The following is an 85,576-nucleotide window of genomic DNA, read 5'->3' as shown; positions in this document are numbered from 1 at the left end:
ACACCAAACTTTCTAGATTGTTATCAGAATCATAAGTTTATAATTCAAATCCTTTGCGCTTGGCTACTGCTTTAATAAATTTATTTGCCACTCGTGATACTTTTGCGCCAGAAACATGCAAGTGTTCCGCTGCTTCCGTGGCTGTACGATAATCACTAAAGAAAACCGCTGCAATAATCTTTAAATCATGTTCATTTAATTCAGCCAAGCAAGCATTAATCACGTCTTGATTGTCTTGTAATCCTGCTAAATTGTTATCACGTTTTAAAGCCCATATTTTAGGGTCTTTTATCGTGGGATCTTTGTACCCATCGTACAACGCTTCTTTGATCTGCTTTTCAGTCAGATCTTTGTTACTGTTGCGCAATGATTCCTCTGCTGCTTCTTGAACCATGTTCTTGACTCGATCGTTAATGTACTGATCGCAATAAGGATAGTCATGTAAGATAGATTCGATGTACTTCTTGGCATTGAATACCATAACAGCAACCTCCCAATATTAAGTTAGTAAATAAATGGCCTATCAAAATCTATTCCTAGATCTACACCAGCCAACTTTAATAGCTTCATGGCTTGGCGACTGATTACCATTTTGCTTACATTTAGGTCGTACAAGCCTCTTACAATATAGGCACGATCTAGCTTCTTGCCCTGCTGATAAGCTTCAAGCGCTCTACTGTCGTCTTCTGCTTGTAGCTTCTCAATACTTTTCTGTTGTGCTGCTACTTGCTCCATGATCTCTACAGCAGATTGGATTAACTCAATATCATGCTTAGTTAATGGTAATTCTGCTGGCCGTTTGGTTAGTAAGAAGTTATAAAGATCTTCTCGTGACTTCATACGCTTCACCCTCTTTCTGAATAGAACATTGGTTTATACTATTATTGTATTTGATCTACTATTTCCATGTGGGTCATTCATGGGCCAACTTTAGCCAAACAAAAAAGCCCTAACTATTGTAGTTAAGGGCTGGTGTTGGTATTATGTAATTGTAGTATTGGCGTACACCTCGAAGGTGAATACTACCATTTGAATGTTATTTTAAAGTCTATGATAAGTAAGCTAACGTGGATAGTAAGGCTTACTTTCGTGGGCTTTTTTACTTTCAATTTATTACTACAACATGTGCGCAAGCTGGTCGAGGTGTTGGTGGTTCCAAACGACTAAGACCCGACAACTTCTCATTTGATGTATTACAAATTAGTCCAAGAAACAAAACTGTAAAGCGTCACCGTTATGGTTTTGGCCGTAATAACGAATCAGGTTACTTCTTAGGATCTTGGAAGTGGTAAAATAAAAGCGTCCCTTTTGGGGCGCTTTTTTTATTGCTAATTTTAATTATTTGTAAAGCATAATTGAATAAAAACTTGGCAATGTTTCTTCATCTGGAGTAGGATAATAACCCGTTGCATAAATATTATATCCGGCATAATTATCAGGATTAATGCCCTTTTCCTTTAAATCTTTTAATAGAAATTCTCTAAAAGTTATTTTATGTTCTTTAAAGGCTATGATTTGATCGCTGGTTGGCACATTCATAATATCTATGGTGTTTGCCCGTTGCTCCGGCGTTCTAGGGTCCATGGTTGGATTTTCTGGATCATAGTTGGCGTTCCATTTGGCCATATTATTATCAAATTTAGTCCCTTTAAATACATCAAGAATTACTGGGACGTAACTTGATTTGATATAAGGGTTATCACTTACAAAATTATCATCGTTATTTTTGGAAGGTGCTTGATATTTACCCTTAACTAAGTATCCGCGGTAAACATACCCGGATACTTTTTTGTTGCCACTAGTGACTTTATAAAAGACACCGGACTTGTTGCCTTTAACCATTTTGATACTCTTACTTACATACCAAGTGGTATGTGGATAGTTTTTCAAATTGTGTAGTTTCTTGGTGTGGTTCCAGTTGTACATGTAAGCAGTCTTGTTACTCTTGTTGTGCCATGGAATATTTTTATAGTTCTTAGTCTTAACCCATTTGTAACCAGCGGCGTGAGCTTGTGGTTGTTGTGCAGCCATGCCGACGCCCACGGCCATTAAACCGGTCATGATAAATCCAATTGCTTTCTTGTTCATTTCTTTCACTCCCTTTGACGTTATTATGCTAGGTTGTATCTAAATAATCAATAGAACATTAGGTTTAGCGATTTTAAGGGAAGTAACGAACTATGTAACTAACATGGTTCGTATTGGGCATAACCAGCACTTTATTTAATTGCCGTCAATACGTCGCCTTAAAATCGACCGATCATAACATAATTAGCCAATACCTTTGAGGTTATACGACTCAATATTGAAGTGTCACACCCTTGATAACTTCTCACGCTACTTTAATAGTAAAAGTAAAGGGGCTTTCTGTATTGGATTCACAATGAATTGTCCGATTTATTGCATAACTTTACCATAGACCCGCTTTATATATAACCGTGGGTCCATTCGTGGGCCAACATTTGTCAAAAAAATCCCCGCCATTACAGTTGATAGAGATTATTTTTAAAAATCATACTGATCTTAGTATCTCAGAACACTTGCAACCAAAATATGTACACAATTAACTAGCAAACTACAGCCTAATTAATCAATTTTTCCCAGCTTACAATTAAGCATTAATTTTATAGCTAAGATTGTTCAATTAAAAATAGTATAATAAAAAATGACAATTACACACGTCCAATGCCCAACGACGCTAAAAGCTGGCAATTAACTTAGTCGATAGACTAAGATTCGGAGGTTTTACCATGAAGTTTAGAAATCCTATATTAACGGGATTAGCGGTCATGTCATTCGGGATGATGGTTGGCGCTTCCCCTGCAACCCCTGCAAGTGCTAAAACGTATAAGAGCGTTCCTCGTTCAATTCGAGGTTATTACATTTCTAAGAGAGCCCATGAAGCTTTAGCCATTAGTTCCAAGCATGTTGTAGAAGCCTGGCCACTAGCTGATGCATATCAATCCACAGTTACCAAGGTTAAAAATTCTGGCCACAAGTATAGTATTCGTGCTTATATAATGCTAGGCGGTCGTAATTACACCACCTATAAATTAAGCCACTATGCTCATAATCGGCTCGCCTCTGGTGGTTATTCATTCCAAAAAGTCAGCAAACATACTTACAGTAAATTCTTAAATAGTTGGAAATATGTACGAGGCTAAAAATTCATTGGGGTTAATTAAATGCTTATTATTAGGATGATCGGCTGGATTTTAGCACTTATAGCAGTTCTAGTAGCATTCTTTTCCACTACTTGGAGTTCCTTTCGATTAGATATTTTTGGTGAGAAAGGGATGTTTAAACAACTGGCTATTGCGTTTGCACTGGCCATAATTAGTTTAGGAACGCTCTATTTTTCTGGTGCTATTTAACTAGGAAAAACTAATGAACGGTTCCTATTCTGGTGATTCAAAGTAGTTCTTTTCTGTCAGCATAAATCACGACCAATAAAACTGATTGTCGTTAAAAGCTGAAAAAAGGAGGGATTTACGTGATTGAATCATATAAGCGTTATTGGAAGCAAATTGGTGTTTTTTCCGGTACCGCAAGCCGTCCAGACTATTGGTGGCCAGCCATTATTAATTATGTTTTAGGGGTTATTTTTGCAGTTATTCTTCAAAACGTTCTTGGCCACCCAATGAATGACATTTATAGCTGGAAAGATCTTAATGTCGATTTAAGCGTCAAAATCATAGGTTTTGTAGTTTTTATTGCTAATTGGTCAGTCAAGGTTCGTCGATTACATGATACTAACCGTTCTGGTTGGTGGATTTTAATCGAAATCATTCCGGTTATTGGTTGGATTTGGATGTTTATTTTAATGATATTACCATCTAAAAAAAGTCGTTGGAATTAAGTAACCATCTCCCGCTCTGGTGATTCGTAGTAGTTCGATTCTACTAGCGGGAATTTGATTAAACAAAGGGAGTCCACATCATGACAACTAGAAACGATATTTTTAATTATTTAAAGAAGCAATATAATTCATCTCCTGAATTTTTATGGCGAAAATACCCTAATTACGCTGTATTCAAGCATGATAGTGGAAAATGGTTTGCTGCAGTTATGAACGTAACTCCCAAATTCTTGAATCTATCAGAAGAAAAAGATGTGGATATTATTGATCTTAAAATTGATCCAGAATTAGGCAGCATCTTAAAGCAAAAAGACGGTTACTATCCCGGTTACCATATGAATAAAGAAAACTGGATAGCGATACTTTTAAATGCTGATACTGATTTTGATGAACTAAAAAAATTAATAAATGATAGTTACTTAGCAACAGATAAATAACCATGCCTAAGTCTTAAATAATTTCAATTATGGTATGGATTGAATAAATTATTCCTTGGCTAAAAAATCTACAAATACATTAAGTAGATAGTTTATCAATGCAAAAGATTACAGGTCTATACATGAACAAAAAGTTTATATCAATAAAAAATAAGTCCTAACTATACAGTTAGGACTTGTTTTTTACATTGTGATTAATGAAATACTTTCCAGTAGATCACTCCAGCTACTAACAGAATAACAATAGTAGCTTCTATTTTTTCTTTAGTTGTAGTCTTTCGTGCTTCAACGGTAACGTGTTTAGTTTCTAATAGTTTCATTATTAAGCCCCCTTTCAAATTGTTACTTAAATATTTGGAACCCATCAGATGACGGTTCCTTGAGTTCAAACTATAACATTATAATTAAATCTATCACTAACTCGCCGTTCTATGTAGTATTAAAAACACTTCACCACGTGTTTTTAATTTTACGGTACTTTAATCTGATTCAGGCACAATAATTTTAATAAATTGCTTCTTTACGTGTAAATTGACCGGCAGTTCCCCCGCTTCATCCCCATCAATTCGGACCTCCACCTTCTTATTATCTAAGCTACTAATATTAGCCTGCTCTAATTTTAAATAACTAGCATCATTAAGTTTCCGAATTTGGCCAGTAATGAAGTAACTAAAATATCCTACCAACCTCCATGGAGAAAAGCGTTTTAATACAGTAATATGAATCTGATGGTCATCAATATCAACTTCCGGATCAAATTTAGTAAAACCACCTATCGAGCTGGTGGTGGTGACCAGCAAAAACCTAGTACTGAATTGGTAGCGCTGATGGTTACTCTTAACTACAATTGAAGCAGGCTTAGTAGTCAGTATTTTTTTAGCGCCACTAAATAAGTAGGCCAAGGCTCCCCATCGTTGCTTTTCTTCTTGTCGAACCCCCTTAGCCATTTCAGCAATGGTCCCAAGGGTTAAACTACTGACAATTGCTCGTTGATTAGTGTGAAGGAGATCAGCGTTTACGACTCGTCCGTGCAAAATAACTTCAGTTGCTGCTTTGGAGTCTAGTGGAATGTTCATGGCTCTAGCAAAATTATTGACCGTTCCACCTGGTAAAATCCCAATTACCGGACTGTTATCCAAACTGATAAGTGCTGAAAAAACAGTATTAAGCGAACCATCCCCGCCGACCACCACCAAAGTTTCTATGTTTTTTATATTCTTTTGAACATAATCAATTGCTTGTTCTCTACTGGTGGTTCCAATCAACTCAACTGTTTGTTGCGCATTCTCTGCTGTATTTTTAAATTGTTTAGCTCGTTTTTCACTATCAGAGTCACCGGCAGACTGATTATAAAGGACAGTATATTTCATTATTCCACCTCCTAGTCTGGGTAACCTTATTATGGCATAAACTCAGTTCAGATAGTAATTTAAGCAAATTTTGCTGGTAACAACTATTGCTGTGGTGCATCCGAATTATTTACCCGTCACTCATAATAATTGCTAAACTTTAAAAGTCACAAAAAAACAGCCTTTCGGCTGTTTTTTTAATACTTAAAATCTGCTAATTTGGATTGCTTAACTTCATCAATCGTCTTGGTACCTGCCAATTGCATGGTAGTAGCAAATTCATGGTTTAATTCTTGAATGGCATCTTGGACACCTAATGCACCACCCAATGCTAAGGCATAAACAAATGGTCTGCCTAAAGCTACTAGGTCAGCACCAGCTGCTAAAGCCTTAAAGACATCAGAACCACGACGAACACCACTATCAAAGATAATTGGTACTCTTCCTGCCACGGAGTCAGCAATAGCACTTAGGGCGTCAAATGAGGCTGGACCACCATTCAATTGACGGCCACCATGGTTAGAAACGTAAATTCCTGCTGCTCCAGCTCCAATTGCTAATTCAGCATCTTCTGGAGTTTGAATTCCCTTTACAATGACTGGTAGATCACTGTATTCAGCAATTCTTCTGACATCATCAGGACTAATCTTTTGTGCAGCAGCTGCATAAATTTCGGCAATTCCTTGACCTTTACCAGCGCCTTCGCTGAACTTTTCCAAGTTAGCCATTGGAATTGGGAATTGGAAGTCATTAATAATATCGGCTTCTCGATAACCATCAACAGTGGCATCAGCGGTTAAAATAATTCCCTTTACCCCAGCTTTTTTAGCTTCATCTAAAATCGCTTCGTTAAACTTCCAATCTTTACTCATGTAAAGTTGGAAAAATTGAGGAGCGCCCTCTCCAGCTGCTGCAGTATCAGCAATAGATGCTGAAGAATAAGTACTCTGAGCCATCAAAGCCCCCTCATTAGCAAATGCCTTGGCCGTATCTACTTCCCCTTTAGAATGGGCCAAACCTTGAGCAGCTAATGGTGCCATCATTACCGGAGTCTTCAAATCAATGCCAAATACGTTAGTGCTCATATCTGGGTTATCAATGTTAGCCAGAGTTCTTGGATAAATTTGCTTGTGAGTAAATGCCTTGCGGTTTTGAGCCAATGTCCAATCATCTTCAGAACCACCAACTATGTAGCCGAATCCACCGGTAGGGATAATTTCTTTAGCCCGCTTTTCCAATGATTCTAAGTTTAAAACGTTGATGTGTTCTTCACGATCGCTTTGTTCATATCCATTAACAACTGTCATAATACAGCCTCCTAATAAATTTTACTAAGGTCATTCTAATTCACTTACTTTTAATAAGCAACATCTTTTTTATTATTTTGTTATTAATCGTCACTAAAAAACCCGCTAACTCTTTACAAGTCAGCGGATTTTATTAATTTATTTTTTTAAAGCAACTCAGTACTAGAAACAATTTTAGCACCATACATGGTCTTAATATAATTTAACGCATGCTTATAATCTTTATCGTTTAATGCCTCGGTAGTTTCAGTAGGTACCGTAATCTCATAACCTCGTAAACAAGCATCTGCAGCAGAATGTTGGATACAAATATTAGTAACCACCCCGGTCAAAATAAGATTATCCACATTCAGTTCACGCAAAAGAGAATCCAACCCCGTTTCAAAAAAAGCGCTATACGTTCGCTTTTCTAACGAGTAATCACCAACTTGAGGAGTCAGTTCCTTAGTAATTTGACCGCCCCACGTGCCCTTCATGCTATGGTTTTCCCAAATGGTTAACTCATGATCGGCTGAGTAATGTGCATCAGAAACGTAAATGACTGGAACGGAGTGTTTCCTAGCTCTACTTACCAAATCTTTGATCGGTTCAATTGTTTTTAATGCCCGGTCATTTCTTAATTTGCCAGTCAAAAAATCGTTAGTCATATCAATTACTAAAATTGCTGGTTGCATTTCAAGTCTCCTCCCGAAATTAACAAATGGGTTACAGTAATTGCTATTAAGATACCATAGATTATAATTGCTGATAAGAAATTCTATTAAATACATGGAGGCAAAACATGAATACTATTTTTCACATCAATGAATCTAATAAATGGACTACACTGTTTAGCAACGTAACTCACATGAACAAATGGATGCAATCAACTGCAACTACTGGAACGATTGAAGTTTTGGTTAACGGTTCCGCAGTTAGCGATGTTATTAAAAACAGCGATATTAACTTAAGCCAGTTAACTAACATGGGAATTATGGTAGCAGTATGTAATAATTCCCTAGTTCAACGAGATATTAAAACCGATTCATTGCAGGCAAATCTTCAAGTCGTTCCAGTCGGTGTTGTAGAATTAGCCGCCAAGCAAATAGCTGGTTACGCCTATATTAAGCCCTAAATCTCATTTTAACTTCACAATCAATTTAACACTGAAAGTGCCTGTAAATATACGTTTTTGCCATTAAAGTTATTCTTTGTGAATAAAACCATTGCATTTCTTAAACAAATGGAGTAAGTTATAAAACGTACTTACAAAAAACAAGTAAAAAGAATTTTATTCTGAGGAGTGGATTATTATGACAAAAATGAGTGCAGGTCAAGCTCTAGCTAAAGTATTAGAAAGTTGGGATGTTGACCACATTTACGGAATTACCGCTGACTCAATTAATAATACCGTTGACGGTCTTTATCAAGAACGTGATCAAATCAAATATATTCAAGTTCGCCACGAAGAAGTTGGTGCTTTGGCAGCCACTGCAGACGCAAAACTAACTGGCAAAGTCGGTGTCAGTTTTGGTTCAGCTGGACCAGGTGCCACTCACCTATTTAACGGCCTTTATGATGCCAAAATGGACCATGTTCCTGTAGTTGCTATTATTGGTCAGTCTGCCACATCTGTTATGAATACTTATTATTTCCAAGAAATGGATCAAGATCCAATGTTTGCGGATCTCACCGATTTTCATAAGCAAGCTACTAATCCTGAGCAAATTCCATACATTATGGATCAAGCCATTCGGTATGCTTACCAGCACAAAGGACCAGCAGTAGTAATTATTCCTGATGATCTCTCTGGTGAAGAAATTGACTTTGAACCATTTAAATCAACTAACGTTATTAATGGAGTATCTGAGGAAGTTATTAATGATCAGGCTGTAGACGATGTTTACGACATGCTAAAAGCAGCTAAGCACCCAGTTTTGTGGGTAGGTTTAGGAATGAAGAATGCTCGTGATGAAGTTATTGCATTTTCTGAAAAGTTCAGTGTTCCAGTCGTTTCCACAGCTCCTGCTACTGGCGTAATGCCTACCGATCATCCTAACTTTATGGGTTCCCGTGGCCGTTTAGGTACCAAGCCTGCTTTTGAAGTTACCCAGGATGCTGATTTAATCATTTTGGCCGGAACCAACTATCCATTTAGCCGCTTCTTACCATCAGGAATTAAATTTGTCCAAATTAATAATGCTCTAGCTGACCTTGGTAAGCAACGAGACGTTGATCTAGCTGTATTAGCAGATGGCAAGAAATTCTTCCAGAAATTAAACCAAAAAGGTGAAGCTATTCCTACTACCCCATTCCTCAAAGCCGCTCAGGAAGATAAGCGTAACTGGGATGCTTGGCTAGACAAGGTAGCAGACGATGATAGTGACGGATTAGCTCCAGAAGCCGTTATCCGTGCTATTAAGGAAAATGCTTCCGACGATGCTGTCTTTGGCCTTGATGTTGGTAACAATTTAATGTGGGCTATTCGCCAACTACCACTTAATAAGAACCAAAAACTATCTATGTCAGCTTGGTTTGGAACGATGGGCTACGGTCTTCCAGCCACAATTGCTGGTCAATTAAGCTATCCTGATAGTCAAGTCTTTAATATCGCTGGTGATGGTGGTTTTGCTATGGTTATGCAAGATTTACTTACCCAGGTCCAATATGACTTACCAATTATTAATGTCGTGCTAGAAAACAAAGTGTTTGGATTTATTCAACACGAAAAGATTCAAGCTGCCCAAGAACCTTATGGTATTAATTTCATCGGTGCTGATTGGGCTGGCTTTGCTGACAGTATGGGAGCCATTGGAATCAAGGTATCCGATCGAAAGTCATTAGCAGAAGCATTTGCTAAGATCAATGAACTTCAAAAATCCGGGAACACTAAACCAATTTTAATTGATGCTAAAATTAAAAACGTGGATCCAGCGGATACTAGTTTTATGCCAATTGATCCAAGTCAATTTGACCAAGATACTATTGATAACTACAATCGAATTTCTAACTTATTTGACCAACCTGCCCTTCAAGACCTACTTGATGAATAAATATTAACTACTTAAGGACAAGCTAGTATTCATAACTAGATTGTCCTTTTTTAATCCAAATAATTGAATTAACCATTGTAATCCCATAAAATTTAGACAATTAAGCAAACAGGAGGATTTCACTATGCAAGCTTTTGGATATGATCATAATGGTGGCCCAGAAGTATTTGAAGAATACGACGTGGCTGTCCCTACGTTAAAAGAAACAGATATTTTAATTGAAACTAAGGCATTTGGTTTAAACAACTTCGAGCGCTCTCAACGAGCTGGAGTTTTTGGTGCAACCACCAAGCTTCGAATTCCTGGTTTCGATGTAGCTGGAGTTGTTAAGGAAGTAGGATCAGCAATTACTAAATTTAAACCAGGTGATCGAGTGGTAGCCCATGGTCGTCACGCTTACTCTGAATATGCCACTAGTAGCGAAAATAGTACGGTTATTATTCCAGCTATTATTTCATTTGAAACTGCCGCGGCCATTGTAACTCCTGGAGTGACGGCTTACAATGCTCTTCATTACTTTGGAAAAGCTAAACCCGGCCAAACAGTAATTGTTAAAGGAGCATCTGGTGGCGTGGGTTCTCTAGCTTCCCAACTAGCCCTAAACTTTGGTGATCAGGTGATTGGTATTGGATCTAGTCGTAGCGAAGCTTACGTGAAATCACTTGGAATTAACGAATACGTAGCTTATGATAAACAAGATCCTGCCCAAATTTTAAAAGATAAGGCAGATCTCGTTATTAATTCAGCAATGAATGGTGCTTCTAGTGCCGAAGATGTCGTCATGGTTAAGCCTGGTGGAATTATTGCCACCGTAGCTAATGATGAACCTGATACTGATAAAGGGGTTGAGGTTAACCATATCGGTCCCACTAAAGATGTCTCCAATGCTGAGGCCCTTCAAACTATCATGGATTTGCTGGCTGAAAACAAATTAACCATTAAAGTTGGTTTAGTTCTCCCCTTCACCCTGGATGGCGTTCGGGAAGGCCATTCCGTTTTAGAAAAACCACACGCTGGCCGTGTTATTATTTCTAAAGAAGCTTAAAATTTACCTAACTATCCCGTCCTGGTGGTAGATAACGGTTCGATTCCGTTAGCGGGAATCAGCTGTCACTGTAAATTATGAAATTACTTGATCTATGTAATTGAATTAAATCTTTATTATAATTAACCAATTGATTGGCTTTTTAGCTAATTATGCCGTTTAATATTACTCAGTAAATAAATAAACGGGGGACTTATAAGTATGTCTTTAATTGCAATTATCATTGATTTCATTACATTAGGATTTTATTTTCTACAATTAAAAGTCTTAACCCATTCTATTTTTATTGTTGGAATAATTATACAAGCAGTTGCGGTATTATTTCTGCTATCCCTAGTAATTTCTTATAAGGGCCAACGTAAAAGTAAATTTTGGAATGATGGTTATCATCCTTACACATTTAAATACGGAATAATTGTGGTTTCATTTGTTCTTAATGGCATCATGCTATTTCTTTATGTTTTGAATTTAACTGGTAACGATATCGTATTCAGTGGCTTTTAATATTATAAATAACACATTTAATTATACTTTAAGCTGTTTTTAAGCTACTCTCAGTATGCTAAAATCACTAGCTAGATACCAGACTTCACCGCTGTATGACAAACATTAAGTCTGAAGATAGCTTTAAGATTTAAAATAAAAAAACCGGCATATGCCGGTTTTTTTATTCACTCAGTTTATTTAAGTCGCCCATTTTACGATTGGCGAAGTCTTTAATAAAATCAATAATATCTCTAGCGCGTTCTGCACCATAATCATTAATCCAATCATCGAAGCGAGCAGCAACAATGTCTGTCACTTTCTTCTCTACTTCTTGACCTTCATCGGATAAATGTAAGTACAATCTTCTTCGATCGCTTTGAGCTGGTTCCTGATAGATATAATCATGATTTAAAAGAACTTTTATTTGGCGGGAAATCGCACTTCGTGTTACCTGACGTTCATTGGCGATGTCCATTAAAGATACCTTCTCACGAGTTGCGATCGTGTGCAAAATTAGGTATTGTTCAAAAGATAACCCATAAGCTTTTGCAGGTTCGGAAACAAAATTGTCCAGATACTTTAGCGATGTCAAATAAACTTCAATTGCCTCTTTCAGCAATGCGTCATTAGTATTACCCATTACAATCCACCATTCCAAAAATTAATTAAGCGTCATACTATTCTTCATTATATAGTCTCCATCTCTAGCTTACAAGTCTAATAACACCATTTAGATTTATTAAATCCCGGAAATTCTCACTCTTGTAGTATAATTTATTCAATAATACTATTAAGGAGATAAGTATGACCACCACAATGATAAACCTAATTCATCAAGCCGAGCTTGATACGCTTAAGGCATTTGTGAAGGTTTGTGAACAACTTGGGCTGCCGTATATCGCTACTGGAGGGACTCTTCTTGGAGCCATTCGGCACCATGGTTTTATCCCGTGGGATGATGATTTAGACGTTGCCATGTTGCGTTCCGATTATGAAACCTTTCTGGCAAAGGCGCCGGAGATCTTGGCCTCTCAACCCTACTTTTTGCAGACCCCTTTTTCTGACGAGAATTATGGCTTAAGCTATGCCAAATTACTCAATCAACATACCTTTATTGAAGAAAAAAATAACGTCAATTATGCTCGTAAGGGAGTTTTTTTGGATATTTTTCCGCTAGATCAGATTCCAGACTCAACTTCTCAATTACGAAAGCAACTCTCCGATATTCATCGCTTAGACAACCGCTTACTATTAAAGCTACACTATAACGTTATAGATACGCCCATGAGGCATTTAATGTCAGAGCTGTCCACAGAACAACGTCAAACTGTTCTAGACCTCAAAAAACGACGGTTAGCTCTAATGCAACAATATAATTCTAATAATATAACGCCTGATACCCAGTTTAAAAATCTAGCCTCTCAATATAGCTACGATAAAGAAATTATGAACTACCATCAAATCACTGATACTGAGCTAGTTCCTTTTGAAGATATGCTCTTAAATGTTTCCAGTGATTACAATAATATCTTAATCAGTCTATATGGTGATTACATGGCACTTCCTCCTGAAAGCCAACAAACTGCTAAACATATTAACCATTTAATTGTAAATAACCAAGAATATTTTGCTTAATTCAATTTGAAAGGAGTCTTTTTATGTTTACAAATCAGCATCCCCGTTACGCAAGTTATGAGGTAATTAATTCATTGCCAGATGAGGCCATCGACTTTGTTTGGTATATGTTAGATAACTATATGCAAGGCCGTTTTACAATGACTAACCTGCTCAAATTTAACTTAATTAATTCTAGTAATCATTTATCCTATGATTACCTGGTAAATGGCGAGGAAGTGGCCACCTTCGACACTCCATATCCGTTTGAAAATCAATTTCCTAGATCCATAGTAGTGTATGATAATGGTGATGAACAGATAATCGCATTACCAAGTGAAATTAATCTATAGCTCAATTTTTAAACTAAAAGAGGCAACGCACTAACAGTGCTGCCTCTTTTTTTAGATCTATCTGATAAATTGCATTTAGCTTAAATGATTTTCTTTTAAAATAATATCCACTTCCGCCTGTGCTTCAGGTGTTCTGGTCCAACGTTCGAAATGATCCATATCTTCCGTAGGCATTTCAAAATTTTCGTTCACCCAGTCTTCATACTTAGCTACATGGGCTGAATGAGGGATATTTAATTGCAAAATTCGAACGCTTTTAATAAAGCCACGTTCAGCTGCTAATTCTGCACGGCCATTTTGAACCATGTTACTAATTTCTACATAGGTATCGCCATCATTTAGCGTTATTTCTTCGATCAAGGTAAGAATTTCATGACTTTTCAAGCTCGTCGCCCCTTCCAAACTATGATGATATACGAAAAAAAAACGGAGGTCAAATTGACCGCCATTTTTAGAGAGAAAGAGAATTGATTAAAAGGTATATTATTACCCTACAAGTAATATACCTTATTATGAAAGCGCTGTCAATTATTACTTCAAAAAAACGCTCCTAAGGAACGTTTAAGTGTTGTAACGGATGTAAAATCAATGATGGATCGCCTAAAACACTAGTAATTGAGTAACCAGAAACGTTTACTAAACAGAAAAAGATTAAGGCAACTAGGACCGCTGCCGTTAAAATTTTGTTAGCTAACGACATTTTTTCACTAATTACAGAACCATAGAATAATTTGTGCACTTCACTAGCAACATTTTTATCTTCTGGATTTGCTTTTTGATGCTCTTCAGTGACCTCTTTTTGATAGGCTTGAATACTAAAATTCTTTTGAATATTTTTTTGTTCTTTTTGGAACTTGGTTTTTTCTTTTTTGGAAAGTCCCCGGAACCACTTAATAAACTTTCGATATTCAGAAGTAACTTCTTTAGTTTCACCAACTGCACGTAGTTTGCCATAGTTAATCCAAGCTACACGATCACATAATAATTCAATTTGTTTCAACGAGTGGCTAACAAACACGATGGTTTTACCCTCTTGTTTGAACTCGTTAATTTTGTCCACACACTTTTGGTAAAAAGTATCATCACCCACAGAAAGGGCTTCATCAATAATTAAAATATCAGGATCAATGTGTACGGCAATCGAGAATCCTAAACGAGATTTCATCCCACTTGAATAACTTTTAACTGGTTGATCAACAAAGTCACCAATATCAGCAAACGCAATAATGTCTGGCATTAGTTCATCAATTTGCTCATTAGTTAATCCTTGCATTAGCGATTTTAAACGAATATTTTCTCGACCCGTTAAATTATTTCTTAGTCCAGCATTAATGGCAACAATGGATGTTTCTCCTTGAACATCCACATAACCAGTAGTTTGAGGAATAATTCCCGAAATAATATTGGAGAGAGTGGATTTACCAGAGCCATTAACCCCAATTAACCCAATTGCTTCTCCAGGCATAATGGTCAATGAAATTCCCATTAATGACCAGAAATGAGGAACATTACTATTATTTAACGAGAAAAACGAGCGCATTTTTTCAGATTGCGTTTTAAATAATTCATATTCTTTGGTGACATTTTCAACTTTTATTTTATATTCAGCAGCCATTTTACTCTTCCTACATCACTATATAGTTTAATCGTTTAGTATTATACCAAAACCCTACTCCCTTAATTAGCGTTTTAGTTAAACTTTGCTAGCTCTTAAGAAATTAACTTAGCTTAATAATGGGAGTTAACGGTTTTATTTTGATTTTACTAGCATCATTTTTAAACGTTGCCCTAGTCTTATCAAAATTACTCAAATCTACTTTGGGGACCTTAACAACCTTTTCTTTTTGAGATCGTACTGTTTTTGTACTTTGTTTATTCATACTATCTTTAACTGAATCTGCAATTTGTTTTTCAATATCTAAAGAACTAGTACTAGTGTCTAATTTAGTTAAATCGTATTTTTGAATCAACTTAGTTAATTTATTACCATACGCCATGTCAGTAGCATAAGTAGCGGACAAAGCAGCAGCGGCATCTCGATAATCGACAGTATTGTCTGTCCAAGTTCCTGAATAATAGTCAGAATCTGTATCGGTTCCATGGCGTAATAAGCTGGCATTATCCTTGATTGCAGCAGTTACGTTAGGATATTTTTTAAAGCTAGCATTCGTAACGTACCGCTTGCCCTTACCCGAATATTCTGCCGTAGCCATCGTCACTGACTGACCATTATAACTTCCTTTGATTCCAAAATAATTATTTCCGGTAACTGCTAATTCAGATTGTCCCCAATCACTTTCCAAAATAGCCTGGGCCATCATCACTGATGCGTAAAGATGATTTTGGTGACTAACCGAAACTACCGGTTTTTTAATACTTTCAATAAAATCAGTTTCTACAGATGCCTGAGCTTTAGTTGACTCTCCCCCAGCCACGACACCTAGCAATACGGTCATTGTTAGTAACAACCGAATTCCAAATCTTTTCATTAATTCTTGATACCTCCAAGGATTGGATTTTTCCAGTCAATAAATTATAACATACGATAAAGCATACAGCTAAACCACAAAAAAAGGAATTCAAAATTGAATTCCTTAATAATTTTAAAGTTCAAGTTGGCTAGCTGCAGCTTCATCTAAAATTACGGTTAAGTCCGGATGTTGTTGTAAGACACTGGCCGGAACATCTTCTGTAACGGGACCTTGAAGTGCGTCTTTAATGATTTGAGCTTTCTTTTCTCCAAAGGCTTCTAATAAAATTTGCTTAGCACCCATAATGGAAGCAATTCCCATGGAGTATGCTTTTTGTGGAACTTCTTCTGGGCTACTAAAGAAGCGTGAATTAGCATTAATTGTGGATTGAGATAGAGCTACTTCGTGAGTTTCTGAATCAAACGGAGTACCTGGCTCGTTAAATCCAATGTGACCATTTTGACCAATACCTAAAATCTGTAAGTCAATTGGGTTGGTTTCGATAATATGATTATATTGATCGATAACTTCAGCAGCGTCTAAATTATTACCGTCTGGAACATATGATTTCTTGAACGGCTTAAAATCGAATAGATTTTTTTGCATGAAATAATGATAACTTTGAGAATTATCTGGCGTTAGCCCAACGTATTCATCTAAATTAATTGAAACGGAATTACTGAAATCTATGTCGCTTGCAGCCAGCGCTTGATACGTTGTTACTGGCGTACTACCAGTAGCTAGCCCAAAAACTTTTGCCCCATTGGCTAAGGCTTCGCTAAAAATTTGAGCACCCTTCTTACCGCCTGCTTCGATATTCTTGACAATAATGATTCTCATTTTAATCACCGGTCTTTCGTTTTGGTATAGTCCAATGATAAAACATATAGACCATTTTTGCAAATAAAAAAGAAAAGCAATTTGCTTTTCTTTTATTTTTTATTCAACTGTAACACTCTTGGCTAAGTTACGAGGACGATCCACATCTAAGCCCTTGTTCAAACTAGTGTAGTAAGCTAATAATTGAGCAGGAATAACGCTCAACAATGGAGTAATCATTTCATCGACGTCTGGAATAACGATAGTATCATCATCTTTAGCAAGTGCTTGACGAACGATAGTAATGATCTTAGCTCCCCGTGATAAAGTTTCTTGTAAATTACTACGGGTTAAACTAGCAGTATTATCTTGGGTAATAATTCCGACTACTGGGGTACCTTCTTCAATTAAAGCGATAGTTCCGTGCTTTAATTCACCAGCTGCAAAGCCTTCCGCTTGAACATAAGAAATTTCTTTTAGTTTCAAAGCGGCTTCTAAAGAAACGGTGTGATCAATGCCACGACCAATGTAAAAGGCCCGGCTAGCATCTACAAAGTATTCTTTAGCTAAATCTTCAATTTCTTCTTTTTCGTCGATAATGGCTTGCATTCCAGTAGCTACGAGACCTAATTGTTGTCTTAAATCAAATTCTTCGGCGATTACTTGTTCCTTAGCCATTCCGACTGCCTTGGCTAAAATGGCTTCCACTGCGATTTGAGCTGTGTAGGCCTTAGTAGAGGCTACTGAAATTTCTGGGCCGGCATTAAGTAACATAGTGAAAGTAGCTTCTCGAGAAAGAGTTGAGTTTTGTACATTGGTGATGGTCAAACTCTTGTAGTTTTCGGCGTTAACATTAACCAAAACTTCTCGACTATCAGCAGTTTCCCCACTTTGAGAGAGGAAGATAAAGAATGGCTTTTCACCCAATAATGGTTTTTCATAAGCAAATTCGGAAGCCACGTGCACTTCAGTTGGAGTATGAGTTAATTTTTCAAACAACTTCCGACCAACTAAACCAGCATGGTAACTAGTTCCGGCACCAACAATATGAATTCGATCAGCTTCTTTAATAGCGGCTACTAATTCTGGTTCTACGTTAGTTTTGCCTGATTCTTGAAGGTACATTTGGGCTAATTTACGCATAACATTAGGTTGTTCGTCGATTTCTTTTAACATGTAGTATGGGTAAGTACCCTTATCAGTTTCTTGAGCGTCCATTTCGACATGGAAACTTTCACGCTTAACACCGTTACCTTCGCGATCTAAAATTTCAACTGAATTAGGAGTAATCGTAACCACTTCACCATCTTGTAATTCCAAAAATTCGTGAGTTACATTTAACATTGCTAAAGCATCTGAACAAACAACGTTGCAACCATCGCCTAACCCGATCAAAAGAGGGCTCTTATTCTTAGCAACGTAAAGAGTTTCAGGATCATTGCTATCCATGAGTAAGAAAGCGTATGAAGAACCTTTAAGTAAACTAAGAGTTTTTAAAAAGGCTTCCTTAGTTGGCATACCTTGCTTAGCAAAATAGTCAACTAATTGTACTACTACTTCCGTATCAGTTTGACTAGTGAAAGTAACATCACTTAAATATTGAGCTTTAAGTTCTTTGAAGTTTTCAATCACTCCGTTGTGAACTAAATAGAAACGGTGATCTTGTGATACTTGTGGGTGTGCATTATCTACACTAACAACCCCATGAGTAGCCCAACGAGTATGACCAATACCAGTAGTACCGTGAACTTCTGATCCTACCGCTGCCTTTAGATCAGCAATTCGGCCTTTTTCTTTAACCAAGTAATCTGAACCATTCTCATCATTAACGTAAATTCCTGCAGAGTCATACCCCCGGTACTCCAATTTTTGAAGACCTTCTAATAAAATTTCCACAGCGTTATCGTTACCTGTGACACCTACAATTCCACACATAATCAAATCTCCCGCTTTCTAAATTGGTATAGACATAGTTTTTAATAGTTATTTTTAAAAGAACATATATAATTTACCCAATTTAAACCTAATTGTCAATTGTTTATGAAATAAACTTACAATATGTTAGCAGATTGGTCTAGCTAGATTTCACAAACTATAATGGCATTTCATATTTTATCCACCTAATCTACGTTAATTAATAAAAAACTCCTAGAATAAATTCTAGGAGTTTTTTTATTAATCAATTCCGATTTCTTCTTTAACTACATCAGCGATTCGTTGAGTATATTCATCGACCAAATCTTGAGTTGGTGCTTCGGTCATTACTCGAAGTAGTGGTTCAGTTCCACTAGGACGTACTAATACACGTCCATCACCGTGCATTTCTTCTTCAACTTGTTCAATTACTGCAGCAATCTTAGGATTATCCATTGCATGCTTTTTGTCACTAACTTTAACGTTAATTAGACGTTGTGGATAAATAGATACCTCACTAGCTAGATCAGATAAGCTACGACCGGTTTCTTTCATAATGGATAGTAGTTGTAAACTAGTCAGCATTCCATCACCAGTAGTATTGAAGTCTAAGAAAACAACGTGACCTGATTGTTCACCACCCAAGTTGTATCCATCTTCATTCATCTTTTCAACTACGTAGCGATCACCAACTTTAGTTTGAACACTATTAAGTTCATTACGTTCCATCGCCTTGTACATCCCTAAGTTACTCATTACCGTTGTAACAATAGTATCTTTCTTAAGTCGACCACGTTCGGCTAAGTACTTACCACAAATGAACATAATGGTATCACCATTTACTATGTTTCCTTTTTCATCAACAGCGATACAACGATCACCATCTCCGTCAAAAGCAATTCCGGCCTGAGCCCCAAGTTCTACTACTTTTTGTTGTAATTGTTCTGGGTGAGTGGATCCTACATTAGCATTGATATTTAAGCCATCTGGTGAAGCAGCCATAGTTTCAAAATCAATATCCAAATCAGCATAAAGATTAGTGACTAATTTACTAGTGGCCCCATTAGCAGCATCCACTACAATATTTAGTCCGGTCAAATCAGTTGAAATAGTTTGTTCTAAGAAATGAATATACTTCTGGCTACCTTCTAAGTAATCGCTAACCGTTCCTAACCCTTCAGCCGCTGGGCGAGGCAAGGTATCTTCAGGAGCTTCTAAAATGGCCTCAATTTCTTCTTCCATTGCATCGGAAAGCTTATAGCCATCAGCACCGAAAAACTTAATTCCGTTATATTCCACGGGATTGTGGGAAGCGGTGATCATAACTCCAGCATCGGCATCTTGATTACGAACCAAATATGCTACCCCGGGAGTGGTAATTACACCTAAGTTTAAAACTTCAATTCCGACTGATAACAATCCGGCGATTAAAGCTTCCTGTAGCATTTGGCCTGAAATTCTGGTATCCCTGGCCACTAAAACTTGAGGTTGCTTTCTTTCAGAATGGCTAGTTAATACGAAGCCACCAGCTCTACCACAACGAAAAGCTAATTCTGGACTTAAGTCATTATTTGCAATTCCACGAACACCATCTGTTCCAAAGTATTTCATCTTTAATTCCTCAGTTCTTTTCAATTATGATTTTGTTGATTTAACAATTTTTACTTTAATGCTAGTAGGGTCAAAACCTTCCACATCATTAAGCTTACTGTCTAAAACTACAGTCTTAGTTTTAGCATTAGTAACATCACTAGTATCCACCCTAACCTGGGCTTGAGAGATTCCTGCTAGTTGTTGTTGAGTTCCGAAGACCCTTACCCGTTTAGTATCACTACTTAACTTAAACTGGTTATTCTCATTAGAATCACCCTTAACTACTAATTTTACCCCAACTTCCTTACTATGTCCCGCAGCAATTGGTAATTTAACGTTAGCAGTTGCTGGAGTAATAACTACGTTAACCGTCTTGCCATCTGCATCAAGGGCTTCAATTACCGCTTGATTTTCTACAGTTGATCTAGCATTTTGCGGCACATTCAATTGGGCTACTACTTGTTTTACTTTATTGATTTCCGTCATAGCCCCGGTAACCTTGACCGACTTAATATCAGTAGTCGCTGCTCCGGCCTGATACCCCGTTGCAATATTAGATTTAGTATATTTAACCTTTAACGGATAACTAACTGTCTTGCGAGGTTGAATATCCACCTTAATATCAGCTGGTTCAAAACTATAACGTAATTCACTATTGATTCCTTCTTGTTGAATCCTAACAGTGTGACTGCCAACCCCTAAATTAGACAAATCAGCGTAAACTTTAAAGTTCTGGGTGTTAGCAGTAGTGGTCACTAGCGCAGCTGGTCCCTTTAAGTGTACAAGAACTTTTTCTGGATAACCAGTTACAAAAAACTTATTACTATCAACCGTCAATGATAACGGAACTGATACTGTTGCTGACTTAGTAGAAGTCAGCTGGATAATTTTACTTTGCTGACTTACATCCCGTGTAGATCCCACTTTAGAAGAATCAGCATAAATAAATAACACGATAGCAAAAAAAAGGGATATCACCCTTAAAGACCATTTATTTGAGAGCGGATTTTTCATGATTTTCCCCCCTTAAAATGTTTTTCAATATAGTTAGAAACTACCATCACTAAGTTTTTATGAGAATTATTTGGAGTATCCTTAATTAATTGAGTTCGGAAATACTTCAAATAATCGTCTTGGGTCATTCCACGAAGTAATTCGTTATTTTGAGTAATGGAAACTTCCCCTGTTTCTTCAGAAATAACAATCGTCATCGCATCAGTTAACTCAGAAATACCGACTGCCGCCCGATGCCTAGTCCCCAACTCCTTAGGAATTAAATTACTTTGAGACAACGGTAAGTAAGCGGCAGCTACCGCAATTCGGTTATCCTTAATGATCACCGCTCCATCATGCAACGGGGTATTAGGAATAAAGATATTGATAAGTAGCTCACCAGTTACATCGGCATCTAATTCTATCCCGGTTTCAATGTAATCTTCTAGACCGGTGTTCATTTGTATGGTGATTAATGCCCCAATCCGTCGCTTAGACATATACTGAATCGCTTTATCCAGGGCTTCAATTAACTGGTTAGCAGCCTCGTTTTCACTTTTATTCCGAGAAAAAAACGATCCCCGTCCTAAATGTTCCAACCCGCGCCTAATTTCTGGTTGGAAAATAATAACAATGGCAATAACTCCCCAATTAATGATTTGGTCCATAATCCAAGAAACTGTCGTTAGGCCAACGTACCAACTGACTAATTTAATTAAGACAATGATCACAATGCCTCGCATCAATTGAACTGCCTTAGTACCTTGTACCATCAAAATTAACTCGTATAATAGGAACCAAACCACCAGGATATCAATTAAATTAATAAAATTTTGTATAGTAAAAATTGTGGACCAATCCATAGTCGTTCTCCTTAAATTATTCTTCCAGCCTATTATAGCGCAATTTTACGCTATAAAGAATCTCTAGCTATGATAAACCACTGCAAATTTGGGATTTGCTTAAATTTGATAAAAAAAGCTAATAATTGGCTAATTTGTTAGCATTTTCAACCTAAATAGAGTTTAATAGTGGTGAAAGGGAGTTGGCATTCATGAATCAACTACAAAAATGGGCAATTCGGGGATTTTATCTTGCTTGGTTAGGTATTTTGGCCGCCCTAACTAGACCTCCGTTTACCTTTTTAATTTTAAATACCTTTTTGGCTTATATTCCAATCGAGTTAAGCTTTCATATTGGGAAAAAAAGACCGCAAAACGGACTTTTATTTTGGTTGATTTCATTAGTCTGGTTGCTTTTTTATCCCAATGCTCCGTATTTATTAACGGATTTATTTCATCTCTCATTACTAGAGCCTTACGGATCCAATGGACTACTACGTCTAGACAATTCCATGTGGTTAAATTTTACCCTTCTAATTGTCAGCGCTATTCCGTCCACCATCCTGGGAATGTGGGGAATGAATCAGGTTAATTCCGGTATTATTGATCGGCTACATCTACCTAAATGGAGTGCTCCCATTGGGATATTAGTTTTATCAATATTATCATCAATTGGAATTTTCATCGGTAGGTTTTTACGTATCCATACGATTTACCTATTCATGACCCCATCCCTCTTTATTCAACCGTTACTAAATATGTGGTCGGCAAAGGCCATTCGCTTTATGATATTGCTAACTTTTGTACAGGTAGTCATTTACTGGTCACTTCATTTAATTAGTACCAATAATAACAAAACAGACGAGAATAACTAGAAACAATAGTTTCTAAGTTATCTCGTCTGTTTTTTAGTTTGATTCATCTTCTCCATTATCAGTAATTAATACTGTTTCTGAATAATTGATGTATTGTCTCAACTTAGTGGCTAGCGACCAATCAATGTGTCCTTGTTCCAATAAAATTTGGACCCCTTCTCTTTCAGCGGCTAATCCACGAACTCGTAAATTTTGATACTGTCGTTCATCTCGCTCAGCTTGAAATTGTTCGTTAGAATTGCCAGCTCGTTCAATTTGATTTCGGTAACGCACAATCAAATGATAAACTGACTGACTTTCAAAACGTTGCTGAGCAATATCATCTCGAGCCAGATACTGAGACAAACTTTGAATCGCTGCCTTAGCTTGCTCTCGCTGAGCTAGTGAAAATTCAGCCATTTCCACGTCAGTTTCTTTGCTCTGGTAGAATCGCACTGCCAACCACTTTTTAGCTCGTTTCAGCCAGTAAACAATGTCACTGCCACGATGATTAGCATGAGCAATATAAGAATGCTGTAACTGTGTTTCCTGATGAGCTAGTCGCCGATTAGCAAACGCATAGGTTTTGTCGGAAATAGAATTTTCAGAATGTAGCTTTTCTAAAGCTTCCCGTTCACCTGCTAAAGCCACTCGCCGCAGGGCTAATTCGTCCGCCAAGACCTTATTCATTGCATCTGTATCTTGCAATTTCAACTCTAAATTTCGAATCAGAAATTGGTAATCTAAAATTAATTCAAAAACTTCTCGAGAATTTTCCTCTCGTCGTTCCTCTTCAATTTTTTGGATGGCCATTTTCATAATGTAAATTCGAGCTTCATCTTCACTAATTTTTTCCGCGGATGCCGGTTGCTCATTGGTCTCGCCAAAATTAGCATTGCGCGATGCTGCTAATGCTCTGGTAACAATAGGCCCTTTGCTAGCAGAGACCAACGGTAAGGTAATGGTAGCTGCTACCAAGCTGATAATAATTACGCCAGCAGCCACAAACAGCATTAATGATCTAGCTGGAAAGGCAGCTCCAGAATTAATAACTAATGGTACTGACAGTACCCCTGCCATCGTTACTGCTCCACGCACTCCAGATAAACCAGCTAATATAGCCATTTTAAAGCTATAACGAACTGTTTTAGTACTGAACTCCTGCTTCTTAGATCTGTTGGCCACTTGGTAAATAAAAATCCAAAGCACCCGAATTAAGAGCAAAATTACCCAAACTAAAAATGAAATACCAAGGGCCCCAAGCGTACTAATTTGATCGTCCACGATTAATTTAGTAGTAGCTAACGGTAGCTCTACGCCCAAAATCAGAAACACGATTCCGTTTAGCGTATAGATAATAATATCCCAAGTTTTTTCTCGCACCAGGGTTAATTCCGGCTGATTTTTAATTCCTCCATCATAAATGTGAGAAATAATTCCAGCGGTTACCACCGCAATCACTCCTGAAGCATGAGTTAGTTCTTCGGTTAACAGGTAAATAACAAACGGCGTTGTGATTTGAAGAACCGTGATAAAGATTACGTCATTGATTCCGTGACGATATAGCCATTCTTCTAACAACAAAATGGCGATCATTAAAACGGCCCCTACGGCAAAGCCCACTAAACTAATATAGGTAAAATCCAATGCAGCTTTAGACAATACAAACGTACCGCTTACGGTAGCGGCAATTGCGTATTTAAACGCAATCAGGCCACTAGCATCGTTAATAAGGCTTTCACCACTAACTAAATGCAAAACATTTTCTGGCAAGTCAACTCTTTGCGAGATAGACTGAACAGCCACCGGATCAGTGGGCGATAAAATAGCTGCTAACGCTATACATACAGCCAACGGCATTGCTGGCATCAATAAATGAAAGGCAAAACCACCTACTATAGTCGTTAAAAATACCAACCAGATGGCATTAGCCATAATCGGACCTCGAAGTTTCCATAACTCCTTCTTAGGAAACCTCCGACCATCGTTAAACAGTAATGGCGCCACGAATAGCAATAAGAACCAATCTGTTTCAAGCGGGATTGTCGTTTTAAACGCTAATGCCATGATTAATCCCAATCCTACTTGAATTAAACTAACAGGAATTGCCGGAATAAAGTGGTCCAAAATATTGGAGACCAATACTAAACTAATCAGCATAATTACTGATTCTAATATTTCCAATTAAGTAGCCCCCTTTAAATTCGAGGATTTTCACCTAGGATTCTAACTTCAGTTTCTAATACCACTCCAAATTTATCCAAAACGGTTTCTTGGACGTGACGAATCACATCCATATAGTTAGTCGCTGTAGCACCACCAACGTTAACGATAAAACCAGCGTGCTTAGTAGATACCTGAGCACCACCAATTTGAAATCCTTGCAAGCCGGCATCATGAATTAGCTTACCCGCAAAGTAGCCAGTAGGTCGTTTAAAGACACTCCCACAAGATGGTAGTTCCAAAGGCTGTTTGGCAGCTCGACGAGCGTTTAAATCATCCATTTGAGCTTGAATAGCTACCGGATCTCCCGGTTGAAGAGTAAAGGTAGCACTTAAAACGATGTCATCGTTATCTTGAACACTACTATGACGATAACCAAAGTCTAGTTCTTCTGCATCTAAATGCTTAAATTCACCTTGAGCGGTTAACACATCTGCCCCGGTAGCTACTTCTTTAATTTCGCCACCATAGGCTCCAGCGTTCATAAAAATGGCGCCTCCCACACTACCGGGAATTCCCGCAGCAAATTCTAGTCCAGTTAAGCTGGCTCCCTGGGCTACCTTGGTAACTTCAATGATCGCGGCCCCGGCACACGCCGTAATTTCATTTTGACTTACTTTCACGTCAGTCATCTTAGTTAAGATAATTACTAATCCTCGAATGCCACCATCTCTAATAATTAAATTACTGGCATTTCCAATAACAGTAACCGGTACTTGGTTATCATTAGCAATTTGGACTAATGCTTGGACTTGCTCCTTAGAGGTAGGAAAAGCAACCACATCAGCAGGTCCTCCGGTTTTGGTATGGGTGTAAAGCCCCAATGGTTGATCAAAATACATTTCCAGTTGGGAATTAAAATGTTCCTCAAATATTTCTCTTGTCTGCATATTCTCGATCCTTTTTTGTTTAATACCTTATTTTACCCGATTAATAGGGCGGTGAGCAAATTACTTCCTTGCATTTTACTATTTCAACCGTTATACTTTTGACGATTGTGAGGTGATTAGATGAATTTTGTAGCAATGGACTTTGAAACGGCATCTAGAAAGCGAGCTAGCGCCTGCTCAATTGCCCTAACCCTGGTAGAAAATGACCAGGTAACTTCTAAATTTTATTCTTTAATTAATCCAGAAACTAACTTTGACTGGCAAAATATTAAAGTCCACGGAATCCATGAAGCAGATGTATTAGGTGCTCCCACCTTTCCTATGATTTGGGATCATATTCAAGATCTATTTGCATCCCAACAATTGATTGTGGCCCATAACGCTTCATTTGATAACAGCGTTTTAAAAAAGTCGTTGGAACGTTATGCTATTCCACTAGTTAAATACCCCACTTTAGATACCGTCAAAACTTCTCGTAATTTCTATCCGCAGTTCGAAAATTATAAATTAAATACAGTGTGTGACCAATTAAATATTACTTTAGAAAATCACCATAATGCTTTGGATGATAGTGTTGCTTGTGCCAATATTTTGATTGCTCAAGAACAACAATTTGGGCATGCTGCTATTTCACCATTTATTAAAATGCAAAACTAAAAAGACTTAACCTAAATGGTTAAGCCTTTTTTAATTGGCGTTTCATTTGATATTGCGCACGCTTAGCACTCACCGTCGCTATAACTTCGAAGTTAAAATTACGATACAGCTTAACTGCAGCAATATTATCAACGTAAACACTAAGGATAAGTTCCGTTAGTTGACTATAATTTTCAGCCCAATCAATGCTCATATCTAGCAAAGCAGTTGCAATTCCATTTTGTTGAAATTCATTTAGAACTGCAATTCCCACTTCACCATTTTGATCCACTTCATCAACTGTTACTATCCCAATTAGTTGTCCATCATACTCAGCCACCCCTAAAAAATTGGTACGAGTTTGATTAATTAATTCAATCTGGTGAGCTTCCATTTCAGCAGTAATTTGGGATAAATCTGCATCTACTAAGAAAGTATCTGACTCCGTCTCTAACTGTCGCAATAAATTCAAGATGTCCTTTGCGTCTTCTGGTTCGGCAACCCTAATATTAACTTCGGCCATTATACTTCTCCTAGTTCAGCTAAAAGTTTTTCATAGTGTGAACCTTGAGCGGTCAAAGTTGCTACCCGAGAATTATCCCCATTTTCATCGTTACGTTCAAATTTAATTCGTAAAAATTCATCCGGTAACTCAGCCGCAACAAATTCAGACCACTCGATAACCACTACACCATCACCGTTAATATACTCTTCTAACCCCAGTTCTTCACCACCGCCATCTTCCAATCGGTAAACATCCATATGATAGAGCGGTAAACGCCCCGTTTGATATTCTCGAACAATTGTAAAAGTAGGACTTTTAACGGGTCTTGTAATTCCCAAACCGCTAGCTAATCCCTTAGTAAACGTGGTTTTACCAGCACCTAAATCTCCATCTAATAATATTAAGTCTTGTGGTTGAAGTAACTGAGCTAATTTTTGGCCCAATTTCATTGTTTGATCAGGAGTATTTAATTTAATTATTTGTGTCATTTGGACCTCCAATAGTAAAATCCGAACATCAAATGGTGTCCGGATTTTTTTGATATTTAAATTATAGTGCTTGGGTAGCAGTAATAATAGCTACTTTATAAACATCTTCTTCGTTAGCACCTCGAGAAAGATCTGATACTGGTTGGTTTAAACCTTGTAAGATCGGACCAATTGCTTCAAAACCGCCTAAACGTTGAGCAATCTTGTAACCAATGTTACCAGATTGAAGTTCTGGGAAGACAAAGACATTAGCATTTCCTGCCACTTTAGAACCTGGTGCCTTTTTAGCCCCTACTGAAGTAACAAAAGCTGCATCAAATTGTAATTCACCATCAATTGGCGTTTCAGGATCTTTTTCTTGAGCTAACTTAGTAGCTTCTTGAACCTTGGTAACCATCTCTCCCTTAGCAGAGCCTTTAGTGGAGAAGCTAAGTAACGCAACCTTAGGGTCAATATCAAATCGTCTAGCAGTAGCAGCACTTTCTACAGCAACTTCTGCCATTCCAGCAGCATCTAATTCAATGTTAATAGCACAATCAGCAAATAGATAACGTTCATCATCACGTTGCATAATGAATGCACCACTGATTAATTTAACCCCTGGCTTGGTTTTAATAATTTGGAGTGCTGGACGAACAGTATCACCAGTTGGATGGTTGGCACCTGAAACCATCCCATCTACTTTGTTCATGTAAACCATTGTAGTCCCAAAGTAATTAGGATCTTGAAGCCATTGACGGGCCTTGGCTTCATCAGTTTTACCATTTCGTCGTTCAACAATTGCAGCTACCATTGCGTCAATTTCATCGGCTGGTTGTTTTAGATAATCAATAATTGATACTTGGCTCATATCAATTTTATTGTCATCAGCCAATTGCATAATTTCAGCCTCATCACCTAAAACAATTGGGGCAACTAAATTATCTGTGGCTAAACGAGATGCTGCTCCCAAGATCCGGACGTCATCGCCTTCAGGAAAAACAATTTTAATATTTTTACCGTTAATCTTGGCTTTCATACTTTCAAACAAATCCATGGTAAAACCTCCAGTAAGTAATTTAATTAAAACACTAAGTAATTATTACACGTTCGCGGGTAATTGCCAATCAATTGGTGTTTCACCCAATTTAATTAAGGCATCATTAGTTTTAGAAAACGGTCTAGAACCAAAAAATCCGCGATGAGCAGAAAGAGGACTGGGATGTGGAGACTCAATAACAATGTTTTTACTTGTATCAATTAGCCGGACCTTGTCTCTAGCAGCCCGTCCCCAAAGAATAAAGACTACCGTTTTTTCACGCTCAGATAGTCTCTTAATTGCGGTGTCAGTTAACCGTTCCCACCCCTTGTTACGGTGTGAAAAAGCCTGACCATCCCGGACCGTCAAAACAGAGTTAAGCATTAAAACTCCTTGTTTAGCCCAACTAACTAAATAGCCGTGGTTAACTGGTTCAAATCCTACATCGGTGTGTAACTCTTTATAGATATTTTGCAACGATGGTGGAATTGGTACTCCTGGCTGCACTGAAAAACTTAATCCATGGGCCTGGTTAGGACCATGATACGGATCCTGCCCTAAAATAACTACCTTAACTTCACTAAATGGAGTTAGGTTAAAAGCTTCAAAAATATGATTCATATCAGGATGAATATTTTGGGTTTGATATTCAGTTACCAAAAAATTATGTAAATCCCGATAATAATTCTGTTCAAATTCTGGTTTTAAAACTTGCCACCAGTCATTGTGAATAAACGGTTTCATTCCCAACACCTCAACATTTATTGTATCATATTGCTATTTAAATAACAGTCCCTAAAAAATCGGAACGTGTTAAAATGTAGAAAACGAAATTGAGGATTGATCAAATGACAATGAACTTATATTTTAATCAAACTGAATTAGATCACTCTCAAATTACCAAGGTTGTTGATGAGCATCATCGCACCCGTTTTTTAATTATGGGGACCTGGGGAATTGCTGGTGATAGTTTTGCGGTATACAGCCCTCAAGGAATCGAAATCCTAGAAATCAAACAACTAACTGCCGGTAAAAATGCCATGTTCACCATCATTGCTGACAAAAACCTAATAATGAAATCTAACTGGCATCATTCCATTCTAGCCACAGAAATCGTCTTGCTAAGTTCTTCGTGGCAAGCAATTGGTAATCGACGTACTCAAAAATACCAAATTCGCCAACATGCAAGGTTAATCGCTAAAGCTGACCCGTTTGGTCAAAATGGACAATGGCGTCAAGTGATTCTAACAGACAATGAATCCACCCCCATAGTGTTAGCTTTAATCGCTGCTTTGGGACATCCTCAGATGACCCCTTTGTTTGGCCGCCATAAAAAAACAACTAAGCAACCCGATATATTCGGTGTCTAACTTAACATTAAATAAAAAAGACAACCCTATTAGGGTTGTCTTTTTTATTAGTAGTGTTTCATCACACGATCAATTTGGCGCTTTTGATCCCGTGCTTTAATATCTTCACGTTTATCGTATTCGTGTTTCCCAGTTGCTACTCCAATCAACACTTTTGCAAAGCCATTTTTAAGGTACATCTTTAAGGGAACAATTGTAATTCCCTTTTCCTTAGTAGCTTGCTGGAGTTTATTGATTTCTTTTTGGTGCAACAACAGTTTCCGATTACGTAATGGATCGTGATTAAACTGATTGCCTTGTGCATACTCACTGATATGCACATTCATCAACCAAGCTTCTCCATTACGAATTTGAACAAAACCATCTTTTAAGTTAACTCGTCGATCCCGTAAAGACTTGATTTCCGTACCAGTTAAAACAATTCCAGCTTCATAGGTGTCAGAAATCGAATAGTCATGACGAGCTTTTCGGTTTGTAGCAATTAAATTATCATCTTTGGGCGTTGGCTTATGTTTAACCAATTGGCTCACCCCTTTACTAAAAAATTAGTGGCGTGGTTTGTTTCCCGATTGAGAATTATTTCTTCGTTGAGAACCATTGCGATTACCACCGTGATGATTCTTTTGACCATCTTTATTGCTGCGACGATGGTCGTTATTTCTGCGGCCGTTATTAGAACGTGGCTTGCGTTTAGGCAAAATATCACTAACTGGCGTTTCTTCCGGATTAACGATATCAAAGTCAACTGCACTATGTTCCACGTCAACATTAACCACCTTAACTCGAATTGGTTGACCCATCTTATAAGTCCGACGAGTGCCGCGACCTACCAAAGCCATGAATTGTTCTACATATTCGTAGTAATCATCATTCATTCGGCTAATATGGACCAACCCTTCTACTGTGTTAGGTAGTTCCACAAACATCCCAAACTTAAGCACAGAGCTGATTACAGCATCAAATTCTTCACCAACGTGATCAGCCATATATTCAGCCTTCTTCATTGCGTCAGTATCCCGTTCTGCATCAACTGCTCGCCGTTCTGTTTCAGAAGAATGAACTGCGATTTCGTCTAATACGCCAGCATAAGTTTTCTTAGTTTCAGCGTTAATACCATTATCTTCATAATAATGAATTAAACGGTGAACCGTAGTATCTGGGTATCGTCGAATTGGTGAAGTAAAGTGGGTGTAAAATGGTGCAGCTAATCCGAAGTGTCCTAGTGATTGATCAGAATACTTAGCTTGCTTCAAACTTCTTAACAACATCACCGAAACCATGGCTTCTTCGGGTTGGCCAGCAACTTTCTTTAACACGTTTTGTAAAGTTTTAGGCTTGATGTGTTCTGGATCACCCTTAACGTTAATCCCGAAAGCAGTTAAAAATTCATAGAAGTTCTTAATGCGATCAGCATCTGGGGTTTCATGGACCCGGTAAAGAAATGGCACGTTAGCTTCAAAGTAGTGTTGAGCAACAGTTTCGTTAGCAGCCAACATGAATGATTCGATCATTCGTTCAGCTAAGCCCCGAACCCGTAGTTTAATATCAACTGCGTGACCTTTTTCGTCTACGATGATTTCTGCTTCGCGATCGTCAAAATCAATGGCACCATGATTTTTCCGGTTCTTGTAAAGAATTCGGTGTAAATCAGCCATATCTTCAAACATTGGTACCAAATCTTTATAGCGGTTCATAGTGTTTTCATCATGAGCCTCAATGATTTGGTTAACAGCAGTATAAGTCATCCGTGCTTTTGATTTCATGTAACTTGGGTGAATCCGGTGTTTGATAACGTTACCTTCCGGATCAATTTCCATATCACAACTCATACAAAGTCGTAAAACACCCTCGTTAAGAGAACAAATTCCGTTAGAAAGCCTTCTAGGCAACATTGGAATTACTCGATCAGTTAAATAAACTGAAGTTCCCCGTTGATAAGCTTCTTTATCGATGACACTCCCTGGGGTAACGTAATGACTAACGTCAGCAATATGAACCCCTAAATGGTAATTGCCGTTTGGTAGTTTCCAAACAGTAACGGCATCATCCAAATCCTTTGAAGATTCGCCATCAATAGTCACCAACGTTTGGTCAGTAATATCTTCTCGACCTTCTAATTCTTCGTCTAAGACATGGTCTGGAATAGCATCCGCTGCTTCCAATACATCAGTAGGGAATTCTGCGGGAATATCGTGAGCATAAACAATTTGTAAAATATCAATTCCAGGATCATCCACTGAACCGATGACCTGTTCTGCAATCCCAACCATGTAATCTGGATGTTCTGCATTAGGATATTCGGTAATTTGAGCGGTTACAACCTCTCCTGCAGTTGGTTTGATCCCGATATCTGAAATATAGAATTGATACTTAGAAATCTTCTTATCGGTTAATTTAAGGTGACCATAAAATCCATGATCATCTTCGCCTTGATTAAATGGACCTACCACCGTTTGATATTTTCTTTCGGTGATGGCCACCACTTTACCTTCTGGCCCTCGATCACTACCAGCGGCTGGTCTGGTGATTTCAAATTCCACTTCGTCACCATTTAAGGCGTACATAGTATTATCAGGAGCGATATAGGCATCTGGCTGATTTTCATCATAAGCAACAAATCCAAAACCTTTATCGTTAGCATGGAAAATTCCGGTTAGTTTACGCTTTTCCGGATTCAACTGGAAACTACCATTATCGGTAACTACCACCATCTCATCTCTTTCCAGTGATACTAATTCCTGCACAATTAATTTAAAAGCTGCAGAGCCATGGTACTTCAATACATCTGCAATTTTTTCAACGGTAAAAGCCGCATCCGGATTAGTCCGTAAAACATCTTCTATCTCTTTTTTTAAGTTTTTATCTTGCTCTTGCAATCATTTTTCCTCGTTTACTATTTATTGTTTTCCTTCAAAAAGGAAATTAAATCTTCTTCTAACTGATGATGAGCGCCATTAACTGTTAGCATGTGGCCAGCATCATATTCATGAAATTGAGCATTATGACCAATAAGTACCTCTGCTAGTCGCTTACCACTATTAGGATTAATAATCTCATCTCTGGTTCCTTGAGCTATGAAATAAGGTTGCTTAATAGTTGCTAACTTAGCAGCCACTTCATGCGTAAAACTAGCAATCGCAGCCAGTTGATCATCCACATGATCATCTAACCAAGCCAGCTTTTCTGTCATCATCGACTGAGACATCTTTTGTCGTTGATAGTCCGCCTTTGCCATCTGCATAAACGTACCATGAACATTAAAATTATCGTCACTGACGATCGGAGATCCAAACGCACCTCCCATTAATAGTTGGGGATCTTCTTCTAATGCCCAAGTGGCAAAAATGCCCCCTAGAGAAATCCCAAAAATACTAATGGACTCCATTTGTTCAGCACGCATAAATTCAATAGCTTTTTGGACGTCTGCTTGCCAAATTTGGGGATTAGCATTCACTAAAATATCCGTAAAATCGCCAGTGCCATGGCCCGTTAACATAGGAGCATAGACTGAATAATTCAGGCGTTCAAGTTGTCGTGCCAACAATCGCACATCATTAGGATTACTCGCAAAGGCGTGTAGTAAAATAATTCCTTGTGGTCCGTGCTTAAAATAAAATGGTTCTGGTCGTGCAATCATTGAACACCCTCCTCATTTAAACATCAATAACTTAATTATAATAAAAAACCTCCTGTATTGAAACAGGAGGTCTTAATTATTAATGTGATGAAATCCAAACTAACGCTAATGAAAGGGCAAAGAAAATAATTCCTAATACCAAAGTAGTTTTTTGCATAAATGCTTCAAACCCACGTGGTTTTTGCTTTGCAAACAAATCATCGGCGCCGCCAGTTAAAGCTGACATAGCGTCGTTAGTTTTTGATGGTTGCATTAAAACTGCAATTGTAATTAAAACACAATCGATCAGAAGTAATGTTAATAACAAATTATACAAGCTGGCGCCTCCTAAAAGTCACTCGGTCATTTATTACTCTGTCCAATTTAACATACTTTACCCACTTTGACCACTATTTTCGCTTGCTTTTAAGTTTTAACCAACCAATTTCCATTAAAGTTAAAGTCCCTAATACTGTTAACAACCCGCCAATATTAGCTTCACTAGTTTGTGGTAATTTTTTTGCTGATCTTTTTAAAACTTGCGAACTATTGGGTTTACTAGACCTTTTTGGATTGATAAATTTAACGGCGGCTTTAGTTGGCTTCCCTTTACTAGCTGGTTTAATTTTTTGATCCGCTGTGGAAAGTAAATCATTATCAACTTGAAGCGGCTTAGCTTTTGCGGTTTCTGGAATCATCGATTCAGCTTCAACTTTATCAGATTTTATTATTTCTTCCATGGTGGTTTCTGGTTCATAAATAAACACCACTTCTGCTGGTTTTAATGAAGCTACTTGAATAATTTGTGACTGCACCTTAGCTTGATAACCTTTTATAATTGGCGCGTTAATCGTCAAGGAGGAGCCAAACTCGCCAGTTACTCGTTCGCTAGTTAACTGATTACCTAAAGCATCTCTAGCGACTACAACAACGTTAACCGAACACGGATGATAAATTATTTTTAAAACTTGATTAACATCGTCATACTGGTAACGATTAAACTGATAGCCAGTTAACGCCCATTGTTGATGAAATAATTCCTGTAGCTGCTCATCGGTAAGTTGTCTGACTTCTTGCTGTAGTAATTTACCGGAGTCAGTTAATTGTTGAATAGTCACTGATAACTCTTTTTTTAAATCCGGTTCTTCTGGAGTTAAATCTTCATCTGGTTGATCGGGTTTTTCTGGCTTAGTTTCATCCGGCTGCTCTGGCTCTGGATCCGGTTTTGGATCTTTTTCAGGCTGTTCTGTCTTATTTTTAAATTTCAAAGTTATAATTTGTTCAGTTTGAGTAATGGAACCAGTCAATTTATCTGGATTTAATAGTTCATAATCTGAAATTTGGGGATTGTCAATTTGATATTTTCCATCAATGGTTCCCTTATCTAGAATTGTTTGAGATTGTAGTTTTTGCTGAGTCTGATCAACGTAGTTGACAATAACCTTAGCAACCTCTGCATAGTACGTAAGTTGATGCTGCTGGTTGGCCATATTAGGAGTAATGAATTTAGGAATATCTGTGATATCGGGTGAATATCCCTTCACCTCGGGTATTGGAAATTGACCACCAACTTTACAATCCTGTCTTGCTAACTTTTGTTCCCTTTTGTTAGAAGTACCATCTGTATTACGCGATACTAGTGTAGCATTAATGTTAATTGGGATACTGGCGTCTGCGTTAATAGGTACGCTCATAAGTAACAAGCCCAATAAACTAATTAGTCCAATCATCATTTTTTTCAAAATAAAAAACCTCCATTTTCGTTCTAAAGACTAGATACGAAAATAGAGGTTATTTTAATTAACTAATTACTTGTTAGTAATGTTTTGACGAGCTTCATCTTTTAAGTTGTAGAATGCGTTAATACCTTTGTATTCTCCAACAGTACCTAATTGGTCTTCGATTCTCATCAATTGGTTGTACTTAGCGATACGTTCGCCACGGCTCATTGAACCAGTCTTAATTTGACCAGCGTTAAGAGCAACAACCAAGTCAGAAATAGTAGTATCTTCAGTTTCACCAGAACGGTGTGAAATGATAGCAGTGTAACCAGCTTCACGAGCCATTTCAACAGCGTTAACAGTTTCAGTTAAAGTACCGATTTGGTTAAGCTTGATTAAGATAGCGTTGGCAACGCCGCTCTTGATACCTTTCTTAAGGTAGTCAGTGTTAGTAACGAACAAGTCATCACCAACGATTTGAACTTTCTTGCCAAGGCGTTCAGTAGCCATTTGCCAATCTGCCCATTCGTTTTCATCCAAAGGATCTTCGATGGAAATAACTGGGTACTTGTCAACGATGCTTTCAAGCAAAGTAACAAATTCATCGGCAGTGTATGACTTGCCGTCACCAACAAGGTCATACTTCTTAGTTTCAGCATTGTAGAATTCTGATGCGGCACAGTCAAAGGCAATGGCAAAGTCTTTACCTGGCTTGTAGCCGGCACGTTGAATAGCATCAACTAAGATTTCAAATGGTTCTTCGTTGTTCTTCAAGTCAGGTGCAAATCCACCTTCATCACCAACGGCAGTAGAGTAACCGCGTTCGTTCAAGATAGCTTTCAAGTTATGGAAGACTTCAGAGCTCCAACGAATTGCTTCAGTGATAGTAGGAGCGCCAACAGGCATGATCATGAATTCTTGGAAATCAACCTTGTTGTTAGCGTGCTTACCACCATTGATAACGTTCAACATTGGGGTTGGCAATACGTGAGCATTGAAACCGCCAAGGTAGTTGTAAAGTGGCATTTCAAGTTCGTCAGCAGCAGCACGTGCAGCAGCTAAAGAAACACCCAAGATGGCGTTAGCACCAAGCTTACCCTTGTTAGGGGTACCATCAAGTTCGATCATGGCTTTATCGATTGCTAGTTGGTCAGTTACATCGTAACCGATGATTTCTTTTGCAATTACGTTATTAACGTTGTCAACTGCTTTGGAAACACCTTTACCCATATAACGGTTCTTGTCACCGTCACGAAGTTCAACGGCTTCGTGTTCACCAGTTGAGGCACCAGATGGCACGATCCCTCGGCCCATTGCACCTGCTTCAGTATATAGTTCAACTTCAACAGTTGGGTTGCCGCGTGAATCTAACACTTCGCGAGCGTAAATATCAGAAATAATAGACATATTGTTTTCTCTCCTTACCGAAAGTAATGACCTTGAAACAGGTTCAACTCAATTTTATTAGTTTGTGCAACAAGTTTCAATATAAAACTACCTTATATTTTAATTATTTTGTTGAAAATTGGCTAACTTCAAAAATGATTCCGGTTTCAAGCTGGCACCACCGGCTAAAACACCATCAATATCATTTTGAGATAAAATTTCATTGGCATTATCATCGTTGACACTGCCACCATAAAGAACCCGAACTTCATTGGCAACTTCGTCAGAGTAAATATCAGCAATTGTTTGCCGAATTAAATAACAGCCCTCTTCAGCCTCTTCAGAACTGGCAGTTTGTCCACTACCTATCGCCCAGCTAGGTTCGTATGCAATAATAGCATTTCGGGCATCTTCAATACTAATTCCCTTAAGAGCAGCAGTAACCTGGCTAACCACCCAAGAAATTCGTTCAGAAGATTCTCGGCGACCCATGGTTTCATCACAGCAAATAATTGGAATCATCTGATTTCGAAAAACTGCGTGAACCTTTTTATTGATAATATCATCTGTTTCGTTAAAGTACTTCCGTCTTTCCGAATGGCCTAAGATCACATGGGTAATACCCATTTCATGAAGAGCCTTGGGACTAGTTTCACCTGTATAGGCCCCTTCGTCTTCGTAAAAACAGTTTTCTGCGGCAATGATTAATGGTGAATCATCATTGTGTTCCAGCATGGTTTGTAAAAATAATGGTGATGCAGCAATCGCCGTTTGTGATTGGTCTGCAACCGGTAATTTACCGGAAATTGCGCTTAAAAACTCAACTGATTCAGCAACGGATAAGTTCATTTTCCAGTTACCTGCAATAAATGGTATACGCATATTATCATCCCTAAATTTAGTCTTTAAGGCCATTTTACCTAATTGGACTGGTAAAAGCTAGTGAAAACCATTGCATAAAAAAGACCCGACCAATAAGTCGGGTCTAAAGAAATTATTTATTGTCGATTGCGGCAATTCCTGGAAGAGCTTTACCTTCAAGGTATTCTAATGAAGCGCCACCACCGGTAGAAATGTGAGTTAACTTGTCAGAAACACCCAATTGTTTAACAGCAGCAGTAGAGTCACCACCACCAACAATGGTAGTTGCACCTGATAAAGTACCCAAGAACTTACCAATTTCAAGAGTTCCGTTTGCGTAGTTAGGCATTTCAAAGACACCCATTGGACCGTTCCAAACAACAGTCTTAGCATCTTTTAGAACATCTTCAAATTCGGCAACTGACTTAGGTCCGATATCAAGAGCCATCCAACCATCAGGAATATCACCTTCAACAACTTTGTGTTCAGCATCGTTGTTGAATTCTTTAGCTACAACACTATCAACAGGAAGGACGATCTTGTCGCCACCCTTTTCAAGAATGTTCTTAGCAACTTCAATCTTGTCTTCTTCAACAAGTGAGTTACCAATGTTCATACCCTTAGCAGCGTAGAAAGTGTAAGTCATTCCACCACCAATGATAATCTTGTCGGCTTTGTCTAATAAGTTATCGATAACACCGATCTTATCAGAAACTTTGGCACCACCTAAAATAGCAACGAATGGACGTTGTGGGTTATTTACGGCGTCACCTAAGAATTGGATTTCTTTTTCCATTAAGAAACCAGCAGCAACTGGCTTACCATCTTTACGCATAGCGTCAGCAATTCCGGCGTTTGAAGCGTGAGAACGGTGAGCAGTACCGAAGGCATCGTTGATGAATTCGTCGCCCAATGAAGCCCAGTATTCACCTAATTTAGGATCATTACCAGATTCACGTTTAACGTATTCGCCGTTAACAACGTCTTCGTAACGAGTGTTTTCTACTAATAATACGCTACCATCAGCCATGTTGTTGATAGCTTCTTCAAGTTGAGCACCTTCAGTTACAGGAACAAAAGTAACTGGTTTGTTCAACAAGTTAGAAAGACGTTCAGCAACTGGACGAAGTGACAAGGCTGGCTTGTCATCTTCTTTTTTAATCCGGCCAAGGTGAGAGAATAAAATAGCCTTTCCATTGTGGTTTAATACGTATTCAATAGTAGGAAGTGCTGCTTGAATTCGGTTATCATCACCGATAACACCATCTTTGATTGGCACGTTAAAGTCAACGCGCATCAATACTTTTTTGCCGTCTAAGTCTAAATCAGACACAGTTAATTTAGCCAAAATCATAGCCTCCAAAATAATCAATTTTTATTAAAAAACAAAAGGCGTGAAAGAATCCTCCCCCGCCTTTTGCTTTCAAACTTGGAAATTTTTAATTAAAGAGTTGCAAATTCCAACAAAGTGCGAACCATGTTGCAAGTGAAGCCCCATTCGTTGTCGTACCAAGCAACAGTCTTAACTAATTGCTTGTCACCGGCAGTGGTTACTTCAGTTTGAGTTGGGTCGAATACTGAACCGTGTGAATCATCGATAATATCTGATGATACGATTTCGTCTTCGTTCCAACCAAATGCAGGGTTGTCAACAGTGTGCTTCTTGATTGCTTCGTTAACTTCTTCAGCAGTTACTTCTTTGCCAAGAATAGAAACTAATTCAGTCAATGAACCATCAACAACGGCAACACGTTGTGCGTGACCTTGAAGTTTGCCATCCAATTCAGGAATAACCAAACCAATAGCCTTGGCAGCACCAGTTGAATGAGGAATAGTGTTAGTACTTGCAGTACGGTTGTTACGCTTCTTCTTACCCTTAGGTCCATCAAGGATTTGTTGAGTAGCAGTGAAGGCGTGAACAGTAGTCATAGTACCAACTTCCAAACCGAATTCTTGGTTCAAGAAGTATGCCATTGGTGCAAGACAGTTAGTAGTACATGAACCAGCTGAAACGATAACGTCATCAGAGTTCAATTGATCCAAGTTAACACCAGGAACAACAGTCTTGATTGGGCCAGCAGGAGCTGAAATCAATACCCGCTTTGCGCCGGCGTTGATATGAGCTTGTGCTTTTTCTTCTGAAGTGTAGAAACCAGTACATTCAAGAACGAAATCAACACCATCGTTAGCAACCCATTTAAGGTCTGCGGCGTCACGTTCTGCATATACAGGAATTTCCTTACCATCAACAACAATACCAGTGTCAGTTGAAGTAACTTCACCAGGGAAAGTTCCGTGAGTAGAGTCATACTTCAAAAGGTAAGCTAACATTGAAGGAGTTGTTAAATCGTTGATAGCAACAACTTCGATGTCGTTAGAGTTTAATTGGTGAATCCGCTTAAATGCTAAACGACCAATTCGACCAAAACCATTAATACCAATTTTTACAGTCATACTGTAGTTTCCTCCTTTAGGAAAGTAGATAATATGATAAGTGGTCCACAACAATTCAACCACTAAAATGAAACCAACATCAATAAAAGTAAACTTAAGTTAATAAATTCACTATGAATCGAGTAACTTGGATTCATTACCCATAAAAAAGTATATCAGACCTTTTCGTAAATGCAATAATAAGCCTCAATAGTAAGCGGTTACAATCAATTATTTCTTTTCCCTCTTGAATTTTCATTTAATTTCTTGTATATTATTTATTGTGCTTAAATTTTAATATTGTTTTGCGCCTGTAGTGTAATGGATCGCACGTAAGATTCCGGTTCTTGAAATGGGGGTTCGATTCCCTCCAGGCGCATTATTATATCTTTTAAATTAATAAACATCTTAGAAGCCCACTGTTGTAGGCTTTTTATTTTTCTAATTTTCTGATAATCACATAATTCTGTAGATTTTAGTGAGATTATTATATATAAAAAACGTGGTTGTTTGGCAACTGTGATGTTAAAATTAGTTGCAACGATTAATATCGCTGCTCGTTTGAAGAAGTGTTGTTTTTTGATTCCCCCTCGCCTATTTGGTCGAGGGGTTTTATTTTGTCATTGTTACTATTCCGAATAGAGTTATGGGTGATTTAGATCAAGTTGAGTTAAACAAAAGGCCCTAACTGTAATAGCTAGAGCTTTCATTTTTGTTGCTATTTAGCTAAGACAAGCGTATCCATATCGGTACCATCTTTATGCGATAGATCGACTGTAGTAGGATATCCGTATTTGCCAGCACTATAAGCATTGACATCACTAATATAAATTCCCAGCTTATATCCCTGCTTAAATAAACTATTCAACTTCTCTGCATTATATCCGTTGTGATCCAAAATGTTTTTAACACGTCCTGCTTTTGCTAATGCGGTTGGAGCATTTGTTTGAATCTGTTGGCGAATTGAATTTGTGTAAGTGTAACCAGCCCCTTTAAATTTCATTTCCAAATTAGATAATGGAATAACACTGGTATAGCCCTTAATTTTCGATAATTTTTCGTATTGCGTTTTAGCAGCAGCATACGACAATTTATAATCTACTTCAGCATTCGGCATTAACTTTAAAATTGCTCTGGCAACTTTTTGAGATTTGTCAGTATTTAAATACTTTAAATAGTCTTCATTACTTTTGAAACTAGTCATTGGCTTCAATAAATACGGTGCAACATTGCCCCGCCATGTGTATCCTTGAGCTGTCCCGCTAAAATTGCTTAATCTGTAATATACTTTATGGTTATAAATGACTTGTTGGTTTACATACCAGGTTGTATTAGGGTAATTTTTCAAGTTATGAATTCGCCTGGTAAAATTAGTGTTCCAAATATAAGCGTTCTTCTTTGAAGCCGTGTAGTATTTTAATTGTGGTTCATTGTCTTGCCATACTGATTTAATCGTTGATTTTGCCTGTACTGGTTGTTGTGCAGCCATGCCGACACCCACGGCCATTAAACCGGTCATAATAAATCCAATTACTTTCTTGTTCATTTCTTTCACTCCCTTTGTGGTTATTATGCGATTTAATTTATCAATACTCAATAGAAACATTACCCATACAAAAACCCCGTAACCGGTGAAAGTTACGAGGTTTTTATTTGTATTATTTTAATTGTTCGTATAGTTTTGCAAAATTAACGGTCCCTAAGCCAGTTGCTTGGTTATAAACTGTGTTTGGTTGTCCCGTATAAAGCAAGTTATTATTGTTTTTAACATCGTTTAATGGTGTAAATGGTGATTGCTTTCCAGTCGCCAAACGATACATTTGTGGATTTAAGAATCCCACAGATTTACCTATTCCACTATTCATAACAGCAGTGGCTGCAGCCATTTGTGGCGCAACAAAACTAGTTCCTCCACCAAGAACCCACATCTTAGTTGACTTACCGCCTTTGCCTTTATACGAAATGTAAACAGCATATCCGGTTTTATCATCAGCATTTCCTGAAACATCAGGAACGTTTCGACCAGTTGCCTTACCTTTATAGTAGGTTGGCTTGTTATTGATAGTGTACTTACCGTTCTTATAAGTTAAAAGCTTAATGGCTTCAAAAGTATTTACTCCGGGTACCCCTAACTGATAACTTGGAGTGGCTTCTAATCTAGAGAATCCACCACCACTACCTGGGAAAATCCCTGTTTTCTTTTTACTAGTATACGTATCTCCCCAAGAACGTTCCTTAGTAACTTGAACTAATTTATTATTCATCACCCGACTGTATGGCAGAGTAGTCCCTCCAACCATTGTCAGGTATTGAGAATTACTAATAGGTAAATTAGTAGCTTTCATGGCTTTTTCGTAGGCACCATTATCACCACTAGCACTAAACAATGTAATTCCTTGAAGATTAGCTTGCTTAAATAGCAAGTCATAAACCTTATTATATTGCTTAGGAGATTCACTAGACCCTGAATTCAATCCAGTAACTTCATTACCATAATCAGAACTAGTAGAAATTTGATTTACATTATTATCAGAAATCATTTTAGAATACGTCAGTTGAATAACGGCATCAGGAGCGGTTTTATTTCCGCGACTGAAACCAACATAACCTTCAATATCAGCACCAGGAGCCACGGATGAAGCTTGTTCCACATCTAATGTAGCTTCAAACCTGTAGGGATAATCGCTTGAAGCTTGTTGCTTAGCGGATTCATCAATAGTGTATTGTTTGTGGATTCTAGATACGTTGTTAGATAAACCACTTTTTTGAAGATAATTGGCAACATCTGATTTATTAAAATCACCAGTCAACATCAAACCAATGTGTTGACCAGAGCCGTCTAAATTCTGTTTGTATAGATCATCAAGTGAGTAACGTGACGCAAATTTGTAGCTACCATATGATTTAGCAAATTGATTTGGTGAAATTGTATTGATTTTATTTGTCTTGTCTCCAACGATTGCATGACTAACAATTTTCTTCGTTAATTTACTAGATTTTTTGGTTGTTTTACTGGTCTTTTTAGTTGATTTACTATCTTTTTTGGCCTTTTTACCTTGTGATGTTTGAAGCCCCACAACTGCCATCACATTCTTTTTAAGATTACTTGGCAGGGTTGTAGACGTAGTATAGTTGGATTTAGTTTTACTTGATGGCTTAGCCTTAAAAGCCGCCAGCAAGTTTTTATGAGAACCGGATACTTTCATTACTAAATGGCCACGATACGGCGTAGTCTTTAGATGATATTTGGCAAAATATTTTTGAAAACTAGCTAACTTATCAGAACTCAAGCCGTATTTTTGGGCAACTTCTTGAGGTGTTAAATAGTTTCTATAGTTTTGTGCCCCTGGAGTAGTGGTTTCGTTTATGTAACTATCCATTCCCTTACCATTTCGTGGATTAAAAGCCACTAAAACGTTAACGTTGGCTGACTTCTTACTAGTTGTGGCAGCTTGCACACTCTGCTCACCATTCAAGGCCAGTAATACGGCCCCACTAATGATTAATAGTAGTCCCTTTTTCATTTTATAAATCCCCCCTGGATTGTTGTTTTAAACAAGGTCATCGTACGCCACTTTTCACAAAGTTGCCATTAATTTGAATCACAGATGAAAGTTTTTAGTCACTTCAATTTATTAAAAATTTTTGAGATAAAGTATTTGACCTTTTTTGACCAATCGAGTAGAATAACTTCATAAACTTAGTGAAAACTAAGCTGATTAAATATTGAGGAGGCATTTGGAATGAATTTAGTGCCAACTGTTATCGAACAGTCATCAGGCGGCGAACGCGCTTATGATATTTACTCCCGGCTATTAAAAGACCGGATCATCATGCTTTCTGGCCCTATCGAAGATGACATGGCAAATGCGATTATTGCGCAATTGCTCTTCTTGGATGCCCAGGATTCTGAAAAAGACATTTATCTTTATATTAACTCTCCTGGTGGGGTGATTACCTCTGGGATGGCAATTTACGATACGATGAACTTCATCGGTGCCGATGTACAAACTATCGTAATGGGAATGGCTGCTTCAATGGCTAGTGTCTTGGCATCATCTGGTGCTAAGGGCAAGCGATTTGCTTTACCACATTCTCAAGTCTTGATTCACCAACCATCCGGTGGTGCTCAAGGACAACAAACTGAAATTGAGATTGCTGCTGAAGAAATTCTAAAGGCTCGTAAGATGATTAACGAACTTTTAGCTGCTAACTCCGGCCAACCAATCGAAAAAGTTAACCGTGATACTGAACGGGATAAATATTTAACTGCTCAAGAAGCTGTTGATTATGGTTTGATTGATGGCATCATGACTAAGAGTAGCGAACGTAAATAGTATAAATTAAAAAGAAGCATTCCATCTGGAATGCTTCTTTTTTTGTTTAAATTCAATAATATCGACCATTTAGTAGATAAATCAACTTAATTATTATAGATTAACCGCAAACTCATTAATTTTACGTAAGCGATGGTTAACTCCTGATTTAGAGATTGGCCCGCCAGGAACTAGTTCACCTAATTCTTTTAAACTCACTTCTGGATGGCTTAACCTTGCCCTAGCAATTGATTCTAATTTAGGGGGAAGCTGATCTAGCCCCACCCGTTCATCAATTAACTGAATATTTTGAATTTGCTTAGTAGCGGCATTAGCCACTTTGTTCATGTTCGCATTTTCACAGTTAACCAATCGATTTACTGAATTCCGCATATCACGAACAATTCGTACATCCTCAAATTTCAGCATTGAACTGGTAGCTCCAATCACCTGCAAGAAATCGGCAATTTTTTCGCCTTCCTTCAAATAAGTGATAAAGCCACTCCGTCGTTGGGTAGTTCTAGAGTTTAAGTCGTAACGATTCATCATTTCAGCAATCATTTTGTTGTGGTCTTCATATAATGAATAGATTTCTAAATGATACCGCGACGTTTCTGGATTGTTAACTGATCCGCCAGCCAAAAAAGCACCTCGCAAATAGGACCGAATCTGCATATCATCTTGCAGTAATTCTTCCGGAACCCGCTCTACAATTTGAGTACCATCAAAAATTCCTAGATCATCTAGTAACTCAGTAACTCGTTCACTAACCCGCAAAATATACAGGTTGTTTTTCTTTAATTTCATCTTTTTTCGAACGCTTAATTCCCCAGTAATGCCATAAAATTGGGATAGTAGTGAATACATTCGCCTAGCAATTGCTGGATTTTCAGATTGAACGTTCAAAATAAATTGATGATTAGAAATTCCTAACGCCCCATTCATTCGAATCAACGCCATTAATTCAGCTTTGGCATTTGCTTTATGAACCGTTAAGGCAGTTAGTTCTTTCTTGACTTCACTTGCATAAGACAATGTTGATTGCCTCCTTAATTTTGATACCCGTACCCCGGCTGCCCAATTAAGTTCAACAACTCATCAGTCACTTCCTGACCGTTGTGAAAGGCCCCGTGGTCCCGTAATTCTAAGTAGTCTGCTGAAATTACTCGGCAACCCATTTGGCGTAAACCAGCGAAATCATGCTTAACTGGTTGGGAGACTTCATCCCATTTTTGGTGATCAATATATTCCGCTGGTACTTCCTTACTATTCACCAAAACGGTATTAATAAAGTTAGTACCTAAGTGTTCATTTAAAACTCGCACGTGGTCAGCTTCAGTAAAGTTTTCCGTTTCTCCACGTTGGGTCATGATGTTACAAATATAAATTACATCAGCCTTGGTTTCGACTACTGCTTTACCTACGTTTTCGATCATTAAGTTAGGCAAGATACTGGTAAATAGACTTCCGGGTCCTAATACAATCTGATCAGCAGCCATAATTGCATCTACCACTTCTGAGACTGCTTCTGGTTTATGGGAGTCGTCAGTAGTTTCAACCCAAACCCGCTTAATAAGTTTATTGGCAGCGGTAATTTCCGATTCTCCACTCAACGTAGTGCCATCACTAAATTCTGCATTTAATTCCAATGGTTCGTTAGCGGCCGGATAAATATGACCGTCCACCCGCATCATTTCGCTTAATTCTTGGACCGCATCAAAGATACCGCCCCGCATTTCTGAAAGAGCCGCAATAATTAAATTGCCAAGGGCGTGGCCCGCAAAGAATTGATCGCTACTATTAAACCGGTATTGGAATAACGTTTTTTCAATATCAGGTAGATCCGATAAGGCTACCATGACATTTCGAATATCTCCTGGTGGCACTACGTTAATGTAGTTTCGCAAAGTGCCAGATGAACCACCATCATCTGCTACCGTTACCACTGCAGTAATATCTACATTGCGATTTCGTAAATTATTTAAGATTACCGGTAATCCGGTACCTCCCCCAATCACCACAATCCGAGGGCGGTGAGTCACAATATCATTCATATATTAATCCTCTTTTTCTTTATGGCGATTAATATCTCTATGGGTAACATTTACTGGATATTTTTGCGCCAAATCATTTGCTAACCGTTGCGAAATTGCTACTGAACGATGTTGGCCCCCCGTACAACCAATCGCAATGGTTAGACTAGCTTTCCCTTCTGCTTCGTAACCTGGCAAAGTAGAAGCAATTAAATTGTATAGTTGTTCATAAAACTGCTCTGCTCCAGTAGAATTCATAACAAATTCTCGAACATCCTCATCCAGACCAGTTTCATAACGCATCTTCAAATCATAATATGGATTAGGTAAGAACCGCACGTCCATCACAATGTCAGCATCTAATGGCAATCCATACTTAAAACCAAATGACATCACTTCCACATGGAATGGGTGAGTATCGTTCACTGCTTCAAATGAATGCATGATCTCTTCTCTTAATTCCCGTGGAGAGGTATTAGTGGTATCAATAACGATATCAGCAGCATCTCTAACGTTAGCCATCAATTCTCGTTCTCTTCTAATTCCATCAATTACCCGGCCATTTCGAGCTAATGGATGAGCCCTTCTAGTTTCTTTATACCTTGAAACCAGCTTAGAATCCGATGCATCTAGGAAAATAATGTCAATATCATCTTCATCGTTATTATTTAAATCAGCGTACATTTCAATAATTTCATCATAAAACGCTTGTGAACGAAGGTCCATCACCAAAGCTACTCTGGTAACGTCTCTTTCAGTGCGAATCAGTTCTTTGAACTTGGGTAACAGGGTTGGTGGCATGTTGTCCACACAAAAGTAACCTAAATCTTCAAAGGTTTGCATCACCACTGTTTTACCAGCCCCACTCATTCCAGTAATAATTACGAATTGATTATTCGTCATGACATTGTCCTTTCATTAAACCAAGCTTTCTAGATTATATCATACCTTTAACGTGCCGGGTGTTTCTTTTAAAACTCTTTTCTTGTTTCTACCAAAAAAGCCCGGAAATCATCCCGAGCTTTGGTCTACTTAGACTTAGCAACTAGCGCTTCATCAGCTTCTAATTTGGCTTTTAAATATTGACCTGTATAACTTTCTGCTACTTTACAAATCTGTTCTGGGGTACCTTTGGCCACAATTTGACCGCCCCCAGCTCCACCTTCTGGACCTAAATCAATTAGGTAGTCGGCTGATTTGATCACATCTAAGTTGTGTTCAATAATCAACACGGTATTACCTTGTTCGACTAACTGCTGTAAAACGGTTAATAGCTTACGAATATCTTCCGTATGCAACCCAGTCGTAGGTTCATCTAGAATATAGAAGTTACTACCATTAGCCCGTTTGTGTAATTCGGATGCTAACTTCATTCGTTGAGCTTCCCCACCAGAAAGGGTGGTAGCAGATTGACCTAATGACACATAACCCAAACCTACATCTTGAATAGTTTGTAATTTACGCGTGATTTTTGGAATTGCCTTGAAGAATTCTAGGGCTTCATCCACCGTCATGTCTAAAACATCAGCAATGTTTTTACCTTTATATTCTACTTCCAAAGTTTCCGCATTGTAACGCTTGCCATGACAAACCTCACAAGGTACATATACATCAGGCAAGAAGTTCATCTCAATCTTTAAGATACCGTCACCTCTACAGGTTTCGCAGCGACCGCCCTTGATGTTAAAACTAAAGCGACCCTTTTGGTATCCCCGTAATTTGGCTTCGTTAGTGTTAGCAAATAATTCCCGAATGTCATCAAAAACACCAGTATACGTTGCCGGATTACTCCTTGGCGTTCTACCAATTGGAGTTTGATCGATACTAACTAACTTATCAATATTTTCATAGCCGGTAATCTTCTTAAACTTACCGGGTTTTTCTTTATTACGATTAATTTTTTGAGCCAATGCCCGCTTTAAGATGTCATTTACTAACGTCGATTTACCAGACCCAGAGACCCCAGAAACTACAGTCATGGTTCCTAATGGGAAATCAACCGTTAAATTCTTCAAATTATTTTCGGCGGCGCCGGTAATTCTGATTTTTTTACCGTTACCTTTGCGTCTCTTTTCAGGAACAGAAATAGATCGCTTACCAGCCAAATATTGCCCGGTAATTGAATCTTTAGCCGCAGCAATTTGAGCAGGGGTTCCGGTAGCCATAATTCGCCCACCATTTTGCCCAGCTCCTGGACCGACGTCAACAATATAATCAGCAGCTTTAATAGTATCCTCATCGTGTTCTACAACCACCAAAGTATTGCCCAAATCCCGCATTTTTTGAAGAGAAGAAATCAACCGGTCATTATCCCGTTGATGCAAACCAATTGAGGGTTCGTCTAGTACGTATAGCACACCAGTTAAGTTCGAACCAATTTGAGTAGCTAAGCGAATACGTTGAGCTTCCCCACCAGACAAGGTTCGCGCTGATCTGGCTAAAGTGAGGTAATCAACTCCCACGTTTTTCAAAAAACTAAGCCGATCACTAATCTCCTTAATAATCGGAGCGGCGATCATACTGTCTTGTTCACCAAATTCCAATGTGTCAAAAAAAGTTAGCTCATTGTTGACGTCTAAAGCAGAAACCTCAGCAATATTTTGATCTCCTACTTTAACTGCTAAAGCTTTAGGATTTAACCGGTATCCGTGACAGGTATTGCAAGTTAATTCCGCCATGTAAGAGCGCATCATATCCCTAGTAAAATCACTATTAGTATTTTGATAACGCCGGGTAACGTTATTAACGACTCCTTCAAATTCAGCATCGGTTTCTCTAACCCCACCAAAATCACTTTCTAATTCAAAATGATATTTCTTACCTTTGGATCCGTAGAGAACAAAGTCTTTTTGTTTATCAGTTAAATCTTCGAACGGCGTATCCATATCTATCCCAGCATAATCAGCTGCTTGAGCTAATAGACTAGGATAGTACTTAGAAGTAGTAGAATTCCAAGGCTCTAAAGCCCCTTCATTCAATGATTTAGTCTTATCAGGAACAATTAAATCTAAATCAACTTCCAATCTCACCCCTAAGCCGTCACACTCTGGACAGGCTCCGATCGGTGAGTTAAATGAAAACAATCGAGGTTCCACTTCTCCCACCGTAAAACCACAGATAGGACAAGCATAATGTTCTGAAAATAATAGTGGTTCTCTAGCCCCTAGAAAATCGGCAGTAGCATAACCACCGCTTAATCGTAAAGCTGCTTCCAATGAATCGGATAACCGGTTATTTATACCATCCTTAACTACAATTCGGTCAATTACGATATCAATATCATGATTTTTATTTTTATCTAATTCAAATTCATCGTCGATATCTCTAAGTTCGCCATCTACTCTTACACGCACGAATCCTTCACGCTTGATTTTATCAAACACTTTTTTATGTTGTCCTCGCTTGCCTCGTACAATTGGTGACAAAATCTGTAATTTAGTTCGTTCTGGTAATGCCAAAATTTGAGCGATCATTTGATCAATAGATTGACTAGAAATGATCGTGCCATCATTAGGACAGACTGGAACTCCTACGCGAGCCCACAATAGCCTAAGGTAGTCATTAATTTCAGTAACCGTTCCTACTGTTGACCTGGGGTTCTTAGAAGTTGTTTTTTGATCAATAGAAATAGCCGGACTCAGACCATCAATAGAATCTACATCTGGCTTATCCATTTGTCCCAAGAATTGCCGGGCATACGAGGAAAGACTTTCCACGTAACGCCGTTGCCCCTCAGCATATAAGGTATCAAACGCCAGAGAACTTTTTCCGGATCCTGAAAGACCGGTCATAACCACTAACTGGTTTTTCGGAATATCAACGTTAACGTTTTTTAAATTGTGAGCGCGTGCGCCCCGAATACTTATTTTATCAACTGGCAAAAGTTATCCTCCAATTTACTTACTTTCTGCTTTCAACTCCATAATTGTATCTCTTAAACTAGCAGCTTGTTCAAAGTCTAACTGTTTAGCTGCCTGTCTCATTTCTTCAGTCAACCGGTCTAACATCGCTTTTTGATCTTTCTTAGACATTGACTGGAAGTCACTTTCTACAAAATCATCCTTTTCACCACTATCACTAGTTTCCTTCGTTGGTGAAATTAATGATCGAATATCTTTCTTAATGGTATGTGGAGTAATTCCGTGTTCCTTATTATACTCAATTTGAATAGCACGTCTTCTTGCGGTTTCATCAATGGAAGCTTGCATCGAATCTGTAACGTGATCAGCATACATGATTACAGCCCCATTTTCATTTCGAGAAGCTCGACCAATCGTTTGAATTAACGATCTTTCATTTCGTAAAAAGCCTTCTTTATCAGAATCCAAAATCGCAACTAATGATACTTCCGGCACGTCTAAACCTTCTCGCAATAGGTTAATTCCTACTAATACGTCAAACTTACCTAATCGTAAATCACGAATAATTTGAGTTCGTTCAAGCGTCTTAATATCGGAATGCAAGTAACGAACCTTAATCCCTAAATCCTTCAGGTAGTCAGTCAAATCTTCAGCCATTTTTTTAGTTAGAGTAGTAACAAATGTTCGCTCATTCTTTTCAATTCGTTCGTTAATCTCTCCAACCAAATCATCCATTTGCCCCATAATTGGTCGAACTTCAATAGTTGGGTCAAGCAGGCCAGTAGGTCGAATAATTTGTTGAGCAATATCATCAGTTTGAGCTAATTCATAAGGACCTGGTGTTGCTGACATATAAATAACTTGATTAACATGTTTTTCGAATTCTTCTAATCTTAGTGGCCGATTATCCAAAGCACTTGGTAGTCGGAAACCATAATCTACTAGTTGTTGTTTTCGGGCTTGATCTCCGTTAAACATACCACGAATTTGAGGCATAGTTTGGTGGGATTCATCCACCACTAACAAGAAGTCCTTGGGGAAGAAATCTAGTAAAGTATATGGTGGTTCCCCCGGTTTTCTTCGATCCATGAACCGCGAATAATTTTCAATTCCGCTAGTGTAGCCCATTTCCCGCATCATTTCAATATCATAGGTAGTACGTTGTTTGAGACGTTGCGCCTCTAATAACTTACCTTCAGTTTCAAACTTAGCAACTTGGCTTTCCATTTCTGCTTGAATTTCAGGTAAAGCAATATCCATAATACTTTCATTAGTCAAGAAATGCGTTGCTGGGAAAATAGCTACATGTTCTCGATCACCTATAACTTCTCCGGTTAACGTATCCACTTCACGAATACGGTCAATTTCGTCACCAAAAAATTCAATTCGCAATGCATGATCGTCTCTAGAAGCCGGAAAGACTTCCACAATGTCACCATGAACCCGAAATCTCCCCCGCTGGAAGTCAATATCGTTACGTTCAAACTGAATATCAACTAATTGTCGTAGTAAGTGATCACGTTCAATCGTTTGCCCTACCCGAAGTGATACTACGTGATCTTGATATTCATTAGGATCACCCAATCCAAAAATAGAAGAAACTGATGCCACCACAATTACATCGTTTCGTTCTAACAACGAACTAGTCGCTGAGTGACGTAATTTATCAATTTCATCATTAATGGAAGAATCTTTTTCAATATAGGTATCACTAGAAGGTACGTACGCTTCTGGTTGATAATAATCATAGTAACTAACAAAGTATTCTACGGCATTATTCGGGAAGAACTCCTTAAATTCACCGTATAACTGTCCCGCCAAGGTTTTATTGTGAGATAAAACCAGCGTGGGACGGTTAACTTCCTTAATTACGTTAGAGATCGTAAAGGTTTTTCCAGTTCCAGTAGCCCCCAGCAGGATTTGAGCTTTTTTACCTTCTTCAACTCCAGTCACCAATTGATTAATTGCTGCTGGTTGGTCTCCGGTCGGCGTATATTTAGACACTAAATCAAATTTTTTATCGGTTTGTCGTTCGATCATTTGACGACCCCCTGTCCGTTCATTCAAAGTACACCGACAATTCTACCATACGAACATACTTTCGCAAATCATTTTTGCCTGGATATAAAAAAATCGCAATCCTAAGGATTACGATTTTTATTTACTTATGAGCTTCAATATATTTAAAAGCTTGCTGGCCGGCAGTTCCGCCTTCGCCAACCGCAGTAGTAATTTGCCGTAAATCTTTCTTACGAACATCTCCTACCGCATAAACTCCAGGAACTTTGGTTTCCATTTGATCATTGGTTTCAATCCAACCATTATCATCAGTAATTCCTAAGTCCTTAAATGGTTCAGTCATTGGGTTAAGACCTACATAAATAAATACACCAGCAGCATCAATAGTAGATTCTTCACCGGTTTGATTATTTCGTACCCGAACACCAGTTACTTTATTCTCATCGCCTAAAATTTCTTCAACATTAGTATTCCAAACGAAATTCATCTTTTCGTTAGCAAATGCCCGTTCTTGAGAAACCTTTTGCGCCCGTAACTGATCACGTCGGTGGATAACCGTTACTGAGTTAGCAATTTTAGTTAGGTAAAGTCCTTCTTCAATGGCGGAATCTCCACCACCCACGACAACTACATCCTTGTTTTTAAAGAATGCTCCATCGCAGACAGCACAGTATGAAACTCCCCGGCCACCAAATTCATCTTCACCTAAAACGCCTAATTTCTTGTATTCGGAACCAGTGCCAATGATAACAACCTTAGCTTCGATTTCTTCACTATCAGTCTTAACTAACTTAGTATCACCTAGGTCTGTAATTGACTCTACACTGCCATATACGTACTCTGCTCCGAAGTTAATAGAGCTGTCATACATGTTTTGAGCCAAATCTGGTCCCATAATAGACTTAAATCCAGGATAATTTTCAATTTCCGCCGTGTTATTCATTTGACCACCGTAAATCCCACGATCGATCATTGCTACTGAATAGTTGGCACGGGATGCATATAAAGCAGCAGTCATGCCACCAGGACCCGCTCCAATCACAACGACATCATAACTTTTTGTCATTTGGCTCCTCCTCATAAAGAAATACCTTTAATATCTGAGAAAGACTTTACTATTAAAAAGTAAGTTTGTCCAGTATTTTATTTATTCTCTGTTTTATCTTCTTCAGATAGCTCTTTACCTAACTCTTTGATGTAAGTTCTAAGACCATCAGCGATTTCTTCATGCCGTAGCCCAAAGGTAATATTAGTCTTCAACCAGCTTAATTTGTTACCAGTATCAAATCGCTTTCCTTTAAATTCGTGGGCAAACACTCGTTGGGTTTTGTTTAGGGTATCAATGGCAGTGGTTAATTGAATTTCACCACCATCATCAGGAGCAGTATGTTCCAAGATACCAAAAATTTCGGGAGTTAATAGGTAACGTCCAATAATTGCCAAATCACTAGGGGCTTCTTCTGGAGATGGTTTTTCCACAAATTGTTTAACATTATAAAGCCCAGGCTTAATTTCTTTAGAAGGATCGATGACCCCGTACTTAGAAATATCTTTGTGAGGGACTTTTTTAACTGCTAAAGTGGAAGCACCCGTGTTAGCATAACTTTCCATTAATTGCTTAGTCAACGGAACCTTGTCTTCCATCACATCATCACCTAGCATGACTACGAATGGTTCGTTGCCGATGAAGCTGCGAGCAGTGTAAACCGCATCTCCTAAGCCGCGAGGATGAGATTGACGAATGAAGTAAATGTTCATATCGTTAGTTTTACGAATGGATTCTAACATTTTTTCCTTGTGCTTTTCTTCCAAGTTCATTTCTAATTCTGGATTAGAATCGAAATGATCTTCAATAGAACGTTTACCCTTACCAATAACGATCACAATATCTTTAATACCAGATTTTTTCGCTTCTTCAACGATAAATTGAATAGTTGGGGTATCAACGATTGGTAGCATTTCCTTAGGTAATGCTTTGGTTTCAGGTAAAAAGCGGGTCCCTAACCCTGCTGCTGGAATTACTGCTTTAGTTACTTTTTTGGTCATTGATAAACTCCTTAATTTTTTTAGCCAATTTCGGCTTTGCCATCACGGGTCATTGCCCACCGAATAGCATCCCTAATTTCTAGGTTTTCATATAAAACTTTGTAAATTGCAGTGGTAATTGGCATTTCAATGCCTCGTTCTTGAGATAATTCATAGGCTGCTCTAGCAGTGGCAACCCCTTCGATTACCATTCCCATATTTTCTACTACTTCGGACAATGATTTGCCTTGACCTAATTCATTGCCGGCTCGCCAATTACGAGAATTAGTACTAGTAGCGGTCACAATAATATCGCCAACACCGGATAACCCAATAAAGGTTAACGGATTAGCCCCAAAGGAAGTTCCCAACCGAGAAATTTCAGCTAAGCCTCGGGTCATCAAGGCAGCTTTAGCATTATCACCATATCCTAAACCATGGAGGGCACCAGCCCCTAATGCAATGATGTTCTTTAACGCTGCTCCAATTTCAACACCAATAACATCGTCATTAGTATAAACCCGGAAGTAGTTATTCATAAACAACTTTTGTAATTTTTCAGCAGCGTGCTGATTTTCACTAGCAACGGTCACTAAAGTGATATCGTGGCGGGCAACATCTTCAGCTTGGCTTGGCCCTGATAAAACAGCGATTGCATCTCTATTTTCAGGAGCAATTTCCTCAGCTAAAACTTGAGATAGCCGATCGTAAGTCTTCTCTTCTATTCCTTTAGAAGCGTGCAAAATAGTAGCCTTCTGACCCGTTCGTTTCATGATCTCTCCTACTTGGCGAGCCACACTTCTAGTGACTTGAGTAGGTACAACGAATAAGATATCATCCGCATCTTCAATCGCGATTTCAATGTCTGAATACGCTACAATACTTTCAGAGTAAGTATAATCTTTAACGTAGCGTTTATTAGTATGTTTTTCGTTTAGTTCCTTTACCTGCTCTGGATTATAAGACCAGATTCGAACTTCCGAACCATTTTCATCCAAAACACTGGCCAAAATACTACCCCACGAACCTGCACCTAGTATCGCAATTTTTTCTGCCATATTATGTTCTCCTTAAATTCAATCATCATTTGTGGTCCCGGTAAGATACCAAGGTTGCCGTTTTCTTCTACGATAAATAAAAACTCCAATAGCTCCAATAAATAAAATTACTGATAATATCTGAGAAATTCGCAAACCGCCCAGCATTAAGCTATCAGTTCGCATTCCCTCTACGAAAAAGCGACCAAAAGAATACCAAGCAACATAAGTTAAAAAGACTTCCCCCTGTTTAAAGAGGTGTGGATTGTGCCGTAACGTCATTAATACAACAAATCCTAATAGACTCCAAACCGATTCATACAAAAAAGTTGGTTGTCGATACATACCAGTAATGTTCATTTGATTGATAATCCACTCTGGTAAGTGTAACCCTTGTAAAAATTTTAACGTGGTTACCTGTCCAAAAGCTTCCTGATTCATAAAGTTGCCCCAGCGGCCAATAGCCTGGGCCAAAATAACAGTGGGGGCTGCTACATCCAGCATTAACCAAACTGAAATGAAGTGCTTACGACAATACCAAATAATGACCGCTAAAGCCCCAATTAAAGAGCCATAGATAGCAATTCCGCCATCCCAAATTCGAATGATTTCATCAAGATGTTTAGAATAGTAACCCCATTCAAAGATTACATAATATAGTCTTGCACAAATCAAGGCGGCTGGTAAAGCCCACAAAATCATATCATAAATATTATCCGGATCAATTCCCCGGCGGCTGCCTTCCCTGGTTGCCAAAAAAACGGCTAGTAAAACGGCACTGGCAATAATAATGCCATACCAGTGGACTTCAATTCCACCTAAATGAAATGCAATCGGATTTAAAGCCAAACTCTGTATCACAATAAATTACTCCTTATCTGTTTTGGTCTCACCATCGTCAGTGGACTGGGTTTCTGGAGCAATTGCAGCTTCATTTTGTTCAATGATTTTTTCGTTTTTCTGTTCTTCGGATGTATCACTTTCGCTATTTTGTTTAATTAAATTGTTCAAATTTCGATCAAACGTAGCCGTAGCATCATATCCCATTGACTGAGCCCGGAAGTTCATTGCGGCTGCTTCAATGATGATCGCTAAGTTTCGCCCTGTTCGAACCGGAATTGTAATCTTAGGAACCTGTACATCAAAGATCTGAACATTCTCAGTTCCATTTCCTAACCTGTCGTACTTATCATCTTTAGAATAATTAGCCAGATTAACAATTAATGCTACTTTAGTCCGACTTCTAACAGCCCCGGTCCCAAACAACGTCATAACGTCAATAATACCGATACCGCGAATTTCTAAGAGGTGTTGTAAAATAGCTGGAGCAGTCCCCATCAGAGTCTGTTCATCTTGTTGGTAAACTTCCACTCGATCATCAGCAATCAACCGATGTCCTCGCTTAACCAATTCTAGAGCTGTTTCACTTTTACCAATACCACTATCACCGGTAATCAGCAAACCTAACCCATAAACATCTACCAAAACTCCATGTAGGGATTTACGTTCCGCCAATTCATCTTCTAAGTAATTAGTCATGTTCGACAAAACCCGTGAAGTAGTTAACTTGGTTCCTAAAACTGGAATATGGGCTTGTTTAGCAGCTTGTAATAATTCTTCTGGTGGATCTAATTGAGTTGAAATGACAAATGCTGGTGTTTCAGGACGACACATTTCCTGCATTACTTCCAGTAATTTTTCGGGTTCCATTCGATTAGCATAAGAAATTTCGGTAATTCCTAATAATTGTACCCGCTTAGCAGGATAATAATTGAAAAAACCAGTTAATTCTAAGCCTGGTCGAGAAATATCGCTTGTTGAAATTCTACGCGTTTTTAAAAATTCTTCTCCATAATAAACACTCAACCGAGCATTTTGAACAAGGTCGTAAACACTAACACTTTCCGCCAAAAGACCTTCCTCCTCACTTCATTTCCTTTAATTTTAGCACTTTAATTAATCAGAATGTTGGTGACTAAAGAATTCGTTTACAATCACATCGATAATAGACATCAATATTGCAATTCCGATGGCCACCCAAAAAGATGAGAACCAAAATTGGCTACCAACGATCCACGATGTAATTTCTAGCATAAGACCATTAATCACCAAACTGAACAATCCTAAAGTCACAATAGTGATGGGAAACGAAAAGAACTTAATAATAGGTTTAACTAAAACATTCAAGATAGCTAATACTACCGCCGCCCCTAAAGCCACCCAAATGCTAGAAACATGAAATGAGTTAGGCCAAAAGCCACTTAAAGCTACGAAAATTATTGCGTTCACAATAATGTTAGTCAAAAAATTCAATATTTATCCCCTCTTTGAGTCGTTGATATCTTGTTCTTCAACACCGTGAATTACCTTGCGACCCTGATTTTTAGTTTTAAAGTTATTAAATGGAGTAGCAGGTTGATTTACTACCTCACTTGGCATAAAGATTGCCAATAGTATATAACCAATTACACAAAAGATTCCTATCCCCGGAGTCAAACACAAAACCACAAATAAAATCCTAAGTAAGTTGGCATTCCAATCAAAGTATTCTCCAATACCACCTAAGACCCCAGCTACTACTTGGTTAGTGTTGGAGCGTCTAAATTTTTTCTTTGATTTCATCGTTTTCCTCCTACATAGTTGTCTAATCATAGAGTATCCAAAAAAAGCGCTACATTCAAGTCTGTAGCACTAAAATTAGTGATTTTTAACCTATTAAATCTAGTAATTTTTTAATTCAATAATTTTACCGGTAGCTAAATAAACGGTCCATTCACAGATATTAATCCCATAGTCACTAATCCTGCCCAAATCTTGAGCAACTTTTAAATAAACAATGGCGGAATTGATTAATCCTGGATTTTGGGACATGGCCTGATAACTAGGGCCGGCAATTTGATCATACATACCGTTGATCGTTTCATTGTACTTTTCCGGAATTGCTTCAGCAGCTTCTTGGTCAACCGCAGCATAACTGTTTAAGGCGTCCTGTAGTTCTTCTGTAACCTCTTCGGCCATCTCTTTAACATTGGCTTCAATCTCAGGCAAATGAGTCAAACTCTGTAACTTGATAGTTCTTCTGGCAACGTTTCTAGCATGATCGCCGATTCGTTCCAGATCAGTCACAGCTTTTAATACTCCCACCACGTGTCTTAAATCCGCCGCTACTGGTTGATACAGTGCAATTAATTCAAACGATTTTTTTTCTAACTGAGTTTGGAGGTCATTGATAGTGTGATCTGAATCAATTACTTCTTGTGCTAGTTGAACATCATGATCAACAAATGATTTTCCAGCCTTAACTACCGATTCAGTAGCTAAGGATCCCATTTCCACAAATTGTGAATTTAATTTAGCTAGTTCCTGTTCAATAATTTTCATCTTTACTTCCTCCTATCCAAATTTACCAGCTAAGTAATCCGCAGTTTCTTGTTTAGCCGGCTTTAAAAACATTTTCTTAGTTTTATCAAACTCAACAATCTTGCCAGCATTGAAGAAAGCCGTTCGATCTGAAATTCTACCAGCTTGAGCCAAATTATGTGTTACGGTAATAATCGTGTATTGTTCTTTTAACTCTAACATGGTTTCTTCTACTTTAGCGCTAGAAATGGGATCCAAGGCACTAGTAGGTTCGTCCATTAAAATGACCTCTGGAGAGACTGCCAAAACTCGGGCAATACAGATTCGTTGTTGTTGTCCTCCAGAAAAAGATAATGCGTTTTGGTGTAACTTGTCTTTGACTTCATCCCAAATTGCCGCCTGCTTTAAGCTCCGTTCTACCGCAGCATCAATCTGCGCTTTATCCTTAATCCCTGCTAATTTAAGACCGAAGCTAACATTATCATAAACGGAAAAAGGAAATGGATTTGGTTGTTGAAATACCATTCCGATTTGGCTTCTTAACTCTACTAAATCAACATGAGGAGCATAAATATCATTACCTTGAAATAGGATTTTACCTTGAATTTTAACCCCATCAATTAAGTCATTCATTCGGTTTAAGCTACGTAAAAACGTGGACTTACCACAGCCCGACGGACCAATTAAAGCAGTAATTTCGTTGGGTTCAAAAGCAAGATTAATGTCATATAAAGCCTGAAAATCACCATAAAAGAGGTTTAAATTTTGAGATTCAATAATTGCGCTCATTAAGCCGCCTCCTATCCAAAATTACCAGAAACATAATCGTTAGTACGGTCCATCTTAGGACGGGTAAATACTTTTCTAGTTTGGTTGTATTCCACCACTCTACCTTGGTCAAAAAAGACCGTGTAATCACTCAAACGAGCCGCTTGTTGCATATTATGAGTGACGATAATAATCGTATATTGTTTTTTAAGTCCCTTTAGCGTCTCTTCCAACTGGGCAGTCGAAATCGGATCTAAGGCACTAGCTGGTTCATCTAACAATAAAATCTCTGGCTTCACGGCTAATGCCCTGGCGATACAAATTCTTTGTGCTTGGCCCCCAGATAAGGCTAAAGCACTCTTGTTTAGTTGATCCTTTACCTGATCCCAGATAGCTGCTTGCTTTAAGGAAGTTTCTACAATTTCATCTAGTGTCTGCTTATCCGTGATCCCTCGCCGCTTTAAAGCAAAGGTAATATTGTCATAGATTGACTTGGCAAATGGATTAGGCCGCTGAAACACCATTCCAATTTGCCGTCTAACTTCGTAAACGTCTACTGCTGGTTGATTAATATTAATATCTTGAAAATTAATTTGACCAGTAACGGTGGCAACATCATCATTCATCCGGTTTAAAGACCGTAAATACGTAGATTTGCCGGAACCAGAGGGCCCAATTAAAGCGGTAATCGTATTTTGTTTGAAGGCCAAGGAAGCATCAATCATGGCGTGCTGATCGTCGTAAAAAACGTTGAGTTTATCAGTAGAGATCGCAATGGGAGTTTCTTTATCAAATTGATATAAGTACTGCTCTGCTGTTTGTAACATTATGGTTCCTCCTTAATCGGTAGCCGTCATTTTCTTGAAAATTTTTCTTCCCAGGTAACGGGCCAACAAGTTAAAGACCAAAATAGCCAAAACCAAGACTGCTGCTGAACCAGCTGAAACTTGGGTACCATCAGGCATAATTCCTTCAGAATTAATTTTCCAGATGTGAACTGCCAAAGTTTCTGCAGGCCGCATCGGGTTTAGCGGACTAGCACTATTAAACGGATTCCAATCAGTAAAATCTAATGTCGGTGCACTTTGTCCGGCAGTGTAAATCAGGGCAGCCGCTTCACCAAAAATACGACCAGCTGATAAGATTACCCCACTGATAATGCTAGGTAAAGCTGCTGGTACTACGATATGGGTAATGGTTTCAAATTTTGAAAGACCTAAACCCAAGCCACCTTGAAGTTGATTATCATCAACACTGCCGATTGCATCTTCAACACTTCTAGTTAGTAATGGTAAGTTAAAAACTGCTAGGGTTAAGGCCCCCGAAAGAATTGAGAAGCCATATCCCATTTGAATTACGAAAAGTAAGAAACCAAATAACCCCACCACTACAGATGGTAAAGAACTTAAAATTTCAATACTGGTCCGCATCACAGAGGTTAACCAGTTATCCTTAGCGTATTGATTCAAGTAGATGGCTGCTCCCAATGAAATTGGCAGTGAAATGATTAGCGTTAAGATTAGTAGGTAAAACGAATTGAACAACTGAATGCCAATTCCCCCACCAGCTTGAAACGGCTTAGCTGGGCTAGTTAAGAAATGCCAGTTAACGTATGGTAGACCTCTAACGAAAATGTATCCAAGTAGTAGGGCCAAGATAATGACTACTAAAGCAGCAATTACTCGAACTCCACTAATTGCAATTTGGTTTTTACGTTGATTAGCTTTCATTTCTTAAAAGCCCCCTTTCGACCAATTAAATGCACGATTAAGTTGAAAATTAATGACATCGTTAATAGCACTAGTGCTAACGACCAAAGAGCATTATTTTGTAGTGATCCCATCACTGTATTACCCATGCCAGCCGTTAATACGGAGGTCAATGTCGAAGCCGGTGAAATCAAACTATGTGGCATCAACGCGGCATTTCCGATCACCATTTGTACGGCTAAGGCTTCACCAAATGCCCGAGCCATTCCAAAAACAATCGCGGTTAAAATGCCAGGGGTTGCTGAACGTAGAACCACTTTCCAAATAGTTTGCCATTGAGTAGCCCCCAAGGCGAAGGCCGCTTGCCGGTAGTGGTTGGGTACTGATTTTAGGGCATCGACCGTCATGGAAACAATGGTTGGTAAAATCATAACGAAGAGGACAAACGTCCCAGATAATATTCCAAAGCCACTACCACCTAAAGTGTTACGCACAAATGGCACCACAATTGTTAATCCAATAAATCCATACACTACTGAAGGAATACCAACAAGTAGTTCTACTACCATTTGTAAAAAGCTAGCTTCTTTCTTAGAGGACAATTCAGTCATAAAAATGGCTGTTCCAATTGCAAACGGCGTTGCTAATAATGCTGCTAGTAAGGTCACCCCAAACGAACCTACGATCATTGGTAGAGCGCCTACGGCTGGTTGACCGGATGGAGTAGTGGAGCCTGGATTCCAATTCGTTCCTAAGAAGAAATCTTTAAGGCTCACGTGATCATTGATAAACATAGTGACACCCTTAACTAGGATAAAGCCAATAATCCCAATTACAATTACCATAATCAACGCTAGGGTTAAAACACTGATGAATTTTCCCCGTTGTTCATAGCGTGCTGTTTTAGATTTAGTAAGTAGTTTTTGTGTTTTTAAATTACTTTTTGGAGTCATTTGATCACTTCCTTACTATCCGCCCATCAGCTGTCCGTTGGTATTGCATCTGATCGACTTGGATGTATTTTAAACTAGAAAATAGAGATTTTTGGACAGTATCACTAGTAAGATACTGCAGGAATTTTTTAGTAAGGCCCTTAGCTTCACCGTGCGTATAGACGTGTTCATAAGACCAAATTGGCCACTTATTAGTCTGCACGTTTTGCTTGGTTGGAGCTATGTTGTTTAGAGTCGGAGTCGTTATTGTGTTATTCACAAAGCCAAACGAAAGATAACTTATTGCACCGGGAGTCGAACTAACGATTTGACGAACGGTTCCGGATGAATCTTGTTCTTGAGCCGTCATACTTGGTGTGTTTTTTAAACCGTAGCGTTCAAAGGTAACTCGGGTTCCACTGCCGGCAGTTCGGTTAATAACGGTGATCGGTAAATCTTTACCACCTACTTGGCGCCAATTAGTTACCTTGCCCGTAAAAATGGCAATTAACTGCTTTGTGGTTAAATTCTTGATGCCCGCTTGCTTATTAGTCACTACCGCTACGCCGTCCACCGCTATAAGATGATCAACTAATCCTTTGGGGTTAATTCCTTCTTTTTCTTGAGCAAATAAGTCTGAATTACCCATATTAACCGCTCCGGTAGCAATTTGGCTTAACCCAGTTCCAGAACCGCCACCTTGAACATTAATGTTTACTCCGGTATGTTCAGTAGTGTATTGTTCTGCTGCGGCTTCCATTAACGGTTGCAATGCCGTTGAACCCACCGCAGTGATAGTTTCATTTTGAGCACTTTTTTGGTCCCGAGTTATGTAGGCAAACGCTACTAAACTCACCAGCACAATTCCTAATAAACTGAAATATAATTTTTTAGCCTTCATTTGCGACTCCTCCCTTACAGTTAATAGCATAGCAAGGGATTGTAAATCTAAAACTGCACTTATGTAAATATTGTGTAAATTTTGAATTAGGGCAATAAAAAAGAATTAATCCTTTTGGATTAATTCTTTTTATTAGTTACTGGAAACGTTAATTTAATTGTCGTTCCCTGATTAACTTTACTAGTAATATCGATATGGGCATGGTAAGTTGCCGCCAATTCAGCAACAATGGCCAACCCTAGTCCAGTTCCTTCAACTACTTGGTTACTATGAGATTGATCGGCTCTGAAGAACCGTTCAAAAACACGGGGGATAGCTGCTTCTTCAATGCCAATTCCAGTATCACTGACTTCAAGCCACCATTGACTAGTATTACTACCAGCATTAATCATAACTTCTCCGGCTTCCCAGTTATATTTAATCGCATTGCTGATTAAATTACTAACAATCCGCTTCAAGGCCTGACGGTTACCAACCACTACTAATTGTGAGTCGATCTGATCAGTCAGGCTTACTTGCTTACTTTCTGCAGCTAGTTGCCAATGCCCCATTTCTTGCTGAACTAAATCTGCCAACTCAATTGGTTCTATTTCTCCCGCTTCTTGCATCTGAACATGAGAAATTACCAAAATATCATTGACTAAATCGGTTAGCTGTTGGCTAGCATTTTCAATATCTTGTAAAAAATCAGTTAACGTTTCCGGATCATCTTTAGCCCCCGCTTGCAAGGTTTCTGTAAAGCCCCGAATAGTAGCAACCGGGGTTTTTAATTCATGACTGGCATTTCTCAAGAAATCAATTTGGCTTTGCTTGGCTGCTACTAACATAGTGATATCGTATAAGATCACTACCACTGCCGGAACAGCGCCTTCCAGATTAACTACTTGAGCATCCCAAGTCCGCGCCCGTTGAAAGTTAGTGATTTCCTTATGGCCGTTTTGATGGCTCATTAACGCGGAGTTGATCATGTTTAACAATGCAGCATTACTTACATCGTCCGTAAATGGATGTGGGGCCGTGCTGATTTCTTTTTCAGTCATTTGTGAAAAAGCCCGGTTAGCTAATGTAACGTTTTGTTGCTGATCAATTACCATTACCCCTACTGGCAAGTGGTTTAAAACCCCCACCAGTTCGTCGGTAATATTAGTGACGGTAATTTGCTGATGTCGCTGATGAATTTGAATTTGGTTCAATGCGTTATTTAAATCATAAAAGGAGCTGCTGGGAGGATCGATGACCGGTCCCCGTTCTGCCCCTGACGCAATTGCATTTGCTCGTTGACTAATGTGCTTAATTTGCTGACTTAAATTAAGTAGGTAAACGATTAATCCCACTAACTCTAACGTCATGATTGTTAATAACATTACTCTTCCAGTCAAAAACTGGTGCTTTAATTCCCAGCTCATAAATAGAATGGCAATTAGTAAATTAAGACTACTAATTATAATTAAACTTTTGATCGCTTTATTTTTCATTTGGGCTCCGTATCAAATCGATAACCAAATCCGCGAACCGTGGTTAACATTTCCGGATGCTTAGGATCGGCTTCCATTTTTTCTCGTAAATGAGCAATCTGCATATCAACCATTCTGCTGTCACCAACGTAATCAGTTCCCCAAATTGCTTTAGCAAGTTGCTCCCGTGATAACACTTGCTTGGGGTGTTTAGCTAAATAAGCTAATAGCTTGAATTCCTTGGGAGTTAACACCAATTCATGTCCATCTAGGGTAGCTGTCACCAATTGCTCATCTACTTTAACTCGCTGAATACTAGCAACTTTATTACTATTAACCAGTTGCGTTTCGGTGGTTCGTCTTAGCACCGCATTAATCCGAGCCAAAACTTCTCTTGGACTAAAAGGTTTAGTAACATAATCATCCGCACCAATTTCTAATCCTAAAACTCGATCAAATTCCGAATCTTTAGCGGTAATTACAATTACAGGCGTATTAATCCCATCACGCCTTAACACCTTCAAAACTTCTTCTCCAGTTAATTGAGGCAACATCAAGTCCAACAAAATAATATCAAAATTAGTTTGTTTAGCTAGTTCCACTGCTGATTTACCATTATCAGCGGTAACCACTTCAAAATTAGCCTGTTGTAAATTGTATTTCAATAGTTTTACGATCGACGGTTCATCATCCACCACCAAAACTGATTTCACAATTCATCCCTCACTTTGCGTTTTCCGGAAAGACCTTAATTCCAATTTCGTGAGCAGCCCCTTGAAAAATAGCCGTTTCAGTAACTTTTAATTGATCATTTCTATCCCGGACTTTCAAGTGACAATAAGTAGCATTAGTAATCAAGGCTTTGTAAAAATCATCTTCATTAGTCACTTTTTGTCCGTTAACTTCTAATATAACGTCACCAACCACCAAATTCATTTTAGCGGCTGGACTATTAGGTTGGATTCCAATAATTCTAATTCCGTTCATTACCTGACTGTTAGAAAATTCTTGTTGCCGGTCATAAATAATATTTGTCGCCACTAAAATAATGCCAACAATTAAATATGCTAATAACGACCAAAGAGACCAATTAGCAAAGAAGCGACAAACAATCGTCAATACCGTTCCCAATAGTGCCAGCCAGGTTAATTGTTTACCTAACCGTTGAAAAAATGCGGTGGGTAAACTGTGTTTAACCGTTAACCCTAATCCAATTACTAATGGCAATCCCACTAATGCAACGGAATGACCGCCCAGATTTAGCAACGGCCACCAAGGTAAGTGAACGCTAAACCAATTGCCTGGTACTAATACCAATAATGGCACTACAGATAGCTCATTAAATGGATAAACGGCAATCATAGTCTTACGTTTGTTAAATTCAATTTTAGGCGACAGATGTTGGCCAGCATTGCGCCGGACAAAAAAAGCTAAGCAACCAACGATAATTGTAACTAATCCCAGAGTTCCTACTAGATTAAGACTATTAGCTTGATAGCCCCATCTCGTTAACCAAGCGGTTAGTGACCCGGCAAGATTAGTTGGTTCAAATGCCACTAGAGCAATCGTCACCAGCAAAGTTAACAAGGTAACGGACTGGGGAAGGATCACTAGTAAAATTAAAGCTACTATTGGGTAAATCACCACCAGTGAAAGTGGAACTGTTACCCCTGCTACCAAACTTACTAAAGACCCTAACACTCCTAGTAGCAAGCTCATTTGCACAAAATGACGTCCTTCATAATTGTCACTATCAATGGCCGAATGGAATAATTTCCGTTCTCTAGCCACTCTATGACTATAAATCAAATAACTTTTCACAATTGCAGCTAAAACTAAAATTACTGCGGGGGTAATTAACCAATAAAACAATCCCAATAAATATTTCATCGTCTCAAATCCTAACCTTTCCCAATTTTAATCTGGATTGTCCTGTTGTAATTGCCATTGTAAAAAGGCATTGATAAACGGATCTAAATCACCGTCCATTACCGCATTAACATTAGCAGTTTCGTAATTGGTCCGGTGGTCTTTTACCATTGAATAAGGATGGAAAACATATGATCTGATTTGAGAACCCCAGCCAATATCCAATTGTTCACCCTGTAAGGCTGCTTTTTCCTCCGCCTTTTTTTGCTCTTCTAATTCATATAGCTTAGACTTCAACATGTTCATTGCCGTTTCCCGGTTTTGTAATTGTGAGCGTTGAGCTTGACTAGCAACTACAATTCCAGTTGGTAAATGGGTAATTCTGACGGCAGAAGAAGTCTTATTAACGTGCTGTCCACCAGCACCGCTAGCCCGATAAACGTCGACCTTCAAATCATCAGGATTAATCTCGATTTTTACATCTTCATTTAGTTCAGGCATTACATCTACCGAAGCAAAAGAAGTATGACGTCGACTAGCAGAATCAAATGGCGAAATCCGCACCAAACGATGAACTCCCTTCTCCGATCTTAAATAACCATAAGCATCTGGACCACTAATTAGTAATGTGACGCTGTCAATTCCAGCCACATCCCCAACTTGATAATCTAACGTGGTAACTTGGAAGTTATGTTGCTCTGCCCATCTGGTGTACATTCTTAACAACATCGAACCCCAGTCTTGAGATTCAGTTCCCCCAGCACCAGGATGAATTTCTAAGATAGCATTGTTGTGGTCGTAAGGTCCACTCAGTAATAGAGATAATTGATATTGGTCCACATTATTTTGAAGCTGAGTTAACTGACTAGTTAATTCTTCTGCTATGTCATCATCTGGCTCTTCTTCATAAAGATCTACCAACGTAGCAACGTCTTCTTGTAGACTATTTAGCTCATTAAACCGATCATACTTAGCTTTTAGTTGGTTATTTTCATCAATTAGTTTCTGGGCTGCATTGTTGTCATCCCAAAATCCTGGTTCAGCCATTTTAGATTCGTTAATTGAGATACTCTCACTTAGCAGATCAAGGTCAAAGTGACCCCCTAAAGCCGGCTATGGCTTCTTGCAATTTTGCCAATTGTTTTTTACTTTCCGTTAATTCCATTCTTATTTCCTCCGTTAGTAAAAAGAAGGGCCAACGATTAAAATCATCACTGCCCTCCTTACCATAAAACTTATTAACGTTGCATGTTTTGTCGAATTTCAGCCTTCATAAAGAGGCGAGTAGTATCGTAATCAATGTCTGATACCATTTCTTCAAACATGGTGTAACCTTCACGTTGGTATTCAACCAACGGATTTTGTTGACCGTAACCACGAAGTCCAATGGATTGTCGCAATTGATCCATGGCATCGATATGATCGGTCCAGTGAGCGTCAACCACTCTTAAGAGAACAACTTTTTCGAATTCTAGCATTTGAGATTCGTCATATAATTGTTCTTTCTTTTGATCGTAAACCTTCTTAGCTAAGTCCATTAAGTAAGATTTAATTTCATCGGCTGATTTATTTTGTAAATCGCTTAAACTAATTTCGTCTGGGTTCACAATTGCACTAATTGCAAAGTCCAAAATAGTTTCTAAGTCCCAGTCGGCTTGATCGCCTTGAGTATGCAAATCAACGATTCGGTTAACGGTCCGTTCAATCATTGGCATGATAACCCACTTTAATGATTTATCTTCTTCAATGACTTCTTGACGTTGTTGATAGATAACTTCTCGTTGTTGACGCATAACGTCATCATATTGCAAAACATTCTTACGAGAATCGTAGTTATTACCTTCAACTCGTTTTTGAGCTGATTCTACTTGTTTAGTAATCATCTTAGAACGAATAACAGCGTCGTCGCCTTCCACTTTCATTCGATCCAAGAAATTTTTGATTCGTTCAGAACCGAAACGTAACATAAGGTCATCTTCTAGAGATAAGTAGAATTGAGACAATCCTGGATCCCCCTGACGACCAGAACGACCACGAAGTTGATTATCAATTCGCCGAGATTCATGCCGTTCAGTCCCAATAACTGCTAGACCACCTAGTTCAACTACCCCGGGTCCTAATTTAATATCGGTCCCCCGACCAGCCATGTTGGTAGCAATAGTTACGGCTCCTTTTTGTCCGGCGTTCGTAACAATTTCGGCTTCTTTAGCATGGTTTTTAGCGTTCAAAACTACGTGTGGGATATTTTCTGCGTCTAATCTGTTAGATAAGTATTCAGAAGTTTCCACGGCCACGGTACCAATTAACATAGGTTGACCTTTTTCATGTAATTCTTTGATTTTATCAACCACTGCATCAAACTTAGATTCCAAACTAGGATATAAAACATCAGGTTCATCAATTCGGGCAACTGGTTTGTTGGTTGGCACCGAAATGACTTCCATGTTGTAAATTTCGCGGAATTCTTCAGCTTCTGTTTTAGCAGTACCAGTCATTCCGGCTAACTTCTTGTACATCCGGAAAAGGTTCTGGTAAGTGATATTAGCCATCGTCTTACTTTCTTCTTGAATGGTTACACCTTCCTTAGCTTCAATAGCTTGATGTAATCCATCAGAGAAACGACGACCGTCCATAATTCGACCAGTAAATGAATCCACAATCATTACTTCATCATTTTGGACCACATAGTCCTTATCACGAAGCATGATGTAATTAGCTCGTAAAGCTTGATCCAAATGGTGGGTTAAAGCAGTATTATCAGTATCATACAAGTTATCTAGGTTGAAGTAATCTTCAGCTTTTTCGATCCCTTGATCAGTCAAAGAAACTGTTTTAGTTTCTAGATCTAACTTATAGTCTTCATCCACCGTTAAAGTCTTAGCAAACCGGTCAGTTCGGACATACAACTGAGAAGTTCCACTTGATTGACCAGAAATAATCAACGGAGTTCTGGCTTCATCAATCAAAATGGAATCAACTTCATCGACAATGGCAAAGTTCAATGGTCGTTGGACCATATCTTCTTTGTAGACCACCATGTTGTCTCGTAAATAATCAAAACCGATTTCACTGTTAGTTGAATAAGTAATATCAGCAGCATAAGCCGCACGTTTATCTTCAGGACTCAAGTCATTAAGGTTAACCCCAACGCTTAAGCCTAGCCAGTTATAAAGTTCCCCCATTTCAGCAGCATCCCGGGCAGTTAAGTATTCGTTCACCGTAACAACGTGAACCCCTTCGCCAGCTAAAGCGTTCAAATAAACGGGCATGGTAGCCGTTAAGGTTTTACCTTCACCAGTTTTCATTTCGGCAATATTACCTTCGTGTAAAACAATTCCCCCCATAATTTGAACGTGGAATGGGTAAAGTCCTAAAACTCGCTTAGCTCCTTCTCGAGCAACGGCAAAGGCTTCTGGAAGTAAGTCATCCAAAGTTTCCCCATTTTGGTAACGTTCCTTAAACTCTGGTGTTTTTGCTTTTAGATCTTCGTCACTTAACTGGGCATACTCATCAGCGTATGATCCGACCTTATCGGCAAGATTGCTAAGTCGTTTAAGCTCTCTTTTATCGCTTTCGACCCATTTTTTTAATACATTTGCCATCAGTAAATTCCCTTCTACATTTCATTATTCATTAGTTTTTAATGTCTTTTTGTTTTTTTCAATATTACACACTAATCCATTGTATCATTGTCGCCAAGTGATGAAAACCAAAATCATCATTGTGTTTTAGTTAAAATAATGTATCAAATGAAAAAGCTTACCGTAAAATTTACGGTAAGCTTTAAAAATCGATCAACTAATCTTCACCGGTTTCAATCAAGCCATAACGGCCATCATTTCGACGGTAAACAATATCGATTCCTTCTGAATTAGCATCCTCGTAGATGAAGAAGTCATGCCCTAGCATGTTCATCTGTAAAATGGCTTCTTCATTATCCATTGGCTTTAAGGATAATCGCTTAGTTCTTACTACTTCAAATTGTGATTCAGGTTCGTCTTGTTCTTCTAAATCAGCTACTAAATCAGCAGCTGCAAAGTCAAGTTTCTTGTAACCTTTTTCACGAGATTTCCGGTTAACCTTAGTCTTGTACTTTCTAATTTGCCGTTCTAACTTATCCGTTACCAAATCAACACTGGCATATAAGTCATTGGAAACTTCTTCAGCCCGAAGAGTCATGTATGGCAAAGGAATTGTGACTTCTACTTTGGCCTGCTTATCCGGATAAACCTTCAAATTCACATGTGCTGACGCTTGAATGTCATTATCAAAGAATTTTTCTAGTTTACTGATTCGTTTTTCAACGTAATCCCGAATTGCTTGAGTCACCTCAATGTTTTCACCACGAATATTAAAATCAAGCATATTAATCTCTCCCTTCACCATATTAATTATGGTAACGATAGCTTGGCTACCGTTTCTATAATCATAGTATAAATGAAAGCGGAATAGATAACAAATATTGCGCTTTTTATTTTTTAGCGAGCCATTGTTAAACCTGTCACAGAGCGAGCTCCAGCGTTTCGAATTAACTCAGCTGCATGCCGGATCGTTCTTCCAGTTGTGTAAACATCATCAACAATCAGGATGTCTTGGCCTTTAATGGCCGACACCGCCGTTTCAATTAATCGAAACGGCTGCTTTAATTCTAGTCGCTCTTTTCTGGTTTTTTGAGATTGAGCTACCGCTTTAGTAGTATCAATCGGTGTTAATACATCGTAGTATTTGACGTTAGCAAACCATCCCGTTACTTGGTTGAAACCTCTAGTTTTTAACGTATCAGGGTTAACTGGAATCGCAACCACCATCTTCTTTGTTTTATTAATTACCCGACTCAATTCGGTTTGAAAAACTAACCGCAAACGATAGTCCCCCATGAATTTGTATTTAACCATATATTCTTTAAAGGCCTTATTGTATTCATATAAAGCTCGATTAGTAAAATCAGGGTCCTGCCAATGCTGACAATCAGCACATGGATTGATTGCTTTTATATCCAATAATCGCCCGCACTTAGTACAGGTGCGTTTTCCGTTTAATGAATTAAACGATTCCTCGCAACGGTGGCAGATTTGAGAATTAGTTAATGAACTAAAACTAAAAATCTTTTGAAGACTAAATTCGTTTCTAAAATTTTTATTGCAGAGTAAGCATTCAACCATTAATTAAATCCCGCCTTCTTATTCATCATTTTAATTTCTTTTTGAGCCTGTCTAATAGAATTGGTCATTTTATGATAATAAAAATAAACTGATCCCGTTGGACGTTTAGCATTTCGTCCTACCCGACCAGCAATTTGAATTAACGCCGCCGAAGAAAAAATGTTATCATCAGCTCCTAGCACCAATACATCAATTAACGGAAAAGTGACTCCCCGCTCTAAAATGGTGGTGGTGATTAAAAATAAAGTCTCTTCATTTCTCATCCGTTGGACCTTATTAATACGATCTGGGTCAGCAGCATAAACCGTAATGATAGGTGAACGTAACCTTAAATTCAAAACATTAGCTACCAAGCTCAAATCAGCCACATGTGGAACAAATAATAAGAAAGGTTGTCGTTTAGCTAACCGTTGCTCAATATCAATTAGCAATTTCCTGGGTAACTTATTTTGAGCTAAACGAGTTCGCCAGTTGCCAACCTTAATATTAGTAATAGTTGCTAATGGAAAGCCATGAAACCGACGTGGTAAATAGCTGACCTCCAGTTGACGAGTTTTTACTTGGTGTTTTAAAGCCTTGTCAGGAGTAGCAGTCAAATAAATAACACTGCTATTTGCTTTTTTAGCACGTTGAATAGCATAGTGTAAATGTTTGTTGCCTGCTAACGGGAAAACATCTACCTCATCAATTATTAAGACGTCAAAGGCGTGGTAAAATTTAAGTAATTGATGGACCGTGGCAATCACTAATTGAGTATATTGGTACTTTTCAGTAGTTTTTCCATATAGTAAACAGCTAGTCACATCTGGAAAGGCCGTTCGGAGTCTGGGGGCTAATTCTAAAATCACATCAATTCTAGGAGAGACCACCGCTACTCTCAACTGTTGCCTAAAAGCATGTTCCAGACCTGCAAACAACATTTCCGTTTTGCCGGCTCCGGTCACAGCCCATAATAAGCGATTCGTTCTCTGATCAATAGATGCAATCACTTGTTTGGCATAATTTTGTTGGTCAGCAGTTAGAGTTCCTTGCCATTGACAATTGCCGTTATACTCGAACTGATTGGGCTCGCTAACCGTTACTAGTTTATCGGTAGAAGTCAACCGTCCCATTTGTAAACAATTAGCACAATAAAAATTTCCAGTTGCTAATCTAGTTTCTCGTTGATGAATTCGTCCACCACACCTTACACAAATTAAGTGTCTGCCTTCTCGTCTAAAAGCCGAAAAACCATTACAATCTGGATGATTCAGTAGTGCGGCAGGAACCTCAAGTTGGTTGATCTGCCTGCCAAACAAATCATTTATACACATCACCATAATTATCACCTCACTAAATAAATAGTTTTGGAGGAATTCCAATGAGTTTTTTAACAATTGCCACTACTGGTAAATACGAAGAAATAATCAAAAAATCACGTTTTATTTGTCATTTGGCCCCCGTTGAAACTGAAGATGAAGCTAAAGCAATCATTGCTCAAGTAGTAGCTGATAATCCTAAAGCTAATCATAATTGCTATGCTTATCTTTTAGGCGATACAGATCAAATTCAACGAGCTAGTGATAACGGTGAACCTTCTGGAACTGCTGGCGTTCCTATTTTAGAGGTACTAAAGAAAAATCAACTCCATAATGTGGTTGCCGTGGTTACTAGGTATTTTGGTGGTATTAAATTGGGAGCCGGAGGTTTAATCAGGGCCTATAGTGGCACTACCGCTGCTGCAGTTGAAGCTATTGGCATAGTAGAACTAGTTGATTTTCAATTATTAGACATTCAGATCGAATATTCTCAACTAGATTCCCTTAACTATTTTTTAACTACTCAAAACATCAATATTGAAAATACTGAATATGGCAGTCAAGTTAAGATCACCATTGCTGTGAGGATCAGTGAACAAGCCAAAATAATATCAGACCTTACTAACCTCTTAAATGGCAAACTGACAGTTACCAAAGGACCTATTAAACCAGTCGCTGTAGCTTATGAAAAAAATAATTAAAAAAGGAAATTAGCAGTAAATGCTAATTTCCTTTTTTAATGACTATTTTTACTAGTTGTTCCCTTAACTACTTTTTTAATGCCGTTTAAAAGTGGTTGTCTATCTTTTCCAACTAATCCGATAGTTTCCACAAACAGCTCTAACCCAATCAATACAGCGATGGTTAACAGTATCGATCCCCATAAAGATGAGATTGGGTAAAGCAAAGAAATAAATGAAAAGATTAATGCAATTCCATAAATTACTAATACAGTTTGTCGATGAGTTAGACCCAAACTCATTAAGCGGTGATGTAAATGCATCTTATCCGCATGAGAAATTGGTTCTTTATTCAACCACCGTCTTAAAATTGCGTACAAGGTATCCGTAATCGGCACCCCTAGAATAACTACCGGAATAATCACGGTAATAAACGTTGCGTTTTTTAATCCAAACAAAGAAAAGACGGAGATCATAAAGCCAATAAACAAAGCACCAGTATCTCCCAAATAAATACGAGCTGGGAAAAAGTTATACGGCAAGAATCCTAAACACGAAGCCACTAAGGCAAAGATCATAATGGAAATAAATACATTACCAACATTTAAAAAAAACATCCCAGTAATCCCCATCGTACTCAATGAGATAATAGAAACACCGGTAGCCAATCCATCTAATCCATCAATTAAATTAACCGCGTTAGTAATCGCTAAAATCCATAACCACGTAAGTGGCAAACTTAGCCATCCCAACTGCACCGTAATAAATGGTAGGGTAATGGAAGTCATTCGAACCCCTGCAAAAAAATAAACCCATAAAGCCGCTAACGAAATTCCTAGAACTTTCTGACGCGGTTTTAATTCAAAAATATCATCCACAATTCCGGTTAGGATGATGATGACTTCTCCGCCGAAAATTCCCCATAATGTTTTAGTCGGCATTTGGTTTCTCAACAGGACCATTGTAGAAAACGTGAAGGCAATAAATATTGCTAACCCACCAATTGTCGGCATCGGCACCTTATTAACTCGTCGGTTATTCGGAGTATCAACGGCTCCGACCCTAAAGGCTAGCTTTCGAACAAATGGGGTCAAAATTGCCGAGATAATCATGGTTGCAACTAATGAAACAATGATTTCAAATCTCAAGATATTAACCTCAAATTTATTTTAGTTTTAATTAATTATACAAACCGAACGGGCTAAATACAAGCTCACTACGGGTTCTTGTGGATCTTTAATAAAAATTGAACGTTTTGAACTAGATTTAGAATCTATCTTTTTGTGATTCATTGATCATTTATTCACTTTTAAATTGTTTTTTATTTGTGAAATGCTATAATGAAGGTGGTTTAAAAATGTATTTTGAAAGGAGATAGTAATATGAACGATAAGCAGAATACGGAGACCAAAGAAGCTCCAATCCTTGTCCAGATGGGAATCTTTGCTGCAGTTCTTTTTGTTTCTAGCCTTATTTCACCATTATTTCCAGCGAGTTTTCCAGTTCCAACACCTGTGATAGGTTTGATTTTAATGTATTGTTTGTTAGCCTTTCACATTGTGAAATTAGAATGGGTTGAAAAATTTGCTGATTTCATGATTGGTTTAATTGCCTTCCTATTTGTTCCATCAGGTATCGCTTTAACAGCCAGTCTAGATGTCATGAAAGATCAAGGTGTTCAATTGATCATCGTAATCATTCTTTCAACGGTAATCTTACTTGTAGTTGTAGCTTTAGTTACCTCACTATTTATGTGGATTATGAAGAATGTCTTCCACAAAGATACTAGTGTTACCGAATAAAGAAAGGATGAATTAATTATGCAAGCTGAAATAATTAAATATTTGGGTACCCCTATTTTTGGGATTTTTCTCTCAATTGCGGTATTCCTATTAGGTCAATGGCTTTTCAAAATCTCACATGGCTTTTTCCTATTCCAACCCCTCTTTGTGGGAATGGTTTTAGGGATCGTCATTTTAGTTCTGATGGCTAAATGGTTCAACGTAGATACAACTTGGTTCTATACAAATGCTTACTTACCGGGTGGTAATGAAATTATTTGGTTCTTACAACCCGCTACCATCGCTTTTGCTATTCCCCTTTACCGTCGAAACGATATTGTTAAACGTTTCTGGCCGGTAATTATTCTTTCATTAACAATTGGATTATTCATTTCATTATTTGTTATTTTTGGTGTTTCCAAAGTCTTTGGCTTAGACAATGCCGGTATTCTTTCAATGCTTCCACAAGCAGCAACTACTGCCGTGGCTATGCCAATCGCTGGTGCAATTGGTGGTATTCCAGCCGTTACTGCTATGGCCTGCATCGTCAACGCTGTTATTATTTACGCTTTGGCTTCATGGTTACTTAAGATCTTCCATTTGAAAGAACCCGTTGGAGTTGGTTTAGGACTTGGTACTGCTGGTCATACCGTTGGTTCAGCTAAGGCCCTACAACTTGGTTCCGTTCAAGGATCAATGGCTGCTATCGCAACTGTTATTATTTCCATTGTTTCCGATATTGTTGTACCTATCTTCGTTAATATGATGGGCATTAAATAATAAACAAAAAACGACCTTTTTAGGTCGTTTTTTTATATCGTTCACTAGCCACAAAAAAAGGAATGACCTGGGTAAGGTCATTCCTTTTTTTGTTTGCTGTTTTACTACTCTTTTAAGTGATAATTATAAGTAGCAATCACAATATTTTGTCTTGAATTTAAGGTTGCTCTTAAACGCAAACTAGTCTGATTATGCAAGATGTTTTCCCATGGATGACGAGGAACAAACTGCGGTACTAAAACAGTAGTGGAATAGTTTCTATCCTCAGCTCGTTTAGCAATTACATCGCAGAAACGTAATGTTGGCTGAGCAATTGAACGGTAAGAAGAGTGAATATCTACAAACCTTACATCTGGAAATTCCTTCTTAAATTCCTCTGCCGTCTCATGTTCCTTTTCTGGATTAGCATCAAAAGAAACATGCATTGCAATAACATAATCCCCAATGGATTGGGCATAGCTAATTGCCTTAGCCGTAACTTTAGTAACTCCACTAACCAACACAATAACGGTAGCACCATCATAATGATGAGTAGCCGCAATACTTCTAGCGGTTTCTTCCACTCGTAATTGTTCAGCTACCCGCTTGTAATGTCTATTAATCTTGTAGAAGAGCCGTAATAGTAATGGCATTACAATCAAGTATGGCCAAACATTTTCAAATCGAAGTAAGAACAAACAAATAACTAATGAGACTGAAATGAAAGCCCCAATGAAGTTAATAGTAGCTTTTCCGGCCCAGAACTTACCTTTATTGCGTTTCCAGTGAATAATCATTCCAGATTGTGACAAAGTAAATGGCACAAACACACCAACAGCGTAGAGAGGAATTAAAGAACTAGTTTTTCCACCAAAAATTAAGATTAAGACTACCGCGCCAACGGCTAATGAGATGATACCGTTAGAATAACCTAACCGATCGCCTTTATCTAGGTAAGCATGAGGTAAAAATTTATCCTTAGCCATATTGTAAGCCAACATTGGAAAAGCGGAGAACCCGGTGTTAGCAGCCACCGCTAAAATCATTGCGGTAGATAATTGTAGTAGATAGTACAAGAATCCGTGACCGAAGACTCCTTCACCGATTTGGGAAAGGACGGTTTCATGACCGTTAGGGACAATTCCCATATAGTAACTTAAGTAGGTAATCCCTCCAAAGAAGATTCCCAAGATTAAAGCCATGATAGCCAATGTTGCAGAAGCGTTATGACTCTTAGGCTTCTTAAAGTTAGGTACCGCATTACTAATTGCTTCCACCCCAGTCAACGAAGATGAACCAGATGAGAAAGCCCGTAAAAATAGTACTAACGTCATTCCTTGAACTGGAGCCGTAATTCCGGCAGAAGCATGGTATTCAATATTACCAGTTAAAATGTTATAACCACCGTAAATAATCATGAAAATAATCATAAAAATAAACAGATACACTGGCAAAGTTAAAAAGCTAGCCGATTCTCGTAATCCACGCAAGTTCAGTAACATAATTCCAATAACAATCAAACAAGATAATAGCACTTGATGGCTGTACAATGCGGGAATTGCGGAAGTAATAGCCTCGGTTGCAGAAGTAGTAGATACGGCTACGGTCAACATGTAGTCAACCAGTAACGACCCCCCGGCAACCAACCCGGCCCCTTGGCCCCAATTGGTACTTGCTACCACATATGCGCCCCCTCCTGAAGGGTAAGCATGAATAATTTGTTGATAAGATAGCGTAATCGCAGCTAACAGCACAAGAACCAAAGCTGCAACCCAAATTTGATACATCAACGCTGCCATTGAGAGCGTGATCAGGATGGTAGTGATTTGTTCTGTCCCGTATGCCACGGATGACAAAGCATCTGACGACAGTAAAGCTAGCGCCTTGAACTTACTTAGCGCTTGTCCTCCTTCGTCCGTCGTTTTTAAGGGTTTCCCAATTAAAACCCGTTTCAGATATCGCCACATAGCAATTACTCCTTTAACTCTTTGGTTAATAAATTGGCATATTTGTTGTACACGGATTTATTGTGCACTAAACTATAAAATCATATGCCTAAACATCATGAAAAACAAGTCTTATTCTTTAATTAAAGTACAAAAACATCTTAACACACAACTAGTCTTATATTAACAGGGATTATACCTTCTCTGTGGTTTAAAAAACAATATTAACCTAAATCAGTTTGCTTTGAAGGCAACAAAAAAGCCCAGGCAATATTGCCTAGGCTTTTAGCTAAAGTTATTAAATTACATGCCCATTCCGCCTGGCATTGCAGGAGCCATTGGAGCACTATCGTCCTTTGGTTCTTCAGCAACTACAGCTTCAGTTGTTAGCAACAAGGCTGAAACAGAAGCAGCATTTTGAAGAGCTGAACGAGTTACTTTGGTTGGATCAACAATCCCATCAGCGATCATGTCTTCGAATTCACCATTAGCAGCGTTGTAACCAATTCCTGGTTTTTCGTTCTTCAATTTTTCAACAATTACAGAACCTTCAACACCAGCATTTTCAGCAATTTGACGAACTGGTTCTTCCAAAGCACGTTGAACGATCTTGATACCAGTAGCTTCGTCGCCTTCAGCTTCTAACTTAGCAACATCTGGAATAACATTGATCAAGGCAGTTCCACCACCAGGAACGAATCCTTCTTCAACAGCGGCTCGAGTTGCATTTAAAGCATCTTCAATTCGGTACTTCTTTTCTTTTAATTCAGTTTCAGTAGCGGCACCGACACGAACAACGGCAACCCCACCTGATAACTTAGCAAGACGTTCCTTTAATTTATCACGATCAAAGTCAGAAGTAGTAGTTTCAATTTGACCCTTGATTTCTTCAACCCGAGCAGCGATAGCATCCTTAGAACCAGCGCCTTCTACGATCATGGTTGCGTCTTTAGTAACGTTAACCTTGCCTGCTTGACCTAATTGATCAATAGTAGTGTCTTTTAAGTTCAAGCCTAAGTCATCGGTAATTACAGTAGCACCGGTTAAGATAGCAATATCTTGAAGTTGATCCTTCCGACGATCGCCAAAGCCAGGGGCTTTAACAGCAACAACGTTGAAAGTTCCCCGCATCTTGTTAAGAACTAAGGTTGGCAATGCTTCACCACCAATATCATCAGCGATGATTAACAATGAACGACCTTGTTCCACAATTTGTTGAAGAAGTGGCAAAACATCTTGGATGTTGTTGATCTTCTTATCGGTAACCAAAATGTATGGGTTATCAAGATCAGCTTCCATCTTATCGTTATCAGTTACCATGTATTGTGACATGTAACCACGATCAAATTGCATCCCTTCCACAACGTCTAAGCTAGTATCAACACCACGTGATTCTTCAATAGTAATCACGCCATCGTTACCAACTTTTTCCATTGCGTCTGCAATTAACTTACCAACTTCTTCGTTAGCTGAAGAAATAGAAGCAATTTGGGCAATGTCTTCTTTGGTCTTCACGTCATGTGACATATTGTGAAGAGCGGCAACAGCAGTCTTAGTAGCTTGTTCGATTCCTCGACGGATACCAACTGGGTTAGCGCCGGCAGTAACGTTCTTCATACCTTCGTTAACAATTGCTTGAGTCAAAACAGTAGCAGTTGTGGTACCATCACCAGCTACGTCATTAGTCTTAGAAGCAACTTCTGAAACTAACTTAGCACCCATGTTTTCAAAATGATCAGGTAAATCAATTGCCTTAGCAATGGTAACCCCATCATTGGTAATAGTTGGATTACCAGCAGTTTGTTCCAAAACTACGTTTCGCCCTTTAGGTCCAATTGTAGTTTTAACAGTGTTTGCTAACTTATCAACACCCTTAAGCATGGATGTGCGAGCATCTTCTGAAAATTTAATTTCTTTAGCCATTATTTATCCACCTCAACGTTTAATTTTTATTATTTTAAAAAGTTATTAGTCTACGATTGCTACAATGTCTTTTTCATGTAGAACAAGGTATGACTTTTCATCATAGTTCACTTCAGTACCGGCGTACTTGTCAAACATAACAACGTCGCCTTCCTTAACAGCTGGAGCAACAGTTTGACCGTTATCTAACACCCGACCAGCACCAACAGAAATTACTTTACCAGTTTGGGGTTTTTCCTTAACATTACTTGCTAAGACAATTCCACCAACGGTTTCTTCTTGTTCTTCTAGCGTTTCGATGATTACGCGATCTCCTAATGGTTTTAACACGATAATCCCTCCATCAATTTCAACATTATTAGCATTGTTAGCACTTATTTGTCAGAAGTGCTAAACACTGTTTATAATATATTATCATTCGTTAAGAAATGCAAGCGTTTTGGTTAGAAAAATAAAAAAACGCAAACCAAATAGGTTTACGTAATTAAACTTAAGAATAGTTATCAATAAAGTAAATTAGAGTTTGGAGTTCGTTAGTTAAATCAACGTTTTGAACTCGTACTTTGTCTGGAACAGACAACCGAATTGGGGTAAAGTTAAGGATACCTTGAACTCCACCAGCAACAGCATCATCCGTTACCTTTTGGGCTTCAACAGAAGGAACAGTTAAAATAACCACCTTAATTTGTTGGTCTTCCAATTGTTGTCCTAGCTCATCCATTGGATAAACCGGAACTCCATCTTGAATTGTATTGACGATATTTTCATCAATATCAAACGCTGCTGAAATACGGACGTTACTATCCTTGTGGAAGTTAAAGTTAAGTAAGGCATGTCCTAAGTTACCTACCCCGACTAAAGCCACACTGGTGAGTCGTTCTTGGTTAAGGATTTGTTTGAAAAAGTTAAGTAAGTTATCAACGTCGTAACCATACCCTCTCTTACCTAAAGCACCAAAATAGGAAAAGTCACGGCGAATTGTTGCTGAGTCAACTTGGACTGCATCTGCTAGTTCGGTTGATGAGATCCGATTTTTACCAGCATCGTGTAAAATGTTTAAATAGCGATAATAAATGGGCAACCGTTTAGCCGTTGCCTTTGGAATATTTTCAACTGCCACGAAATGTTTTCCTCCCATATCCGTAGTTCAAAGATTACGTCTTGTGAAATACTTATTGGTATCTATTTTACCATACTAACAAAGATTGTGAAATAGATTTCAAATATTATTCTAATTTATTCCTTTTTTCCAGTATGCTAAAATAGAAAGAACAGAACTCTTAGAAAGGAGATTGCCTTGATAATTCTCCAAGTTAAAAATGCCACCAAACGGTTTAATGGCGAAGATTTATTCACTAACGTTAACCTAACTATTCAAGATAATAGTAGAATTGCCTTAGTCGGCCGAAACGGTGCTGGTAAATCTACCCTAATTAAAATGATAATGGACCAAACTAGTATTGATGGTGGCGAAATCACAAAGAAAAAAGATTTATCAATTGGTTATCTTGCTCAGGATACCGGATTAGAATCAGATAAAACTGTCTACGCTGAAATGGAATCCGTTTTTGCCGGGGTAAAACAATTAGAAAATCAACTTCACGAAGTAGAAAACCAAATGGGTACTACTACTGACCAAGACCAATTGGAACAATTGGCTACCTCCTATGATCGCTTATCAGCAGAGTTCGAACGTCAAAATGGCTACGGTTATGCTGCTGAAATTCGCGGAGTATTACACGGCTTTGGCTTTGATGAACCATATTACAATCACTTTATCAGCGAACTTTCTGGCGGTCAAAAGACCCAGTTAGCCTTAGCTAAGCTACTATTAGAAAAGCCGGAACTTTTAATTTTAGACGAACCTACCAACCATTTAGATGTTGCTACCATTACCTGGTTAGAAGGTTATATTCAAAAATATAGTGGCGCTCTTTTAATCATCTCTCATGACCGCTACTTCTTAGATAAATTGGTTAATGAGGTCTATGATTTAGCTCATAATGCCCTTCACCATTACAAGGGAAATTATTCTGACTATATCACTCAAAAAGCTCAACTAGAAGACCAACAAGAACGAGCTTATGAAAAGCAGCAGGCTGAAATTCAAAAACTTCAAACTTTTGTTGATAAGAATATCGTGCGAGCTTCTTCCACCAAGCAGGCTCAGGCCAGAAGAAAGCAACTTGCTAAAATGGACCGAATTGATCGTCCCAATAGTGATGAAAAAGTTGCTCATTTTACATTTTCCGGTAATCGGAAAAGCGGACATAACGTGTTGAAGGTAACTGATGCCGCCGTAGGCTATGATAATAATGTACTAGCCGAACCGGTAAACTTAGACATCACCGCCAACCAGGCAGTGGCTATCGTGGGGCCAAACGGAATCGGCAAGTCTACCCTATTAAAAAGTATTTTAGGAATAATTCCGTTTATCAAGGGCAACGTTGCCTTTGGAACGGGCGTGGATACTGGCTATTACGATCAAGAACAACAAAGTCTGCACAATAACAAAACGGTATTAGCTGAGTTGTGGGACGAACATCCTACCACTCCAGAAAAAGATATTCGAAGTATTTTAGGTAGTTTCTTATTTTCTGGCGATGACGTTTTAAAGCAGGTTAGAGATTTATCGGGTGGCGAAAAAGCACGGTTATTACTTACTAAGCTTGCGATGAAGCACGATAACTTCCTAATTCTTGATGAACCAACCAACCATTTGGATATTGACAGTCGTGAAGTCTTAGAAACCGCCTTAAAACAGTTTGACGGTACCATTTTATTCGTTTCTCATGACCGTTACTTTATTAACCAAGTGGCCACTTCGGTAATTGAGATTAGTCCAGAAGGCAGCACTGCTTATCTTGGAAATTATGATTACTACGTCGAGAAAAAGGACGAACAATTAGCAATTAAAGCCCGTAACGAAGAACAAAAAGTACGGACAGATATTACTACTAATAACTCCTCTTCTAAAAATAATTATCAATTAGGTAAAGAAGCGCAGAAGAAGCGCCGGAAGATGGAACGACAAGTTCAAGACTTGGAACACCAACTAGCAGAGCTGAAAGATCAACGTACCGCCATTGAAGAACAAATGGTTTCTATAGTACAAACTGACTATGAGGAACTAGGCAGACTACAAGCAGCCTTAGACGATAACCAGGCTAAGACTGACGAAGTCGAAATGCAGTGGACCGAAAAAAGTATTGAATTAGAAGAACTATTAGAATAATAAAAAAAGGAATTTTGACATGTTTAAGCTGTCAAAATTCCTTTTTTATTAACGTTCACTATCTGCTGCCCATTCAAATTCTAATCCTGGATTAGCGTTAAGACTCGCATCTGCGAATACATTATGGCGATATAAAACTTCACCAACTGCTCCGATCATAGCGGCATTGTCACCACACAAAGCTAATGGTGCTAGTACTAGTTCGGTTGTCGAGAAAGCTTTAAGTTCCTGTTGTAATCGTGATCGAATTCCCCGGTTAGCGGCAACCCCACCAGCTAAAATTAGTTCTTTAACCGGGTACTGTTGCAAAGCCTTCACAGTTTTATCCGCTAACACGTCCACAACGGCTGCTTGAAAACTAGCAGCCAAGTCCTGGGAATTTAAAGTTTCACCAATTTGATCAGCATGGTGAACGGTATTGATGAAGGCACTTTTTAAACCACTGAAGCTAAAATCAAAATTATCTTCCTTATCCATTGCTCTAGGAAAGTTAAAGGTATCTTGACCTTCATGTGCCCATTCATCCACTGTCTTACCAGCAGGATAATTAATTCCTAATACCCTACCAATTTTGTCGTAGGCTTCTCCAGCTGCATCATCTCTAGTTTCTCCGATAATCTCAAACTGGTTTTCAGCTGGCATATATACTAGCTCAGTATGTCCACCAGAAACAACCAATGCCATGGCTGGAAATTCCACTGGTTGTACAAATCGAGCAGCATAAATATGACCCGCAATATGATTTACCGGAATTAACGGTAAATTGTGAGCCCAGGCAATCGTTTTAGCAGCAGTTACCCCTATCAATAGGGCTCCTACTAATCCCGGACCATAAGTTACAGCAACCGCAGTTAGGTCCGAATAAGTCACTTGAGCTTCAGCCAATGCTTCTTTTACGCAAATAGTGATCTGCTCAATGTGGTGCCGACTAGCTACTTCTGGAACCACTCCACCAAACCGCTGATGACTTTTAATTTGAGTAGCCACCACGTTAGATAGGATTTGGTTACCATCTTCAATAACCGCTACTGAAGTTTCGTCACAGCTAGTTTCAAAAGCTAAAATTAAATTTCGTGCCACTATTTTTCCTCCGTATCATAATCAGGAACTACGGCATCAGCTGTCCCATCTAATTCTAATTCCATGTTTAAGGCATCTTCATGATCACCATTATAGTACCCTTGCTTAATTCCGGCATCTTGAAAACCTAAGGTCCGGTATAGTTTTTGCGCCTTAGTATTGCTTACCCGCACCTCCAAAGTTACTTTTTTATACTCTAATTGTCGGGCTTTTTTAATTATTTTAGTCACTAAAAAATAACCCAAGCCGTGGTTTTGAAAATTGGGAGCTACCGCAACATTGGTAATATGACAGTCCTTGGTCTTAAAATTCAATGAACAACCGATAAACGCTACTAGCCAATCGTTTCTTCTTAAAACCAAATAAAAACGATCTTTTTTACGACTTAACTCATTTTGAAAAGCCTTATCATCCCAAGGAGTTTGACCCCCATAAACCGACCGTTCAATTCCTAAAATTTCAGGAATATCTGGAATTACCGCCTTAGCTAGGAAATAATCCATATCATTGATGGTAACCTCGTGGTTTCTGATATCTAAATATTTTTCTCGTAATCTAGCATCACGATTACTAATATTTTTGCCATACCAAGTTTTAAACCTTTTCCACATAGTTACCACCCCTTTCATTTGGATGAGCAGCCTGCCAATCAGCTTCAGCTTTAGTAAGCCGTAAATAGCGAGGTTCCAAGCCATCCACGTTTTTAATAGGCTCTAATTGTTGTCCGTATTCTGCCAATAAAGCTGCATTAGGAATATTTTGTAATCCTTGGGCTACTTGAATTTGTGATCCCAATGCATCTTTATATGGTCCTACAAAGTTATCAGTTTCACCCACTATTACAATTGGGAGTTCAACATTTGCCAATTGCTTTAACCAATCATCCATATTTGTGTGTTGGTCATCCACTACAGTTTTCAATTGTCCATTTTGCCACTGATAAAGTCCGGTAAACATGTTTTGATTACGACCATCAAAGATCGGATTAATTAGCACTTCCTCATCCCTAACATTGAGGGCCAAAGCTAACAAGCTAGAAACTGCTACTAATTCTTTATCCAAGGTACTAGCAAAGGACTTAGCAAATGTGGTTGCCATTCGAATACCAGTATAGGATCCAGGCCCAACTGCCGCCACTACTCGATCAATATCGACCGGTTTTAAGCCCGACTTTTGGACTAAATCTTCAATAACCGGTAATAGGAATTCGGCATGTTTTTTATGCGTAGTAAGGGTTTCACTAGCTTGTATTTTACCATCCACTAAAACGGCAACCGTTAGCGGCTGATTGGATGTATCTAATGCTAATATTTT

At 38.4% G+C, this 85,576-nt stretch carries 86 protein-coding genes and 1 tRNA gene (1 of these 87 running past the window's edge); 20 read left to right on the top strand and 67 right to left on the bottom strand.

What is annotated here, in order from left to right; genetic code table 11:
* Positions 1 to 37: 37 nt before the first annotated feature.
* Both FC56_RS03930 and FC56_RS03925 read right to left on the bottom strand, forming a co-directional pair.
* A complete protein-coding gene (locus FC56_RS03930) occupies positions 38 to 481 on the bottom strand; it encodes a hypothetical protein (RefSeq protein WP_054669256.1) in 444 nt (147 codons plus the stop codon).
* 23 nt (positions 482 to 504) lie between these two features.
* On the bottom strand, positions 505 to 840 hold the full coding sequence (locus FC56_RS03925) for a hypothetical protein (RefSeq protein ID WP_056978134.1): 336 nt from the start codon (positions 838 to 840) through the stop codon (positions 505 to 507).
* A gap of 227 nt (positions 841 to 1,067) precedes the next feature.
* Here FC56_RS03925 and FC56_RS08180 point away from each other — a divergent pair, with 227 nt between their 5' ends.
* Positions 1,068 to 1,292, top strand: coding sequence for a hypothetical protein (locus tag FC56_RS08180; protein ID WP_162256155.1), 225 nt, complete (start codon positions 1,068 to 1,070; stop codon positions 1,290 to 1,292).
* 46 nt (positions 1,293 to 1,338) lie between these two features.
* Here the strand turns inward: FC56_RS08180 and FC56_RS03920 are convergent, their stop codons facing one another.
* A complete protein-coding gene (locus FC56_RS03920) occupies positions 1,339 to 2,088 on the bottom strand; it encodes a hypothetical protein (RefSeq protein WP_056978133.1) in 750 nt (249 codons plus the stop codon).
* 662 nt (positions 2,089 to 2,750) lie between these two features.
* On the opposite strand from FC56_RS03920, the gene FC56_RS03915 reads away from it, so the two are divergent.
* From FC56_RS03915 to FC56_RS03900, 4 genes are all read left to right on the top strand, one after another.
* Positions 2,751 to 3,164 (top strand): hypothetical protein, encoded by a 414-nt coding sequence (locus tag FC56_RS03915; RefSeq protein WP_056978132.1) that lies wholly within the window; start codon positions 2,751 to 2,753, stop codon positions 3,162 to 3,164.
* 21 nt (positions 3,165 to 3,185) lie between these two features.
* Positions 3,186 to 3,374, top strand: coding sequence for a hypothetical protein (locus FC56_RS03910; RefSeq protein ID WP_054669265.1), 189 nt, complete (start codon positions 3,186 to 3,188; stop codon positions 3,372 to 3,374).
* Between the two features lie 119 nt (positions 3,375 to 3,493).
* Positions 3,494 to 3,859, top strand: a complete 366-nt coding sequence (locus FC56_RS03905; protein ID WP_056978131.1) for a DUF805 domain-containing protein — start codon at positions 3,494 to 3,496, stop codon at positions 3,857 to 3,859.
* A gap of 80 nt (positions 3,860 to 3,939) precedes the next feature.
* On the top strand, positions 3,940 to 4,296 hold the full coding sequence (locus FC56_RS03900; RefSeq protein WP_054669269.1) for an MmcQ/YjbR family DNA-binding protein: 357 nt from the start codon (positions 3,940 to 3,942) through the stop codon (positions 4,294 to 4,296).
* 194 nt (positions 4,297 to 4,490) lie between these two features.
* Here the strand turns inward: FC56_RS03900 and FC56_RS08245 are convergent, their stop codons facing one another.
* The 4 genes from FC56_RS08245 to FC56_RS03885 form a co-directional block, all read right to left on the bottom strand.
* Positions 4,491 to 4,616 (bottom strand): hypothetical protein, encoded by a 126-nt coding sequence (locus FC56_RS08245; RefSeq protein ID WP_263862241.1) that lies wholly within the window; start codon positions 4,614 to 4,616, stop codon positions 4,491 to 4,493.
* A 159-nt stretch (positions 4,617 to 4,775) separates the two neighbouring features.
* Positions 4,776 to 5,666 carry a diacylglycerol/lipid kinase family protein gene (locus FC56_RS03895; RefSeq protein WP_056978130.1) on the bottom strand — a complete coding sequence of 297 codons (891 nt, stop codon included), beginning with the start codon at positions 5,664 to 5,666 and terminating at the stop codon, positions 4,776 to 4,778.
* A 176-nt stretch (positions 5,667 to 5,842) separates the two neighbouring features.
* Complete coding sequence (locus FC56_RS03890; protein ID WP_056978129.1) at positions 5,843 to 6,952, bottom strand: lactate oxidase; 1,110 nt, start codon at positions 6,950 to 6,952, stop codon at positions 5,843 to 5,845.
* 146 nt (positions 6,953 to 7,098) lie between these two features.
* Positions 7,099 to 7,626 carry a cysteine hydrolase family protein gene (locus FC56_RS03885; protein ID WP_056978128.1) on the bottom strand — a complete coding sequence of 176 codons (528 nt, stop codon included), beginning with the start codon at positions 7,624 to 7,626 and terminating at the stop codon, positions 7,099 to 7,101.
* Between the two features lie 107 nt (positions 7,627 to 7,733).
* Between FC56_RS03885 and FC56_RS03880 the strand changes: the two genes are divergently transcribed.
* The 4 genes from FC56_RS03880 (at position 7,734) to FC56_RS03865 (ending at position 11,533) form a co-directional block, all read left to right on the top strand.
* Positions 7,734 to 8,066 carry a DsrE family protein gene (locus FC56_RS03880; protein ID WP_054669277.1) on the top strand — a complete coding sequence of 111 codons (333 nt, stop codon included), beginning with the start codon at positions 7,734 to 7,736 and terminating at the stop codon, positions 8,064 to 8,066.
* Positions 8,067 to 8,244: 178 nt separating this feature from the next.
* On the top strand, positions 8,245 to 9,984 hold the full coding sequence (locus FC56_RS03875; protein WP_056978127.1) for a thiamine pyrophosphate-dependent enzyme: 1,740 nt from the start codon (positions 8,245 to 8,247) through the stop codon (positions 9,982 to 9,984).
* 124 nt (positions 9,985 to 10,108) lie between these two features.
* Entirely contained in the window at positions 10,109 to 11,029 is a 921-nt protein-coding gene (locus FC56_RS03870; RefSeq protein WP_056978126.1) for an NADP-dependent oxidoreductase, read from the top strand.
* A gap of 201 nt (positions 11,030 to 11,230) precedes the next feature.
* Positions 11,231 to 11,533 (top strand): hypothetical protein, encoded by a 303-nt coding sequence (locus FC56_RS03865; protein ID WP_054669281.1) that lies wholly within the window; start codon positions 11,231 to 11,233, stop codon positions 11,531 to 11,533.
* A 163-nt stretch (positions 11,534 to 11,696) separates the two neighbouring features.
* On the opposite strand, the gene FC56_RS03860 is transcribed toward FC56_RS03865, so the two are convergent.
* The gene (locus FC56_RS03860) at positions 11,697 to 12,155 is read right to left on the bottom strand and encodes a MarR family winged helix-turn-helix transcriptional regulator (protein WP_054669282.1); all 459 of its coding nucleotides are present in this window, start codon (positions 12,153 to 12,155) and stop codon (positions 11,697 to 11,699) included.
* Between the two features lie 164 nt (positions 12,156 to 12,319).
* Between FC56_RS03860 and FC56_RS03855 the strand changes: the two genes are divergently transcribed.
* Together FC56_RS03855 and FC56_RS03850 are read left to right on the top strand one after the other, a co-directional pair.
* The gene (locus FC56_RS03855) at positions 12,320 to 13,150 is read left to right on the top strand and encodes a LicD family protein (RefSeq protein ID WP_056978125.1); all 831 of its coding nucleotides are present in this window, start codon (positions 12,320 to 12,322) and stop codon (positions 13,148 to 13,150) included.
* A 23-nt stretch (positions 13,151 to 13,173) separates the two neighbouring features.
* The gene (locus FC56_RS03850; protein ID WP_056978124.1) at positions 13,174 to 13,482 is read left to right on the top strand and encodes a DUF960 family protein; all 309 of its coding nucleotides are present in this window, start codon (positions 13,174 to 13,176) and stop codon (positions 13,480 to 13,482) included.
* A gap of 75 nt (positions 13,483 to 13,557) precedes the next feature.
* Here FC56_RS03850 and FC56_RS03845 read toward each other — a convergent pair whose 3' ends face one another.
* The 8 genes from FC56_RS03845 to cdaA all read right to left on the bottom strand — a co-directional run bounded on the left by FC56_RS03845 (position 13,558) and on the right by cdaA (position 22,135).
* Positions 13,558 to 13,866: a hypothetical protein gene (locus FC56_RS03845; protein ID WP_054669288.1), complete on the bottom strand. Its 309-nt coding sequence runs from the start codon at positions 13,864 to 13,866 to the stop codon at positions 13,558 to 13,560.
* Positions 13,867 to 14,032: 166 nt separating this feature from the next.
* Entirely contained in the window at positions 14,033 to 15,097 is a 1,065-nt protein-coding gene (locus FC56_RS03840) for an ABC transporter ATP-binding protein (RefSeq protein WP_056978123.1), read from the bottom strand.
* Positions 15,098 to 15,200: 103 nt separating this feature from the next.
* Entirely contained in the window at positions 15,201 to 15,971 is a 771-nt protein-coding gene (locus FC56_RS03835) for a glycoside hydrolase family 73 protein (protein WP_056978122.1), read from the bottom strand.
* A 114-nt stretch (positions 15,972 to 16,085) separates the two neighbouring features.
* Complete coding sequence (locus tag FC56_RS03830; protein ID WP_054669295.1) at positions 16,086 to 16,793, bottom strand: glucosamine-6-phosphate deaminase; 708 nt, start codon at positions 16,791 to 16,793, stop codon at positions 16,086 to 16,088.
* Between the two features lie 99 nt (positions 16,794 to 16,892).
* Entirely contained in the window at positions 16,893 to 18,707 is a 1,815-nt protein-coding gene (gene glmS, locus FC56_RS03825) for a glutamine--fructose-6-phosphate transaminase (isomerizing) (RefSeq protein ID WP_056978121.1), read from the bottom strand.
* A gap of 240 nt (positions 18,708 to 18,947) precedes the next feature.
* Positions 18,948 to 20,297, bottom strand: a complete 1,350-nt coding sequence (glmM, locus tag FC56_RS03820; RefSeq protein WP_056978120.1) for a phosphoglucosamine mutase — start codon at positions 20,295 to 20,297, stop codon at positions 18,948 to 18,950.
* A gap of 24 nt (positions 20,298 to 20,321) precedes the next feature.
* Positions 20,322 to 21,293 carry a CdaR family protein gene (locus FC56_RS03815; RefSeq protein WP_056978119.1) on the bottom strand — a complete coding sequence of 324 codons (972 nt, stop codon included), beginning with the start codon at positions 21,291 to 21,293 and terminating at the stop codon, positions 20,322 to 20,324.
* Positions 21,290 to 22,135 carry a diadenylate cyclase CdaA gene (cdaA, locus tag FC56_RS03810; RefSeq protein ID WP_056978118.1) on the bottom strand — a complete coding sequence of 282 codons (846 nt, stop codon included), beginning with the start codon at positions 22,133 to 22,135 and terminating at the stop codon, positions 21,290 to 21,292. The genes FC56_RS03815 and cdaA overlap by 4 nt, the downstream gene beginning before the upstream one ends.
* Before the next feature lie 191 nt (positions 22,136 to 22,326).
* On the opposite strand from cdaA, the gene FC56_RS03805 reads away from it, so the two are divergent.
* Positions 22,327 to 22,989 (top strand): DUF1361 domain-containing protein, encoded by a 663-nt coding sequence (locus FC56_RS03805; RefSeq protein WP_056978117.1) that lies wholly within the window; start codon positions 22,327 to 22,329, stop codon positions 22,987 to 22,989.
* Positions 22,990 to 23,022: 33 nt separating this feature from the next.
* Here FC56_RS03805 and FC56_RS03800 read toward each other — a convergent pair whose 3' ends face one another.
* The gene (locus FC56_RS03800) at positions 23,023 to 25,152 is read right to left on the bottom strand and encodes a cation:proton antiporter (protein WP_056978116.1); all 2,130 of its coding nucleotides are present in this window, start codon (positions 25,150 to 25,152) and stop codon (positions 23,023 to 23,025) included.
* Positions 25,153 to 25,166: 14 nt separating this feature from the next.
* Positions 25,167 to 26,081, bottom strand: coding sequence for a UDP-N-acetylmuramate dehydrogenase (murB, locus tag FC56_RS03795; protein WP_056978115.1), 915 nt, complete (start codon positions 26,079 to 26,081; stop codon positions 25,167 to 25,169).
* Positions 26,082 to 26,201: 120 nt separating this feature from the next.
* On the opposite strand from murB, the gene FC56_RS03790 reads away from it, so the two are divergent.
* Positions 26,202 to 26,738 carry a 3'-5' exonuclease gene (locus FC56_RS03790; protein ID WP_056978114.1) on the top strand — a complete coding sequence of 179 codons (537 nt, stop codon included), beginning with the start codon at positions 26,202 to 26,204 and terminating at the stop codon, positions 26,736 to 26,738.
* Between the two features lie 19 nt (positions 26,739 to 26,757).
* On the opposite strand, the gene FC56_RS03785 is transcribed toward FC56_RS03790, so the two are convergent.
* From FC56_RS03785 to FC56_RS03770, 4 genes are all read right to left on the bottom strand, one after another.
* On the bottom strand, positions 26,758 to 27,240 hold the full coding sequence (locus tag FC56_RS03785) for a GNAT family N-acetyltransferase (RefSeq protein WP_056978113.1): 483 nt from the start codon (positions 27,238 to 27,240) through the stop codon (positions 26,758 to 26,760).
* On the bottom strand, positions 27,240 to 27,710 hold the full coding sequence (gene tsaE / locus FC56_RS03780; RefSeq protein ID WP_056978112.1) for a tRNA (adenosine(37)-N6)-threonylcarbamoyltransferase complex ATPase subunit type 1 TsaE: 471 nt from the start codon (positions 27,708 to 27,710) through the stop codon (positions 27,240 to 27,242). Before tsaE ends, FC56_RS03785 begins: the two co-directional genes overlap by 1 nt.
* A 61-nt stretch (positions 27,711 to 27,771) precedes the next feature.
* Complete coding sequence (gene pta, locus FC56_RS03775) at positions 27,772 to 28,746, bottom strand: phosphate acetyltransferase (protein WP_056978111.1); 975 nt, start codon at positions 28,744 to 28,746, stop codon at positions 27,772 to 27,774.
* A gap of 45 nt (positions 28,747 to 28,791) precedes the next feature.
* On the bottom strand, positions 28,792 to 29,472 hold the full coding sequence (locus tag FC56_RS03770; RefSeq protein WP_056978110.1) for a uracil-DNA glycosylase: 681 nt from the start codon (positions 29,470 to 29,472) through the stop codon (positions 28,792 to 28,794).
* 104 nt (positions 29,473 to 29,576) lie between these two features.
* On the opposite strand from FC56_RS03770, the gene FC56_RS03765 reads away from it, so the two are divergent.
* Positions 29,577 to 30,098 (top strand): LURP-one-related/scramblase family protein, encoded by a 522-nt coding sequence (locus FC56_RS03765; protein ID WP_056978109.1) that lies wholly within the window; start codon positions 29,577 to 29,579, stop codon positions 30,096 to 30,098.
* 47 nt (positions 30,099 to 30,145) lie between these two features.
* On the opposite strand, the gene smpB is transcribed toward FC56_RS03765, so the two are convergent.
* The 9 genes from smpB to gap form a co-directional block, all read right to left on the bottom strand.
* Positions 30,146 to 30,619: an SsrA-binding protein SmpB gene (gene smpB, locus FC56_RS03760; RefSeq protein ID WP_054669315.1), complete on the bottom strand. Its 474-nt coding sequence runs from the start codon at positions 30,617 to 30,619 to the stop codon at positions 30,146 to 30,148.
* Positions 30,620 to 30,643: 24 nt separating this feature from the next.
* On the bottom strand, positions 30,644 to 32,974 hold the full coding sequence (rnr, locus tag FC56_RS03755) for a ribonuclease R (protein WP_056978108.1): 2,331 nt from the start codon (positions 32,972 to 32,974) through the stop codon (positions 30,644 to 30,646).
* A gap of 17 nt (positions 32,975 to 32,991) precedes the next feature.
* Positions 32,992 to 33,735 carry an alpha/beta hydrolase gene (locus FC56_RS03750; RefSeq protein ID WP_056978107.1) on the bottom strand — a complete coding sequence of 248 codons (744 nt, stop codon included), beginning with the start codon at positions 33,733 to 33,735 and terminating at the stop codon, positions 32,992 to 32,994.
* Positions 33,736 to 33,814: 79 nt separating this feature from the next.
* Positions 33,815 to 34,051, bottom strand: a complete 237-nt coding sequence (secG, locus tag FC56_RS03745; RefSeq protein ID WP_054669320.1) for a preprotein translocase subunit SecG — start codon at positions 34,049 to 34,051, stop codon at positions 33,815 to 33,817.
* A gap of 73 nt (positions 34,052 to 34,124) precedes the next feature.
* The gene (locus tag FC56_RS03740) at positions 34,125 to 35,447 is read right to left on the bottom strand and encodes a MucBP domain-containing protein (protein ID WP_225425419.1); all 1,323 of its coding nucleotides are present in this window, start codon (positions 35,445 to 35,447) and stop codon (positions 34,125 to 34,127) included.
* 75 nt (positions 35,448 to 35,522) lie between these two features.
* On the bottom strand, positions 35,523 to 36,842 hold the full coding sequence (gene eno, locus FC56_RS03735) for a phosphopyruvate hydratase (protein ID WP_056978105.1): 1,320 nt from the start codon (positions 36,840 to 36,842) through the stop codon (positions 35,523 to 35,525).
* 99 nt (positions 36,843 to 36,941) lie between these two features.
* The gene (tpiA, locus tag FC56_RS03730; RefSeq protein ID WP_056978104.1) at positions 36,942 to 37,703 is read right to left on the bottom strand and encodes a triose-phosphate isomerase; all 762 of its coding nucleotides are present in this window, start codon (positions 37,701 to 37,703) and stop codon (positions 36,942 to 36,944) included.
* A 112-nt stretch (positions 37,704 to 37,815) separates the two neighbouring features.
* On the bottom strand, positions 37,816 to 39,030 hold the full coding sequence (locus FC56_RS03725; protein WP_054669332.1) for a phosphoglycerate kinase: 1,215 nt from the start codon (positions 39,028 to 39,030) through the stop codon (positions 37,816 to 37,818).
* Positions 39,031 to 39,125: 95 nt separating this feature from the next.
* The gene (gene gap / locus FC56_RS03720; protein WP_056978103.1) at positions 39,126 to 40,136 is read right to left on the bottom strand and encodes a type I glyceraldehyde-3-phosphate dehydrogenase; all 1,011 of its coding nucleotides are present in this window, start codon (positions 40,134 to 40,136) and stop codon (positions 39,126 to 39,128) included.
* A gap of 286 nt (positions 40,137 to 40,422) precedes the next feature.
* On the opposite strand from gap, the gene FC56_RS03715 reads away from it, so the two are divergent.
* Positions 40,423 to 40,494, top strand: a tRNA-Arg gene (locus FC56_RS03715).
* A gap of 339 nt (positions 40,495 to 40,833) precedes the next feature.
* Here the strand turns inward: FC56_RS03715 and FC56_RS03710 are convergent.
* The gene (locus FC56_RS03710; protein ID WP_056978102.1) at positions 40,834 to 41,661 is read right to left on the bottom strand and encodes a hypothetical protein; all 828 of its coding nucleotides are present in this window, start codon (positions 41,659 to 41,661) and stop codon (positions 40,834 to 40,836) included.
* A gap of 112 nt (positions 41,662 to 41,773) precedes the next feature.
* A complete protein-coding gene (locus FC56_RS03705) occupies positions 41,774 to 43,639 on the bottom strand; it encodes a S53 family peptidase (RefSeq protein WP_056978101.1) in 1,866 nt (621 codons plus the stop codon).
* A gap of 219 nt (positions 43,640 to 43,858) precedes the next feature.
* Here FC56_RS03705 and FC56_RS03700 point away from each other — a divergent pair, with 219 nt between their 5' ends.
* Positions 43,859 to 44,452, top strand: a complete 594-nt coding sequence (locus FC56_RS03700; RefSeq protein ID WP_054669345.1) for an ATP-dependent Clp protease proteolytic subunit — start codon at positions 43,859 to 43,861, stop codon at positions 44,450 to 44,452.
* Between the two features lie 93 nt (positions 44,453 to 44,545).
* On the opposite strand, the gene whiA is transcribed toward FC56_RS03700, so the two are convergent.
* From whiA to FC56_RS03570, 26 genes are all read right to left on the bottom strand, one after another.
* On the bottom strand, positions 44,546 to 45,466 hold the full coding sequence (gene whiA / locus FC56_RS03695; protein ID WP_056978100.1) for a DNA-binding protein WhiA: 921 nt from the start codon (positions 45,464 to 45,466) through the stop codon (positions 44,546 to 44,548).
* A 14-nt stretch (positions 45,467 to 45,480) separates the two neighbouring features.
* Positions 45,481 to 46,485, bottom strand: a complete 1,005-nt coding sequence (locus tag FC56_RS03690) for a gluconeogenesis factor YvcK family protein (RefSeq protein ID WP_056978099.1) — start codon at positions 46,483 to 46,485, stop codon at positions 45,481 to 45,483.
* A gap of 3 nt (positions 46,486 to 46,488) precedes the next feature.
* Positions 46,489 to 47,367, bottom strand: coding sequence for an RNase adapter RapZ (rapZ, locus tag FC56_RS03685; RefSeq protein ID WP_056978098.1), 879 nt, complete (start codon positions 47,365 to 47,367; stop codon positions 46,489 to 46,491).
* Between the two features lie 125 nt (positions 47,368 to 47,492).
* Positions 47,493 to 50,345, bottom strand: coding sequence for an excinuclease ABC subunit UvrA (uvrA, locus tag FC56_RS03680; protein WP_056978097.1), 2,853 nt, complete (start codon positions 50,343 to 50,345; stop codon positions 47,493 to 47,495).
* Positions 50,346 to 50,360: 15 nt separating this feature from the next.
* Positions 50,361 to 52,364 (bottom strand): excinuclease ABC subunit UvrB, encoded by a 2,004-nt coding sequence (gene uvrB, locus FC56_RS03675; RefSeq protein ID WP_056978096.1) that lies wholly within the window; start codon positions 52,362 to 52,364, stop codon positions 50,361 to 50,363.
* A gap of 121 nt (positions 52,365 to 52,485) precedes the next feature.
* Entirely contained in the window at positions 52,486 to 53,409 is a 924-nt protein-coding gene (trxB, locus tag FC56_RS03670) for a thioredoxin-disulfide reductase (RefSeq protein WP_054669365.1), read from the bottom strand.
* A 77-nt stretch (positions 53,410 to 53,486) separates the two neighbouring features.
* The gene (gene galU / locus FC56_RS03665; RefSeq protein WP_056978095.1) at positions 53,487 to 54,389 is read right to left on the bottom strand and encodes a UTP--glucose-1-phosphate uridylyltransferase GalU; all 903 of its coding nucleotides are present in this window, start codon (positions 54,387 to 54,389) and stop codon (positions 53,487 to 53,489) included.
* Between the two features lie 20 nt (positions 54,390 to 54,409).
* On the bottom strand, positions 54,410 to 55,426 hold the full coding sequence (locus FC56_RS03660) for an NAD(P)H-dependent glycerol-3-phosphate dehydrogenase (RefSeq protein WP_056978094.1): 1,017 nt from the start codon (positions 55,424 to 55,426) through the stop codon (positions 54,410 to 54,412).
* An 18-nt stretch (positions 55,427 to 55,444) separates the two neighbouring features.
* The gene (gene lgt / locus FC56_RS03655; protein WP_404819898.1) at positions 55,445 to 56,266 is read right to left on the bottom strand and encodes a prolipoprotein diacylglyceryl transferase; all 822 of its coding nucleotides are present in this window, start codon (positions 56,264 to 56,266) and stop codon (positions 55,445 to 55,447) included.
* A gap of 6 nt (positions 56,267 to 56,272) precedes the next feature.
* Entirely contained in the window at positions 56,273 to 57,316 is a 1,044-nt protein-coding gene (hprK, locus tag FC56_RS03650) for an HPr(Ser) kinase/phosphatase (protein WP_056978092.1), read from the bottom strand.
* A gap of 45 nt (positions 57,317 to 57,361) precedes the next feature.
* Positions 57,362 to 57,718 carry a phage holin family protein gene (locus FC56_RS03645; protein ID WP_056978091.1) on the bottom strand — a complete coding sequence of 119 codons (357 nt, stop codon included), beginning with the start codon at positions 57,716 to 57,718 and terminating at the stop codon, positions 57,362 to 57,364.
* A 3-nt stretch (positions 57,719 to 57,721) separates the two neighbouring features.
* The gene (locus tag FC56_RS03640) at positions 57,722 to 58,027 is read right to left on the bottom strand and encodes a PspC domain-containing protein (RefSeq protein WP_056978090.1); all 306 of its coding nucleotides are present in this window, start codon (positions 58,025 to 58,027) and stop codon (positions 57,722 to 57,724) included.
* A gap of 99 nt (positions 58,028 to 58,126) precedes the next feature.
* Complete coding sequence (gene phoU / locus FC56_RS03635; RefSeq protein ID WP_054669373.1) at positions 58,127 to 58,786, bottom strand: phosphate signaling complex protein PhoU; 660 nt, start codon at positions 58,784 to 58,786, stop codon at positions 58,127 to 58,129.
* A 12-nt stretch (positions 58,787 to 58,798) separates the two neighbouring features.
* Positions 58,799 to 59,554 (bottom strand): phosphate ABC transporter ATP-binding protein PstB, encoded by a 756-nt coding sequence (gene pstB / locus FC56_RS03630; RefSeq protein ID WP_056978089.1) that lies wholly within the window; start codon positions 59,552 to 59,554, stop codon positions 58,799 to 58,801.
* Positions 59,555 to 59,565: 11 nt separating this feature from the next.
* Entirely contained in the window at positions 59,566 to 60,360 is a 795-nt protein-coding gene (gene pstB, locus FC56_RS03625; RefSeq protein ID WP_056978088.1) for a phosphate ABC transporter ATP-binding protein PstB, read from the bottom strand.
* A 12-nt stretch (positions 60,361 to 60,372) separates the two neighbouring features.
* On the bottom strand, positions 60,373 to 61,263 hold the full coding sequence (pstA, locus tag FC56_RS03620) for a phosphate ABC transporter permease PstA (protein ID WP_056978087.1): 891 nt from the start codon (positions 61,261 to 61,263) through the stop codon (positions 60,373 to 60,375).
* The gene (gene pstC, locus FC56_RS03615) at positions 61,260 to 62,195 is read right to left on the bottom strand and encodes a phosphate ABC transporter permease subunit PstC (RefSeq protein ID WP_056978086.1); all 936 of its coding nucleotides are present in this window, start codon (positions 62,193 to 62,195) and stop codon (positions 61,260 to 61,262) included. Before pstC ends, pstA begins: the two co-directional genes overlap by 4 nt.
* A gap of 4 nt (positions 62,196 to 62,199) precedes the next feature.
* Positions 62,200 to 63,075, bottom strand: coding sequence for a phosphate ABC transporter substrate-binding protein (locus tag FC56_RS03610; protein WP_054669377.1), 876 nt, complete (start codon positions 63,073 to 63,075; stop codon positions 62,200 to 62,202).
* Between the two features lie 119 nt (positions 63,076 to 63,194).
* Positions 63,195 to 64,550, bottom strand: coding sequence for a sensor histidine kinase (locus FC56_RS03605; protein WP_056978085.1), 1,356 nt, complete (start codon positions 64,548 to 64,550; stop codon positions 63,195 to 63,197).
* Positions 64,547 to 65,242 carry a response regulator transcription factor gene (locus FC56_RS03600; RefSeq protein WP_054669386.1) on the bottom strand — a complete coding sequence of 232 codons (696 nt, stop codon included), beginning with the start codon at positions 65,240 to 65,242 and terminating at the stop codon, positions 64,547 to 64,549. Before FC56_RS03600 ends, FC56_RS03605 begins: the two co-directional genes overlap by 4 nt.
* A 10-nt stretch (positions 65,243 to 65,252) precedes the next feature.
* Entirely contained in the window at positions 65,253 to 66,419 is a 1,167-nt protein-coding gene (locus FC56_RS03595; RefSeq protein WP_056978084.1) for a PDZ domain-containing protein, read from the bottom strand.
* A gap of 27 nt (positions 66,420 to 66,446) precedes the next feature.
* Positions 66,447 to 67,563 (bottom strand): peptide chain release factor 2 gene (gene prfB / locus FC56_RS03590; RefSeq protein ID WP_187116927.1). Its coding sequence is split into 2 segments (ribosomal slippage): positions 66,447 to 67,502 and positions 67,504 to 67,563, totalling 1,116 coding nucleotides; the frame shifts between segments, so codons are not numbered across the junction.
* A 73-nt stretch (positions 67,564 to 67,636) separates the two neighbouring features.
* The gene (gene secA, locus FC56_RS03585; protein ID WP_056978082.1) at positions 67,637 to 70,000 is read right to left on the bottom strand and encodes a preprotein translocase subunit SecA; all 2,364 of its coding nucleotides are present in this window, start codon (positions 69,998 to 70,000) and stop codon (positions 67,637 to 67,639) included.
* Positions 70,001 to 70,196: 196 nt separating this feature from the next.
* Positions 70,197 to 70,763, bottom strand: a complete 567-nt coding sequence (gene hpf / locus FC56_RS03580; RefSeq protein ID WP_054669400.1) for a ribosome hibernation-promoting factor, HPF/YfiA family — start codon at positions 70,761 to 70,763, stop codon at positions 70,197 to 70,199.
* Between the two features lie 113 nt (positions 70,764 to 70,876).
* Positions 70,877 to 71,398 carry a ComF family protein gene (locus FC56_RS03575; RefSeq protein ID WP_162256154.1) on the bottom strand — a complete coding sequence of 174 codons (522 nt, stop codon included), beginning with the start codon at positions 71,396 to 71,398 and terminating at the stop codon, positions 70,877 to 70,879.
* A gap of 161 nt (positions 71,399 to 71,559) precedes the next feature.
* A complete protein-coding gene (locus FC56_RS03570) occupies positions 71,560 to 72,879 on the bottom strand; it encodes an ATP-dependent helicase ComFA (protein WP_082620568.1) in 1,320 nt (439 codons plus the stop codon).
* Between the two features lie 35 nt (positions 72,880 to 72,914).
* On the opposite strand from FC56_RS03570, the gene FC56_RS03565 reads away from it, so the two are divergent.
* Positions 72,915 to 73,559, top strand: a complete 645-nt coding sequence (locus FC56_RS03565; RefSeq protein ID WP_404819904.1) for a YigZ family protein — start codon at positions 72,915 to 72,917, stop codon at positions 73,557 to 73,559.
* 35 nt (positions 73,560 to 73,594) lie between these two features.
* Here FC56_RS03565 and FC56_RS03560 read toward each other — a convergent pair whose 3' ends face one another.
* On the bottom strand, positions 73,595 to 74,686 hold the full coding sequence (locus tag FC56_RS03560) for a glycosyltransferase family 4 protein (protein WP_056978079.1): 1,092 nt from the start codon (positions 74,684 to 74,686) through the stop codon (positions 73,595 to 73,597).
* Between the two features lie 234 nt (positions 74,687 to 74,920).
* Here FC56_RS03560 and FC56_RS03555 point away from each other — a divergent pair, with 234 nt between their 5' ends.
* Positions 74,921 to 75,340 (top strand): CidA/LrgA family protein, encoded by a 420-nt coding sequence (locus FC56_RS03555; protein WP_054669421.1) that lies wholly within the window; start codon positions 74,921 to 74,923, stop codon positions 75,338 to 75,340.
* A gap of 18 nt (positions 75,341 to 75,358) precedes the next feature.
* Positions 75,359 to 76,099 (top strand): LrgB family protein, encoded by a 741-nt coding sequence (locus FC56_RS03550; RefSeq protein WP_056978078.1) that lies wholly within the window; start codon positions 75,359 to 75,361, stop codon positions 76,097 to 76,099.
* A 104-nt stretch (positions 76,100 to 76,203) separates the two neighbouring features.
* Here FC56_RS03550 and FC56_RS03545 read toward each other — a convergent pair whose 3' ends face one another.
* The 4 genes from FC56_RS03545 to FC56_RS03530 all read right to left on the bottom strand — a co-directional run bounded on the left by FC56_RS03545 (position 76,204) and on the right by FC56_RS03530 (position 81,067).
* A complete protein-coding gene (locus FC56_RS03545; RefSeq protein ID WP_056978077.1) occupies positions 76,204 to 78,045 on the bottom strand; it encodes an APC family permease in 1,842 nt (613 codons plus the stop codon).
* A gap of 282 nt (positions 78,046 to 78,327) precedes the next feature.
* On the bottom strand, positions 78,328 to 79,947 hold the full coding sequence (groL, locus tag FC56_RS03540; protein ID WP_056978076.1) for a chaperonin GroEL: 1,620 nt from the start codon (positions 79,945 to 79,947) through the stop codon (positions 78,328 to 78,330).
* Positions 79,948 to 79,992: 45 nt separating this feature from the next.
* A complete protein-coding gene (groES, locus tag FC56_RS03535) occupies positions 79,993 to 80,277 on the bottom strand; it encodes a co-chaperone GroES (protein ID WP_054669424.1) in 285 nt (94 codons plus the stop codon).
* 160 nt (positions 80,278 to 80,437) lie between these two features.
* Positions 80,438 to 81,067: a redox-sensing transcriptional repressor Rex gene (locus FC56_RS03530; protein WP_147649687.1), complete on the bottom strand. Its 630-nt coding sequence runs from the start codon at positions 81,065 to 81,067 to the stop codon at positions 80,438 to 80,440.
* 177 nt (positions 81,068 to 81,244) lie between these two features.
* Between FC56_RS03530 and FC56_RS03525 the strand changes: the two genes are divergently transcribed.
* Positions 81,245 to 83,182, top strand: coding sequence for an ABC-F family ATP-binding cassette domain-containing protein (locus FC56_RS03525; RefSeq protein WP_056978074.1), 1,938 nt, complete (start codon positions 81,245 to 81,247; stop codon positions 83,180 to 83,182).
* A gap of 48 nt (positions 83,183 to 83,230) precedes the next feature.
* On the opposite strand, the gene tsaD is transcribed toward FC56_RS03525, so the two are convergent.
* The 3 genes in view from tsaD to tsaB are tightly spaced (each overlapping or abutting the next) and all read right to left on the bottom strand, a layout consistent with a single transcriptional unit that may run on beyond the window.
* Complete coding sequence (tsaD, locus tag FC56_RS03520) at positions 83,231 to 84,262, bottom strand: tRNA (adenosine(37)-N6)-threonylcarbamoyltransferase complex transferase subunit TsaD (protein WP_056978073.1); 1,032 nt, start codon at positions 84,260 to 84,262, stop codon at positions 83,231 to 83,233.
* Positions 84,262 to 84,873, bottom strand: coding sequence for a ribosomal protein S18-alanine N-acetyltransferase (rimI, locus tag FC56_RS03515; protein WP_056978072.1), 612 nt, complete (start codon positions 84,871 to 84,873; stop codon positions 84,262 to 84,264). Before rimI ends, tsaD begins: the two co-directional genes overlap by 1 nt.
* Positions 84,857 to 85,576, bottom strand: the 3' portion of a protein-coding gene (gene tsaB / locus FC56_RS03510; RefSeq protein WP_056978071.1) for a tRNA (adenosine(37)-N6)-threonylcarbamoyltransferase complex dimerization subunit type 1 TsaB. Its footprint extends 3 nt past the window's final position; only the last 720 of its 723 coding nucleotides appear in the window; the start codon falls outside the window, past its right edge; its stop codon occupies positions 84,857 to 84,859. The genes rimI and tsaB overlap by 17 nt, the downstream gene beginning before the upstream one ends.

The sequence above is a fragment of the Lentilactobacillus senioris DSM 24302 = JCM 17472 genome (assembly GCF_001436555.1).
Taxonomy (GTDB): Bacteria; Bacillota; Bacilli; order Lactobacillales; family Lactobacillaceae; genus Lentilactobacillus; species Lentilactobacillus senioris.
Note: the sequence above shows the minus strand (reverse complement) of the source record. Positions and strands in the feature narration are given on the sequence as shown.

Coding starts and splice junctions, on each gene's coding strand:
- FC56_RS03790 (WP_056978114.1), top strand. CDS start 26,202: ATGAATTTTGTAGCAATGGACTTTGAAACGGCATCTAGAAAGCGAGCT.
- FC56_RS03875 (WP_056978127.1), top strand. CDS start 8,245: ATGACAAAAATGAGTGCAGGTCAAGCTCTAGCTAAAGTATTAGAAAGT.
- tsaE (WP_056978112.1), bottom strand. CDS start 27,710: ATGACACAAATAATTAAATTAAATACTCCTGATCAAACAATGAAATTG.
- FC56_RS03700 (WP_054669345.1), top strand. CDS start 43,859: ATGAATTTAGTGCCAACTGTTATCGAACAGTCATCAGGCGGCGAACGC.
- FC56_RS03895 (WP_056978130.1), bottom strand. CDS start 5,666: ATGAAATATACTGTCCTTTATAATCAGTCTGCCGGTGACTCTGATAGT.
- FC56_RS03925 (WP_056978134.1), bottom strand. CDS start 840: ATGAAGTCACGAGAAGATCTTTATAACTTCTTACTAACCAAACGGCCA.
- FC56_RS03835 (WP_056978122.1), bottom strand. CDS start 15,971: ATGAAAAGATTTGGAATTCGGTTGTTACTAACAATGACCGTATTGCTA.
- pstB (WP_056978088.1), bottom strand. CDS start 60,360: ATGTTACAAACAGCAGAGCAGTACTTATATCAATTTGATAAAGAAACT.
- glmM (WP_056978120.1), bottom strand. CDS start 20,297: ATGAAATACTTTGGAACAGATGGTGTTCGTGGAATTGCAAATAATGAC.
- FC56_RS03910 (WP_054669265.1), top strand. CDS start 3,186: ATGCTTATTATTAGGATGATCGGCTGGATTTTAGCACTTATAGCAGTT.
- FC56_RS03785 (WP_056978113.1), bottom strand. CDS start 27,240: ATGGCCGAAGTTAATATTAGGGTTGCCGAACCAGAAGACGCAAAGGAC.
- FC56_RS03570 (WP_082620568.1), bottom strand. CDS start 72,879: ATGGTGATGTGTATAAATGATTTGTTTGGCAGGCAGATCAACCAACTT.
- FC56_RS03605 (WP_056978085.1), bottom strand. CDS start 64,550: ATGAAAAATAAAGCGATCAAAAGTTTAATTATAATTAGTAGTCTTAAT.
- pstA (WP_056978087.1), bottom strand. CDS start 61,263: ATGAAAGCTAATCAACGTAAAAACCAAATTGCAATTAGTGGAGTTCGA.
- FC56_RS03545 (WP_056978077.1), bottom strand. CDS start 78,045: ATGTGGCGATATCTGAAACGGGTTTTAATTGGGAAACCCTTAAAAACG.
- FC56_RS03740 (WP_225425419.1), bottom strand. CDS start 35,447: ATGATGATTGGACTAATTAGTTTATTGGGCTTGTTACTTATGAGCGTA.
- FC56_RS03920 (WP_056978133.1), bottom strand. CDS start 2,088: ATGAACAAGAAAGCAATTGGATTTATCATGACCGGTTTAATGGCCGTG.
- FC56_RS03830 (WP_054669295.1), bottom strand. CDS start 16,793: ATGAGAATCATTATTGTCAAGAATATCGAAGCAGGCGGTAAGAAGGGT.
- FC56_RS03750 (WP_056978107.1), bottom strand. CDS start 33,735: ATGATTGCACGACCAGAACCATTTTATTTTAAGCACGGACCACAAGGA.
- FC56_RS03555 (WP_054669421.1), top strand. CDS start 74,921: ATGAACGATAAGCAGAATACGGAGACCAAAGAAGCTCCAATCCTTGTC.
- FC56_RS03870 (WP_056978126.1), top strand. CDS start 10,109: ATGCAAGCTTTTGGATATGATCATAATGGTGGCCCAGAAGTATTTGAA.
- gap (WP_056978103.1), bottom strand. CDS start 40,136: ATGACTGTAAAAATTGGTATTAATGGTTTTGGTCGAATTGGTCGTTTA.
- FC56_RS03850 (WP_056978124.1), top strand. CDS start 13,174: ATGTTTACAAATCAGCATCCCCGTTACGCAAGTTATGAGGTAATTAAT.
- murB (WP_056978115.1), bottom strand. CDS start 26,081: ATGCAGACAAGAGAAATATTTGAGGAACATTTTAATTCCCAACTGGAA.
- rimI (WP_056978072.1), bottom strand. CDS start 84,873: ATGTGGAAAAGGTTTAAAACTTGGTATGGCAAAAATATTAGTAATCGT.
- phoU (WP_054669373.1), bottom strand. CDS start 58,786: ATGAAAATTATTGAACAGGAACTAGCTAAATTAAATTCACAATTTGTG.
- uvrB (WP_056978096.1), bottom strand. CDS start 52,364: ATGATCGAACGACAAACCGATAAAAAATTTGATTTAGTGTCTAAATAT.
- FC56_RS03915 (WP_056978132.1), top strand. CDS start 2,751: ATGAAGTTTAGAAATCCTATATTAACGGGATTAGCGGTCATGTCATTC.
- FC56_RS03765 (WP_056978109.1), top strand. CDS start 29,577: ATGACAATGAACTTATATTTTAATCAAACTGAATTAGATCACTCTCAA.
- FC56_RS03705 (WP_056978101.1), bottom strand. CDS start 43,639: ATGAAAAAGGGACTACTATTAATCATTAGTGGGGCCGTATTACTGGCC.
- FC56_RS03610 (WP_054669377.1), bottom strand. CDS start 63,075: ATGAAGGCTAAAAAATTATATTTCAGTTTATTAGGAATTGTGCTGGTG.
- FC56_RS03885 (WP_056978128.1), bottom strand. CDS start 7,626: ATGCAACCAGCAATTTTAGTAATTGATATGACTAACGATTTTTTGACT.
- FC56_RS03710 (WP_056978102.1), bottom strand. CDS start 41,661: ATGAACAAGAAAGTAATTGGATTTATTATGACCGGTTTAATGGCCGTG.
- FC56_RS03805 (WP_056978117.1), top strand. CDS start 22,327: ATGAATCAACTACAAAAATGGGCAATTCGGGGATTTTATCTTGCTTGG.
- cdaA (WP_056978118.1), bottom strand. CDS start 22,135: ATGGATTGGTCCACAATTTTTACTATACAAAATTTTATTAATTTAATT.
- FC56_RS03690 (WP_056978099.1), bottom strand. CDS start 46,485: ATGAATGATATTGTGACTCACCGCCCTCGGATTGTGGTGATTGGGGGA.
- trxB (WP_054669365.1), bottom strand. CDS start 53,409: ATGACAAAAAGTTATGATGTCGTTGTGATTGGAGCGGGTCCTGGTGGC.
- FC56_RS03880 (WP_054669277.1), top strand. CDS start 7,734: ATGAATACTATTTTTCACATCAATGAATCTAATAAATGGACTACACTG.
- hpf (WP_054669400.1), bottom strand. CDS start 70,763: ATGCTTGATTTTAATATTCGTGGTGAAAACATTGAGGTGACTCAAGCA.
- FC56_RS03900 (WP_054669269.1), top strand. CDS start 3,940: ATGACAACTAGAAACGATATTTTTAATTATTTAAAGAAGCAATATAAT.
- FC56_RS03815 (WP_056978119.1), bottom strand. CDS start 21,293: ATGAAAAATCCGCTCTCAAATAAATGGTCTTTAAGGGTGATATCCCTT.
- FC56_RS03865 (WP_054669281.1), top strand. CDS start 11,231: ATGTCTTTAATTGCAATTATCATTGATTTCATTACATTAGGATTTTAT.
- pstC (WP_056978086.1), bottom strand. CDS start 62,195: ATGACTCCAAAAAGTAATTTAAAAACACAAAAACTACTTACTAAATCT.
- FC56_RS03860 (WP_054669282.1), bottom strand. CDS start 12,155: ATGGGTAATACTAATGACGCATTGCTGAAAGAGGCAATTGAAGTTTAT.
- FC56_RS03840 (WP_056978123.1), bottom strand. CDS start 15,097: ATGGCTGCTGAATATAAAATAAAAGTTGAAAATGTCACCAAAGAATAT.
- eno (WP_056978105.1), bottom strand. CDS start 36,842: ATGTCTATTATTTCTGATATTTACGCTCGCGAAGTGTTAGATTCACGC.
- tpiA (WP_056978104.1), bottom strand. CDS start 37,703: ATGCGTATACCATTTATTGCAGGTAACTGGAAAATGAACTTATCCGTT.
- FC56_RS03930 (WP_054669256.1), bottom strand. CDS start 481: ATGGTATTCAATGCCAAGAAGTACATCGAATCTATCTTACATGACTAT.
- groL (WP_056978076.1), bottom strand. CDS start 79,947: ATGGCTAAAGAAATTAAATTTTCAGAAGATGCTCGCACATCCATGCTT.
- galU (WP_056978095.1), bottom strand. CDS start 54,389: ATGACCAAAAAAGTAACTAAAGCAGTAATTCCAGCAGCAGGGTTAGGG.
- secA (WP_056978082.1), bottom strand. CDS start 70,000: ATGGCAAATGTATTAAAAAAATGGGTCGAAAGCGATAAAAGAGAGCTT.
- FC56_RS03550 (WP_056978078.1), top strand. CDS start 75,359: ATGCAAGCTGAAATAATTAAATATTTGGGTACCCCTATTTTTGGGATT.
- FC56_RS08245 (WP_263862241.1), bottom strand. CDS start 4,616: ATGAAACTATTAGAAACTAAACACGTTACCGTTGAAGCACGAAAGACT.
- FC56_RS03770 (WP_056978110.1), bottom strand. CDS start 29,472: ATGAAACCGTTTATTCACAATGACTGGTGGCAAGTTTTAAAACCAGAA.
- FC56_RS03595 (WP_056978084.1), bottom strand. CDS start 66,419: ATGAAATATTTATTGGGATTGTTTTATTGGTTAATTACCCCCGCAGTA.
- pstB (WP_056978089.1), bottom strand. CDS start 59,554: ATGAGCGCAATTATTGAATCTCAAAATTTAAACCTCTTTTATGGTGAT.
- glmS (WP_056978121.1), bottom strand. CDS start 18,707: ATGTGTGGAATTGTAGGTGTCACAGGTAACGATAACGCTGTGGAAATT.
- FC56_RS03660 (WP_056978094.1), bottom strand. CDS start 55,426: ATGGCAGAAAAAATTGCGATACTAGGTGCAGGTTCGTGGGGTAGTATT.
- pta (WP_056978111.1), bottom strand. CDS start 28,746: ATGGATTTGTTTGAAAGTATGAAAGCCAAGATTAACGGTAAAAATATT.
- FC56_RS03855 (WP_056978125.1), top strand. CDS start 12,320: ATGACCACCACAATGATAAACCTAATTCATCAAGCCGAGCTTGATACG.
- rapZ (WP_056978098.1), bottom strand. CDS start 47,367: ATGACGAATAATCAATTCGTAATTATTACTGGAATGAGTGGGGCTGGT.
- FC56_RS03640 (WP_056978090.1), bottom strand. CDS start 58,027: ATGAAATCAAAGAAAAAATTTAGACGCTCCAACACTAACCAAGTAGTA.
- FC56_RS03890 (WP_056978129.1), bottom strand. CDS start 6,952: ATGACAGTTGTTAATGGATATGAACAAAGCGATCGTGAAGAACACATC.